90 protein-coding genes, 2 pseudogenes and 1 riboswitch (1 of these 93 running past the window's edge) are annotated in these 104393 nt (G+C 74.1%); of the genes and pseudogenes, 47 read left to right on the forward strand and 45 right to left on the reverse strand.

Annotated elements, in window-relative coordinates; translation table 11 throughout:
- Window positions 1–20 carry the beginning of a class II 3-deoxy-7-phosphoheptulonate synthase gene (locus HCN08_RS15980; RefSeq protein ID WP_167983744.1) on the reverse strand. Its footprint begins 1330 nt before the window's first position, so only the first 20 of its 1350 coding nucleotides appear in the window; its start codon is at window positions 18–20; its stop codon lies beyond the left edge, outside the window.
- Window positions 21–211: 191 nt separating this feature from the next.
- Here HCN08_RS15980 and HCN08_RS15985 point away from each other — a divergent pair, with 191 nt between their 5' ends.
- Window positions 212–3049 (forward strand): N-acetylmuramoyl-L-alanine amidase, encoded by a 2838-nt coding sequence (locus tag HCN08_RS15985; RefSeq protein ID WP_240970125.1) that lies wholly within the window; start codon window positions 212–214, stop codon window positions 3047–3049.
- Between the two features lie 349 nt (window positions 3050–3398).
- Window positions 3399–5294 (forward strand): anthranilate synthase family protein, encoded by a 1896-nt coding sequence (locus tag HCN08_RS15990; protein WP_206318846.1) that lies wholly within the window; start codon window positions 3399–3401, stop codon window positions 5292–5294.
- Window positions 5295–5344: 50 nt separating this feature from the next.
- Here HCN08_RS15990 and HCN08_RS15995 read toward each other — a convergent pair whose 3' ends face one another.
- The 5 genes from HCN08_RS15995 to HCN08_RS16015 form a co-directional block, all read right to left on the reverse strand.
- On the reverse strand, window positions 5345–5986 hold the full coding sequence (locus HCN08_RS15995; protein WP_167983747.1) for a uridine kinase family protein: 642 nt from the start codon (window positions 5984–5986) through the stop codon (window positions 5345–5347).
- 185 nt (window positions 5987–6171) lie between these two features.
- Window positions 6172–7200, reverse strand: a complete 1029-nt coding sequence (locus HCN08_RS16000; protein ID WP_167983748.1) for a 6-phosphofructokinase — start codon at window positions 7198–7200, stop codon at window positions 6172–6174.
- Between the two features lie 70 nt (window positions 7201–7270).
- The gene (locus HCN08_RS16005; protein ID WP_167983749.1) at window positions 7271–7957 is read right to left on the reverse strand and encodes a response regulator; all 687 of its coding nucleotides are present in this window, start codon (window positions 7955–7957) and stop codon (window positions 7271–7273) included.
- On the reverse strand, window positions 7954–9126 hold the full coding sequence (macS, locus tag HCN08_RS16010; protein ID WP_167983750.1) for a MacS family sensor histidine kinase: 1173 nt from the start codon (window positions 9124–9126) through the stop codon (window positions 7954–7956). The genes HCN08_RS16005 and macS overlap by 4 nt, the downstream gene beginning before the upstream one ends.
- A gap of 53 nt (window positions 9127–9179) precedes the next feature.
- On the reverse strand, window positions 9180–9893 hold the full coding sequence (locus HCN08_RS16015) for a lysophospholipid acyltransferase family protein (protein ID WP_167983751.1): 714 nt from the start codon (window positions 9891–9893) through the stop codon (window positions 9180–9182).
- 232 nt (window positions 9894–10125) lie between these two features.
- On the opposite strand from HCN08_RS16015, the gene HCN08_RS16020 reads away from it, so the two are divergent.
- Window positions 10126–10911: an alpha/beta hydrolase gene (locus tag HCN08_RS16020; RefSeq protein WP_167983752.1), complete on the forward strand. Its 786-nt coding sequence runs from the start codon at window positions 10126–10128 to the stop codon at window positions 10909–10911.
- Window positions 10904–11473 (forward strand): hypothetical protein, encoded by a 570-nt coding sequence (locus tag HCN08_RS16025; protein WP_167983753.1) that lies wholly within the window; start codon window positions 10904–10906, stop codon window positions 11471–11473. The genes HCN08_RS16020 and HCN08_RS16025 overlap by 8 nt, the downstream gene beginning before the upstream one ends.
- A 48-nt stretch (window positions 11474–11521) precedes the next feature.
- On the opposite strand, the gene HCN08_RS16030 is transcribed toward HCN08_RS16025, so the two are convergent.
- Window positions 11522–13318: an AMP-dependent synthetase/ligase gene (locus HCN08_RS16030; protein ID WP_167983754.1), complete on the reverse strand. Its 1797-nt coding sequence runs from the start codon at window positions 13316–13318 to the stop codon at window positions 11522–11524.
- A 274-nt stretch (window positions 13319–13592) separates the two neighbouring features.
- On the opposite strand from HCN08_RS16030, the gene HCN08_RS16035 reads away from it, so the two are divergent.
- The 6 genes and pseudogenes from HCN08_RS16035 (at window position 13593) to HCN08_RS16060 (ending at window position 18528) form a co-directional block, all read left to right on the forward strand.
- A complete protein-coding gene (locus tag HCN08_RS16035; RefSeq protein ID WP_167983755.1) occupies window positions 13593–14354 on the forward strand; it encodes a metallophosphoesterase family protein in 762 nt (253 codons plus the stop codon).
- Window positions 14355–14477: 123 nt separating this feature from the next.
- Window positions 14478–14918: pseudogene (locus HCN08_RS16040) on the forward strand (SRPBCC family protein); the annotation flags it as partial.
- Window positions 14919–15082: 164 nt separating this feature from the next.
- Complete coding sequence (locus HCN08_RS16045) at window positions 15083–16249, forward strand: ArsA family ATPase (RefSeq protein WP_167983757.1); 1167 nt, start codon at window positions 15083–15085, stop codon at window positions 16247–16249.
- A gap of 116 nt (window positions 16250–16365) precedes the next feature.
- Window positions 16366–16764 carry a DUF5304 family protein gene (locus HCN08_RS16050; protein WP_167983758.1) on the forward strand — a complete coding sequence of 133 codons (399 nt, stop codon included), beginning with the start codon at window positions 16366–16368 and terminating at the stop codon, window positions 16762–16764.
- A 54-nt stretch (window positions 16765–16818) separates the two neighbouring features.
- A complete protein-coding gene (locus tag HCN08_RS16055) occupies window positions 16819–17760 on the forward strand; it encodes an ROK family glucokinase (protein ID WP_167983759.1) in 942 nt (313 codons plus the stop codon).
- A 21-nt stretch (window positions 17761–17781) separates the two neighbouring features.
- The gene (locus HCN08_RS16060) at window positions 17782–18528 is read left to right on the forward strand and encodes an endonuclease/exonuclease/phosphatase family protein (RefSeq protein ID WP_167983760.1); all 747 of its coding nucleotides are present in this window, start codon (window positions 17782–17784) and stop codon (window positions 18526–18528) included.
- Between the two features lie 105 nt (window positions 18529–18633).
- Here HCN08_RS16060 and HCN08_RS16065 read toward each other — a convergent pair whose 3' ends face one another.
- Window positions 18634–19764, reverse strand: coding sequence for a glycosyltransferase family 4 protein (locus HCN08_RS16065; protein ID WP_167983761.1), 1131 nt, complete (start codon window positions 19762–19764; stop codon window positions 18634–18636).
- 75 nt (window positions 19765–19839) lie between these two features.
- On the opposite strand from HCN08_RS16065, the gene HCN08_RS16070 reads away from it, so the two are divergent.
- A complete protein-coding gene (locus tag HCN08_RS16070; protein ID WP_167983762.1) occupies window positions 19840–21108 on the forward strand; it encodes a glycosyltransferase 87 family protein in 1269 nt (422 codons plus the stop codon).
- 68 nt (window positions 21109–21176) lie between these two features.
- Here the strand turns inward: HCN08_RS16070 and HCN08_RS16075 are convergent, their stop codons facing one another.
- From HCN08_RS16075 to HCN08_RS16100, 6 genes are all read right to left on the reverse strand, one after another.
- Window positions 21177–22331, reverse strand: a complete 1155-nt coding sequence (locus tag HCN08_RS16075; protein ID WP_167983763.1) for a M48 family metallopeptidase — start codon at window positions 22329–22331, stop codon at window positions 21177–21179.
- Window positions 22328–23593, reverse strand: coding sequence for a hypothetical protein (locus HCN08_RS16080; protein ID WP_167983764.1), 1266 nt, complete (start codon window positions 23591–23593; stop codon window positions 22328–22330). The genes HCN08_RS16075 and HCN08_RS16080 overlap by 4 nt, the downstream gene beginning before the upstream one ends.
- 135 nt (window positions 23594–23728) lie before the next feature.
- Window positions 23729–24781, reverse strand: a complete 1053-nt coding sequence (locus tag HCN08_RS16085; RefSeq protein WP_167983765.1) for a C40 family peptidase — start codon at window positions 24779–24781, stop codon at window positions 23729–23731.
- Between the two features lie 185 nt (window positions 24782–24966).
- A complete protein-coding gene (locus HCN08_RS16090; protein WP_167983766.1) occupies window positions 24967–26004 on the reverse strand; it encodes a C40 family peptidase in 1038 nt (345 codons plus the stop codon).
- Between the two features lie 234 nt (window positions 26005–26238).
- Complete coding sequence (locus tag HCN08_RS16095) at window positions 26239–27525, reverse strand: NYN domain-containing protein (RefSeq protein WP_322974482.1); 1287 nt, start codon at window positions 27523–27525, stop codon at window positions 26239–26241.
- Between the two features lie 350 nt (window positions 27526–27875).
- Window positions 27876–28175: a hypothetical protein gene (locus HCN08_RS16100; RefSeq protein WP_167983767.1), complete on the reverse strand. Its 300-nt coding sequence runs from the start codon at window positions 28173–28175 to the stop codon at window positions 27876–27878.
- Between the two features lie 118 nt (window positions 28176–28293).
- On the opposite strand from HCN08_RS16100, the gene HCN08_RS16105 reads away from it, so the two are divergent.
- Window positions 28294–29073: a rhomboid family intramembrane serine protease gene (locus HCN08_RS16105; protein ID WP_167983768.1), complete on the forward strand. Its 780-nt coding sequence runs from the start codon at window positions 28294–28296 to the stop codon at window positions 29071–29073.
- Entirely contained in the window at window positions 29070–29351 is a 282-nt protein-coding gene (locus HCN08_RS16110; RefSeq protein ID WP_167983769.1) for an Lrp/AsnC family transcriptional regulator, read from the forward strand. Before HCN08_RS16105 ends, HCN08_RS16110 begins: the two co-directional genes overlap by 4 nt.
- 39 nt (window positions 29352–29390) lie before the next feature.
- On the opposite strand, the gene HCN08_RS16115 is transcribed toward HCN08_RS16110, so the two are convergent.
- The 6 genes from HCN08_RS16115 to ctaE form a co-directional block, all read right to left on the reverse strand.
- Window positions 29391–30860 carry an aminotransferase class V-fold PLP-dependent enzyme gene (locus tag HCN08_RS16115; protein WP_167983770.1) on the reverse strand — a complete coding sequence of 490 codons (1470 nt, stop codon included), beginning with the start codon at window positions 30858–30860 and terminating at the stop codon, window positions 29391–29393.
- A 221-nt stretch (window positions 30861–31081) separates the two neighbouring features.
- A riboswitch (SAM riboswitch) is annotated at window positions 31082–31198 on the reverse strand.
- An 82-nt stretch (window positions 31199–31280) separates the two neighbouring features.
- A complete protein-coding gene (trpD, locus tag HCN08_RS16120) occupies window positions 31281–32348 on the reverse strand; it encodes an anthranilate phosphoribosyltransferase (protein ID WP_167983771.1) in 1068 nt (355 codons plus the stop codon).
- 227 nt (window positions 32349–32575) lie between these two features.
- On the reverse strand, window positions 32576–34219 hold the full coding sequence (gene qcrB, locus HCN08_RS16125) for a cytochrome bc1 complex cytochrome b subunit (protein WP_167983772.1): 1644 nt from the start codon (window positions 34217–34219) through the stop codon (window positions 32576–32578).
- Window positions 34216–35283 (reverse strand): cytochrome bc1 complex Rieske iron-sulfur subunit, encoded by a 1068-nt coding sequence (qcrA, locus tag HCN08_RS16130; RefSeq protein WP_167983773.1) that lies wholly within the window; start codon window positions 35281–35283, stop codon window positions 34216–34218. The genes qcrB and qcrA overlap by 4 nt, the downstream gene beginning before the upstream one ends.
- Window positions 35280–36089, reverse strand: coding sequence for a cytochrome bc1 complex diheme cytochrome c subunit (qcrC, locus tag HCN08_RS16135; protein WP_167983774.1), 810 nt, complete (start codon window positions 36087–36089; stop codon window positions 35280–35282). The genes qcrA and qcrC overlap by 4 nt, the downstream gene beginning before the upstream one ends.
- Before the next feature lie 80 nt (window positions 36090–36169).
- Complete coding sequence (gene ctaE / locus HCN08_RS16140; protein WP_167983775.1) at window positions 36170–36790, reverse strand: aa3-type cytochrome oxidase subunit III; 621 nt, start codon at window positions 36788–36790, stop codon at window positions 36170–36172.
- A gap of 280 nt (window positions 36791–37070) precedes the next feature.
- On the opposite strand from ctaE, the gene HCN08_RS16145 reads away from it, so the two are divergent.
- A complete protein-coding gene (locus tag HCN08_RS16145) occupies window positions 37071–37490 on the forward strand; it encodes a response regulator transcription factor (RefSeq protein ID WP_167983776.1) in 420 nt (139 codons plus the stop codon).
- A 52-nt stretch (window positions 37491–37542) separates the two neighbouring features.
- On the opposite strand, the gene HCN08_RS16150 is transcribed toward HCN08_RS16145, so the two are convergent.
- From HCN08_RS16150 to ctaC, 4 genes are all read right to left on the reverse strand, one after another.
- On the reverse strand, window positions 37543–38820 hold the full coding sequence (locus tag HCN08_RS16150) for a L,D-transpeptidase (protein WP_167983777.1): 1278 nt from the start codon (window positions 38818–38820) through the stop codon (window positions 37543–37545).
- A gap of 131 nt (window positions 38821–38951) precedes the next feature.
- Window positions 38952–39350, reverse strand: coding sequence for a cytochrome c oxidase subunit 4 (locus HCN08_RS16155; protein WP_167983778.1), 399 nt, complete (start codon window positions 39348–39350; stop codon window positions 38952–38954).
- Window positions 39347–41092 carry an aa3-type cytochrome oxidase subunit I gene (ctaD, locus tag HCN08_RS16160; protein WP_167983779.1) on the reverse strand — a complete coding sequence of 582 codons (1746 nt, stop codon included), beginning with the start codon at window positions 41090–41092 and terminating at the stop codon, window positions 39347–39349. The genes HCN08_RS16155 and ctaD overlap by 4 nt, the downstream gene beginning before the upstream one ends.
- Window positions 41089–42072 carry an aa3-type cytochrome oxidase subunit II gene (gene ctaC / locus HCN08_RS16165; RefSeq protein ID WP_322974475.1) on the reverse strand — a complete coding sequence of 328 codons (984 nt, stop codon included), beginning with the start codon at window positions 42070–42072 and terminating at the stop codon, window positions 41089–41091. The genes ctaD and ctaC overlap by 4 nt, the downstream gene beginning before the upstream one ends.
- A gap of 327 nt (window positions 42073–42399) precedes the next feature.
- Here ctaC and HCN08_RS16170 point away from each other — a divergent pair, with 327 nt between their 5' ends.
- Window positions 42400–43785, forward strand: coding sequence for a cysteine desulfurase/sulfurtransferase TusA family protein (locus HCN08_RS16170; protein WP_167983781.1), 1386 nt, complete (start codon window positions 42400–42402; stop codon window positions 43783–43785).
- 729 nt (window positions 43786–44514) lie between these two features.
- Here HCN08_RS16170 and HCN08_RS16175 read toward each other — a convergent pair.
- Window positions 44515–45492 carry a carbohydrate kinase family protein gene (locus HCN08_RS16175; protein ID WP_167983782.1) on the reverse strand — a complete coding sequence of 326 codons (978 nt, stop codon included), beginning with the start codon at window positions 45490–45492 and terminating at the stop codon, window positions 44515–44517.
- 201 nt (window positions 45493–45693) lie between these two features.
- On the opposite strand from HCN08_RS16175, the gene HCN08_RS16180 reads away from it, so the two are divergent.
- Together HCN08_RS16180 and HCN08_RS16185 are read left to right on the forward strand one after the other, a co-directional pair.
- A complete protein-coding gene (locus HCN08_RS16180; RefSeq protein WP_167983659.1) occupies window positions 45694–45918 on the forward strand; it encodes a hypothetical protein in 225 nt (74 codons plus the stop codon).
- A 107-nt stretch (window positions 45919–46025) separates the two neighbouring features.
- Window positions 46026–47663 (forward strand): hypothetical protein, encoded by a 1638-nt coding sequence (locus HCN08_RS16185; RefSeq protein ID WP_167983783.1) that lies wholly within the window; start codon window positions 46026–46028, stop codon window positions 47661–47663.
- Between the two features lie 236 nt (window positions 47664–47899).
- On the opposite strand, the gene HCN08_RS16190 is transcribed toward HCN08_RS16185, so the two are convergent.
- Window positions 47900–48253, reverse strand: a complete 354-nt coding sequence (locus tag HCN08_RS16190; RefSeq protein ID WP_167983840.1) for a HesB/IscA family protein — start codon at window positions 48251–48253, stop codon at window positions 47900–47902.
- Between the two features lie 270 nt (window positions 48254–48523).
- Here HCN08_RS16190 and nadA point away from each other — a divergent pair, with 270 nt between their 5' ends.
- Together nadA and HCN08_RS16200 are read left to right on the forward strand one after the other, a co-directional pair.
- Entirely contained in the window at window positions 48524–49696 is a 1173-nt protein-coding gene (gene nadA / locus HCN08_RS16195; RefSeq protein ID WP_167983784.1) for a quinolinate synthase NadA, read from the forward strand.
- 119 nt (window positions 49697–49815) lie between these two features.
- Window positions 49816–50691 (forward strand): GNAT family N-acetyltransferase, encoded by an 876-nt coding sequence (locus tag HCN08_RS16200; protein ID WP_167983785.1) that lies wholly within the window; start codon window positions 49816–49818, stop codon window positions 50689–50691.
- A gap of 28 nt (window positions 50692–50719) precedes the next feature.
- Here the strand turns inward: HCN08_RS16200 and HCN08_RS16205 are convergent.
- The 3 genes and pseudogenes from HCN08_RS16205 to HCN08_RS16215 form a co-directional block, all read right to left on the reverse strand.
- A pseudogene (locus HCN08_RS16205) lies at window positions 50720–51751 on the reverse strand (sensor histidine kinase); the annotation flags it as partial.
- A gap of 213 nt (window positions 51752–51964) precedes the next feature.
- Window positions 51965–52243 carry a PspA-associated protein PspAA gene (gene pspAA, locus HCN08_RS16210; protein WP_167983787.1) on the reverse strand — a complete coding sequence of 93 codons (279 nt, stop codon included), beginning with the start codon at window positions 52241–52243 and terminating at the stop codon, window positions 51965–51967.
- 241 nt (window positions 52244–52484) lie between these two features.
- Window positions 52485–53279 (reverse strand): PspA/IM30 family protein, encoded by a 795-nt coding sequence (locus tag HCN08_RS16215; RefSeq protein WP_167983788.1) that lies wholly within the window; start codon window positions 53277–53279, stop codon window positions 52485–52487.
- Window positions 53280–53475: 196 nt separating this feature from the next.
- Here HCN08_RS16215 and HCN08_RS16220 point away from each other — a divergent pair, with 196 nt between their 5' ends.
- The 3 genes from HCN08_RS16220 to HCN08_RS16230 all read left to right on the forward strand — a co-directional run bounded on the left by HCN08_RS16220 (window position 53476) and on the right by HCN08_RS16230 (window position 56102).
- On the forward strand, window positions 53476–54060 hold the full coding sequence (locus tag HCN08_RS16220; RefSeq protein ID WP_407648792.1) for a DUF3043 domain-containing protein: 585 nt from the start codon (window positions 53476–53478) through the stop codon (window positions 54058–54060).
- A 50-nt stretch (window positions 54061–54110) separates the two neighbouring features.
- Complete coding sequence (locus HCN08_RS16225; RefSeq protein ID WP_206318856.1) at window positions 54111–54887, forward strand: class I SAM-dependent methyltransferase; 777 nt, start codon at window positions 54111–54113, stop codon at window positions 54885–54887.
- Between the two features lie 78 nt (window positions 54888–54965).
- Window positions 54966–56102 carry a S1C family serine protease gene (locus tag HCN08_RS16230; RefSeq protein ID WP_167983789.1) on the forward strand — a complete coding sequence of 379 codons (1137 nt, stop codon included), beginning with the start codon at window positions 54966–54968 and terminating at the stop codon, window positions 56100–56102.
- Between the two features lie 195 nt (window positions 56103–56297).
- Here the strand turns inward: HCN08_RS16230 and HCN08_RS16235 are convergent, their stop codons facing one another.
- Window positions 56298–56504, reverse strand: a complete 207-nt coding sequence (locus HCN08_RS16235; protein ID WP_167983790.1) for a hypothetical protein — start codon at window positions 56502–56504, stop codon at window positions 56298–56300.
- 190 nt (window positions 56505–56694) lie between these two features.
- Here HCN08_RS16235 and HCN08_RS16240 point away from each other — a divergent pair, with 190 nt between their 5' ends.
- Both HCN08_RS16240 and HCN08_RS16245 read left to right on the forward strand, forming a co-directional pair.
- Complete coding sequence (locus tag HCN08_RS16240) at window positions 56695–57900, forward strand: bifunctional adenosylcobinamide kinase/adenosylcobinamide-phosphate guanylyltransferase (RefSeq protein WP_167983791.1); 1206 nt, start codon at window positions 56695–56697, stop codon at window positions 57898–57900.
- 45 nt (window positions 57901–57945) lie between these two features.
- Window positions 57946–58425 carry a hypothetical protein gene (locus HCN08_RS16245; protein ID WP_167983792.1) on the forward strand — a complete coding sequence of 160 codons (480 nt, stop codon included), beginning with the start codon at window positions 57946–57948 and terminating at the stop codon, window positions 58423–58425.
- A 200-nt stretch (window positions 58426–58625) separates the two neighbouring features.
- Here HCN08_RS16245 and HCN08_RS16250 read toward each other — a convergent pair whose 3' ends face one another.
- Both HCN08_RS16250 and HCN08_RS16255 read right to left on the reverse strand, forming a co-directional pair.
- Entirely contained in the window at window positions 58626–59066 is a 441-nt protein-coding gene (locus HCN08_RS16250; RefSeq protein WP_322974477.1) for a hypothetical protein, read from the reverse strand.
- Window positions 59067–59216: 150 nt separating this feature from the next.
- On the reverse strand, window positions 59217–60401 hold the full coding sequence (locus tag HCN08_RS16255; RefSeq protein ID WP_167983793.1) for a helix-turn-helix domain-containing protein: 1185 nt from the start codon (window positions 60399–60401) through the stop codon (window positions 59217–59219).
- A 425-nt stretch (window positions 60402–60826) separates the two neighbouring features.
- On the opposite strand from HCN08_RS16255, the gene HCN08_RS16260 reads away from it, so the two are divergent.
- The 8 genes from HCN08_RS16260 (at window position 60827) to HCN08_RS16295 (ending at window position 71966) form a co-directional block, all read left to right on the forward strand.
- Complete coding sequence (locus HCN08_RS16260; RefSeq protein WP_167983794.1) at window positions 60827–61957, forward strand: nicotinate-nucleotide--dimethylbenzimidazole phosphoribosyltransferase; 1131 nt, start codon at window positions 60827–60829, stop codon at window positions 61955–61957.
- Between the two features lie 292 nt (window positions 61958–62249).
- Window positions 62250–64091 carry a phosphatidylglycerol lysyltransferase domain-containing protein gene (locus tag HCN08_RS16265; protein WP_167983795.1) on the forward strand — a complete coding sequence of 614 codons (1842 nt, stop codon included), beginning with the start codon at window positions 62250–62252 and terminating at the stop codon, window positions 64089–64091.
- A 9-nt stretch (window positions 64092–64100) separates the two neighbouring features.
- A complete protein-coding gene (locus HCN08_RS16270) occupies window positions 64101–64760 on the forward strand; it encodes a hypothetical protein (RefSeq protein WP_167983796.1) in 660 nt (219 codons plus the stop codon).
- Window positions 64757–65557, forward strand: coding sequence for an adenosylcobinamide-GDP ribazoletransferase (locus HCN08_RS16275; RefSeq protein ID WP_167983797.1), 801 nt, complete (start codon window positions 64757–64759; stop codon window positions 65555–65557). Before HCN08_RS16270 ends, HCN08_RS16275 begins: the two co-directional genes overlap by 4 nt.
- Window positions 65558–66126: 569 nt before the next feature.
- Window positions 66127–67638, forward strand: coding sequence for a leucyl aminopeptidase (locus HCN08_RS16280; protein ID WP_167983798.1), 1512 nt, complete (start codon window positions 66127–66129; stop codon window positions 67636–67638).
- A gap of 263 nt (window positions 67639–67901) precedes the next feature.
- Entirely contained in the window at window positions 67902–69290 is a 1389-nt protein-coding gene (lpdA, locus tag HCN08_RS16285) for a dihydrolipoyl dehydrogenase (RefSeq protein WP_167983799.1), read from the forward strand.
- 50 nt (window positions 69291–69340) lie between these two features.
- Complete coding sequence (gene sucB / locus HCN08_RS16290; protein ID WP_167983800.1) at window positions 69341–71158, forward strand: 2-oxoglutarate dehydrogenase, E2 component, dihydrolipoamide succinyltransferase; 1818 nt, start codon at window positions 69341–69343, stop codon at window positions 71156–71158.
- Window positions 71159–71327: 169 nt separating this feature from the next.
- Window positions 71328–71966: a GntR family transcriptional regulator gene (locus HCN08_RS16295; RefSeq protein ID WP_167983801.1), complete on the forward strand. Its 639-nt coding sequence runs from the start codon at window positions 71328–71330 to the stop codon at window positions 71964–71966.
- A 10-nt stretch (window positions 71967–71976) separates the two neighbouring features.
- On the opposite strand, the gene HCN08_RS16300 is transcribed toward HCN08_RS16295, so the two are convergent.
- The gene (locus HCN08_RS16300; protein ID WP_167983802.1) at window positions 71977–72669 is read right to left on the reverse strand and encodes a MerR family transcriptional regulator; all 693 of its coding nucleotides are present in this window, start codon (window positions 72667–72669) and stop codon (window positions 71977–71979) included.
- A 148-nt stretch (window positions 72670–72817) separates the two neighbouring features.
- Between HCN08_RS16300 and HCN08_RS16305 the strand changes: the two genes are divergently transcribed.
- The 3 genes from HCN08_RS16305 to HCN08_RS16315 all read left to right on the forward strand — a co-directional run bounded on the left by HCN08_RS16305 (window position 72818) and on the right by HCN08_RS16315 (window position 76217).
- Entirely contained in the window at window positions 72818–73324 is a 507-nt protein-coding gene (locus tag HCN08_RS16305) for a TetR/AcrR family transcriptional regulator (RefSeq protein ID WP_167983803.1), read from the forward strand.
- A gap of 80 nt (window positions 73325–73404) precedes the next feature.
- The gene (locus tag HCN08_RS16310; RefSeq protein WP_167983804.1) at window positions 73405–74871 is read left to right on the forward strand and encodes an MFS transporter; all 1467 of its coding nucleotides are present in this window, start codon (window positions 73405–73407) and stop codon (window positions 74869–74871) included.
- A gap of 134 nt (window positions 74872–75005) precedes the next feature.
- Entirely contained in the window at window positions 75006–76217 is a 1212-nt protein-coding gene (locus HCN08_RS16315; protein WP_167983805.1) for an SMP-30/gluconolactonase/LRE family protein, read from the forward strand.
- Window positions 76218–76335: 118 nt separating this feature from the next.
- On the opposite strand, the gene HCN08_RS16320 is transcribed toward HCN08_RS16315, so the two are convergent.
- Window positions 76336–77997 carry a phytoene desaturase family protein gene (locus HCN08_RS16320; protein ID WP_167983806.1) on the reverse strand — a complete coding sequence of 554 codons (1662 nt, stop codon included), beginning with the start codon at window positions 77995–77997 and terminating at the stop codon, window positions 76336–76338.
- 307 nt (window positions 77998–78304) lie between these two features.
- Between HCN08_RS16320 and HCN08_RS16325 the strand changes: the two genes are divergently transcribed.
- The 3 genes from HCN08_RS16325 to HCN08_RS16335 are packed head-to-tail and all read left to right on the forward strand — an operon-like array spanning window position 78305 to window position 80944.
- Entirely contained in the window at window positions 78305–78580 is a 276-nt protein-coding gene (locus tag HCN08_RS16325; RefSeq protein ID WP_167983807.1) for an acyl carrier protein, read from the forward strand.
- Window positions 78573–79811: a beta-ketoacyl-[acyl-carrier-protein] synthase family protein gene (locus HCN08_RS16330; protein WP_167983808.1), complete on the forward strand. Its 1239-nt coding sequence runs from the start codon at window positions 78573–78575 to the stop codon at window positions 79809–79811. Before HCN08_RS16325 ends, HCN08_RS16330 begins: the two co-directional genes overlap by 8 nt.
- On the forward strand, window positions 79808–80944 hold the full coding sequence (locus HCN08_RS16335) for a beta-ketoacyl synthase N-terminal-like domain-containing protein (protein WP_167983809.1): 1137 nt from the start codon (window positions 79808–79810) through the stop codon (window positions 80942–80944). Before HCN08_RS16330 ends, HCN08_RS16335 begins: the two co-directional genes overlap by 4 nt.
- Before the next feature lie 198 nt (window positions 80945–81142).
- On the opposite strand, the gene HCN08_RS16340 is transcribed toward HCN08_RS16335, so the two are convergent.
- The 4 genes from HCN08_RS16340 to HCN08_RS16355 all read right to left on the reverse strand — a co-directional run bounded on the left by HCN08_RS16340 (window position 81143) and on the right by HCN08_RS16355 (window position 84141).
- On the reverse strand, window positions 81143–81586 hold the full coding sequence (locus HCN08_RS16340) for an ester cyclase (RefSeq protein ID WP_167983810.1): 444 nt from the start codon (window positions 81584–81586) through the stop codon (window positions 81143–81145).
- A 70-nt stretch (window positions 81587–81656) separates the two neighbouring features.
- Complete coding sequence (fabG, locus tag HCN08_RS16345) at window positions 81657–82361, reverse strand: 3-oxoacyl-ACP reductase FabG (protein ID WP_167983811.1); 705 nt, start codon at window positions 82359–82361, stop codon at window positions 81657–81659.
- On the reverse strand, window positions 82358–83116 hold the full coding sequence (locus HCN08_RS16350) for an HAD-IA family hydrolase (RefSeq protein WP_322974478.1): 759 nt from the start codon (window positions 83114–83116) through the stop codon (window positions 82358–82360). Before HCN08_RS16350 ends, fabG begins: the two co-directional genes overlap by 4 nt.
- The gene (locus HCN08_RS16355; RefSeq protein WP_167983812.1) at window positions 83113–84141 is read right to left on the reverse strand and encodes an AfsA-related hotdog domain-containing protein; all 1029 of its coding nucleotides are present in this window, start codon (window positions 84139–84141) and stop codon (window positions 83113–83115) included. Before HCN08_RS16355 ends, HCN08_RS16350 begins: the two co-directional genes overlap by 4 nt.
- 239 nt (window positions 84142–84380) lie before the next feature.
- Here HCN08_RS16355 and HCN08_RS16360 point away from each other — a divergent pair, with 239 nt between their 5' ends.
- Window positions 84381–85025: a MerR family transcriptional regulator gene (locus HCN08_RS16360; RefSeq protein ID WP_167983813.1), complete on the forward strand. Its 645-nt coding sequence runs from the start codon at window positions 84381–84383 to the stop codon at window positions 85023–85025.
- 67 nt (window positions 85026–85092) lie between these two features.
- Here HCN08_RS16360 and HCN08_RS16365 read toward each other — a convergent pair whose 3' ends face one another.
- The 3 genes from HCN08_RS16365 to HCN08_RS16375 form a co-directional block, all read right to left on the reverse strand.
- Window positions 85093–85896 carry an AfsR/SARP family transcriptional regulator gene (locus HCN08_RS16365; protein ID WP_167983814.1) on the reverse strand — a complete coding sequence of 268 codons (804 nt, stop codon included), beginning with the start codon at window positions 85894–85896 and terminating at the stop codon, window positions 85093–85095.
- 170 nt (window positions 85897–86066) lie between these two features.
- The gene (locus HCN08_RS36585) at window positions 86067–86738 is read right to left on the reverse strand and encodes a response regulator transcription factor (RefSeq protein ID WP_167983815.1); all 672 of its coding nucleotides are present in this window, start codon (window positions 86736–86738) and stop codon (window positions 86067–86069) included.
- Entirely contained in the window at window positions 86701–87687 is a 987-nt protein-coding gene (locus tag HCN08_RS16375) for a sensor histidine kinase (protein WP_167983816.1), read from the reverse strand. The genes HCN08_RS36585 and HCN08_RS16375 overlap by 38 nt, the downstream gene beginning before the upstream one ends.
- Before the next feature lie 730 nt (window positions 87688–88417).
- Here HCN08_RS16375 and aceE point away from each other — a divergent pair.
- From aceE to HCN08_RS16410, 7 genes are all read left to right on the forward strand, one after another.
- Window positions 88418–91093, forward strand: a complete 2676-nt coding sequence (gene aceE, locus HCN08_RS16380; protein ID WP_167983817.1) for a pyruvate dehydrogenase (acetyl-transferring), homodimeric type — start codon at window positions 88418–88420, stop codon at window positions 91091–91093.
- Between the two features lie 303 nt (window positions 91094–91396).
- Window positions 91397–92524, forward strand: a complete 1128-nt coding sequence (locus tag HCN08_RS16385; protein WP_167983818.1) for a GNAT family N-acetyltransferase — start codon at window positions 91397–91399, stop codon at window positions 92522–92524.
- A 135-nt stretch (window positions 92525–92659) separates the two neighbouring features.
- Window positions 92660–93172, forward strand: a complete 513-nt coding sequence (locus HCN08_RS16390) for a DUF4240 domain-containing protein (protein WP_167983819.1) — start codon at window positions 92660–92662, stop codon at window positions 93170–93172.
- A gap of 16 nt (window positions 93173–93188) precedes the next feature.
- On the forward strand, window positions 93189–94085 hold the full coding sequence (locus tag HCN08_RS16395; protein ID WP_167983820.1) for a TIGR01777 family oxidoreductase: 897 nt from the start codon (window positions 93189–93191) through the stop codon (window positions 94083–94085).
- Window positions 94086–94311: 226 nt separating this feature from the next.
- Window positions 94312–95580 (forward strand): NAD(P)/FAD-dependent oxidoreductase, encoded by a 1269-nt coding sequence (locus HCN08_RS16400; protein WP_407648795.1) that lies wholly within the window; start codon window positions 94312–94314, stop codon window positions 95578–95580.
- A 638-nt stretch (window positions 95581–96218) separates the two neighbouring features.
- Complete coding sequence (locus HCN08_RS16405) at window positions 96219–96896, forward strand: hypothetical protein (protein WP_167983660.1); 678 nt, start codon at window positions 96219–96221, stop codon at window positions 96894–96896.
- 46 nt (window positions 96897–96942) lie between these two features.
- Complete coding sequence (locus HCN08_RS16410) at window positions 96943–97794, forward strand: hypothetical protein (protein ID WP_167983822.1); 852 nt, start codon at window positions 96943–96945, stop codon at window positions 97792–97794.
- A gap of 17 nt (window positions 97795–97811) precedes the next feature.
- Here the strand turns inward: HCN08_RS16410 and HCN08_RS16415 are convergent, their stop codons facing one another.
- From HCN08_RS16415 to HCN08_RS16430, 4 genes are all read right to left on the reverse strand, one after another.
- Window positions 97812–99338, reverse strand: a complete 1527-nt coding sequence (locus tag HCN08_RS16415; RefSeq protein WP_167983823.1) for a transglutaminase domain-containing protein — start codon at window positions 99336–99338, stop codon at window positions 97812–97814.
- Complete coding sequence (locus HCN08_RS16420) at window positions 99335–100171, reverse strand: DUF58 domain-containing protein (protein ID WP_167983824.1); 837 nt, start codon at window positions 100169–100171, stop codon at window positions 99335–99337. The genes HCN08_RS16415 and HCN08_RS16420 overlap by 4 nt, the downstream gene beginning before the upstream one ends.
- Window positions 100172–100615: 444 nt before the next feature.
- A complete protein-coding gene (locus HCN08_RS16425; protein ID WP_167983825.1) occupies window positions 100616–101593 on the reverse strand; it encodes an AAA family ATPase in 978 nt (325 codons plus the stop codon).
- Between the two features lie 234 nt (window positions 101594–101827).
- Window positions 101828–103702 (reverse strand): regulator, encoded by a 1875-nt coding sequence (locus tag HCN08_RS16430; protein WP_240970126.1) that lies wholly within the window; start codon window positions 103700–103702, stop codon window positions 101828–101830.
- 267 nt (window positions 103703–103969) lie between these two features.
- On the opposite strand from HCN08_RS16430, the gene lipB reads away from it, so the two are divergent.
- A partial coding sequence (gene lipB / locus HCN08_RS16435) for a lipoyl(octanoyl) transferase LipB (protein ID WP_167983826.1) occupies window positions 103970–104393 on the forward strand: 424 nt, incomplete at its 3' end.

Genomic DNA, 104393 nt, shown 5'->3' on the forward strand with positions numbered 1-104393 from the left:
GTGTCTGCGTTCACGGTCACGGCTCAACATTACGGGGTCGGGTCGACCGGTTTTCCGCCCGCTCAGTGGGTGAGACATGCCGTCCGCGACGCAGCACGGAAACGTCACCTTGGACTGGTAGCGTCACCCGCGTTTCAGAGCCGCCGCCGTCCGGCCGCGGGCTCCGGGAGGGCGCGCCCTCATGCGCGCGTGCAGCCGATGGGGCAACACGTTGACGAACAGACACCGCAGACGCACGTCCTGGATCGCCTACGCAGCGGCCACCGTCGCACTCGCCACGGCGGCCACCTACGGCACGACCGCCCTCGCCGCCCCCTCGCCGGGCGGCGCGGGCGGCGCGGCCGACGGCAAGGGCGGCACGCAGCAGGCGGGGGCGCTGCAGGCGGACTTCGCCGCCGCCGCGAACGAGTTCCACGTCCCGCAGAGCGTGCTGATGGCCGTCTCCTACCGCATGACGCTGTGGGAGTCGCACCAGGGCCGGCCCAGCACCACCGGCAACTACAACGTCATGGGCCTGACCCGGGTCACGCCCGCCGACATGGAGCAGCCGTCGCAGGCCGACGAGCTGTCCCACCTCGACCTCAGCGGCGACCCCGCCGTGACCCGGCACTTCGACGCCGGCCGGGCGCTGCGCGCCGCCGCCGCGGCGCAGGTGGACACCTCCGCGCCGCGGCTGCACACCCTGGACGTCGCCGCGCAGCTGATCGGCGCCTCCACCGACGAGGTGCGCACCGACCCGCGGCAGAGCGTACGGGCCGGCGCCGCGCTGCTGGCGTCGTACGAGAAGGCGGCGGTCGGCTCGCTGCCGGCCGACGCGGGCCGCTGGTGGGCCGGCGTCGCGCGCTACAGCCAGTCCCCGGACCGGGGCGGCGCCCGGCAGTTCGTGCAGCGGGTCTTCGACACCGTCCGCAGCGGCGCGAGCCGGCTGACCGCCGACGGCCAGACGGTGACGCTGCCCGCCGACCCGTCCGTGCAGCCGGTGGACCCGGGCACGGTGCCGCTGGCCCCGGCCGACGCGCCCGCGCCGACGACGCCGGAGGCGACCCCGGCGCCGGAGTGCCCGGCCACGCTGAGCTGCGCGTTCGTCCCGGCGGCGTACAAGCAGAACAGCAGCACGCCGGACGACTTCGGCAACTACAACGTCTCCGCCCGCCCCGGCAACGGCGAGGACGTCCGCTACATCGTCATCCACGACATGGAGGGGACGTACCAGGGCAGCATCGACGAGTTCAAGAACTCCACGGCCTACGCCAGCGCCCACTACCTGATCGCGGACGACGGCCGGGTCACGCAGATGGTGCAGTTGAAGGACGAGGCGTGGCACGCGGCGAACAAGACCGTGAACATGCACTCGGTGGGTGTGGAGCACGAGGGCTACGCGATCAGGACGGGTGACTGGTTCACCGAGCAGGAGTACGACTCCTCCGCCGCCCTGGTGAAGTTCCTGGCCCAGAAATTCGGCATCCCGCTGGACCGCGAGCACGTCATCGGCCACGACGAGGTGCCCGGCGTGCTGGACGCCAACGTCAAGACGCAGCACTGGGACCCGGGCCCGTACTGGGACTGGAACCACTACATGACGCTGCTGGGCGCCCCGGACGGCGCGGGCGGCGCGGGCGCGCCGCTCCAGGCCGGGCAGCTGGTGCGGGTCGTGCCGCCGTACACCACGGCCAACGAGCCGACGCTCACCGACGGCGGCGCCTCGGTGCCGGCGCACCCGGCGAACTTCCTCTACCTCTACACCTCGCCGGCGACGACCGCGGCGCTGCCCGTCGACCCCTACCTGGGCAACGTGGCGTGGAGCGAGGGCTCGAACTGGGCGGACAAGGTCCCGGCGGGCGGCGCGTATGTCGTCGCGGGGGTGCAGGGCGACTGGACGGCGATCTGGTACCAGGACCAGAAGCTGTGGTTCCGCAACCCCGGCGGGCAGAACACGGTGGTGCTGCCGCCGACGCAGGTGGTCACGCCGAAGTCCGGGACGATCGCGGTCTACGGCCGGGCCTACCCCGACGACGCCGCGTACGCGGGCACGAACGTGCCGGTGCAGACGGACAACGACACCTCGCTGACCAAGTACAAGATCGCCGCCGGCCAGGCGTACGCGCAGGCGGGCCCGCAGGAGCCGGGCGACTACTGGTACGCGGGCAGCTTCGCCGGCACCGCCGCCGGTGACCGCACCCTGGTGAAGGGGACCAACTCCTTCTACCCGATCCGCTACAACCACCGCATCGCGTGGGTACGGGCCTCCGACGTCACCCTCACCACCAGCGTCGCCGCGGTGACCGCGACCGACCGGCACAACCTGGTGGCGCGCGACGCCGCCGGCACCATGTGGCAGTACCAGGGCAGCGGCACCCCGGCCGCCCCGTTCCTGACCCGGTTCGGCATCGGCCCCGGCTGGCAGGCGTACGACACCGTGACCACGCTGTCCGACCTGCGGGCCGACGGCACCGGCGACCTGGTGGCCCGGGACACCTCGGGCACCCTGTGGTATTTCAAGGGCAGCGGCAAGCCCGCGGCGCCCTTCCTGGGCCGGACGAAAACAGGAGCCGGCTGGGGCCAGTACGGCAAGCTCCTCGGCGTCGGCGACGCCACCGGCGACGGGAAGGACGACCTGATCGCCCGGGACTCGGCGGGCGAGCTGTGGCTCTACCAGGGCACCGGCACCACGAGCGCGCCCTTCGCGACCCGCACCGCCATAGGGCCGGGCTGGAATCAGTACGACGTCTTCGCCGGCACCGGCGACATCAGCGGCGACGGCAAGCCCGACCTGGTCACCCGCGACGCCACCGGCGTCCTCTGGTACTACCAGGGCACCGGCGACGCGGCGGCCCCCTGGGCGGCCCGGGTCAGGATCGGCCCCGGCTGGAACCAGTACGACACCCTGGTCGGCACCGGCGACCTGAACCGCGACGGCAGGGCCGACATGGTGGCCCGCGACGTCTCCGGCGTCCTGTGGTACTACCAGGGCACCGGCAGCGCCGCGGCCCCGTACGCCGCCCGGGTCCGGGTCGGCAGCGGCTGGCAGGTCTACGACCTGCTGGCGTGAGCGGGGCCTGACGGGCGGGGCACCGGTGCGCTAGGGTCGTGGCCATGACCGCGTCTCAGATCGCGCCGGCGTCCCGCCGGACCTGGTGGTGGACCGCTTCTCCGGCGGCCCGCTGACCCGCGCGTTCAGCAAGCACTACGCGAAGGCCGCCCGCAGGGGCGGCCTTCGGTGTTCCCAGGCCCGGTCGCCGCCCCTTCCTCTCCGCCTCGACGCCCCGCCGAGGGCCGTCGAGGCCCAGCCCCAGGAAGGACCCCCGACCGTGCCGCAGAACCCCGCAGACCCGCAGCCGCCCGAGCCCCCCGCCTCGCCCGCCTCCTCTGCCTCGCCCGCCTCCCCCGGTGCCGCGGCGCTGGTGCGGCGGCTGCTCACCCCCGGCCACCCGCCGTTCGCCCTGCTGCACCGCCGCACCCCCGGCCGCCCCGAGGGCGTCGTCGAGGTGCTGGCCGGCCCCGTCACGACCGTCCCCGCCCTCGGCGCCGTCCCGCTGCCCGAGGGCCCGCCGGCCGGCGGCGCCCGCACCGACGCGCTCGCCCTCGTCCCCTTCCGGCAGATCCGCGAACGCGGCTTCGACGTCCGCGACGACGGCACCCCGCTGGCCGTCCTGCTCCCGGACGAGGTCCACGAACTGCCGCTCGCCGACGTGCTCGCCGCGCTCCCCGACCTGCCCGTGACCGTCGCGGACGGCGGCTTCGACACCGGCGACGAGGCGTACGCCGGCATCGTGCGGCGGGTCGTCGAGGACGAGATCGGCCGCGGCGAGGGCGCCAACTTCGTCATCCGCCGCACCTTCCGCGGCCACATCCCCGGATACGGGCCGGCCGCGGCGCTCGCGCTGTTCGCCCGGCTGCTGCGCGGCGAGCGCGGCGCGTACTGGACGTATGTGGTGCACACCCCCGAACGCACCCTGGTCGGCGCGAGCCCCGAGGTGCATGTGCGGGTGTCGGGCGGCACCGTCGTGATGAACCCGATCAGCGGCACGTACCGCTATCCCGCGGGCGGGCCCACCGCCGACGGCCTGCTGGACTTCCTCGCCGACCCCAAGGAGGCCGAGGAGCTGACCATGGTCGTCGACGAGGAACTGAAGATGATGTGCACGGTGTGCGACCTCGGCGGGGTCGTGGTCGGCCCGCGGCTGAAGGAGATGGCGCACCTGGCGCACACCGAGTACGAGCTGCGCGGTCGCTCCACGATGGACGTACGGAACGTGCTGCGCGAGACGATGTTCGCCGCGACGGTGACGGGATCGCCGGTGCAGAACGCCTGCCGCGTCATCGAGCGGCACGAGGAGGGCGGCCGTGGCTACTACGCCGGGGCGCTGGCCCTCATCGGCCGGGACGCCGGCGGCGCGCAGACCCTGGACTCCCCGATCCTCATCCGCACCGCCGACATCTCGCCGGCCGGCGAGCTGAAGGTGCCGGTCGGGGCGACGCTGGTGCGGCACTCCCGGCCGGCGTCGGAGGTCGCCGAGACGCACGCCAAGGCGGCCGGCGTGCTCACCGCGCTCGGGGTGCGGCCGGCGCCGGTACGGGTGCCGGGGGCGCCGCGGCCCCGGCTGGCCGACGACTTCCGGGTACGGGCCGCGCTGGACGCCCGCCGGGCGCACCTGGCGCCGTTCTGGCTGCGGATGCAGGCCCGGCACCCGGAGCCGGCCGCGCACGCCCTGGTCGTGGACGGCGAGGACACGTTCACCTCGATGCTGGCCCACTTGCTGCGCTCGACCGGCCACGCGGTGACCGTGCGCCGCTACGACGAGCCGGGCCTGCGGGCGGCGGCGCTGGCGCACCCGGGGCCTGTGGTGCTGGGCCCGGGCCCCGGCGACCCGGCCGACACCGCCGACCCCAAGATGCGCTTCCTGCGGGAGCTGGCCGCCGACCTGGTGCGCGGCCACGGGCACGGCCTGCTCGGGGTGTGCCTGGGCCATGAGCTGATCGCCGCCGAACTGGGCCTGGACCTGGTGCGCAAGGACGAGCCGTTCCAGGGCGCGCAGAAGACGATCGACCTGTTCGGCACCGCGGAGACCGTCGGCTTCTACAACTCCTTCACCGCGCGCTGCGACGCCCCGACCGCGCAGGAACTGGCCATGCACCGGGTGGAGTTGAGCCGCGACCCGGCGAGCGGCGACATCCACGCGATGCGCGGGCCGGGCTTCGCCGGGGTGCAGTTCCACCCGGAGTCGGTGCTGACGCTGAGCGGTGTGCGGATCGCCGAGAGCCTGCTCAAGGGCGTGCTGTCCCCGGTGCGATGAGCCCGCGCGGTGAGCCGGCGCGGTGAGCCGGCGCGGCTGCTACGCCGCCTCTACGCGGTCTCCTCGTAGCAGCCGGCGTTGACGGCCGAGTCGGCGAGGACCGGCTCGGCCAGCACCGGCCCGATCAGGGTCAGCACCTCGGCGATCATCGTGTACTCGTCGGCGGTGCCGTCCACGACGAGGTCGGCGAGCGAGCGGGAGGGCGCCACGTGCACCGCGTGCCGCTCCCGGCCGGAGGTGAGGTAGTTGAGCAGCGAGACCCGCGGGTCCTGCCGCTGGACCTCGATCTTGCGCAGGATCTTGCGGGCCAGCCGGATGTCGTCCGGGGTGTCGACGTAGACCCGCCAGGAGGCCCGGGCGGCGACCGCGGGCAGGGTGAGCGCGAACAGGCCCTCGACCACCACCAGGCGGTACCGCCCGGACCCGGTCGCGGCGTCGATCGCGCGGGAGGCCGCGGTCTCGTCGATGGACCCCGGGTGGTTCCAGTCCAGGGTCTCCGCGCCGGTGGCGCTGAGCGTCCTGACTCCGCGCAGCGGATCGTGCGCGGGGACGTAGAAGTCGTCGAGATGGATCAGGACGACGCTGTCGGGGTGGTGCCGCGCCAGCGCTTCGGCAAGGGTGGACTTGCCGGATGCGGTGCCGCCTGCGACCGCCAGTACGGGCGTGGGAAGCCCGCTCGCCACACCCGTCATACCGGGCGCTCCTCAGGTGCTCAAAAAAGGGGAACGAAGCGGCCGGACAAGCCGGGTGGAGGGAGGATAGGTCGGCTGGATCGTCTGCGGCAAGCGCTCCCGGTGTGCGTCTTCACGGGCGGCGGAACACCGTACGGCCGCGGGGGGAACTTCGGCGGAAGAATGGGCCCTGCGGGGGCGGGAGTTCAGCCGAAGAACACGCCCGCCTCGGCGTAGAGGGCCGGGTCGACGGTCTTGATCCGGGCGGTCGCGTCGCCGATCGGCACCCGGACGACGTCGGTGGCGCGTAAGGCGACCATCTTCCCGAAGTCGCCGTCGCGGACCGCGTCCACGGCGTGCAGGCCGAAGCGGGTGGCGAGCCAGCGGTCGAAGGCGCTGGGGGTGCCGCCGCGCTGGACGTGGCCGAGGACGGTGGTCCTGGCCTCCTTGCCGGTGCGCTTCTCGATCTGCGCGGCGAGCCATTCGCCGATGCCCGACAGCCGCACATGCCCGAAGGAGTCCAGCGTGCCGTCCTTGAGGACCATGTCGCCGTCGCGCGGCATGGCGCCCTCGGCGACGACCACGATGGGTGCGTAGCGGATCTTGAAGCGGCTCTCCACCCATCCGCACACCTGGTCCAGGTCGAAGCGGTGCTCGGGGATGAGGATGACGTTGGCGCCGCCGGCCAGGCCCGAGTGCAGGGCGATCCAGCCGGCGTGCCGGCCCATGACCTCCACGACCAGGACCCGCATATGCGACTCCGCGGTGGTGTGCAGCCGGTCGATGGCCTCGGTGGCGATGTTGACGGCCGTGTCGAAGCCGAAGGTGTAGTCGGTCGCGGACAGGTCGTTGTCGATGGTCTTGGGCACCCCGACGACCTTCAGGCCGATCTCCGCGTGCAGCCGGGCGGCGACGCCGAGGGTGTCCTCGCCGCCGATCACGATGAGGGCGTCGACGCCCTCGGCCGCCAGGTTCTCCTGGACCCGGCGCACCCCGCCCTCGGACGAGAACGGGTTGGTGCGCGAGGAGCCGAGTATGGTGCCGCCGCGTGGCAATATGCCGCGGACGGCGGGGATGTCGAGCCGTACGGTGTCCCCTTCGAGGGGACCGCGCCAGCCGTCGCGGAAGCCGGTGAAGTCGTATCCGTGTTCCTGGACGCCTTTGCGCACGATGCCGCGGATGACCGCGTTGAGCCCGGGGCAGTCGCCGCCGCCGGTGAGGACTCCGACTCGCATGGACGTTTCCCTTCGTCGCAAGCCAGCTGTGCCGGATGTGCAACCTTCCGCCAAGCTAGCGTGACTTAGGTCACATGTCGCCGTCCGTGCGGTCCTGTCCGTCCTCGTCCAGGCCCGCTTCGATCGCGTATCGGACAAGCTCGACCCGGTTGTGCAACTGAAGCTTGCCGAGGGTGTTCTGGACGTGGTTCTGCACGGTCCGGTGCGATATGACCAGGCGATGGGCGATCTGCTTGTAGCTGAGCCCCTTCGCGACCAGCCGCAGCACCTCCGTCTCCCGCTCGGTCAGCCGCGGCGCGGCCGTGCCCTCGTCGGCGGCCGGCGGCGGTTCGGTGGCGAGCCTGCGGTACTCGCCGAGCACGAGTCCGGCCAGGCCAGGGGTGAAGACCGGGTCCCCGACCGCAGTCCTGCGCACCGCCTCGACCAGCTCCGCACGGGCGGCGGACTTCAGCAGATACCCCGTCGCACCGGATTTGACCGCTTCCAGTACGTCGGTGTGCTCGCCGCTGGCCGACAGCACCAGCACCCGCACCGCCGGGTCGCCCGCGACGACCTCCTTGCACACCCGTACACCGGAGGCACCCGGCAGGTTGAGGTCGAGCACCAGCACCTGCGGGCGGGCCGCGCGGGCCCGCCGTATCGCCTCGGGACCGTCGCCCGCGGTCGCGACGACCTCGAAGCCGGCCTCCGCGAGATCCCGGGCGACCGCGTCCCGCCACATCGGGTGGTCGTCCACCACCATGACGCTCACCGTCATGCCGCGCCTCCTGCGCTCACTGCCGTCACCTCGCCGGCGGCGGCCCGCTTGGGCAGCCGCAGTTCCACTTCCGTGCCCTCGCCGGGCGGCGACAGCAACTCCGCCGTGCCGCCCAGGTCGCGCAGCCGGCCGCGGATCGACTGGGCGACGCCGAGCCGCCCCTCGGCCGCCGCCGCGGCCAGCCGCCCGGCCGGGATGCCGGGCCCGTCGTCCCGCACCGTCACCAGCACCGCGTCGGGCTCGTCCTCCACCAGGATCCACGCGTGCGCCCGCTCACCGGCGTGGACCCGTACGTTGTCCAGCGCCGCCCCCACCGCCGCGGCCAGCTCGCCCGCGACCGCCGGCTCCAGCGGCACGGGCGTGCCGGGCGCGGACAGCGTCACGCGGGCGGAGGCGTAGGGCGCCAGCAGCGCGCGCAGGTCGGTGGGGCCCTGCGGCGCGGCCTCGCCGGTGCGCGGGGCCGGCAGCGGGGCGCCGCTGATCAGGCTGCGCAGCGCGGCCTCCTGCTCGCCGGCCATCCGGCCCAGCTCCGCGGCCTCCCCGCCGGCCTGGTCGCCGCGCCGCTGCACCATCGCCAGCACCTGGAGGACGCCGTCGTGGATGTCGCGGGCCAGCCGCTCGCGCTCCCGGGTCGCCGCCTCGATCTGCAACGCCCGGGCCAGGGTGCGCTCGCTGATCCGGGCGACCTCGACGACGTAGCCGATGCCGATGCTGGCGACCCATACGAGGATGACGTTGCGCAGGGTGTCCCGCCCGGCGCCGCTGCCGCGCTCGACCAGGTCGGCGACGGCCACCAGCGAGGACGCGACGGCGGCCCACCGCCACCCGCCCTTGATCGCGAACGCCAGCACCGAGCCGGCCGTCCAGATCGACGGCAGCGTGAACGCGCCCTGGTTGATGCGCTCCTGGGTGTCCACGACCATCGTGAGCAGTATCCCGCCGAGCGCGAGCGTCAGGTCCGCGGCGAGAAACCCCCGCGTGCACCGCTCCGCGGAGGTGACCCGCCCGAGCGTCCCCAGCGTCCACGCCCCGAGCACGCCGAGGTAGATCCCCCCGACGAGCGGATGGTCCATGTCGTCGTACCCGTACCAGAAGACCGCCGTCGTATACGCGCACGTGAGCACCCGATACGCCACGAGCGCCCGCCACAACGGCCCTTCCACCGACATGCCCACAGCCCCCTCCCCCACGCCTGAGCACCCTACTGCGCGGGGGCGGCAGGTCACCCCGGGGCGGCGGAGCCCTTCGCGGACTCGGCGAGCAGCCGCTTCGCGGCGGTGGCGTAGATGTCGACGTACTCCTGGCCGGAGAGCTTCATGATCTCGTACATCACCTCGTCGGTGATCGACCGCAGGATGAAGCGGTCGGCCTCCATGCCCTGGTAGCGGGCGAATTCCAGCGGCTTGCCGATACGGATGCCGGGCCGCACCGACAGCTTCGGCACGACCTTGCCGACCGGCTGCACCTTCTCCGTGTCGATCATCGCGACCGGGATCACCGGCGCCCCGCTGGCCAGCGCGACCCGGGCGAGGCCGCCGGGCTTGCCCCGGTAGAGGCGGCCGTCGGGCGAGCGGGTGCCCTCGGGGTAGATGCCGAACAGCTCACCGCGGGCCAGCACCGCGACCCCGCTCTTGACCGCGGCCTCGCCGGCGCCGCGCGCGCCCGAGCGGTCCACGGGCAGCTGGCCGACGCCCTTGAAGAAGGCGGCCGTCAGCTTGCCCTTGACGCCCGGGGAGGTGAAGTACTCCTCCTTGGCGATGAAGGTGACCTTGCGGTCCAGCACGGCCGGCAGGAAGAAGGAGTCCGAGAAGGACAGGTGGTTGCTCGCCAGGATCGCCGGGCCCTCGGCGGGCACGTTTTCCAGGCCCTCCACCCACGGCCGGAAGGCGGCCTTGAGCGGTGAGCCGATGGCGATCTTCATCGCACCGTAGAACAACCTCGGACCTCCTGTCGACGACGCACCGAACCTTAGCGGCACGAAGCCCCCGCAGCCGGTCCCGACAGGGCTTACCGCTTGGTATCCCGGCCGCGTACGCTGAACGTCCGGCCTCCGTGTACCTCGTGTACCCGGTACGCGGCCCCACGCCCACGCAAAGCCGCGGAAGCTTCGGAACCCGTCGAACGTTCTCAGCTGTGAGATCCACCGGAACTCGGAACAGGAGCATGCGGTGCCGCTGATGCCAGGAGCCGAACCGTACCGCCATGACGGCGGCGGGACCGGTGTGCTGCTCTGTCACGGGTTCACCGGCACGCCGCAGTCCCTGCGCCCGTGGGCGGAGTATCTGGCCGCGCGCGGGCTGACGGTGTCGCTGCCGCTGCTGCCGGGGCACGGCACCCGGTGGCAGGACATGCAGCTGACCGGCTGGCCGGACTGGTACGCCGAGGTGGACCGGGAGCTGGCGGCGCTGCGGGAGCGCTGCTCGCGGGTGTTCGTGTGCGGCCTGTCGATGGGCGGCACGCTCGCGCTGCGGCTGGCGCAGAAGCACGGCTCGGCGATCAGCGGCCTGGTGCTGGTCAACCCGTCGGTGAAGGCCGACAGCCCGACGCTGAAGGCGGTCTCGGTGCTGCGGCACGTGCTGCCGTCGGTCAAGGGCATCGCGAGCGACATCGCCCTGGAGGGCGGCGGCGAGCTGGGCTACGACCGCACGCCGCTGCACGCGGTGTACTCGCTGACCCGGCTGTGGCCGCAGGTGCGGGCCGGGCTGCCGCAGGTGACGCAGCCGCTGCTGCTGCTCCACAGCAAGGTCGACCACGTGGTGCACCCGTCGAACTCGGCGGTCGTGCTCGGCGCGGTGTCGTCCGCCGACGTGACCGAGAAGGTGCTGGAGCACAGCTTCCACGTGGCCACCCTGGACAACGACGCGGAGCTGGTCTTCGCGGAGTCGTACGCCTTCATCGAGCGGCTGTCGGTCGGTGCGGGGGACGCGGTGAAGGAGGGCACGGCAGGTGGCTGACCGCGAGGACGAGGGCACCGCGCCGCACGAGGAGGAGCCGGCCGGCGCGCCGCCGCACGAGGAGGAGCCGCCGGCTGCCCCGCTGGACGAGGAGGCGGCCTGGGCCGCGCTCGTCGCCGGGTATGACGACGAGCCGGAGCCGGGTGCCGCGCTGTGGCCCGAGGCCGAGAACGTCCCCGCGCCGGGTGCGGAGCCGGACCCGACCGATCCCGCGGCGGTGAGCACCAAGCCGCCGGCGTCGGACCGCACGATCGTGATCCACCCGGTGATCCGCGGCCCGCGCGACTACGAGCTGGCCGACGACGACGAGGACGCGCATTACGTGCCGCCGGAGCCGCCGCCGCTGCCGGAGGCGGACGTCACGACGAAGTTCGCCTGGATCGCGGTGCTGGGCGGGCCGCTGCTGCTGCTGGTGTTCGTGCTGTTCCAGCTGGAGATCACCTGGTGGGCCGCGACGCTGGGCGTGGGCGGCTTCCTCGGCGGTTTCGCGACGCTGGTGATGCGGATGCGCACCGGCGAGGACGACGAGGACGACGACCCGGGGCGCGGCGCGGTGGTGTGAGCCGGCCCCGGGGCGGGCTCCGGCCCGGGCCCCGGCGCGCGGCGCGGCTCAGCGGGCGTAGAGGGCCTCGACCTCGGCGGCGAACTCGTCGAGCACCACCTGGCGCTTGAGCTTCAGCGACGGCGTCAGGTGGCCGGAGGCTTCGGTGAACTGCCCCGGCAGGATGCGGAACTTACGGACCGACTCGGCGCGCGAGACCGCCTCGTTGCCCTCGTCGACGGCCTGCTGCACGGCGGCCAGCAGGTCGGGGTCGTCGGCGAGTTCGGCGACGGTGCGGCCGGTCTTGCCGTGCTGTTCGGCCCAGCGCGGCAGGAATTCCTCGTCGAGGGTGATCAGCGCGGCCACGAACGGCTTGGCGTCGCCGACGACCATGCACTCGGCGATGAGCGCGTGCGCCCTGATCCGGTCCTCGATCACCGCCGGGGCGACGTTCTTGCCGCCGGCGGTGACGATGATCTCCTTCTTGCGGCCGGTGATGGTCAGATAGCCGTCCTCGTCGAGCGTGCCGATGTCGCCGGTGTGGAACCAGCCGTCGGCCATCGCCTCGGCGGTCGCGGGCTCGTTGTTCCAGTAGCCGCTGAACAGGTGCTCGCCGTAGAGCAGCACCTCGCCGTCGTCGGAGATCCGGACGGTGGAGCCGGGCAGCGGCTGGCCGACGGTGCCCATCTTCGGGCGGTCCCACGGGTTGAAGGCGGTCGCGGCGCAGGACTCGGTGAGGCCGTAGCCCTCCAGGACGGTGAAGCCGATGCCGCGGTAGAAGTGGCCGAGCCGCTCGCCGAGCGGGGCGCCGCCGGAGATGGCGTGCGTGGCCCGGCCGCCGAGCACCGCGCGCAGCCGCGCGTAGACCAGCCGGTCGTAGACCTTGTGGGCCGTCCGCAGCCGCAGCGAGGGGCCGGCGGGGGTGTCGAGGGCGCGGCTGTAGTCGACGGCGGTCGCGGCGGCGCGGTCGAAGATCCTGCCCTTGCCGCCGGCCTGGGCGGTGGCCCGCGCCGTGTTGTAGACCTTCTCGAAGACCCGGGGGACGCCGAGGATCAGGGTGGGCCTGAAGCCCTGGAGGTCGTCGGTGAGGTTCTTGACGTCGGGGACGTGGCCGAGCCGGATCGGCGCCATGACGCTGGCGACCTCGGCGAGCCGCCCCAGTACGTGGGCGAGCGGCAGGAAGAGCAGGATCGAGGAGTCGCCGGTGCGGAAGAGCGGCGCGAGGCGTTCCAGGACGTTGCCGCACTCGGCGAAGAAGCTGCGGTGGGTCAGCACGCAGCCCTTGGGGCGGCCGGTGGTGCCCGAGGTGTAGACGAGGGTGGCGGGCGAGTCGGCCTTGGCCACCGAGCCGCGCTCGTCCAGGACCGCGTCGGCGACGTCGCCGCCGGCCGCGGTGAGGGTCTCCACCGCGCCGGTGTCGATCCGCCACACGTGCTTGAGCTGCGGCAGCCCGTCGCGTACGGACTCCACCGCCCGCTCGTGCGCGTCGGACTCCACGACGACCGCGACCGCGCCGGAGTCGGCGAGGATCCAGGCGATCTGCTCGGGCGAGGACGTCTCGTAGACCGGTACGGTCACCGCGCCGGCGCTCCACACCGCGAAGTCCAGCAGCGTCCACTCGTAGCGGGTCCTGGACATCAGGGCGACCCGGTCGCCGGGCTGCACGCCGGAGGCGATGAGGCCGCGGGCGGCGGCCCGCACCTCGGCGAGGAAGTCGGCCGCGGTGACGTCCCGCCAGTGGCCGGCGGGATCCTTGCGGCCGAGGACGGGGGTGTCCGGGTGCTGCGCGGCGTTGCGGCGGATCAGATCCGTCAGGTTGCCGTCGGCGGGGACCTCGTACAGGGCCGGAAGGCTGAACTCACGCAAGGCGGCTGCTCCTCATCGGTGCCACGGCGCACCCGGAGGGTAGGTGGGGGACGGGTCGGACGTTACCCATCGGTAAAGCTCCGGGGTAGGGGGGCTCTGCAGATGTTCCCAGCGTCACACACACCGTCCGGCGCGGGTGCGCCGACGCCGGGAACAGTAGTCCAGTCAGCGGCGGACCCGCAGGTCGCCCCTGGTGAGGCGGGGTCGCGGCGGGGTCGCGGCGGGGTCGCGAGGCCACCGGCACGGGTGCGCGGCGGGCATATAAGGTGACGTCATGCGGGTGCATGTCGTGAGCGACGTCCATGGTGCGGCGGAAGCGCTGGCCCTGGCCGGGCGGGGCGCCGACGCGCTGGTCTGCCTCGGCGACCTGATCCTCTTCCTGGACTACGCCGACCACTCGCGCGGCATCTTCCCCGACCTCTTCGGCGTCGAGAACGCCGACCGCATGGTCGCGCTGCGCACCGCCCGCCGCTTCGACGAGGCACGCCGGCTGGACGCCGAGCTGTGGTCGGGCATCGACCGGCACGGCGCGATCGAGGCGGCCGTCCGCAAGCAGTACGCCGCGCTCTTCGCCGCCTTCCCGACCCCGACCTACGCCACGTACGGCAACGTCGACGTCCCCGACCTGTGGCCCGAATACGCCGGGCCCGGCACGACCGTGCTGGACGGCCAGACCGCGGAGATCGGCGGCCGGGTCTTCGGCTTCGTCGGCGGCGGCCTGCGCACCCCGATGCGCACCCCGTTCGAGATCGGCGAGGAGGAGTACGCGGCCAAGGTCGCCGCCCTCGGCAAGGTCGACGTGCTGTGCTCGCACATCCCGCCCGCCGTGCCCGACCTGTGCTACGACACCGTCGCGCGGCGCTTCGAGCGGGGCAGCGAGGCACTGCTGGCGGCGGTGCGCAGCGTGCAGCCCAAATACGCGCTCTTCGGCCATGTCCACCAGCCGCTGGTGGCCAGGACCCGGATCGGGCGCACCGAATGCGTCAACGTCGGCCACTTCAACCACACCCGCACCCCGTGGGTACTGGAGTGGTGACCTGCGCGGCCCGCTGAGCGGCAGCCGGGCGCGGACCCGCCGTGGTCGCGGGCACCTGCCTCCCACCTGGGCGCGGTAGCCTTCGAGGGCATCCTGCACCAGTAGTCCTGGAGGGCCACGGCGATGGCGGAACACACGCGGTCGAGCATCACGATCGAGGCGGCACCTGCCGCTGTCATGGGCGTCATCGCCGACTTCGACCGCTACCCGGAGTGGACCGGGGAGGTCAAGGAGGCCCAGGTGCTGGAGCGGGACGAGGAGGGCCGCGCGCAGCAGGTGCGGCTGCTGCTCGACGCGGGCGCCATCAAGGACGACCACACCCTCGCCTACACCTGGGTGAGCGCCGACGAGGTCCGCTGGTCGCTGGTGCGCTCGCAGATGCTGCGCACGCTGGACGGCTCGTACGCGCTCGCGCCGCTGGACGGCGGGCAGCGCACCGAGGTCACCTACCAGCTCACGGTGGACGTGAAGATCCCGATGCTGGGGATGATCAAGCGCAAGGCGGAGAAGGTCATCATCGACCGGGCGCTGGCGGGGCTGAAGAAGCGGGTCGAGTCGGGGGCGCTCGGCGGTTCCGAGGACGCCGAGGACGCCGAGGACACAGCGGGCGCCGAGGGCGCCGGATCGGCCGAGGGTTCCGGGGACGCCGGGGCTGCGGGCGCCGCGAAGACGCCGGGTGCCGGCGGCGGCAAGGCCGCGAAGGCCGCCGGCGCCGAGACCGCGGGCTGATGCCCCGGCGGCACGCGCGCACGCTGCTGATCACCGGCGCCGGTGGCGCGGGCCGTACCGCGGTCGCCGCCGCGACGGCCGCCGCCGCGGCCCGCGCCGGCACCCGCACCCTGCTGCTGACCTACGACCGCACGGCCGCCGCGGCCCTGGACGGCACGCTGCCCGGCCTCGACGTGCGCCGGGTGGACGCCGGCGGCGCCTTCCAGGACGCGCTGCTGGACCTCCAGTCCCGCGGCGGCACCCTCTTCGCGCTGCTGGGCACCACGCCGCTGGACCCCGAGGAGCTGACGCCGCTGCCGGGCGCGGGCGCGCTGGCGCTGCTGCGGGCGGTGCGCGCGGCCCGGGAGGGCGGCTGGGAGCAGGTCGTGGTCGACCTGCCGCCGGTGCGCGAGGCCGTCGAACTGCTGGCGCTGCCCGGCCAGTTGCGCCGCTACCTCGGCCGGCTGCTGCCGCCCGACCGGCAGGCCGCCCGGGCCCTGCGCCCGGTGCTGGCGCAGCTCGCGGGGGTGCCGATGCCGACCGAGTGGGCGTACGAGGCCGCCGCCCGCGCGGAGGTCCAACTGGCCGCGGTGCAGGCGGTGATCGACGATCCGGGTACGTCGCTGGCGGTCGTGGTCGAGCCCGGCGCCCGCGGGGCGGAGGTGCTGCGCACGGCACGGACGGGGCTGGCCCTGTACGGCCTGCGGCCCGCGGCCGTGGTGGCCAACCGGCTGCTGCCGGCGGGGGGTTCCGAGCCGTTCGTGGCGGGGCTGGCCGCGGGCCAGCGGGACCACCTCAAGGCGTACGCGGAAGCCTGCGCGGTGGACGGTGTGCCGCTGTACGAGCTCCCGCACCTCGGGCGCGACCTGGCGCCGGCGGAGGAGGCGCTCGCGGTGCCGTACGACGGGCGCGGCCCGGACCGTACCGGTGGCGGTGAGCCCTGGAGCGTCGAGGACCGGCTGGCCGAGGAGGGGCACCTGGTGTGGTCGCTGCCGTTGCCGGGGGCCGGCAAGGAGGGGCTGGACCTGGTGCGGCGCGGGGACGAACTCGTCGTCGACGCCGAGGGGTTCCGGCGGATCATGCCGCTGCCGTCGGCGCTGCGGCGGTGCACCGTGCAGGGCGCGGCGCTGCGCGACGGCGTGCTGCGGGTGCGGTTCACGCCCGACCCGGGCCTCTGGCCGCGCTGAGCCCGGCCCGTGTCGGCCGCGTCACCCCGGCCCGTACACCGGCCCGTACGGCGGGCGTTCGGGTACCGTCGATGGGGAGAGGCGTTCCGACCGCGGCGCCCCGTTTGGAGCCGATCATGAGCGAAGCCACCGGCCGTCCCGACCCGGACGCGTGGGCGAAGGCCAGCGCCGAGGACATCGCGGCGGAGCACGCCCGGCGCCGCGAGGAGGCGGGAGCGCCCACCGCGGCCGAGGAGTTGCGGCGGCTCGCCGAGGCCGTGGGGGACGCGGTCGGTGAGCGGCTGGCCGCGCTGCGCAACCCCGCGGTGCAGATGGCGGCGCAGGGGATGGCGGCCCAGGTGCGTTCCGTTGTCGAACCCATCAAGGAGCGGAATCCCGCCGTCTTCGACCACCTCGCCGCCGCCGGGGCCGAACTGCTGGCGGCATACCGGTCCGCGGTGGCCGGAGCGGAATCCCGCTGGACCTCCGGCGAGGGGTCCGCGCGTTCAACCGCTGAACACATCGACCTCGATTGACCCCCTCTCCGGTACGGTTCTCTTAGCGGGGATCGACCGAAAACTGAGGGACACATGGGACTCACCATCGGCGTCGACATCGGCGGCACCAAAATCGCGGCCGGAGTGGTCGACGAGGAAGGCTCGATTCTTGAGACCGTCAAGGTGCCGACGCCGCCGTCTCCCGAGGGCGTCGTCGACGCGATCGTGGAAGCGGTGCGCCAGGTCAGCACCGGTCACACCATCGACGCCGTCGGCATCGGCGCGGCCGGGTACGTCGACGACAAGCGTGCCACCGTGCTCTTCGCACCCAACATCAACTGGCGCCACGAGGCGCTGAAGGACAAGGTCGAACAGCGCGTCGAGCTCCCCGTGGTCGTGGAGAACGACGCCAACGCGGCGGCCTGGGGCGAGTACCGCTTCGGTGCCGGGCAGGGCCACTCCGATGTGATCTGCATCACACTCGGCACCGGTCTCGGCGGCGGCATCATCATCGGCAACAAGCTGCGCCGCGGGCGCTTCGGCGTCGCGGCCGAGTTCGGCCACATCCGCGTGGTGCCCGACGGGCTGCTGTGCGGCTGCGGCAGCCAGGGCTGCTGGGAGCAGTACGCCTCCGGCCGGGCGCTGGTCCGCTACGCCAAGCAGCGCGCCAACGCGACCCCGGAGAACGCCGAGGTCCTGCTGGCGCTCGGCGACGGCACGGTCGAGGGCATCGAGGGCCGCCACATCAGCGCCGCCGCCCGGCAGGGCGACCCGGTGGCCGTCGACTCCTTCCGTGAGCTGGCCCGCTGGGCGGGCGCCGGGCTGGCCGACCTCGCCTCGCTGTTCGACCCGTCGGCCTTCATCGTCGGCGGGGGCGTGTCGGACGAGGGCGAGCTGGTCCTCGACCCGATCCGCAGGTCCTTCCGGCGCTGGCTCATCGGCGGCGAGTGGCGTCCGCACGCGCAGGTGCTCGCCGCACAGCTCGGCGGCAAGGCGGGGCTCGTCGGGGCGGCGGACCTGGCGCGCCAGGGCTGACGATTCGGCTAAGTTGATCACATGACCGTGGAAGATCTGCCGGGTTCCGCCACCGAGCACGACTCGGCGATCGTCCGCGTCCTCAGTTACAACGTCCGCTCGATGCGGGACGACACGGCGGCGCTGGCCCGGGTGATCCGTGCCTGCGCCCCCGACCTCGTCCTCGTCCAGGAGGCCCCGCGGTTCTTCCGGTGGCGCAAGGCCGCGGCCCGCCTGGCACGTACCACCGGACTCGTCCATGTGACGGGCGGTGCCACGGCGGCGGGGCCGATGATCCTGTCGTCGCTGCGGGCGCACGTCGAGCGGACCGAGGACGTTCTGCTGCCGCGCCACCCGCCGCTGCACCAGCGCGGTTTCGCCACCGCGGTGCTGCGGATCGGCGGCGCCAGGATCGCCGCCGTCAGCACCCATCTGAGCCTCGACCCCGCCGAGCGCCATGAGCAGGCCGGGCTGCTGCTGGAGCGGGTCGTGGCGATGGGCGAGGCCAATGTGGTGGTGGGCGGGGACTTCAACGAGCCGCCGGAGCGGCTGGGCTTCTCGCGTATCGCCGCGGAGTTGCAGGACTGCTTCGCCGTCGCGCCGTGGGGCGGCGAGGTGACGAACGTGCGCGAGCCGTTCCAGCGGATCGACGCGGTGTTCGCGAGCAAGCCGGTGCAGGTGCTGGGGTGCGGGGTGCCGCACTCCGTGCCGGGCGTGACGCACGCGGACCTGCACGCCGCGACCGACCACCTGCCGGTGCTGGCCGCGCTGCGGGTGCCCAGGGGCTGACGCCCGGGGTCGGGGGGCTCACGTGTCCCCCCGGCGCGCGGGACCTGGCGCCCCCCGGAGCGCGCAACCTCGTACGTACCGCCGCGCGGACCTCGTCCGTACCGCCTACAGCAGCTCGCGCAGGCGTTCCGCCAGCAGGTCCCAGCGCCAGCTCTGCTCCACCCACGTACGGCCGCGCTCGCCCATCCGGCGGCGCAGGTCGGGGTCGCGGAGCAGGGTGAGGATGCGTTCGGCGGCCTGCTCGGGGGAGCCGCCGGGGACGACCCAGCCGGTCTCGCCCGGCAGCACCGCGTCCGGGGCGCCGCCGGAGTCGCCGGCCACGACCGGGAGGCCGGTCGCCGACGCCTCCAGATAGACGATGCCCAGCCCTTCGACGTCCAGCCCGCCGCGCCGGGTCCGGCACGGCATCGCGAAGACGTCCCCCGCGCCGAAGTGCGCCGGCAGCTCCGACTCCGGCACCGGCCCGGTGAAGCGGACGGCGCCCGCGACGCCGGTGCGCTCGGCCAGCGCCTCCAGCTCGCTGCGGTACGGGCCGCCGCCGACGATCAGCAGCGCGGTGTCGGGCTTCTCGCGCAGGATGCGCGGCATCGCGAGGATGAGGGTGTCCTGGCCCTTGCGCGGCACCAGCCGCGAGACGCACACCACGACCGGCCGGTCCGCGAGCCCCAGCCGGGCGCGTACGACCGGGCCGCCCGAGCCCGGGTGGAAGGTCTTCTCGTCCACGCCGGGCGGCAGGTGCACCATGCGGGCGGCGGCCCGCTCGGTCAGGGCGGAGGCGATCCGGGTCCTGGTGTACTCGCCGAGATAGGTGAGCGTGTCGGTGCCCTCGCCGATGCGCCGCAGCAGCACCCGGCTGCCCGGCAGTTGCGCCCACGCGGCCTCGTGCCCGTGCGTGGTGCCGACGAGCCGCCGGGCGCCCGCCCTGCGCAGCGCCGGCGCCATCAGCGCGAGCGGCGCGGCGGCGCCGAACCACACGGAGGAGCAGCCGTGCTCGCGCAGCAGCGCGGCGGCGGTCCTGGTCACCCTGGACGTCGGCAGCAGCACCTTCGTCCGGTCCCTGACCACCCGGAAGGGCTGCTCGGCGTCGAACCGGGCGACCTCGGTGCCGTCCCGCCACGTCGAGGCGTAGACGACGACCTTCGCCGGGTCCAGCCGCAGGGCCATGTTGTGCACGAAGGACTGGATCCCGCCCTGCCGGGGCGGGAAGTCGTTGGTGACGATCAGGGTCTTTTCCATCGCCGCCGAGATTACTCCGCCCCGCCGGGCTCCCGCGCGCGTCCCTCCCGGCCGGCGGGCGGGGCGGGCCGCAAGATGCATAACGTGACGTATGCGGTGAAATCCTATGAGCTACCCGGCCGGGCGGGCTGGGGGCCGCGGGGCGCGGTCGTCGGGGCGTGGGTGGGGAGCCGGGCGCTGCTGCTCGTGTTCGTCTTCGGGGTGCTGCGGTTTCCCGGGCAGGGGGTCACGCATGACGTGTCGGCGGTGTACGAGGGCTGGTACCCGCTGCTGCGGCACGGGATCTTCCCGTCGTACGACGTGACGTGGCAGTACCCGCCGGGCGCGGCGGCCGTGCTGGTCGCGCCGGGCGCCGTGCCGTACCTCGGCTACAGCGCGGCCTTCTTCTGGCTGGCGTTCCTGTGCGACGCGGCCGTCTTCGGGGCGCTGCTGCACGACGGGGCCGCGCGGCGCGAGGGGCGGCTCGCCGGGGTGTGGATGTGGGTCGGCGGGATGCTGCTGCTCGGGCCGATCGTCTACGCCCGCTACGACGTGATGGTGACGGCGGTGGCCGTCGCCGCGCTGCTGGTGCTGCGCCGCAGCCCCGCCGCCGCGGGGGCGCTGGCCGGGGTGGGCGTGCTGCTCAAGGTGTGGCCGCTGCTGCTGCTCGCCGGTACGCGGCCCGGGCGGGCGACCCGCCGCTCCTGGGCCGCCGCCGCGGCAACCGTGGCGGCCGGCTCACTGCTGTTCGGCCTCACGATGCCGGGCGCCTTCTCCTTCCTGGCCTTCCAGCGCGACCGCGGCACGGAGGTGGAGTCCCTGGGCGCGCTGGTCTTCCACGCGGCCCGGCACGCCGGCTGGCCGGGGGTCGCGGCGATGCACTACGGCTCCGTGGAATTCCTCGGCCCGTACGTGGGCGCCGTGAGCGACGCGGCCCTCGCGCTGAGCGTGCTGGCGCTGGCGTGGCTCGGCCTGTGGCGGGCCCGCGCCCGCACCTTCGGCCCGGCGGTCCCGTACGACGCTGCCTTCGCGGCGGTGCTGGTCTTCACCACGACGAGCCGGGTGATCAGCCCGCAGTACCTGGTGTGGCTGGTCGGCGTCGGGGCGGTGTGCCTGACCGTACGGGAGAGCGTGATGCGCCTGCCGGTGCTGCTCCTGCTGCCGGCGGCGGTGCTGACGACCCTCGAATTCCCGGTGTACTTCCCCCACGTCGTACGCAGCGACCTCCTGGGCGTCACCCTCCTCACCACACGCAACACCCTCCTCGCCACCGCAACCCTCCTGTCCTGCCACCGCCTCCGGCGCTCGACGTCACCGATGCCCCGGGCGGCGTCCGCGGCGGAGGTCGCCCGAGCCGTCCGCTAGAGGTATTGCGCTCCCCCGTCGCGGTGCGCGGCGGCCCAGTCGTCGCGGGCGGCGGTGAGGGCGGGCGGCTACCACGTGCGGCTGCGGGCCAGGGCGATGCGGGCGGCGGGGGTGGGGTGGGTGCCCCACAGGAGGTGGAGGGGGCGGGGCGGGGCGGGCTCGGCGACGTTCGTCGTCGTCAGGCGGCGCTGCATCGCGATGAAGTGGGCCGGGTCGGACGTCAGGCGCAGGGCGTGCGCGTCGGCGCGGCTCTCCACCCGGCGGGAGAGGGCGGCGCCGAACGGGCCGGCCAGTGCGCCGCCGACCGTGGCGGTGGCCGCGAGGAGCCAGGCCGAGCGGGGGTCGGCCAGGTGCTGCACGCCCGCCGCCGAGAGCAGGGGGTGCCAACCCGCGACCGCCGCGAGCAGGCACACGCCCACCGCCGCGCCCAGCGCCCCGAGCAGCGTGCCGCGCATGACGTCGCGGTGCACGACGTGGCCCAGCTCGTGCGCCACCACCAGCTCCACCTCGCGCGGCTCCGCCGTGCCGATCAGCGTGTCGTACGCGACGATCCGGCGGGTGCGGCCGAAGCCGGACACGTACGCGTTCAGGGCCGTCGTACGGCGGGAGGCGTCGGCGACGAGGACGTCCCGTACGGTCACGCCGTCGCGGGCGGCGAGGTCGAGGAGGGCGTCGCGCAACGGGCCCTCGGGCATGGGGGTGAAGCGGTTGAAGAGCGGCTCGAAGAGCAGGGGCGCCGCCCAGGACAGGGCGACGGTGACGGCCGCCGCGCCGAGCGCCGCCCAGGCCCACCACCAGCGGGTCGCCCCGGCGAGCGCGTAGACGGCGAACAGCGCGCCGGCGGTCAGCGGCAGCGAGATGAGCAGGCTGCGCAGCTGGTCCACCGCCCAGCCGGCCCAGCCTTGCGTCACCAGGCCGAACCGGGCCCGTACGACGCGGCCCCGGGCGGCGAAGGGGAGCGAGAGCAGCTGCGGGAGCACGACGAGCGTGAGGGCCGCCCCCGCGACCCGGCCCGCCCACGCCGGGCCGAACCCCGCGACGAGCCCGGCCCCGCAATGCGTCAGCCCCAGCGCGAGCATCAACCCCAGCCCCGCGACCCGCCCCCCGACCGCCACGGGCCACACCCCCTGCCGCAACGCCCGCGCCCGCGCAATGTGCTCGGGGGAGAAGTCCCCGTCCCCACGAGCCGGCTCCCCGGCGCCCGGCAGCTCGTCCTCGCTCATCCCAGCTCCTCCCCCACATACGCCCGCCACCGCTGCGTGAACGCCGCCTCCGACAAGCCCAGCCGGGCCTTGAGCGCCGCGTCGACGCTCTGCCCCGCCCCCACCGCACGGTAGAGGGCCGTCAGGGTCGCCGGGGACCACTGGTCCGCGATCAGCCGGCACGCCAGCCAGGCGCCCTCGTACGCCTGGGCCAGCCCGGAAGCCGTGGGGCGGAAGTCGGCGGTGGAGGGGAGGGCCGGCGGGAGGTGGCCGGCGGTGACGTCGGCGGTGAGTTCGGGGGCGATCTCGGGGGCCGTGCGGCCGGACTCGCGGTAGGCGACCCAGTCGGCCAGGCCCTCGGAGAGCCACACCGGCGTGTGGGTGGTCGTCGCGGGGCGGGAGGCGACATGCGTGGTCTCGTGCGTGAGGACGACCTGCCGGCCGAAAGCGGACAGCCGGCCGAAAGCGGCGGGGTTGACGATGACCCGGTCGGCGGGCGCGGTGGCGCTGCCGCCCAGCTCGCCGGTCGTGACCGCCGCGATGCCCTGGTAGTCGGAGGGTTTGGCGCCGAGCAGCGCGCCGAGCTGGTCCAGCGTCCGCGGCGCCTCGACGACGACGCTCCCGGGCCAGCCGGCCCGCCCCCACGCGTGCTGCACCTGCGGTACGGCCAGGTCCGCGTCCGCCGCGTAACCGCGCAGCGTCGCCACCGGGCCGAGGCCGAGCACGAGGCTGTGCTTGCCGCGTACGACCTCGACCTTGCCCTGGTCCCACAGCTGTACGGCGGTCCGCTTCCCGGCGGAGTCCCCGTCGTCGTCCGCCGCCACGTACCAGTGCCCGGCGCGGTGGGTGAAGGTCAGGTAGGCGGTGGAGACCAGGTCCTGCGTGTCGTAGCCGGCGAGCCGGTAGCGCAACTGGACCTCGGCCGCGGTGCGGGCGGAGGCGGTGGCGTCGGCGGTGGGCGGCAGCGGGAAGGCGCCGGTGCGCACCAGGCGGTAGGACCAGCCGGCGAGCGGGACGTCCGCGAGGTCGGCGAACATCGTGCGCTGCTCGGCGAGGAAGCGCGTGGAGCGCGGGTCCACCCCGGCGAGGAACGCCTTCGCGTCGTGCCCGCGTACGGCCGCGGCCCGCGCGTCCAGCAGCCGGGTGATGGCCGGGGCGGCGCCGTCCGTGGTGCTCTTGTGCCCCGACCCGCCGCACCCGGTGAGGGCGGCGGCCAGCGTGACGAGCACCGTGAGCACACCGGCGGCGCCGGCCGTCGAGCGTCGGGAGCGCACCGCGGTCATGCGCCGATCGTACGGTGCCGCCCCGCGAACCCGAGGCCAAGGCTCCCCGCCCGGCCCCCGCGCACCGCCCGACGAGCGTACGACCGCCCCGCGCGCACCTACCCACCGGCGTACGACCGCCCCCGGGGGCTGCGCCTACGGTCGTACGACCGCCCTGACCGGCATCATCCCCACCGGGTCGTAGCGCACGCGCGCCCCGGGGTACGGCGCGTGGATGACCCGGCCGCCTCCCACGTACATCGCCACATGGCTCGCGTCGCTGCGGTAGATCACCAGGTCGCCGGGCCTGGCCTGGGAGAGCGGGACATGCCGCCCGGCGTGCAGCTGCTCCTGGGACGTACGGGGCAGGGCCACGCCCGCCCGGCCGTAGGCGTACTGCATCAGCCCCGAGCAGTCGAAGGAGCGCGGCCCCGTCGCCCCCCAGACGTACGGGGCGCCCAGCACCGACCGTGCCGCGGCGACGGCGAGCGCGGCCCGGCCGGAGGCGGGCGGCAGGTCGGGGAAGTCGAGACCGGCGGGCAGGCCGCCGCGGGAGGCACGCACGCCCATGCCGGGGGCGTAGCCGGCCTGCTGGGCTGCGGGCAGGGTACGCAGCAGCTGCCGGGCGCGGGCGAGGGCCTGCTGCACCGCGGCCTTGCGGCGGCGCAGCTCCGCGGCGTTCCGGTCGAGCTCGGCGAGCTTGCCCGCGGCCTCGGCGCGCCGGCCCTGCAACGCCCGCTCGGCGTCGCGCAGTTGGTGGAGCCGGCCGACCTGCTGCGCGCCCAGCCGGGCGAGGGTCGCGGCCCGGTCGAGGGAACCGGCCGGGTCGTCGGACAGCAGCAGCGCGAGCGTGGGGTCGATCGCGCCGCCGCGGTACTGCGCGGCGGCCAGCACGCCGAGCCCGTCCCGCAGTTCGTTGACGCGCTGCTGGCCCTGCGCGGCCCGCTCCTGGAGCGTGCCGAGGTCGGCCCGCAGTCCCGCGGTGCGCTCCTGCGCCGCGTCGTACGCCTCGGTCGCGGCCTCGGCCTGCTGGTAGAGCGCGTCCAGCCGGGTCGCGGTGTCCGCGGCGTCCACGGCGGGGTCCGCCGCGGCGAGCGGGGCGGCGGCGCCGGCCAGCGCCGCGCCGGCCGCGGCCACCGCCGAGAGCACGGTGACCCGGGTGGTGCGGGCGGTCGGGCCCGGCTGCGGTACGCGTCGATGGGATGCCACGGCAGCCGACAGTAATCAGCCGGGCACGCAGAGCACAAAGACGCCGCGACCCGTACGCATGACCGGTCGTGCCCCGGCCGCAGGTCAGCGCCGGTACGGCGGGCCCGGGGCCCGGTGCGCACCACCCGAACGACGTAGCGCCCGGCGGGTCCGCCGGGCGCTGCGTACGAAGAGTGAAGGTGTCCTCAGACGCGGACGCCGAACTGGAACGGCATGTCGCTGATGGACTCGTAGCGCACCACGGTGCCCGGCTTCGGCGCGTGCAGCACCATGCCGTCGCCGGCGTAGAGGCCGACGTGGTGGTGGTCGCCGTAGAAGATCACCAGGTCGCCGACGGCCAGTTGCGACTGGGAGTAGATGCGCGTGCCGGCGTTGGCCTGCTCGGCGGCGGTCCTGGGGAGCGAGACGCCGGCCTGGCGGTAGGCCCAGGAGGTCAGGCCCGAGCAGTCGAAGGTGTTGGGGCCCGAGGCGCCGTAGACGTACGAGTCGCCGAGCTTGGACTTGGCGAAGCTGAAAGCCGAAGCGGCGTACGCGGAGGCCGACTTGCCGCCGAGCGGGACCCGGCCGGTGTCGCGGTTGGCGCGCGCGTTGTCGTTGGCTATCTGCTGGCGCTGCTGCGCGGTCAGCGAGTTGAGGATCTGCTGCGCCTGGGCGAGCTTGTCCTTGGCCTCGTTCTTGCGCTGCGCCAACTCCGTCTTGGTCGCCTGGAGTTCGGCGAGCTTCGCGGTGGCCTCGGCGCGCTCCTGGTCCAGCGTCCGCTTGGCGTCCTGGAGTTGCTGCAGGGCGCTGGTCTGGATCGAGCTGATCTGGTCCAGCGTGCTGGCCTGCTCCAGGTAGGTGTCCGGGTTGGAGGACAGGAACAGCTGGAGCGACGGGTCGATACCGCCGGACCGGTACTGCGAGGCCGCGATCGTCCCGAGGCTGTCGCGCAGGGTGTTGAGGTGCTCCTGCTGGCGGGCGACCTGGTCCTGGAGCGCACCGGCCTCCGTCTGGAGGGACTTGAGCTTCTCCGCGGCGCCGTTGTACTTCTCGGTGGCCTGCTCGGCCTGCGTGTACAGCGCGTCCACCTGCGCCTTGGCGTCCTTGACGGAGGTGGGCTTGGCCGGCTTGGCGGGGGCGGCGTTGGCAGCCTGCGCGGAGAGCGCGACGGCGGCGGCAGCGGTCGCGGTCAGCACGGTCACACGCGTGCGGCTTGCCGGCTTGGGTCGACGGTGGGACGCCACGAAGGCGAGCTCCTTCTTCCTTCAGCCGCCTACCGGTTGACGACTGGCGGGCGGCCTCCGTGCGCCACCCGGATTGGATGATCGACTGCGCGGAGGTTCGAGGCCTGACCTTAGTGACCTTCTCGTGATCGGTTCAAATCCCCGAAGGCAAAATCTCGACCGGTTCGCGTTTTCTTTACATGGTTTGCACGCGCCGTGATGACCGGTTGACGCTGGGTGCGGACAAAGGGGGCGTCAGGCGCGGGAGAGGCGGCGCAGCAGCAGGGTGGAGGCGACGGGGCGGGCGCCGGCCTTGGCGACGCCGTCGGCGACCTCGCGGTCGGCGGAGACCACCACGATCTGCCGGCCCGGCGGCTCGGCCCGCACCAGCCGGCGGATCAGCTCGTCCGCGGTCTCACCGGCCTTGCTGAACAGCACCCGCACCCCGCGCGGCGGCGCGAGCAGCACCGGCATGTCCAGGTCGGCGCCGTCGAAGACGCAGGTGACCTCGGCGCCGCTCTGCGCGGCCAGCACCGCGAGGCCGCCGAGCAGCCGCAGCCGCTGCTTCTCCAGCGGCAGCGAGGGATAGCCGGTCTTGGTGACGTTGTAGCCGTCGACGACCAAGTGCGCCTGCGGCAGCGCCAGCAGCTGGTCCAGCAGCGCCGGGTCGGTCTCGGACAGCGCCCGGGTGGCGATGTCGCGGGCGCTGAACGCGCCGGGCGCGACCGCGTCCACGGTGTCCGCGGGCCGCACCGCCATGGTGTCCCGCGGCGGCAGGGCCAGCTCGCGCCGCAGCCCGGACGCGGCGTCCAGCACGGTGTCCAGCAGCAGCCGCAGCCGTACGTCCTCCACGCCGCGCCCCTCGCGCGCCGCCCGCCGGCCGGCCTCGGCGGCCTGCTCGGCCTCGGCGAGCCGGGCCCGCAGCCGGCGGGCCTCGCTGTCGGCCACGGCCTTGTCCTGCGCGGCGGCGGCCCGCAGCTCCTCCAGCTCGGCCTGGAGCCGGCGCTGGGCGGCCTCGGCCCGCTTGACGTCACTGAGGGCGCTGCGCAGCTTGCGGTGCAGCGCCTCGCCCTCCCTGCGTACGGACTCCAGCTCGGCTCTGGCGCGGGCGGCCTCGGCCCTGCCGTGCTCGTGCAGCAGCTCCACCTCGGCGCGCAGGGCGGCGAGTTCGCGCAGGGCCTCCTCGTCGGCGCGCTCGGCGTCGGCGCGCTGCGCCTCCTCGCCGGCGGTCGCGACAAGCTTGGCCCAGCCGGGCGGGCGCAGCAGGTACGCCGCCGCGGCCACGTCCAGCGGGTCGGCGGCGGGCGGCGGGGTGCCGTCCTCCAGCGCGGCGGCGAGCTCGGCCTGCGCCTCCCGCAGCCGGCCGGCGACCTTCTGCCGGAAGGCGGGGTCGTGCTCCAGCGCGGCGGCCAGCGCGGTCGCGGCGTACTTCACCCGGCGGGTGGGCGTGAAGCGGGCGTAGGGCCGCAGCGAGACCGGCAGCTCCTGGAAGGTGAACCCCCCGAACGCGTCCGCGGCGATCGCGACGACCCGGTGCCGCACCCCTCCGGGCAACGGCCGGTCGAGCGCGGGCTCGTCCCGCGCGGACTCGGGCCCGGCCTCCTCCGCGGTGGCGCCCTCCGGCGCGTCCGGCGCCGGCCCGGCCCCGTCCGAAGCGGCGGCCTCGGGGGCCGGCTCGGCGGCCTCGGGTTCGGGCGCCGGGGTGCCCGGACTGCCGGGTTCGGCCGCGGGGCCGGCGGAGCCCGGGGCGTCGTCAGCCCCGGGGTGCGGAATACCGCCGCTTGCGTCCACCCGTCACTCCCGTCCGATCTGCCGGCGTCTCGGCGTCCTCCCGGCCCCCTTCGATCCCTCCGGCCCGCCGCCCTGCTACTTACATTGTCCCCGCCCGGGCGTCAGCCCGACGCGGAACCGCTCCCGGTGGCGCTTTCCGCACTGCCGTTCGCGCCCTCAGCCGCCGCCCCCGCGCCCGGCCGGTCCACCAGCTCGATCCGGTCCACCGCGTTGCACCACCGGCACCGCACCGACTCCAGCGTCTCGGCCAGCACCTCCGTCTCCTCCACCGCGGGCTCGCCGGCGAGGTCGAGGTGCACGTACTCCACCACCCGCGAGGAGCGGGTCACGTCGAAACGGGTCAGATTTCCGCACAGCGTGCAGCGCCACCGCGTGGTCGCGGTCGGCAGGGGAACCGGCATGGCGGGTACCTCTTCCTCCGGGGGAGCGTGCGTCCCGGTCACCCTACGGCTTTTCCGGTGCGCCGCGCTGCGGCGAGGCGGCCTATGCCCGTTACGCCCGCTGCGTCATGATCGGTCCATGGTCATCCCGGTGTACGACAAGAACCCGGTCCGGCGTACGCCGGTCGTCACATACGGGCTGATCGCGCTGTGCACCGCCGTGTTCCTGCTCGGCCCGCTGTCCGGTTTCCTCCCCGCCTACGGCAGCGGCCACACCCTGGCCTGCCGCCAGGCGCTGTACTTCGACCGCTGGGGCGTCGTCCCGGCCGAGCTCTTCGGCGGTCGCCCGCCGGCCGCGGCCCTGGGCGTCCCCGCCGACTGCGGCGCCGCCGACCCGTATCCGCACTCGCCGTACCTGTCGGTGCTGACGTCGATGTTCCTGCACGCGAGCTGGCTGCACCTGATCGGCAACATGCTCTTCCTCTACGTCTTCGGCGACAACGTCGAGAACCGCATGGGCCGGCTGCGCTTCGCCCTGTTCTACCTGGCGGCCGGCTACCTGGCCACGTACGGCTTCGCGCTCGCGCACGCCGACGACGCGCAGAGCCTGGTGGGGGCGTCCGGCGCGATCTCCGGTGCGCTCGGGGCGTACCTCTACCTCTATCCGAAGGCCCGGGTCACCAGCCTGTTCCCGTTCCTCTTCTTCGTGCCGCTGCGCTTCCCGGCGTGGATGGTGCTCGGCTTCTGGTTCGTGCTCCAGTGGTTCGCCGCGCAGACCGCCGCCGGCGGCCCGGGCGTGGCCTACCTGGCGCACGTCGTGGGCTTCGCCTTCGGCTTCGTCTGCGCGTGGGCGTGCTACCGGCCCCGGTCTAAGCTGGGCGTCGTTGCCGGGACGACCCAAGGAGACGCGCAGCCGTGATCACCGCGATCGTGCTCATCAAGACCACCGTGGACCGCATCCCCGAGATCGCCGAGTCGATCGCCGCGCTGGACAACGTCAGCGAGGTCTACTCGGTGACCGGGACGTACGACCTGGTGGCGCTGGTGCGGGTGGCCCGGCACGACGACCTGGCGGACATCATCCCGGGCCGCATCAGCAAGATCCCCGGCGTCGAGGCGACGGACACGCATGTGGCGTTCCGTACGTACTCCCAGCACGACCTGGAGGCCGCCTTCGCGATCGGCCTCGACTCCTAGAGCCCCAGGGCCCGAAGCCCCGGGGCCGCCCGGCCGGGGCTACCGCTCCCCCGGCCCGACCGGCACGCAGCGGCCGGACTCGGTCGCGTACGTCCACGCCGCGCCCTCGCGCACCAGCGTCGCGACCGCCGCGGTGCAGCGCCGGATGTGCTCCTCGGGCGTGCCGGCGCCGAAGCTGACCCGTACCGCGTTGCCGTTGAAGCCCGCGCCCGGGTCGGGCGACCCGCACGCCCCCAGGTCCTCGGACTCCGCGCCGAGCAGGTGCCGTACGAGCGGGTGGGCGCAGAACAGGCCGTCGCGCACACCGATGCCGTACTCCGCGGAGAGCGCGGCGGCCAGGTGCGAGCTGTTCCAGCCGCTCACCACGAAGCTCAGCACCCCCACCCGCTCGCTGTCCTCGCCGAACAGCGACAGCACCCGCACCCCCGGCACCGCCGCCAGGCCCTCGCGCAGCAGCCCCAGCAGACGGCGCTCGCGGGCGGCGAGCCGGTCGAAGCCGGCCTCGGTGAGCGCCCGGCACGCCGAGGCGATCGCGTAGGCGCCGATGACGTTGGGCGAACCGGCCTCGTGCCGCGCGACCGTGGTGTGCCACTCGGCCTCGACGCTGCCGTCCGCGCGCCGGGCGACCGTACGGGTCGCGCCGCCGCCGGCCAGGTACGGCTCGGCCTCGCGCAGCCAGTCGGGCCGGCCGGCGAGCACGCCGGAGCCGAAGGGCGCGTAGAGCTTGTGGCCGGAGAACGCCACCCAGTCCACGTCCAGTTCGGTGACGTCCACCGCCCGGTGCGGCACGAGCTGCGCGGCGTCCAGCACGATACGGGCGCCGTGCCGGTGCGCGGCGGCGGCGAGCCGGCGGACCGGCCACACCTCGCCGGTGACGTTCGAGGCGCCGGTGACGCACACCAGCTTGGAGCCCTTGGGGGCGCCGTGCAGCGCGACGTCGAGGGCCGCGACGGCCTCCTCCGGGGTACGCGGCGCGGGCAGGCAGGTGACCTGCGCGCCCTTCGCCCGCTGCCAGGGCAGCAGCGCCGCGTGGTGCTCGGTCTCGAAGACGAAGACGTGCGTGCCAGCGGGCAGCACGGCCGCCAGCAGGTTGAGCGAGTCGGTCGTGGAGCGGGTGAAGACGACCTGGTCGTCGGGCCGGCAGCCGAGGAACTCGGCGACAGTGGCGCGGCTCTGCTCGAACAGGTCGGTGGACAGCTGCGACAGGTACCCGGCGCCGCGGTGCACGCTGCCGTAGTACGGGGCGTACGCGGCGACGTCGTCCCACACCCGCTGGAGCGCCGGGGCGCTGGCGGCGTAGTCGAGGGCGGCGTACGTGACGTCGCCGCCGGTCACGAGCGGGACGGTGACGTCGCGGCCGAGCACCGGCAGCGGCTCGGGGCACGCACAGGCGGGGTCGGCGCACTCCGCGCCGACGACGGCGGCGGGAACGGCGGCGGGAACGGTGGCGGTGGAAGCGGCCGGGGAGGACGCGGCAGGGGCGGTCGTGGCGGCGGTGGAAACGGTCATGGCGGGCTCCTGGCACGAGGGCAGCCGACGGCGGCCTCCGGCGCGGCGGCAGGCGGTGGGCCTGCGCGGCCGGTGCGGGACCGTCGGACGGCGTCGGATAGGCGGCTGACAGCGGAAGGCAGCGGACGGTGGTGTGGACCGGTGCACGGACGGCACCGCGGAAAGGCGGGACCGGGGCCGAAAGGCCCTATCGCATTCGCTTGCGCAAGAGAGAACTCCCCTTGTCCGGCTTGCTGCGAGCCTCGCTGCTCACAGCCTGGTCATCACCCGGGGCACCCCGCCTCGGACGGAGGGTTGCCGGACAGCGAGCCGGGGCCTTTGCGCTGTCACTCGTGACCTGCACAGGATTGTGCCACACGGGCGGGCAAGCGCAAGGCGCCGTCCGAAGTACGGACGGCGCCTTGCTGAACGGGGCCCGGCTCAGGCGTTGCTGGCCGCCGCCCAGCGCTCCAGGACGGCCGCCGCCGCGCCGGAGTCCAGCGACTGCGCCGCTTTGGCCACGCCCGCCGCCAGCTCCTCCTCCAGCGTCCCGCCGCCGGGCTCCAGCGCCACCAGCGCGGCGGCCGAGTTGAGCAGCACGGCATCGCGTACCGGCCCGGTCTCGCCGGCCAGCACCCGGCGGGCGACGGCGGCGTTGTGGGCGGGGTCGGCGCCGCGCAGCGCCTCGACGGGCACGAGGTCGATGCCGATGTCGCGCGGGTCGAAGGTCTGCGGGGAGACCTTGCCGTCGCGCACCACCCACACCTGGGAGGTCGCGGTGGTGGTCAGCTCGTCCAGGCCGTCGTCACCGCGGAAGACCAGCGCGGAGGAGCCGCGCTCGGCCAGCACGCCGGCCATGATGGGCGCCATCCGCGGGTCGGCGACGCCGGTGGCCTGCGCCCGCACCCGGGCCGGGTTGGTGAGCGGGCCGAGGAAGTTGAAGGTCGTGGCGATCCCCAGCTCACCGCGGGCGGTGGCCACGTACCGCAGCGCGGGGTGGAACCTGACGGCGAAGCAGAAGGTGATGCCGGCCTCCTCGGCGACCTCGGCGACCCGCTCGGGCGTGAGGTCCAGGTTCACCCCGAGGTGGCCGAGGACGTCGCTGGCGCCGCTCGCGGAGGAGGCGGCGCGGTTGCCGTGCTTGACGACCTTGGCGCCGGTGCCGGCGACGACTATCGCCGACATGGTGGAGATGTTGACGGTCTTGGCGCGGTCGCCGCCGGTGCCGACGATGTCGACGGTCGCGCCGGGCACCTCGATGGTGTTGGCGTGCGCGTACATCGCCCGCACCATGCCGGTGACCTCGTCGACGGTCTCCCCCTTGGCGCGCAGCGCGACCGCGAAGCCGGCGATCTGCACATCGGTGGCCGTCCCCCGCATGATCGCGTCCATCGCCCACGCCGTGTCGTCGGCGTCCAGGTCCCGCCCCGCGATCAACGCCGACAGCACATCGGGCCACGACCGGCGTGTCCCGGTGCCACTGCCTTCCGCCGGGTTCACAACGCTCATGGTCCACGCTCCTCGATCGCCCTCGGGCTTGCCGGGGCTCACCCTATCGGCAGGCGGGATGCAGAAAAGGGCGCGTGGGGGTACCTCCCAGGCGAAGCCCTGGGGGAGAACTGCGCGACAAGCCCACCACCGGCGGAAGGCCCGGCGACCACCTGACCGCCCCTTCGGGACGGGAAAGGCCGAGCGGGCGCCGCAAGGGCGCCCACCCGGCCTCAGCGGACCGCAGGTCAGTGGTGACCGTCGCCGCTGGTGATCTCGTCGTACTCCTCGACCGTCGGCTTCGGGATCTGGCTGTGCTCACCGTAGAAGTTGCGCGACAGCCGGGCCCGCAGCCGGGTGACGGGACCCGCCTTGCGCTCCACGCCGTTCTCGTCGGTCTCGGGGCCGATCTCAAGCGGCTTGTACTGGTCGTGCGCGGTGAGGACGTGCAGCTCCTCCTGCCCGAGCGGCTCGTGGACCTCGATGAACTCGCCGTGCGGGAGCCGCTTGATGATGCCGGTCTCCCGACCGTGCAGCACCTTGTCGCGGTCCCGGCGCTGCAGGCCCAGGCAGATCCGCTTGGTGACCCAGAAGGCCACCGCCGGCACCACGAAGAAGCCGATCCGCACCGACCAGGTGATCGTCTCGATCGACAGGTGGAAGTGCGTGGCCCACAGGTCGTTGCCGCCGCCGATGAGCAGCGTGAAGTACAGCGCGAGCCAGGCGACACCGAAGCCGGTGCGCACCGGCCGGTTGCGCGGCCGGTCCAGCAGGTGGTGCTCGCGCTTGTCACCGGTGACCCACGACTCGATGAAGGGGTAGACGGCGATCGCGGCCAGCACCAGCGGGAAGACCATCAGCGGGACGAACACGCCCAGGACCAGCGTGTGGCCCCACGCGTTGATCTCCCAGCCCGGCATGACGCGGATCAGGCCCTCGGAGAAGCCCATGTACCAGTCGGGCTGCGCGCCGGTGGACACCTGGTCGGGCCGGTAGGGCCCCATGGTCCAGATCGGGTTGATCGTGGCGATCGCCGCGATGGCCGCGATGGCACCGAAGACCAGGAAGAAGAAGCCGCCCGCCTTGGCGGTGTAGATCGGCAGCAGCGGCATGCCGACGACGTTCTTCTCCGTCTTGCCCGCACCCGGGAACTGGGTGTGCTTGTGGTAGAAGACCAGGATCAGGTGGGCGACGACCAGGCCGGCCATGATGCCCGGGAACAGCAGGATGTGCACCGAGTAGAAGATCGGCACGAAGTTGTGGCCCGGGAACTCCCCGCCGAACAGGAACATCGACAGGTACGTGCCGACCACCGGGGTGGACAGCACCGCGCCCTCGGTGAAGCGGACACCGGTGCCGGACAGCAGGTCGTCGGGCAGCGAGTAGCCGGTGAAGCCCTCGAACATGCCGATGAACAGCAGCGTCCAGCCGAACAGCCAGTTCAGCTCGCGCGGCTTGCGGAAGGCGCCGGTGAAGAACACCCGCATCATGTGCACGATCATGCCCGCGATGAAGATCAGCGCGGACCAGTGGTGGATCTGCCGGATCAGCAGGCCACCGCGCACCTCGAAGCTGATGTGCATGGTGGACGCGTACGCGTCCGACATCCGCACACCCTGGAGCGGCCCGTACGGGCCGTGGTAGACGACCTCGTTCATGCTCGGGTGGAAGAACAGCGTCAGGTACACACCCGTGAGGATGAGGATCGTGAAGCTGTACAGGCAGATCTCGCCCAGCATGAACGACCAGTGGTCGGGGAAGATCTTGCGGAGGTTGGACTTGCCCAGCTTGTACAGGCCGACTCGGGCGTCGGCCCACTCCGCGACGCGCTGGCCGGCGGGCTTGGGGCCCCGGCGGGTACTCGTCGGGGCGGTTTCGGTCGAAGTACTCATCCGCGCTCCCAGAAGGCCGGACCGACGGGCACCTCGAAGTCGCTCATGGCGACCAGGTTGCCCTCACCATTGACGCTGATGTGCAGCTGCGGCAGCCGGTGGCCGGCCGGGCCGAAGATGACCCGCGCGCCGTCCGACAGGTCGAACGTCGACTGGTGGCACGGGCACAGCACGTGGTGCGTCTGCTGCTCGTACAGGCTCACGGGGCAGCCGACGTGCGTGCAGATCTTGGAGAAGGCCACGATCCCCTCGTGGGACCAGGACAGCTCCTTCTTGTCCTTGATGTCCTCCGGCTTGAGCCGGACGACCATCAGGGCCGCCTTCGCGATCTGCTGCTGGAAGTCGTCGGACTCCTCGTTCAGACCCTCGGGCTGGGCGAAGGTGAGCGAGCCGACCGGGATGTCCTCGGGACGCAGCGGCTTGTTCGTGTTCGGGTTGATCAGCGCCTTGCCCTTGGCCCAGGCGGTGTGCCGGAGCTTGTCCTCCGGCAGCGGGCCGAGGTCGCGCAGGATCACCACGGCCGACAGCGGCACCAGCGTCAGCGCGCCCAGCATGGTGTTGCGGACGAGCTTGCGGCGGCCGAAGCCGCTCTCCTTGACGCCCTGCTTCCACTGCGCCTCCATGGTGGCGCGCAGCTCGTCGTCGGCGTCGGCGGCGTGCCGCTCGTCGGTGAGCTCCTCGTCGGACATCAGGGTGCGGGCCCAGTGCACGGCACCGGCCCCGATGCCCACCAGCGCGAGCGAGAGCGTCAGGCCCAGCGAGAAGTTCAGCGCGCTGACATGGCCGAACGGGAAGACGTAGATGTACTTGTCGACCGGGAAGATCACGAAGCTCGCGATGAACCCGAGGGTGCCGAGCATCGACAGGGTGAACAGCCCCGCGACGACCCGCTCGGAGTGCTTGGCCGCCTTCTCGTCGATGTCCTGGCGCCGGAACTCGTGCTCCGGGTGGCCGGGGTTGCCGAACGGGTCGTGGCGGACCTCGGCGCTGGCACCGTGCGCTGCGCCGGTGGCGGGCAGGTGCTCGTGTGGCTCTGACACGTTGTGGGATCCGGTATCGCTCATGACTTCTTGGCCTTAGTCGTCCGGGCCGCGACCCAGGCGGCGATGGCGATCAGCGTGCCGAGGCCGAAGATGTACGCGAACAGGCCCTCGGGCACCGGGCCGAAGCTGCCGAGCGTGAAGCCGCCCGGGTTCTTGCTCTGCGCCGTGTCGACCTCGTGCAGGTACGCGATGATGTCCTGCTTCTGCTGCTGCGGCATCGTGGTGTCCGGGAAGGACGGCATGTTCTGCGGGCCGGTCTGCATGGCCTCGTAGATGTGCTTGGGCTCGACGCCCTTCAGCGTGGGGGCGTACTTGCCGTCGGTGAGGGCGCCGCCCTTGCCGACGAAGTTGTGGCACTGCGAGCAGTTGGTGCGGAACAGCTCGCCACCCTTGGCGGCGTCACCGCCGGCGGGGTCGTACTGGTTCGACGCCGGGGCGATCGGACCGGGGCCGAGCGAGGCGATGTACGCGGCCAGCTGGTCGATCTCGTCCTGCGAGTACTGCTTGGGCTTCTTCTGGATCTGCGGGCCGGCCTGCTGCGCGGGCATCCGGCCGGTGCCGACCTGGAAGTCCACCGCCGCCGATCCGACGCCCACCAGGCTCGGGCCGTCGGAGCTGCCCTGGCCGTGCGTGCCGTGGCAGCTTGCACAGCCGACCGAGAACAGCTTCTGGCCCTCGGTGATCTGGGTGGACTGCGACGACTCGTCTGCCTGCGCCTTCGGCGCCGGAGAGAGCGCGGCGTACAGCCCCCCGGTGGCCGCTAGCGCGAAGAGTAGGACGACAAGCGCCGCCAGCGGGTGGCGCCGTCGTGCGGAGAGCTTTTTCACGGATTACCCCGGTGTCAGGATCTCTTGTGTCGATGCTTCGGGTTGTGCCTGTCCGGCACCGTGCTGCGGTACGCGACCGACTACTTGATCAGGTAGATCGTGGCGAAGAGGCCGATCCAGACGACATCGACGAAGTGCCAGTAGTAGGAGACGACGATCGCCGCGGTCGCTTGCTGGTGGGTGAACCGCTTGGCCGCGTACGTGCGGCCGAGGACCAGCAGGAACGCGATCAGACCACCCGTCACATGCAGCCCGTGGAAGCCGGTCGTCAGGTAGAACACCGAGCCGTACGGGTCGGAGCTGAGCGAGATCCCGTCCTTCTTGACCAGGTTCGTGTACTCGAAGATCTGCCCGCCGATGAAGACCGCGCCCATGATGAACGTCACGATGAACCAGGAGCGCAGCTTCTTCACGTCACCGCGCTCGGCGGCGAACACGCCCATCTGGCACGTGAAGGAGGAGAGCACCAGGATCGTGGTGTTCGTCGCGGAGAACGGCACGTTCAGCGCGTGCGCGTGTTCCTTCCAGAAATCGGCACCCGTGACCGACCGAAGGGTGAAGTACATCGCGAAGAGGGCCGCGAAGAACATCAGCTCGGAACTCAGCCAGATGATGGTCCCGACGCTGGTGAGGTTCGGCCGGTTGACCGACGGGTGCGCGTGCCCGGTTTCTACTGCTGTTGCTGTCGCCACGGCAGTCATTATGTCGGTCGCTTATCTGGCGCTCACTCCGGGGGTCCCCTTCGGTGTGTCAAGGTCCTTCCGGCCACGGCGACCAGTACCGGCCACCTCACCCGAACGAGGGAACACCCGAGGCACGGGACGCGGCGGCGGGCCGGACCGGACCCCGGCGGCGGGATCTTGGGCGGCCCCGGCCCCTGCACGCGGGCCCGTTGCGGGAGTAGCATCCCAAGCACTTGAGAAAGCGTTCACGAGCTTCGTGCTTCACGGGGATCTCAGAGGGTCACGAGGAGGAGCCAGGATGCAGGCGACCGCCACGGTGCTGGTCTACAGCGACGACGCCAACACCCGGGAGCAGGTCCGGCTCGCCGTCGGCCGCAGGCCCGCGACGGACCTGCCGCCGGTGGAGTTCGTGGAGTGCGCGACGCTGCCCGCGGTACTGACCGAGTTGGAGAACGGCGGGATCGACGCCTGCGTGCTGGACGGCGAGACGACGCCGGCGGGCGGCATGGGCGTGTGCCGGCAGATCAAGGACGAGATCTTCCGCTGCCCGCCGGTGCTCGTGCTCATCGGCCGCCCGCAGGACGCGTGGCTGGCCACCTGGAGCCGCGCGGACGCGGCGGTGACCCACCCGGTGGACCCGGTGGCGCTCAACGACACGCTGGCCGTTCTGCTGCGCCGCAGGATCGACACGGGGTCGACGGAGCTGGCGACGCGCTGAGGGCCGGGTGACGAGGGCCGCGCGCTGAGGTCCGTGCGCCGGGAGGTGCGGCTCAGGCCGTCTCGGGGCGCAGCCGGGCCGGGTTCGACAGCGGGTTGCGCGCGGCGGAGGGGGCTCCCTCGGTGTTCGCCGTGGCCTTGCCGAGGGCGCTGCCCTGGAGCCACTTGGTCTCGTCGAGGTTCCAGTCGCCGAAGCCGTTGTCGAACGGCGTCATCATCGGGCCGTGGCTGTTGACGACCTGGACGATGTCGCCGGGGCGTACGTGGTCGAAGAACCAGTGCGCGTTGTCGGTGCTCATGCCGGTGCAGCCGTGGCTGACGTTGGCGGAGCCCTGCGAGCCCTCGGACCAGGGCGCGGCGTGCACGTACTCACCGCTCCATGTCACCCGGGTGGCCCAGTAGACGGGCAGGTCGTAGGAGTCGGAGCTGCCCGCGGCGATGCCGACGGTGGAGCTCTTCATCTGGACGAAGCTCTCCTTGGCGAGCACGACCTTGATGCCGTTGCGGGTGTCGAAGCCGGGCTTGCCGGTGGTGACCGGCATGGTGCGGACGACCTTGCCGTCGTCCTTGAAGGTCATCTGGTCGGTGGCCGCGTCGGTGATGGCCTCGATGCGGTCGCCGGTGTGCAGCGTGAGCGGCTTGTCGGCGCCGCCGAAGACCTTGTCCTGGACCTTCACGCCGTTCAGGGTGCTGCGCGCGTCGATCTGCGCGTGCGCGGGCCAGTACGCGCTCGGGCGGTAGTGCAGCGTGCGGTCGTCGACCCAGTACCAGGAGCCGGGGGCGGCTGCGGGGGTGCTGCTGACGAGCAGGTGGGACTCCACGACGGCGCGGGCGGCGGCGGTCTTGACCGGGACGCTGAGCGCGGCGGTGATGGGCTGGCCGACGCCGTAGGTGCCCGCGTCGGGGCCGAAGGTGACATGCAGGCCGGCGTCGGCCGGCGTGGTGTCGAAGGTCAGCACCTTGCGGCCGGGGTGGCCGTCGGAGTCCTCGGTGCTCACCCGGACCGTGTAGTGGGCGCCGGCGGCCAGCGCCGTGGTGGACTGCCAGCTCCTGCCGTCCTCGCTGAGCTTGCCGGCGACATAGCGTCCGGCGCCGTCGGTCGCGGTGACGTCGGTGATCCGGCTGCCGTCGTCCTTGACGGTGACCTTGAGCGGCTTGCTGGGGTCGGCCTTGCCGCCGTCGGCGATGGAGTAGGCGACCTTGGCGGCGGATTCGTACGGGGAGGCGGCGAGCGGGTTGCCGCCGCCGCTGCAGGCGGTGAGCCCCACCGCGAGGGGCGCCGTGAGGAGGGCGCAGCTCAACGCTATCCGGTGTCGAGAGAGGTGGCTCATGGCCTCAACGTAAGAACGCCCGGGCCGATCCGCACGGCGGAAGCGTACAAGAGGGTACAAAAGAGGCGGGTCCCGTCACCTTCCCAGGGGAGCGGGACCCGCCTCGTGCTGCCGTACGGGCTAGCGCGCGGTCACTGCGTGCGGTCCGCGCCGCGGTAGTACTCGAACACCCAGCCGAAGACCCCGAGGAGGATCACCGGCAGCGAGAAGAACAGCAGCCACCAGCCGAAGATGATGCCCATGAAGGCCAGGGCGCCACCGGTGGCCAGCATGAGCGGCTGCCAGCTGTGCGGGCTGAAGAAGCCCAGCTCGCCGGCGTCGTCCGCGATGTCGGCGTCCTCGCGGTCCATCGCCCCGGTGTCGGCCCGGTTGGCGGTGAAGCCGAGGTAGAACGCGATCATGGTGCACAGGCCGAAGCCCAGGAACAGCGCGGTGGTGCCGGCCGGCTCCTTGGACCACAGGCCGTACACGACGGCCGCGGCCAGGATGAACACCGCGAAGCCGGCGAACATCCATCCTTGGACCTTCACTGGTTCGCCTCCTTGCTCTCAGCACCGGAAAGGGCCGTGCTCGCACCGTGGCCGGCGCCCGCGAGGGCGTCGATCGCCGAGATCTCCGGGTGGTGCAGGTCGAACGCCGGGGATTCGGAGCGGATCCGCGGCAGCGAGGTGAAGTTGTGCCGCGGCGGCGGGCAGGAGGTCGCCCACTCCAGCGAGCGGCCGTAGCCCCACGGGTCGTCGACCTCGACCTTCTTGCCGTACTTGGCGGTCTTCCACACGTTGTAGAGGAACGGCAGTATCGACAGGCCCAGCAGGAACGAGCTGATCGTCGAGACGGTGTTCAGCGTGGTGAAGCCGTCGGCGGCCAGGTAGTCGGCGTACCGGCGCGGCATGCCCTCGACGCCCAGCCAGTGCTGGACCAGGAACGTGCCGTGGAAGCCGAAGAACAGCGTCCAGAAGGTGATCTTGCCGAGCCGTTCGTCGAGCATCTTGCCGGTCATCTTCGGCCACCAGAAGTGGAAGCCGGCGAACATCGCGAAGACGACGGTGCCGAACACCACGTAGTGGAAGTGCGCCACCACGAAGTAGGAGTCCGACACATGGAAGTCCAGCGGGGGCGCCGCGAGGATGACACCGGTCAGACCGCCGAAGGTGAAGGTGATCAGGAAGCCGATCGCCCACAGCATCGGTGTCTCAAAACTCAGTGAGCCCTTCCACATCGTGCCGATCCAGTTGAAGAACTTCACACCGGTCGGTACCGCGATGAGGAATGTCATGAAGGAGAAGAACGGCAGCAGCACACCGCCGGTGACGTACATGTGGTGCGCCCACACCGTCACGGACAGGCCCGCGATGGAGATCGTCGCCGCGACCAGGCCGATGTAGCCGAACATCGGCTTGCGGGAGAAGACCGGGATGACCTCGGAGATGATGCCGAAGAACGGTAGCGCGATGATGTACACCTCTGGATGGCCGAAGAACCAGAAGAGGTGTTGCCACAGCAATGCCCCGCCGTTGGCGGAGTCGAAGATATGCGCCCCGAATTTCCGGTCGGCCTCCAGGGCGAGCAGCGCGGCGGCGAGCACCGGGAAGGCCAGCAGCACGAGCACGGCGGTCAGCAGCACGTTCCACACGAAGATCGGCATGCGGAACATCGTCATGCCGGGGGCGCGCATGCAGATGATCGTGGTGATGAAGTTGACCGCGCCGAGGATGGTGCCGAAGCCGGAGAACGCCAGGCCCATGATCCACATGTCCGCGCCCACGCCCGGCGAGTTGACCGCGCTGGACAGCGGCGAGTAGGCGAACCAGCCGAAGTCCGCGGCACCCTGCGGGGTGAGGAAGCCGCCCACCGCGATGAGCGAGCCGAACAGGTAGAGCCAGTAGGCGAACATGTTCAGCCGCGGGAAGGCGACGTCGGGCGCGCCGATCTGCAGCGGCATGATCCAGTTGGTGAAGCCCGCGAACAGCGGTGTCGCGAACATCAGCAGCATCACGGTGCCGTGCATCGTGAACGCCTGGTTGAACTGCTCGTTCGACAGGAACTGGTTGCCGGGACGGGCGAGTTCGGCGCGCATCAGCAGCGCCATGACGCCGCCGATCAGGAAGAACGCGAACGACGTGACCAGGTACAGCGTGCCGATGGTCTTGTGGTCGGTCGTGGTCAGCCACTTCACGGCCACCGAGCCCGGGCTCTTCACGCGGGCCGGGATCTCGTCCTCGTACGCGTCGTCGGCCGGCGCCGCGCCCTGGGGTTCGTTGAGAATGCTCATGTGGTCTTGGGCTCCGAGTTCTTCGCGTTGCCCGTGGTGGCAATACCGGACGGGATGTAGCCCGTCTGACCCGCCGCCGCGAGGTCCTTGAGGTGCTGCTGGTATTGCTCGGGCGTCACGACCTTCACGTTGAACAGCATCCGGGAGTGGTCCTGGCCGCACAGCTCGGCGCACTTGCCCATGAACGTGCCCAGCTTGTTGGGCGTCACCTCGAACACGTTGGTGTGGCCCGGGATCACGTCCTGCTTCATCAGGAACGGGATGACCCAGAACGAGTGGATGACGTCACGCGAGGTGAGCACGAAGCGCACGGTCTGGCCCTCGGGCAGCCACAGCGTGGGGCCGGGGTTGCCGGTGTCCGGGTTCCGGCTCGCCGGGGTGCCGACGTCGTAGACGCCCTCGGCGCCGGCCGGGAAGGACAGCTTGTTCGCCGGGATCTCCGCCAGCTCGGAGGGCACGCCCTTGGGCGTCGCGGCGTTGCCGTCGACGTTCTCCACGTAGTTGAAGCCCCAGCTCCACTGGAAGCCCACGACGTTGATGATGTGCTGCGGCTTCTTCGACGTCTCCAGCAGCTTGTTCTCGTCGCGCGCGGTGAAGTAGAAGAGCACCGCGATCACCACGATCGGCACGATCGTGTAGAGCGCCTCGATGGGCAGGTTGTACCGCGTCTGCGGCGGGACCTCGACCTTGGTCCTGCTGCGCCGGTGGAAGATCACGCTCCACAGGATCAGGCCCCAGACCAGGCAGCCGGTCGCCAGCGCCGCGGCCCACGAGCCCTGCCACAGGGCGAGGATGCGTGGCGCCTGTTCGGTGGCCGGGCTCGGCATGCCGAGCCGGGGGTAGTCCTTGTACGAGCAACCGGTGGCCGTCGCAAGGACCAGGCCCGCAGCCAGCGCCTGCGGGAGCCTCCGCCGCAACCCGCGCCGCGACGTGGGGGAACCTCCCACGCCCTGGGGGCGGTGGGTGGGGGTACCTCCCACGCCATTGGGGCCGTGGGGGAGGTCGGAGCCGTTGGGACTCACGTAGCGCCTTCCCGAGAGTCTCGCCCGCTCGTCCGGGTGTTCCGGCCGTGTGCTGGTCGGTCGGCCCGGGCTGCAGGCATTGAGGTGTGGATGTTTATGCGGACCAAACCCTACTGGACGCTATTTGGGGTCGCGCGGGGAGGGGGTCCAACGCGCCGGGCGGCTCCCCGAAGGGGTGGAATACCAGGTTCGGGGCCCTTTTCTGACGCTCACTGACCCCTCGCGGCGGCGGTCGGACGGGGCGGGTGCGGGGCCGCCCCGGGGGCGGCGGGTAGCGTTGCGGGGGTGCCCTATTTCGACATGGCCTCGGCCGCTCCCCTGCACCCCGTGGCACGTGAGGCGCTGCTCGCCGCGCTCGACGACGGATGGGCGGACCCGGCCCGCCTCTACCGCGAGGGGCGGCGGGCCCGGCTGCTGCTGGACGCCGCGCGGCAGACCGCCGCGGAGGTGGTGGGCTGCCGCCCCGACGAGCTGACATTCACTCCTTCGGGGACAGCCGCGCTGCACACCGGTGTTGCCGGCGCGATGGCCGGGCGGCGCCGGACGGGCCGCCATGTCGTGGTCTCCGCCGTCGAGCACTCCGCGGTGCTGCACGCCGCGGAGCGTCACGACAGCACGCAGGTCGCGGTGGACCGCACCGGCCGGCTCGACCCCGCGGACCTCGCGGCGGCGCTGCGGCCCGACACCGCGCTGGCGTGCGTGCAGTCCGCGAACCACGAGGTGGGTACGGTGCAGCCGGTCGCCGAGGCGGCGGCGATGTGCCGGGCGGCGGGGGTGCCGCTGCTGGTGGACGCGGCGCAGTCACTGGCGTGGGGCCCGGTGGCGGAGGGCTGGTCGCTGCTGGCGGGCAGCGCGCACAAGTGGGGCGGGCCGCCCGGGGTGGGGCTGCTCGCCGTCGCCAAGGGCACGAGGTTCGCGCCCGCGCACCCGGCCGACGAGCGGGAGGCCGGGCGCTCGCCCGGCTTCCCGAACCTCCCGGCGGTCGTCGCCGCGGCGGCGTCGCTGCGGGCGGTGCGAGCGCAGGCTTCCGAGGAGGCGGTACGGCTGTCCGCCCTCGTCGACCGGATCCGGGCGCGGGTCCCAGAACTGGTCCCCGATGTCGAGGTCGTCGGCCACGACCGGCTGCGGCTGCCGCACCTGGTGACCTTCTCCTGCCTGTACGTCGACGGCGAGGCGCTGCTGACCGCACTCGACCGCGCGGGCTTCTCCGTCTCGTCCGGCTCCTCCTGCACGTCCAGCACGCTCACCCCGAGCCATGTGCTGCGGGCGATGGGTGTGCTCTCCGAGGGCAACGTCCGCGTCTCGCTGCCGCCCGGTACGCAATCCTCTGAGGTCGAGGCGTTCCTGGCCGCCCTGCCGGGCGTGGTGTCCGAGGTCCGCGCGCAACTCGGCGCCCCTTCCACGCCGCACCCGGCCTCGCCCCCGGAGCCGGAGCCGGAGCCCGCTCCGGACCTGGTGGTCGACTCGCTGGGCAAGCGGTGCCCGATCCCGGTGATCGAACTGGCGAAGGCGATCACCCAAGTCCCCGTCGGCGCGGTGGTGACCGTCCTGTCCGACGACGAGGCCGCCGCGCTCGACATCCCCGCCTGGTGCACCATGCGCACGCACACTTACCTGGGCCCCAACCCCGCCCCCCGGGGCACGGCCTACCGCATCCGCCGCGCAACCTGACCCGCGGGGCCCCTCCCGGCCGTGGGCTGCGGCTGCGCCGCGGGGCGCTTTTCAGGGGCGCGGGGAACTGCGCGCTCAGCCCACCACCGACCGGTGGTCCGGATCGAACCGAACAGCCCCTTTCGGACGGTGACGACCTGCACGCCGCATATGGCTGGCCGCGCAGTTCCCCGCGCCCCTGGTTTGCCGGCGCCCAGCGCCAAGTGAGCCCAGCCGGACAGGTGCTGCAGCTGACGCCGCGGGATGCTCTTCAGGGGCGCGGGGAACTGCGCGCGCAACCCACCACCGGCCGGTGGCCCGGATCGAACCGAACAGCCCCTTTCGGACGGTGACGACCTGCACGCCGAGTCCAACTGGTCGCGCAGTTCCCCGCGCCCCTGGTTCGCCGGCGCCCAGCGCCAAGTGAGCCCAGCCGGACAGGTGCTGCAGCTGACGCCGCGGGGTGCTCTTCAGGGGCGCGGGGAACTGCGCGCGCAACCCACCACCGGCCGGTGGTCCGGATCGGACCGAACAGCCCCTTTCGGACGGTGACGACCTGCACGCCGAGCCCAACTGGTCGCGCAGTTCCCCGCGCCCCTGGTTTGCCGGCGCCCAGCGCAGACGCAAACCCCCGGCCGGTCGCGCCCGCGCGGCGGCAGCCGCAGATTAGATGCAGCCCCGCGCCCCTGAAAAAGCACCCGCGGCGCAGCCGCGCGCCCCTGGGGAAGCACCCCGCGGCGCCCTGGCGGGTTAGGCGGTGAGGTGGTCGCGGACCTCGTTGGCGGCGTCCTCGCCGTACGCCTTGGTGAAGCGCTCCATGAAGTGCGTGCGCTTCAGCTCGTACTCCTGCGTGCCCAGCGTCTCGATGACGAGCGTCGCGAGCATGCAGCCGACCTGCGCCGCGCGCTCGAGGCCGACGCCCCAGGCCAGGCCGGAGAGGAAGCCCGCGCGGAAGCCGTCGCCGACGCCCGTGGGGTCGACCTTTGCCTGCTCTTCCGCGCAGCCGACCTCGACCGGTGCCTCGCCCTTGCGGTCGATGCGGACGCCGCGTGCGCCGAGCGTGGTGACGCGGGTGCCGACGCGGTCGAGGATCTCCGCCTCCGTCCAGCCGGTCTTCGTCTCGATGAGCCCCTTCTCGTACTCGTTGTTGAACAGGTACGCCGCCCCGTCCACGAGCACGCGGATGTCATCGCCGTTCATGCGCGCGATCTGCTGCGAGAAGTCCGCCGCGAACGGGATGCCCCGGGCCCGGCACTCCTCGGTGTGGCGGATCATCGCCTCGGGGTCGTCCGCCCCGATGTTGACCAGGTCAAGACCGCCGACCCGGTCGGCCACGTGCTGGAGCTCGATGAGCCGCGCCTCGCTCATCGCTCCGGTGTAGAAGGAGCCGATCTGGTTGTGGTCGGCGTCCGTCGTGCAGATGAAGCGCGCGGTGTGCGCGACCTCGGAGATACGGACCGACGCCGTGTCGACGCCGTGCCGCTGCAGCCACGCACGGTATTCGCCGAAGTCGTTGCCCGCCGCGCCGACCAGGATCGGCTGGGTGCCGAGCAGGCCCATGCCGTAGCAGATGTTCGCGCCGACCCCGCCGCGGCGGACGTCGAGGCTGTCGACCAGGAAGGACAGCGAGACCGTGTGCAACTGGTCGGCGACCAGCTGGTCGGAGAACCGGCCGGGGAAGGTCATCAGGTGGTCGGTGGCGATGGATCCGGTGACGGCGATGCGCACGGCGGCAGGCTCCTGGTGGCGGGGGAATGGGACCTGGGGGGTTGCGTCGTTCTGGGCAGTCCTCCACGCTACCGGCAAACCGGCCGGCGGCCAGGACATCCGCGGTTTGCCCCGGCTTCGCCGTGTGTCACCCGCACCCCCGGAGAAACTACCCGATAGTAGGGCTTTCTCCGTGGCGGACCCCGTGCCAGTGTCGAGACTATGAGCGCTACGTCACACGGCACCACCCCGCCCCCGCTCGCCCCCGCACCGCTCGCCGAGCCGGACTCGCTCGACCAGCTGCTCGGCGACTGCCGCACGATGGCCGCGCACTGGCACCCTGCCGCGCCCGCGGCCCGTACCGCCCCGTCCGCCGGGCCGCACGGCATCACCGTGCCGGCGGCGTCCGCGCACGTCGTGGCCGCGATGGCGGAGTACGGCGACTGAGCCCACCGCGGGACCCGCCGCCGGGTTCACCCGGGTGGCGGAACCGGCTCGGCGCCGTCCGCGTCACATCGGCACCTGACGGTTGACGGAGCCGAGGAGTGTGTGCGGTGAGCAGCAGCGAGCACGAGGACGACGACCTCCTGGCCGGCGGCGGCACGGACCCGGACGACGCCGGGGACGGCGCCGCGGCGCCGCGCCCCGGGCGCAGGCGGCGGCTGACGGTCGCCGTGGCGGTGGCCGCGGTGCTGGCGGCCGGCGGCGGGACGTACTGGGCGGTGGCCGCGGGCGGCGACGGCGGCGGCAGCACCGCCCACGCCCCGGTGGAGCGCGCCACCGGCGGGGCGCAGAGCAAGGGCTCCACGGGCGCCGGGGACACCGGCAGCTCCTCGGGCGTCATCACCGCCCCGGCCGGCACCTACCGGCTGACCGGCACGCTGCCGGAGAAAGCCCCCGCGTCGGCCGCGCTCTACCGGGCGAAGGGCGGCCCCGACAAGGCCGCGGTCCAGCGGCTCGCGGCGGCGCTCGGCCTGAGCGGCGCGGTCGTCGACGAGGGCGGGTCCTGGCGGGTCGGCCCGGCCGACGGCTCCGGGCACGCGCTGCTGGTCGGCAAGGACGCGCCGGGGACGTGGTCGTACACGGTGGGCGGCCAGGTCATGAGCCCCGGGGCGCGGACGGTCGTCCCGCCGGCGCTGCCGAAGGTGCCGCCGCCGGCGAAGGGCGACGGCGCGGACGGGAACTCCTCCAGTACGGCGCGCTCCGGCTCGTCCGGGGCGAGCACGGCCCATTCCGCGACGGGCGACCCCGCGACGCCGCCGGTCTCGCCGGACCGGGCGAAGGCGGTGGCGGCGCCGGTGCTGGCGGAGCTGGGGCTGTCCGGCGCGGCGGTGGACGCCTCGATGACGGCGGGCTCCAGCCGTACGGTCACGGCCGACCCGGTGGTCGGCGGGCTGCCCACGCACGGCTGGCAGACCTCGGTGGTGGTAGGCGCGGACGGCTCGATCGGCAGCGGCTACGGCAGGCTGTCGCCGCTGGACAAGGGCGAGACCCGGGCGGTGATCAGCGCGCAGCAGGCGTTCGCGCAGCTCACCCCGCCGCGGATGATGCACCCGGGCGCGATGTGCGCCGCGCCGGTGCCGAACGCGGCGGACGGCGGGGCGGCGTCCTCGGGCCCGGGCGCGGGCTCCGCGGCCCCCGCGGACCCGGGCGACGGCACGGCGGCGGCGACCCCGGCGCCCTGCTCGGCGCCCTTCACGCCGCCGGCCGCGCAGCCGGTCGACGTCACGGGCGCGCGGTTCGGGCTGGCGGTGCAGTACGTCACGGGCGGCCAGGCGCTGGTGCCGGCGTGGCTCTTCGACGCGCACCGCGAGGGCTCGGCGGCGGCCTATGTCGTCCCCCAGCCGGCGGTGGACCTCGCCGGGCTCGGCGGCGGCGCGAGTGCCGCTCCCCCGGTCCCGGTGCAGCCCCCGTCGACGGGCGACCCGGACCACACGGCGGTCGCCGGCTACCAGGCGCAGGGCAGCACGCTGACGCTGATCTTCTGGGGCGGGGTGTGCGAGACCTACCACGGCTCGGCCGCGGAGACCTCGACCACGGTGAAGGTGACGGTGACGCAGACCCGGAAGGACAAGGACGCGGTGTGCCCGGCGATCCTGAAGTCCCAGTCCGTCACGGTCCAGCTGAAGTCCCCCCTCGGCACCCGCACGGTCACCGACACGACCTCGGGCCGCACCCTCACGGCCTCCTGACCGCGCCGCCCGACAAATCAGGAGGGCGCGTAAACCGCGCCGGGCAAGAAATCAGGGGCGCGGGGAACTGCGCGATCAGCCCACCACAGGCGGATGGTCCGGCCACGACCGAACCACCCCTCCGGTCCGGAAAAACCCGCACCGGCCAGGTGGCTGAACGAACAGCTCCCCGCGCCCCGCAAAAGCGCGCCGGCCCCGCCGGGCCAGAAGCACCCCAGCCAAGGACCAGAAGCAGCTCAGTGGAAAGAGTCACCGCACGCGCACGACCCCGTGGCGTTCGGGTTGTCGATCGTGAAGCCCTGCTTCTCGATGGTGTCGACGAAGTCGATCGACGCGCCGCCCAGATACGGCGCGCTCATGCGGTCGGTGACGACCTTGACGCCCCCGAAGTCCTTGACCACGTCACCGTCGAGCGAGCGCTCGTCGAAGAAGAGCTGGTAGCGCAGGCCCGAGCAGCCGCCGGGCTGGACGGCGACGCGCAGCGCGAGGTCCTCCCGGCCCTCCTGCTCCAGCAGGCTCTTCACCTTGGACGCCGCGGCGTCGGACAGGATGATGCCGTCCGTGGTGGTGGTCTCGTCCTGAACCGTCATCTGCTTCACTCCCGGGTTGTACGGACTACTGGCTTACCGACTGCTAACCGGTGCCCTTCCGGATTCATTCCGGCACTCCCACCCGCGTCCGCGGCGTGTTCGTCCCCACCATGCTCGCACACCGTGCCGCCGCCGCGGCAGCGCCGAAGCGGCGAACGAATGCGTCACACTGACGCGTCCGGGCATCGTCAAGGTGACGCGAACGAGCTATGATAGATAGCGTCAAGTAGACGAAAAGGTCTGCGCTGCCGAAGAAAGGGCGTCCCGCCCGTGACCACCACAGAAACCCTGGACGTACAGCCCACGCCGCTCGCACTGCTGCTGCTCGGCCGCGAGTCCGACCCACGCAGCGAGCGCGGCGTGGAGTGCCCGGGAGACCTGCCGGCGCCGTCCGACCCGCGCCTGGTGGAGCGCGCCCGGGCCGCGAAGGCACGGCTCGGCGAGAAGGTCTTCGTGCTGGGGCACCACTACCAGCGTGACGAGGTCATCGAGTTCGCCGACGTCACCGGCGACTCCTTCAAGCTGGCCAGGGACGCGGCGGCGCGCCCCGAGGCGGAGTACATCGTCTTCTGCGGCGTCCACTTCATGGCCGAGTCCGCGGACATCCTGACCTCCGAGCGGCAGCAGGTGATCCTGCCGGACCTCGCCGCGGGCTGCTCGATGGCCGACATGGCGACGGCCGAGCAGGTCGCCGAGTGCTGGGACGTCCTGGCGGACGCCGGGGTCGCCGATGTGACGGTGCCGGTGTCGTACATGAACTCCTCGGCCGACATCAAGGCGTTCACCGGCCGGCACGGCGGCACGATCTGCACGTCCTCCAACGCCCGGCGGGCGCTGGAGTGGGCCTTCGGGCAGGGCGAGAAGGTGCTGTTCCTGCCCGACCAGCACCTGGGGCGCAACACCGCGGTACGGGACATGGGCCTGTCGCTGGAGGAGTGCGTCGTCTACAACCCGCACAAGCCGGACGGCGGGCTGACCGCCGAGCAGCTGCGGGCGGCGAAGATGATCCTGTGGCGCGGCCACTGCTCGGTGCACGGCCGCTTCACGCTCGATTCGGTCCAGGACGTACGGGCCCGCATCCCCGGGGTGAACGTGCTGGTGCACCCGGAGTGCCGGCACGAGGTCGTCATGGCGGCGGACCACGTGGGCTCGACCGAGCACATCATCACGATGCTGGACGCGGCGCCGGCGGGCTCGTCGTGGGCGATCGGCACGGAGCTGAATCTCGTCCGGCGGCTGGCGAAGGCGCATCCGGACAAGCAGATCGTCTTCCTGGACAAGACGGTGTGCTTCTGCTCGACGATGAACCGCATCGACCTGCCGCACCTGGTGTGGGCGCTGGAGTCGCTGGCGGACGGCAAGGTGGTCAACCGCATCGAGGTGGACGCGGAGACCGAGCACTTCGCGAAGCTCGCGCTGGAGCAGATGCTGGCGCTGCCGTAACGTTCCTGCCCCCGGGTCCCCCGGGTCCCCCGGCTTCCGGGACTCCCCCGGCCCCAACTCCCCTGCCGCGTACGGCGACCCGTGTGCCGTACGCGGCGGCGGGGAGCAATGATGGAACGGTGATCCTTCGACCCGTTCGTGACGACGACGAGGACGCCGAGCTCGTCCGGCAGATCACCGCCGCCGCCTTCGCCCCGGTGCCGGCGCACGCGCTGGGCGCCGGGCCGCCCGCCCGGGATGCGCGTGCGGCGCGTGAGCGCGACCGCGCCCGGCACCTGGCCGGGACCGACCCCGGCGGCTGCTGGATCGCCGAGGACGAGGTCGCCGGGCCGGTCGGCGTGGCGCTGTCCTCGCGGCGCGAGGGCACGTGGGGCCTGGCGCTGCTGGCGGTCACGCCCGGCGCGCAGGGCAAGGGCGTCGGCAAGGCGCTGATGGCCCGGGCGATGGTGCACGGCAGGGCGTGCCTGCGCGGCGTCATCTGCTGCCCGCCCGATCCCGTCGCGGCGCGCACGTACCGCCGGGCGGGCTTCACGCTGCACCCGGCCGTACGGCTGGCCGGCGCGGTCGACCCGGCGCGGCTGCCGGCGCCGGACGGCGCGGTGCACGAGGGGACGGAGCGGCACCGCGACCTCATGGACTCCGTGGACCGCCGCACCCGCGGCGGCGCGCACGGCCCCGACCACGAGGTGCTCTTCCGCCACCACCGGCTCCTGGTCGTCGACGACCTCGCCGGCAGCGGCTACTGCTACGCCGACGAGCGCGGCGTCGAGGCCCTGGCCGCGACCTCCCGCCGCCTCGCCACCCGCCTGCTGACCGCCGCCCTCCTCAGCGCCCCCGCCGGCCGCCCGGTCCGTGTCGCGGGCCTGACGGCGGAGCAGGAATGGGCGGTGGACGTCGGCATCGCGGCGGGCCTGGAGATCGCCAACGCGGGTTACGTGTGCCTGCGCGGCATGCGGCCCCCACAGCCGTACATCCCCTCGGAACTTTTCGCCTGACCGGCGGGTCCGGGGCGCACCGCGCCGGTCAGGCGATCGTGCCGTCGGCCGGGGTGGGGTGGAAGGTGCGGGGCGGGGCGGACAGGGGGAGGCGGACCCAGACGCGGAAGCCGCCGCCGGGGCGGGCGCCGGCGCGGCAGACGCCGCCGAGGGCGGTGGCGCGCTCGTACATGCCCAGCAGGCCGTGCCCACCGGTGCCGCGCTCGGGCCGGCCGCCGGGGCAGGGGATGCCGGGCGGCACGGGCGAGCTGCCGTCGGCGGCGGACTGCGGGCGGGGGCGGGTGCGCGGCGGGAGCAGCGACTCGGCGGTGCCGGGGGCGCCGTCGTCGTCCACCACGACCTCCAGCGCGCCCGGGTCGCGGCGGATGCGTACGACCGCGCCGGCGCCGGGGCCGGCGTGCTTCTGGACGTTGGTCAGCGACTCCTGGATCACCCGGTAGGCGGTCAGGTCGACGCTGACCGGCAGCGGGCCGTGCGAGCGCGGCGCCGGGTCGCCGTCGCCGACGATGCACTCGACGGTGACCCGCAGGCCCTCGCTGCGGAAGCCCTCCAGCAGCTGGTCCAGCAGCCCGAGCCCGGGCGCGGGCTCCATGGGCGCGGCCGGCTCGCCGCGCAGCCGCAGCAGCCCCACCGTGGCGCGCAGCTCGTCCAGCGCCTGCCGGCTGGCCTCGCGGACGTGCGCGAGCGCCTCCTTGGCCTGGTCGGGCCGCCGGTCCAGGACGTGCGCGGCGACCCCGGCCTGCACATTGGCCAGCGCGATCTGGTGGGCGACGACGTCGTGCAGCTCGCGGGCTATCCGCAGCCGCTCCTCGGCGACCCGGCGCTTGGCCTCCTCCTCGCGCGCCGCCTCCTCGCGCCGGGCCCGCTCGGCGGCGGACGCGGCGTAGGCCCGGCGGCTGCGCAGCGCGTCCCCGGCGGCGACAGCCGTCCCGGCCCACGCCACGAGCGCGACGACCCACCCGTCGACGCCCCCCAGCACGACCAGCAGCACCGACAGGGCACACCCCAGCAGCAACGCCGCCCACAGCACCCTGCGGGGGGTCCTAGGGCCTGTTTTAAAAGTCCCGTCTGCCCGGAGGGGCTGGGCACGCACTCCCCCACGGCTGCGCGTGGGGGTGCCCCAGCTGCGTTGTCGGTCGTCGGCGCAGCCCTCCCCCTGCCTTCGACGGGAGGTACCCCCAGCGCTCTCCTCCCTCCGCCTTGCCCTCGCACGCACCCAGCCCCGCCGGCCCCCGCCCTTACGGGCGGGACGACGCTACTTTTAAAACAGGCCCTAGCCAGGGATCAGCCCGTCGTCGTGGAGCATGGCCCGGACCTCGTCGAGTGTGGCGTCGGAGGCGGGGAGGATCAGCTCGGAGGGTTCCAGTGCGTCGTCGGGGAGCGGTTCGCCGAGTCGGCGGACCGAGTCGAGCAGGGCGCCCAGCGTGCGCCGGAAGCCCTCCTCGTCCCCGGCCTCGACGGCGGCCAGCAGCTCGTTGTCCAGCTCGTTGAGCTCGGTGAGGTGCGACTGCTCCAGCCTCACCTGGCCCTCCCCCATGATCCGCGCGATCATGACGGCCTCCTCCGTTGCGGCTCTCGGCTCACTTGCGGCGGGGCAGCCGGCCGCTCCTGACGGCGGCGGCTGCGTGGTGCGGGACTGCTCCGTACGGGTACGCGCACGGGTGCGGCGCCGGGCGTGCCGGACGTACGGCGGGCGTACGAGAGGTGCGGCATGGTGCCGGGCCCGCCGACGCCGGGCGGGTCCGGCGTGCGGACCGCCGCCCGCCGCCGTCGCCCGGCTCCGCATACCCGGCCTACTGCTTGTCGAACCTCGGGGTGTCCTGCGGCTCCGCCTGCGCGCCCTGCCCCTGCCGGCCGCCCTCGATGGCCTGCGGGGTGCTGCCGCCGCCGGCCAGCTCGGCCTTCATGCGCTGCAGCTCCAGTTCCACGTCGCTGCCGCCGGACAGCCGGTCCAGCTCGGCCTGGATGTCGTCCTTGGCGAGCCCGGAGGGGTCGTCGAGGGCGCCGGAGGCCAGCAGCTCGTCCAGGGCGCCGGCCCGGGCCCGCAGCTGCTCGGTCTTGTCCTCGGCCCGCTGGATCGCCATGCCGACGTCGCCCATCTCCTCGGAGATGCCCGAGAAGGCCTCGCCGATCTGGGTCTGCGCCTGCGCGGCGGTGTAGGTGGCCTTGATGGTCTCCTTCTTCGTACGGAAGGCGTCCACCTTGGCCTGGAGGCGCTGGGAGGCGAGCGTCAGCTTCTCCTCCTCGCCCTGGAGCTGCGTGTGCTGCGTCTCCAGGTCGGCGACCTGCTGCTGCAGCGCCGCCCGCCGCGACAGCGCCTCGCGCGCCAGGTCCTCACGGCCCAGCGCCAGCGCCTTGCGGCCCTGGTCCTCGTACGTCGACGACTTCTTCTGCAGCTCGGTCAGCTGCAGCTCCAGCCGCTTGCGGGAAGTGGCCACGTCCGCCACGCCCCTGCGTACCTTCTGCAGCAGCTCCAGCTGCTTCTGGTACGAGTAGTCGAGCGTCTCGCGCGGGTCCTCGGCCCTGTCCAGGGCCTTGTTGGCCTTCGCGCGGAAGATCAGTCCCATCCGCTTCATGACACCGCTCATGGGCCTCGCGCGCCCCCTTCTCCGGCAACTGCTCCAGCACCTCTACAGACCCCAGCCTACGGGCCCTGGTTCCATTACCGCACTGTTCGGGACCGGATGCGCTCATCCCCAAGGACGATCACGGTTCGGTGTCCCCCTGCCCAAGGAGTACGTGAGGGGCTGGGGTCGCGGGCCGCGAGCACGTAACCTGGGAGATGTGTTCCGACGCCGTACCCACGATGAGCAGGCCCAAGCAGTAGCCGCAGTGCTTGAGGACCAGATCCGCGACCCGCAGGCTCCGAAGGGTCGCCCCACGCCGAAGCGCAGCGAGGCGCAGAACGCCCGCCGCAAGGCCGTCACGACGCCGACCGACCGGAAGGCGCAGGTCCGCGCCGCCCGCGAGGCGCGCAGGGAGGACCTGGCCAAGCGCCGGGAGGCCCTGGCCAACGGTGACGAGCGCAATCTGCCGGCCGCGCACCAGGGCCCGGTGCGCAAGTTCACCCGCGACTACGTCGACTCCCGCTACCGGGTCGCCGAGTTCTTCCTGCCGATGGCGGTGCTGATCCTCGTCGGCAGCCTGCTGCCGGCGCTGCAGACCCTCTCGCTCTTCCTGTGGCTGCTGGTCATCGTGCTGATCGTGGTGGACTCCGTAATCACCGGTATCGCGCTGCGCCGCCAGCTGGCCAAGCGCTTCCCGGACCAGAACACCAAGCGCGCGGTCAGCTACGGGCTGATGCGCACGCTGCAGATGCGCCGGATGCGGCTGCCGAAGCCGCAGGTCGCGCGCGGCGCCAAGCTCTGAACGCCGGGCTGCCCGGCGTCGCCGGTTTCGCCGGCGGCGCCGATCCGTGGCTGTCCGGCCTCGGGGGCCTGCGGAACACCGTGCGGCAGGAGCTGGTCGCCCGCCAGCTCGACGAGCAGATCGCCCTCCACTTCCCGCCCGCGGGCGGCGCCCATGCCGCCGTCCGCCGGCTGCGGGTGCTCGACGTCGGCCCGGGGCAGGGCACGCAGGCGCTGCGGCTGGCGCGGGCCGGGCACCTGGTGACCGGTCTTGAGGCCGATCCGCGGATGCTGGGCGCGCTGCGGGCCGCGGTCGCCGCGCAGCTGCCGGAGGTGCAGGCGCGGATGGTCGTCCTCCAGGGCGACGGCCGCGAGACCGGCCGGCATTTCGGGCCCGCGTGCTTCGACGTGGTCCTCTGCCACGGTGTGCTGATGTACCTGCCCGACCCCGAGCCGATGCTCGCCGGGCTCGCCCGGGTCCTGGCGCCGGGCGGGCTGCTGTCGCTGCTGGTGCGCAACGGCGACGCGCTGGCCATGCGGCCCGGCCTCCAGGGCGACTTCGGGGCGGCGCTGCACGCCTTCGGCTCCGAGGGGTACGTCAACCGGCTGGGCATAGCCACCCGGGCCGACCGGCTCGGCCCGATGACGGCGACGCTGACCGGCATCAACGTGCCGCTGCACACCTGGTACGGCGTGCGGGTCTTCACCGACGCGGCCCCCGACCACGCGGCGGCCCCCACGGCACCGGCGGCGCTCGCGGCGCTGCTGGACGCGGAGGAGACGGCGGGGCGGACGGATCCGTACCGGGCGGTGGCGGCGCTGCTGCACGTGTGCGGGATCAGGGCGTAGGCCCCTGGCGGGGCCGGGCGGGACCCGATTGGACGCGGCGGGCGGGTCGGCGGACGGGACAAAAGCGACACTCTTGGCATGAGCGCACGCCGTCTTCCGAGCCCGCACCGCCCGTACCGGCTTCCGCTGGGCGCCCGCCGCCGTACCCTCCTGCTGCCCGGCACGGCCGCGCTGCTCGCGCTCGCCGCGACCGCGTGCAGCTCGGGCTCGTCGGGCGGCGGCTCCTCCGCCGAGAGCGGGGCGGGCGACGCGGGAGTGGTCGGAGCCGCGGCGGTGACGGCGAACGGCGGCAGCGACCTGCAGAACGCGTACCAGAGCACGGTGAAGAACGTGCTGCCGTCGGTCGTGCAGATCACCACCGACCAGGACCTCGGCTCGGGCGTCGTCTTCGACGACAAGGGCGACATCGTCACCAACGCGCACGTCGTCGGCAACGCCACGAGCTTCCGGGTGTCGCTGGCCACCGGCGGCAGCCCGCTGGACGCCGACCTGGTGTCGTCCTTCCCGCCCAACGACCTGGCTGTCATCCGGCTGAAGAAGCCGCCGAAGGACCTCAAGCCCGCGTCGTTCGCGGACTCCTCGAAGGTCGCGGTGGGCCAGATCGTGCTGGCGATGGGCAATCCGCTGGGCCTATCCAGCAGCGTCACGCAGGGCATCGTGTCCGCGACCGACCGCACGGTCAGCGAGAGCGCCTCCGGCGGCGGGACGGGCGCGACGATCCCCGACATGGTGCAGACGTCCGCGGCGATCAACCCGGGCAACAGCGGCGGCGCGCTCGTGGACCTCGACAACCAGGTCGTCGGCATCCCGACGCTCGCCGCGACCGACCCGCAGCTCGGCAGCGGCGCCGCGCCCGGCATCGGCTTCGCGATCCCGTCCTCGACGGTCAAGCGCATCGCGGGCCAGATCATCAAGAGCGGCAAGGTGACGGACTCGGGGCGGGCGGCGCTGGACGTGACCGTACGCGGTGTCGTCGACGAGAACCGGCAGCCGGCGGGCGCGGCGATCGTCTCGACGACGAAGGGCGGCCCGGCGGCGAAGGCGGGCCTGAAGGCGGGCGACGTCATCACGAAGGTGGGCGGCACGCCGATCACGACGGTGCAGTCGCTGAGCGACACGCTCGCCGCGATGAAGCCCGGCCAGAAGGTGACGGTGACCTACGACCGCGACGGCGCGACGAAGACGGCGCAGGTGACGCTGGGCTCCCTGGGCTGAGCTGATCGCGGAGCCGGCGGCCTGACGCCGGGGCCCGGCGGCTCGGGGCCCGAGCCCGCCGCCGGGCCGGGCAGACCCGCGAGCCCGCGAGTTCGCGAGTTCGCGGCCGAGACGGCGCCCGGGCCGCGTGAACCCGCGGCCGAGACGGCGCCGCCGCCCCTCCCGGCTCCGGGAGGGGCGGCGGCGGGGTGGCCGTCAGACCTCGGCGCGCAGGCTCATCGGGCCGTAGATCTTGGTGTCGCCGTCGGAGAGCACGACCTGTTCGGCGCCGCCCTCCAGCAGTTCCTTCCAGTTCAGCCCGAGCCATGTCTCGGCGTCCCCCTGCGTGGTGAACTCCTCCGGCTCCACGGCCGGCTCCACCACGCCGCCGTCGGCCGTCTCGAACCGCCACGTCCACGCCATGTAGGTCTCCTCGATACGAGTACGGTGCGCACGTCCGTACGCCTGCGCGTGCCTGCCCAGGCAGCGTAACCGCCATGCGCGCGGCGTTGGGGCCCGCCGCGAGGGCCCGCGGCGCGGCGGTCGCGTGACGGGGGCGGTCGTTTGGCGGGCCCCGCGCGCTCGGGGCGCGGGGACGCGAGACGATCAGGGGGTGGAAGCGACACTGCTCGGTACCGGAGGGCCCGAGGGGCTGCCCGTGGTCGGCTGCCCCTGCGCGGCGTGCGCGCTCGCCGGGGGCGAGGGGGCGCGGGCGCCCAGCGCGGTGCTGGTGGACGACGCGGTGCTGCTGGACCTCACTCCGGGCGTGGCGCTGGCCGCCGCGCGGGCCGGGCACAGCCTGGGCGGGCTGCGGCTCGTGCTGCTGTCGCACCCGCACGACGGGCCCGCCGTCGAGATCCCCGCGGGCCTGCCCGCGCCGGCCCGGGTGCCCGACGGCCAGCGGCTCACCCTCATCACGGGCCACAAGGTGCGCGCCCTGGCGATGGACGCGCCCGGCACCGGATACGCCGTCGAGTCCCCGGACGGCCTGCGCCTGCTCTACCTGCCGCCCGGCTGCGCCCCCGCGGGCCTGTCCGGCGCGCCGGACGAGCCGCCGTACGACCTGGTGCTGCTGGACGCGGTGGGCCGCCCGGACGCGCTGGCCCGGCTGCGGGCGGCCGGCGCGGTGGCCGGCACGACCGACGTCGTGGCCCTCCACATCGGCCACGACGCCCCGCCGCAGCTCGAACTCGGCCGCCGCCTGGCCGCGTTGGGCGCGCGGGCGGTGCCGGACGGTACGACGCTGGTGGCCGGCGACTACCACGAGGTGCCGGACGTGCCGCGCCGCACCCTGGTGCTGGGCGGCGCCCGCTCGGGCAAGTCCGCGGAGGCGGAGCGCCGGCTGGCGGCCTTCCCCGAGGTGGTCTACGTGGCCACGGGCGGCACCCGCGAGGGCGACGCGGACTGGGCCGCGCGGGTGGCCCTGCACCGCGACCGCCGCCCGGCGGGCTGGCGCACCCTGGAGACCACCGACCTCGTCCCCCTGCTGGCCGACCCGGCGGGCCCGCCCCTCCTCATCGACTGCCTGGCCCTGTGGCTCACCCACGTCCTGGACGAGGAGGGCGCGTGGGACGACACCACCTGGCACTCCGGCGCCGCCCGCCGCGTCGCCGCCCGCGCGGCGGAACTCACCGCCGCGTGGCACGCCACCCGCCGCACGGCCGTCGCCGTCTCGAACGAGGTCGGCTCCGGCGTCGTCCCCGCCACCCCGGCCGGCCGCCGCTTCCGCGACGAGCTGGGCCGCCTGAACGCGGCGATGGCCGCGGAGTCCGAGCACGTCCTCCTGACGGTGGCGGGCCTGGCGCTGCCGCTGCGCTGAGGGCGGCGGTGGTCCGGGCCGGGCTTCCGAGCTGGTGTGGATGTCATGACGTCGGCTGACGAGGACGCACCCTTCAGCGAACTGCTCCACCATCCCGCGGCCACCGCCCGACGTCTGGACACGGTCCGCGCGCTGCGGCTGCGCCGACGGGACGCGGGCGACCTCGCACTCATCCGCGCCGACCAGTTGGAGCAGGACTCCACCGTGGCCGACTTCACCGCGCGCCTGCTCGCAGGGCTGGTCCGCGCCGAGAACACCGCCGCGCTCCGCCAAGTCCTGCCGGATGCCCTGCCCTGGTCGGTCTTCCTCCCCGAGGCAGACGTCGAGGCGATGCTCGGGGAACTCGTGGACACCGCGCGCGGAGCCGCCGCGCTGGAGAACCTCGCCCCCGTCGCCCTGCTGCTGGTCCAGTGGCGGCACACGGCCGAGATCCACGCCGACCCCGCTCTCCTCGCCCTCCCGACCCGCGAGCCCGAAGCCGACCTCGGGCCCGTCCCCGTGCCCGAGACCGAGCCGGCCGAGTGAGCCCCACACGCGGAGACCGCGCGGCCCCGCCTCCGGTCGGCGAGGAGTTCGACCTGCGCTTCGCCGACACCGAGGCGGCCCTTGACCGGGACAACCTCTCCCGCCACGCAGCGGGCAACCTCCGCCGCGCCTTCGACAAGATCCGGTCCGCCCCGTGCCGGCTGGCTGAGCAGGCCCTGCCGGTACGGGAGTTGGCGGGGTCAGGGGGCGATCTCGCGCTCCACGACGGCGTCGGCGGCGGCGGACCAGGTGTCCGGGGCGGGCGTGGGCAGGCGACGGCCGCGGCTTTCGGCCACGCGGTGGGCGTCACGCAGGGCGTGGCACAAGTGCCCGACGATGCCGATGAGTTCGGCTTCGCCGGGCTGGTCCTCGCGCAGCACCGTCTCGACGTGGTCGAGCAGATCCCGGCCCATGCCGAGCTGCACGGACTCCATGTTGTCCGCGAGGCGCGAGAGGAAGGATCCCTCGGCGTCCGTACTGAGGTAGGAGGGCTTGCCGCCCTCGCCCGTCCAGGGGAGGAGCCGGAGATTGTCGTTCGGGTCCTCCCCGGCGGGCTCGGGGGCCTCGGCGGCACGGCCGCGGCGGCGCGCGAAGGGCAAGAGCCGCCATGCCGGCTCGAAGAGGCGAACGATAAAGTCCATGAGGTCGGCTCCATCCAGTCGGCCATGCCCCCGGGCCGGTCGCGCGGTCGCGGGGGTACGCAGTGTCAGGAGTCCGACGCTAGGGGTGCCGGGCGGCGCCGCTCAATGGCACTCTGACGACCCGTCAGCCCGAAGTGCCACAGCTCGGGGCTACAGCGGCAGCCCGACGACGTCCGCGAGCACGCGCATCTCCGGCGTGAGCGTCCGGCGGCGGCCGATCACCTGGGCCATGATGTCGCGGGCGTACGGCTGGTGCGGGAGCCACTGGGGCGCGGCCTGCCAGACGTCCACGAGCGTGTCCATGGCCGCCGCATGCTGCCGCAGGCGCACGCGCGCCGCCGCCTGGTCGAGCTTGTTCCGGTTGAGGTTGTTCGAGGTCGGGCGCATCCCCTCCCACGAGATCGACGCGGACAGCCGCAGCACTTCGTCGGGCCGGTCGCTGACCATCGCGTGCTCGGCTTCCTTGAGCTGCACCGTGCGCGCGTCGAACGCCCGCAGGAAACCGCCCGGCACCGGGCGCGGGCCGATCGCCGCCGCGGCCGATCCGGCGAGCCGCAGCAGCCGCTCGGCGTCGTCGGCACGGCCGTCCCGGTCCGCCGCGGCCGACCCCCGCAGCAGCAGCCAGCCCCACGCCGCCAACTCCGCCGGTTCCGCACGGGACATCCGGGGCTCGACCCGGTCGGCCCACTCCTCCGCGAGCTTGGCCGCCGCGTCGATGTGGCCGCGCCGCAGCAGCAGCCAGCACCGCGTGCTGACCACCGCCGCCGCGTCGAGGTCGTCGTGCGCGGTCGCGAGCGCCCGGTCGAGGGCTTCGTCGGCGGCGTCGAACTGCCGGGTCTGGGTGAGCATCCAGCCCGTGAGCCGCATCAGGGCGGCGTGCACCCGCCGCCCGGCCGGATCACCCGCCACCGCCGCCGCGTCCCGCAGCAGCGCCGGCAGCACACCGCTCAGCTCGACCAGCCGGTCGCCCGCCGCGAGCGGCATCGTGGCGGCGACCGCCGCGCGCACACCGCCGACAGTCGGCGGCTCGCCGCCGGGATCGGGCGGCGGCGCGTCCAGCGCGGCCCGGACGGGCGCCCACCGGTCCGTGACCTCGGGCGTCGGCCCGGCGGACTCGCGGACACCGCCCAGCAGTTGCGTCGTGGAGACGCCCAGGGCCACGGCCAGCGCGCGGGCCGTCTCCATCCGCGGCTGCCCGTAGTCGTCCTGCTCCATCTTCCGGATCGCGGACAGGGACACGCCGGACGCCGAGGCCAGCTCCCGCTGGGACAGGCCGCGCCGCTTGCGCACCTCGCGCAGCCGCACACCGATGGGCCCACCTGTGGCACCGGACATGATCTGCTCCGTTCTGAGCCGCCACAAGAACGGTACCGCCGCGCCCACCTTGCCCGTCCGGGCACTACGGCCAACGCCCCTGCCCCCACCGGCGCAACGGCGGTCCGGCGTCGGGGGGCCGCCCCCACGGCGCGACACACAGCCCGCCCAGCCAGGCACCACGGCCAACACCCCCACCCCCACCGCCACGAGGAATCCGGCGCCCGGCGCCGGGGGCCGCCCGCGCAGCGCGACGCACAGCCCGGCCGGGCACCACGGGCAACGCCCCCACCGGCGCGAGGGGGGCGGCGTCCGGCGCCGTGGGAAGGCACCGGCGGCGAGGCGGGGCGGGCGCGGCGGGGGAAGGCACCGGCGGCGGGGCTGGGCGGGCGCGGCGGGGGAAGGCACCGTAGGGAACCCCCGGAGGGGGCGGTACTGTTCGGCGGGTGAGTGGCATCGAACTGGACGACTTCGGCAACCTCGTGGAGCGCCCCGACGCCCGCCTCCGGCGGGACTCGCAGGAGCGGTGGCGGGACCTCGTACGGCCTGCGGACGGGCTGGGGAAGGCCGCCGAGCTGGCGGACTGGCTGGCCGCGGTGCAGGGGCAGGCTCCCGTGCGGCCGATCACCTCGCCGCGGGTGCTGCTCTTCGCCGGGGACCACGGGGTCGCCGGACTCGGGGTGTCGACCCGCGAGCCGGGCACGGCGAGTGCGCTGGCCCGGGCCGCCGTGGACGGCACCGCGCCGGTGAGCGTGATCGCGCGGCAGCTGGGCGGCGTGCCCGTCGAGGTCGTCGACATGGCGCTGGACTGCGACCCGGCGGAGCTGCCCGCCGAGGTGACGGCGTATCGGGTACGCCGCGGCTCGGGCCGGATCGACGTCGAGGACGCCCTCACCCGCGACGAGGCCGAGCAGGCGTTCCGTACGGGCATGGGCATCGCCGACCGCCTCGCCGACTCCGGTACGGACCTGGTCCTGCTGGGCGACCTGAGCGTCGGCGGTACGACGCCGGCCGCCGTGCTGATCGCCGCGCTGTGCGGTACGGACGCCTCCGTCGTGACCGGCCGCGGCTCCGGCATCGACGACCTGGCCTGGATGCGCAAGTGCGCCGCGATCCGGGACGCCCTGCGCCGGGCCCGCCCGGTCCTCGGCGACCAGATCGCCCTGCTCGCGGCGGTCGGCGGCGCGGACTTCGCCGCGACGACGGGCTTCCTGCTCCAGGCGGCGGTCCGCAAGCTCCCGGTCGTCCTGGACGGCGTGGTGAGCGCGGCCTGCGCGCTGGTCGGCCAGCGGGTCGCCTTCCGCGCCCCGGACTGGTGGCTCGCCGCCCACACCACCGGCGAGCCCGGCCAGGCGAAGGCCCTCGACCGGGTGTCCCTGGACCCGCTGTTCGACCACGCCCTCCACCTGGGCGGCGGCGTCGGCTCCCTGCTCGCCCTCCCCCTGATCCAGTCGGCCGCGGCCCTGTCGGCGGAGCTCCCGCCGGAGCTGACGCAGCCCGCGCCGGACGAGGCGGCGGAGCTTGTGGAGCCCGCGCCGGACGAGGTCACCAAGCTCGGCGACGGCCCGGAGGCGTAACCGGCGCGCGGGCGCGACCCGCGAGACGCCCGGCCGGCGCGCCCGGGCCCGGCTCAGCGGCAGCCGCGCTCAGCACCCGCCGGCCCGGCGCGGGCGATGCCCAGCCGCCACGGCAGCCACCCTTCCGCCCGAGCGCGGCATGCTCCGGCGCCGAGCACGGGCCCGCGGGCCGGGCGGCGCGCCCCGCAGCCCCGCCCGTCACCGCCCCGCCACCGGCCCGGCGGCAGCCCGACGCGCCACCCACCGGCGTATATGCACGAAAATCAGACAATACGCCCTACGCTTTCGGTCCATGGGAACCGGCAGCGCAGGCGGCACCGTCCGCAGCCCGCAGCCGGCGGGCCCCGACCGCCCGGCGCGCACCGCGCGGCAAAAGCAGAGGCAAAAGCAGAGGCAGAAGCAGAAGCACAGCCCCCACCCCAGACAGAAGCGCCCACGCAACCGCCTCGCCCCACCCGCCGCCGCGCTCACCGTCGGCTACCTCCGCGCCACCGCCGCCCTCAATGTCCTCGGCGCCGTCTGGGTCTCCTTCGGCGCGGACATCCGCCGGCACAACGCCCAGGACCACTTCACGCCCTACCTGCTCACCGCGGGCCTCACCTCCGGCGCCGTCACCCTCTTCCTCGCCGTCACCATGCGCCGCCGCAAACGTGCCGCCTGGATCCTCAACCTCGTCCTCAGCGGACTGCTCACCGCCGCGGTCGCCCTCGGCATGCTCTGGCCGGACATCCGCCGGCACCCGCAGAACTGGCTCTCCCTCGCCCTGACCGCCGGCTTCCTGGCCGCCCTCCTCATCGCCCGCCGCGAATTCCACGCCAAGGGCGACCGCGCGAACCCCCTGCACGCCGCCCTCACCGCCGCCGCCGGCCTGGTCGTCACCGCCCTCGTCGGTACGGGCCTGGTCGCGGCGACCGACGCCCGCCGCACCGCCGGCCTCACGGACGCCGCCGGATACGCCCTGCTCCGGCTGGTCTGGCTCGTCCCGGACGGCACCGCCTTCGCCTCGATCGCCGTACCCGGCTGGGTGGACCTGGCCATCAACGCCATGAGCACCGCCCTGTTCGCCCTCGTCCTCTTCGTCGCCTTCCGCTCGCCCCGCGGCCGGGCGCTGCTCTGCCCGCGCGACGAGGAGCGGCTGCGCGCCCTGCTCGACGCGTACGGCGAGCGCGACTCCCTCGGCTACTTCGCCCTGCGCCGCGACAAGAGCGTCATCTGGTCGCCCTCGGGCAAGTCCGCCGTCGCCTACCGGGTCCTCGGCGGGGTCTCGCTCGCCTCCGGCGACCCGATCGGCGACCCCGAGGCGTGGCCGGGCGCGATCGGGGCGTGGCTGGACGAGGCCCGCCGGCACGCGTGGGTGCCGGCGGTGATGGGCGCGAGCGAGGAGGCCGGCACCGTCTACGCCCGGCACGGCCTCGGCGCCCTCGAACTCGGCGACGAGGCCGTCGTGGACACCGCCGGCTTCACCCTCGACGGCCGCGCGATGCGCACCGTCCGGCAGGCGTACCACCGCGTCCTGCGCTCCGGCTGCACCGTCCGCGTCCGCCGGCACGGCGACATCCCCGCCGCCGAGCTCAGCGCGCTCGCCGCCCGCGCCGACGCCTGGCGCGACGGCCCGTCCGAGCGCGGCTTCTCCATGGCGCTGGGCCGGCTCGGCGACCCCGCCGACGGCCGCTGCGTCATGGTCGAGTGCACCGACGGCCGCGGCGACCTGCGCGGCCTGCTCAGCTTCGTGCCCTGGGGCCCGCGCGGGCTGTCCCTGGACCTGATGCGCCGTGACCGCACCGCGGACAACGGCCTGGTCGAGTTCATGGTCATCGAGCTGATCCACCGCTCCCCCGCCCTCGACATCGACCAGATCTCCCTCAACTTCGCGATGTTCCGGTACGTCTTCGAGCGCGGCTCACGCCTGGGCGCCGGGCCCGTGCTGCGGCTGTGGCACTCCCTGCTGACCTTCTGCTCGCGCTGGTGGCAGATCGAGTCCCTCTACCGGGCCAACGCGAAGTTCCGCCCCGTCTGGGAGCCCCGCTATGTCCTCTTCGGCAAGTCGAGCGAACTGCCCCGGATCGGCCTGGCCGGCGCCCGCGCCGAGGGCTTCCTGCGCGCCCCCCGGCTGCGCCGCCGGACCCGTACGTAAGGCGGCGCGATGAGGGGCCCGCTGGGCGAGTGCGCCCACATCCTCCGCGAGGTCCGCACCCGGCTGCGTACGCGGGGCCCCCGAGCGATCCCTGTCACCCTCACCGCCTGCGGCGGCATCCTCGCCCTCCAACTGCTCCAGCACCAGCACGCCACCACGCCCTGGGTGAACCGCCTCGGCGGCGTCTACGCGTCCCTCCCCTGGTGGCAGGCCCTCCTCCGGACCCCCGTCTCCCTCTTCGTGCCCGACCCCTGGCTGCCGGTGTGGGGCCTGCTGCTCCAGGTCGCCGTCGTCTTCGCGATCGCCGAGACCACGATCGGCCCCCGCCGCACCCTCACGATCGCCCTGCTGGCGACGCTCGCCGGCACGTCCTTCGCCCGCTGCTCCCTGTGGGCCGCGCCCCGCTGGCCCCCGGGCCTGCTCCCCGCCGACCTCCTGGTCCGCGACACCGGCCCGTCCGCGGCGGTCGTCGCCCTCGGCGTCTTCGTCGCCGTCCGCCACCGCGCCTGGTGGACGACCGCGCTGATCATCACCGCGATGACGGTCGAGGTGGTCTCCCTCCCCAACCTCGCCGGCTACGAACACCTCACGGCCATCACCGCGGTGCTCCTCCTCACCGCCGTACGCCCCACCCCCGGGCCCACGGAGCCGGTTACCCTCACGCGGTGACCGACAACCCCGGGCCCGCGCCCCTCGCCCCCTCCGACGCGCTGCGATTCGCCTTCGGCACGCTCACCGTGCTGCCGGCCGGCGTAAGGCGCTGGGACCGGGCCGCCGCCCGGGGCGGGATGCTCGCGGCGCCGGTCGTCGGCGTCGTCGTCGGCCTCGCGGCGGCCACCTGCGGCGGCGTACTCACCGCGCTGGGCGCGGACCCGCTGCTCGCGGCGGTCGGCGCGGTGGCGGTACCCGCCGTCCTCACCCGCGGCCTCCACCTCGACGGCCTCGCCGACACCGCGGACGGCCTCGGCTCCGGCAAGCCCGCGCCTGACGCGCTGCGCATCATGAAGCAGTCGGACATCGGCCCCTTCGGCGTCATCACCCTCGTCCTGGTCCTCCTCACCCAGGTCGCCTCGACCGCCCACTGCTACGCCCACAGCTGGCAGTACGGCGGCGTCGCCACCCTCACCGCCGCGGTGACCGCCCGCACGGCCCTCACCCTCGCCTGCCGCACCGGCGTCCCGGCCGCACGCCCCGAAGGACTCGGCGCAACCGTCGCCGGCGCGGTCGGCCGCCGCCCCGCCGCCGCACTGTCAGCCACCTGCGTACTGACCGCCGCAGCACTCGGCACCCCCTTCGGCGGCCTCACCCCCCTGCGCGCCACCCTCGCAACCGCGACCGCCCTGACCACGTCAGAGGCCCTGCTCCGACGCTGCCTCCACCGCTTCGGCGGCACCACCGGCGACGTCTTCGGCGCCCTGGCCGAAACAACCACGACCACCACCCTCCTCATCCTGGCCCTCCGCTGACCCCCCACGGAAACGGACACCCGCGAACGGACATCGGGAGGGGCCGGCAACCCACCCACCCCAGCCCCCACAGGCGGACACCCGCCAACGGACGCCAGGACGGATCGGCAACCCCACCCACCCCAACCCCCACAGGCGGACACCCGCCAACGGACGTCACGAGGGGCCGGTAACCCCACCCACCCCAGCCCCCCGCAGGCGGACAGCCGCGAACGGACATCGGGAGGGGTCGGTCCGGGGGGTGCCCCCGCAGGACTGCGCACGACAGGGCGTCACCGAATCCGGCCGCAGGCCATGGTGCGCAGTCCGAGGAGGTACCCCCCGGGGCGGCCCCGACCCCCCGCACGGACAGCAGGCGCCCAGCGCCGGACCCCAGCACCAAGCGCGCCACCCCCCAAAAGCCCCCGTACGCTGCGGCTTCGGCCCGGCGGGAAAGAGAGCGCGTAGGCTCGGCGGAGCCGACCGCGGGCCGCCCCGAAGGTGTGGCGGAATACGATGCGGGGATGGCCTGGCCGGGCCATCCACCGGCCTCACCCCGAGGACCTCGACCGAATAGGACCTGACCCACTGTGACAGCTCTGACACTCAGTACCTCCGCCGCCGCAGCGTTGCGCGCGGACGCCGTCGTCGTGGGGGTGAGCAAAGCCGCCGCCAAGGGCGGCCCCGCCCTCGCCCCGGGGGCGGAGTCCGTCGACGCCGCCTTCGGCGGCAAGCTCGCCGCGACCCTGGAGACGCTCGGCGCGAGCGGCGCCGAGGGTGAGCTGACCAAGATCCCCGCGCCGGACGGCGTGAAGGCACCGGTCGTGGTGGCGGTCGGCCTCGGCGAGTCCCCGGCCGACGGCGAGGGCCACGACCCGGAGGCGCTGCGCAAGGCCGCGGGCACCGCGGCCCGCGCGCTGGCCGGCGCGAAGAAGGCCGCGTTCGCGCTGCCCGCCGCCGAGCCCGCGCAGGTCGAGGCCGTCGGGATCGGCGCGCTCCTCGGCGCGTACCGCTTCACCGCCTACCAGGCCGACACCGGCAAGGCCCCGCTGGGCGAAGCCGCGATCGTCGGAGCCAAGCCCCGCGACAAGGCGTTCAAGGCCGCCGCCGAGCGAGCCACCACCCTCGCCGACGAAGTCAACCGCGCGCGCGACCTGGTCAACACCCCGCCCAACGACCTCACCCCCACCTCCTTCGCCGCCGCCGTCCAGGCCGCCGCCAAGGAGTTCGGCCTGAAGGTCGAGGTGTGGGACGAGAAGGCCCTGGTCAAGGGCGGCTTCGGCGGCATCCTGGGCGTCGGCCAGGGCTCGGCGACCCCGCCGCGCCTGGTCAAGGTGGCGTACACCAGCTCCAAGGCCGAGAAGAGCCTCGCCTTCGTCGGCAAGGGCATCACATACGACTCGGGCGGCATCTCGCTCAAGCCGCCGGGCCACAACGAGACGATGAAGTGCGACATGAGCGGCGCCGCCGCCGTGTTCGCCGCGGTCGTGGCGAGCGCGAAGCTGGGCCTGGACGTGAACGTCACCGGCTGGCTGGCGCTCGCCGAGAACATGCCCGGCGGCGGCGCGACCCGCCCCGGCGACGTGCTGCGGATGTACAGCGGCAAGACCGTCGAGGTGCTGAACACCGACGCCGAGGGCCGCCTGGTGCTGGCGGACGCGCTCGCGAAGGCGTCCGAGGAGAACCCGGACGCGATCGTGGACGTCGCGACGCTGACCGGCGCGATGGTGCTGGCGCTGGGCGACGGCCGGTTCGGGATCATGGCGAACGACGACGACTTCCGTACCGCCGTGCACGCCACCGCGCTCGCCGAGGGCGAGGACTCCTGGCCGATGCCGCTGCCGCAGGCGCTGCGCAAGACCTTCGACTCCCCGACCGCGGACATCGCGAACATGGGCGTACGGATGGGCGGCGGCCTGATCGCCGGCCTGTTCCTGCGCGAGTTCATCGGCGAGGGCATCACGTGGGCCCACCTGGACATCGCCGGCCCGGCGTTCAACGAGGGCGGCGCCGCCGGATACACCCCCAAGGGCGGCACCGGTTCGGCCGTACGCACCCTGGTCGCGCTGGCCCGCAGGACCGCGGACGGCGACCTGCTCTGAACGCGCGGTGACGGCTCGCGCAAAGCCCGGGCAAGGGCCGGGCAAGGCCCGGCAGGGCCGCAGGTGAGATGCGTCACGTACGGCCCCCGGTGACATGCCGGGGGCCGTCCGCGCGGCAGGGCCGGTGCCCCGTCGGGGCGCGAGAAGTGCGAAGATGTTGTCTCGGCACGACAGGGCCCCCTTTGAGACAAAGCGGCCGAACCAAAGCCGCCGCCCGGTCACTGTGGACCGGCTCCGGCGAACCCATGCATGGAGGACGTGACGTGGCGAACGACGCCAGCACTGTTTACGACCTAGTGATCCTCGGCGGCGGCAGTGGCGGGTACGCAGCCGCTCTGCGCGGCGCCCAGCTGGGACTGGACGTCGCCCTGATCGAGAAGAACAAGCTCGGGGGCACCTGTCTGCACAACGGCTGCATTCCCACCAAGGCGCTGCTGCACGCCGGTGAGATCGCCGACCAGGCTCGCGAGAGCGAGCAGTTCGGGGTGAAGGCCACCTTCGAGGGCATCGACATCGCGGCCGTCCACAAGTACAAGGACGACGTGATCTCCGGGCTGTACAAGGGCCTGCAGGGCCTGGTGGCGTCCCGGAAGGTGACGTACATCGAGGGCGAGGGCCGGCTGTCCTCGCCGACCTCGGTGGATGTGAACGGGCAGCGGATCCAGGGCCGGCACGTGGTGCTGGCGACCGGTTCGGTGCCGCGCTCGCTGCCGGGGCTGACGATCGACGGCAACCGGATCATCTCCTCCGACCACGCGCTGACCCTGGACCGCGTGCCGAAGAGCGCGATCGTGCTGGGCGGCGGCGTGATCGGCGTCGAGTTCGCCTCGGCGTGGAAGTCCTTCGGCACCGACGTGACGATCGTCGAGGGCCTGCCGCACCTGGTGCCGGTGGAGGACGAGAACAGCTCGAAGCTGCTGGAGCGGGCCTTCCGCAAGCGCGGCATCAAGTTCAACCTGGGCACCTTCTTCCAGAGCGCCGAGTACACCGCGGACGGCGTGAAGGTGACGCTGGCCGACGGCAAGACCTTCGAGGCGGAGGTCCTGCTGGTCGCGATCGGCCGCGGGCCGGTCTCGCAGAACCTGGGCTACGAGGAGCAGGGCGTCGCGATGGACCGCGGCTACGTCCTGGTCGACGAGTACATGCGGACGAACGTGCCGACCATCTCGGCCGTCGGCGACCTGGTGCCCACGCTCCAGCTCGCCCACGTCGGCTTCGCCGAGGGCATCCTGGTGGCGGAGCGGCTGGCGGGCCTGAAGGTCGTCCCGATCGACTACGACGGTGTGCCGCGGGTGACGTACTGCCACCCGGAGGTCGCGTCCGTGGGCGTCACCGAGGCCAAGGCCAAGGAGCTCTACGGCGCCGACAAGGTCGTGTCGCTGAAGTACAACCTGGCGGGCAACGGCAAGAGCAAGATCCTCAAGACCGCGGGCGAGATCAAGCTCGTCCAGGTCCGTGACGGTGCCGTCGTGGGCGTCCACATGGTGGGCGACCGGATGGGCGAGCAGGTCGGCGAGGCCCAGCTCATCTACAACTGGGAGGCGCTGCCGGCCGAGGTCGCGCAGCTCATCCACGCGCACCCGACGCAGAACGAGGCCATGGGCGAGGCCCACCTGGCTCTCGCGGGCAAGCCGCTGCACTCGCACGACTGACCCTCCACACGCCACCCATCCGCACAGATTGCAGAGGAGCAACCGCAACCATGGCGGTTTCCGTAACCCTGCCGGCGCTCGGCGAGAGCGTGACCGAGGGCACCGTCACCCGCTGGCTCAAGGCCGAAGGTGAGCACGTCGAGGCCGACGAGCCGCTGCTCGAGGTCTCGACGGACAAGGTCGACACCGAGATCCCCTCCCCCGCGTCCGGGGTGCTGGCGTCCATCAAGGTCGCCGAGGACGAGACGGTCGAGGTCGGCGCGGAGCTGGCCGTCATCGACGACGGCAGCGGCGCGCCCGCCGCGGCCCCCGCGCCGGCCGCCGAGCCCGCCCCGGCGCCCGCGCAGCCGGCGCAGCCCGCGCAGGCCACCCCGTCGACCGAGGCCGCCGCCCCGGCGCCGGCTCCGACGGCGCAGGCCGCGCAGGGCTCGTCCGGCGCGGCCGGCACCGACGTGGTGCTGCCGGCGCTCGGCGAGAGCGTGACCGAGGGCACCGTGACCCGCTGGCTGAAGGCGGTCGGCGAGAGCGTCGAGGCCGACGAGCCGCTGCTGGAGGTCTCGACGGACAAGGTCGACACCGAGATCCCGTCGCCGGTGTCCGGCACGCTGCTGGAGATCCTGGTCCAGGAGGACGAGACGGCCGAGGTCGGCGCCCGCCTCGCGGTGGTCGGCGCGGCCGGTGCCGCCCCCGCCGCGGCGCCCGCGCCCGCCGCGCCCGCGCCCGCCGCGCCCGCCCCCGCCCCGGCGGCCCCGGCTCCTGCTCCGGCTCCCACGCCGGCGCCCGCTCCTGCTCCGGCCCCGGCCCCGGCGGCCCCCGCCCCGGCGCCCGCGGCCCAGGCCCCCGCGCCGGCCGCGCCCGCCCCGGCCCCCGCCGCCCCCGCGCCGGCTCCGGCGCCCGCCCCGGCGCCGGTCGCCCCGGCCGCTCCCGCGCCCGCCGCCCCGGTGGACGAGGGCGCGTACGTGACGCCGCTGGTGCGCAAGCTCGCCGCGGAGAACGGCGTGAGCCTGTCGTCGGTGCGCGGCACCGGTGTGGGCGGCCGGATCCGCAAGCAGGACGTGCTCGCCGCCGCCGAGGCGGCCAGGGCCGCCGCAGCCGCGCCGGCCGCCGCTGCCGCGACCGCGCCGAAGGCCGCCCCCGCGGCGTCCCCGCTGCGCGGCCAGACGGTCAAGATGACCCGTATGCGCAAGGTCATCGGCGACAACATGATGAAGGCGCTGCACTCGCAGGCGCAGCTGACCACGGTCGTCGAGGTCGACGTCACGCGGCTGATGCGGCTGCGCGCCCAGGCCAAGGACACCTTCGCCGCGCGTGAGGGCGTCAAGCTGTCGCCGATGCCGTTCTTCGTCAAGGCCGCGGCGCAGGCGCTCAAGGCGCACCCGGTGGTCAACGCCCGGATCAACGAGGACGAGGGCACGATCACCTACTTCGACACCGAGAACATCGGTATCGCGGTGGACTCCGAGAAGGGCCTGATGACCCCGGTCATCAAGGGCGCGGGCGACCTGAACATCGCCGGCATCGCCAAGAAGACCGCGGAGCTGGCGGCCAACGTCCGGGCCAGCAAGATCACCCCGGACGACCTGGCGGGCGCGACCTTCACGATCAGCAACACCGGTTCGCGCGGCGCGCTGTTCGACACCGTGATCGTGCCGCCGAACCAGGCGGCGATCCTCGGCATCGGCGCGACCGTCAAGCGCCCGGTGGTCGTGGAGACCGCCGAGGGCACCAACATCGGCATCCGGGACATGACGTTCCTGTCGCTGTCCTACGACCACCGGCTGGTGGACGGCGCGGACGCCGCCCGCTACCTGACGGCGGTCAAGGAGATCCTGGAGGCCGGCGAGTTCGAGGTCGAGCTGGGCCTGTAAGGCCCGCGGCCGGTCCCGTACGGCACCCCGCGCCCCCGTCCCGGCACTCCGGGGACGGGGGCGCAGCCGTGTGACCTGCCCTCCGGCGCCCCCGGGTGCCGTCCGGTGGGAGGCAAGGGTGCTTCTTCGTCGTATCGTCTAAAGCAGCCACTCGTGAAGGAGCGCGCCCATGGCCCCTGCCGCCGTCCCGCATCTGGTCGTGCACAACCTCCGCGAGCAGATCCGCGAGCACATCCTGGAGGGGATCGTCAGCGGCCGGTGGAAGCCGGGTGAGCGGATCGTGGAGCGCCGGATCGCGGTGGAACTCCAGGTCAGCCAGACGCCGGTACGCGAGGCGCTGCGGGAGCTGGAGACGCTGCGGCTCATCGAGTCGGCGCCGAACAAGGGCGTGCGGGTGCGGGAGCTGACCGCGGCGGACCTCAAGGAGAGCTATCCGGTGCGGGCGGGCCTGGAGCAGGTCGCGGCCGAGCTGGCGGCGCCGCGGCTGGCCGCCGACGCCTCCGTACTGGAGCGGGAGGTGGCCGCGCTGCGGCTGGCGGACGCGGCGCTGGACGGCGAGGCGCAGGCGCGGCACACGGTGGCCTTCCACCACGAGATCGTGCGGGCGGCGGGCAACGCGGTGCTGCTGCACGCGTGGGAGTCGCTGGGCATCGAGGTGTGGACGACGCTGTCGATCCGCTGGCTGAGCCCGGCGCCGCGGGCGTACGCCGCCGAGCACCAGCAGCTGGTGGACGCCTTCGCCCGCCGGGACCCGGCGATCTGCGCGCTGATCAAGGAGCATGTGCTGAGCTGCGCGCCGCAGGTGTAGCGGGCGGCCCTCACGTGGGGTCCGGCTGCCGGGCCGCGGAGTGGTGCTCCTGGGCGAGGCGGCGCAGCACGAGCAGGGCCGGGTCGAGCAGCACGGTGAGCAGGACGGCGTGCTCGGCGAGGTCGCTGCCGGCGGGTGCGGCGGCGAGCAGGTCGAGGTCGACCTCGGCGGTGCGCTCGGCGAGCCGGGCGTACGGCAGCAGGGTGCGGCAGTCGATCCGGACGCCGAGCTGGTCGAGGGCGTCCAGGGCGCGGGCGAGCGCGGGGACGGCGGCCGAGCGGGGGTGGATGCGCCAGCCCATGGCGGTGACCAGGCGGCGTACTTCGGTCAACCCGGCCTCGGAGGCGGCGCGTTCGCGGTCCCGTGCGGTGTCCATGGCGCCGAAGACCCGGCCGAGGACCCGGTGCACACCGCGGCCCTCGCCCCCGGCGGCGCCGTCCTCGTCGGTGCCGTCGGTCCCGTCGGTGCCGTTCTGCGTCCCGGTCTCGGCGAGGACGGCCAGCACGTCCGCGGCGGTGCTCACCGGCAGGCCGCGCTCGGCGACCAGGGCGCGGACCAGGCGCAGCCGGCGCAGGTGGTCCTCGTCGTAGTCGGCCTGGTTGGCCGCGACAGGCCGGCCGGCCGGGAGCAGTCCCTCGCGGATGTAGTACTTGATCGTCGCGATGGACACTCCGCTGCGGCTGCTGAGTTCGGAGATACGCAACGCTCCCCCTGTCCCGGATAGGTAGCTCTGGCGTATCGAGAGCGGCACTGTCTACTATTGATAGTAGAACAATCGAAAGCAGGGCGCACCGCGGGTGCGCCTCCGTCGTTCCGTGCGAGGAAGTCAGCCCTGGAGGAGGACTCAGCCCATGAGAAAGACGGCGGACGAGCGCCGCACCGAGGTCGTCCGGGCGGCGGTGCAGGAGTTCTCCCGGCGCGGCCTGCACGGCACGTCGACCGATGCGATCGCCCGGGCGGTGGGGGTGTCGCAGCCGTACCTCTTCCGGCTCTACAACACCAAGCTGGACATCTTCCTCGCGGCCGGCGAGCACTGCTTCCGCCGCACCTCGCTGGCCTTCGAGGCCGCAGCTCACGGGTGCAGCGGGGAGTGCGCACTCAAGGCGATGTCGGAGGCGTACCGGGAGCTGGCGGTGGACCGCGAGCTGCTGATGATGCAGATGCAGCTGTACGTCTCGGCGAGCTGCGACGAGCAGGTGCGCCAGGCCGTCAGCCGGTGGTGGGACGACCTGTGGGAGCTGGTCACCCGGCTGACCGGGCTGCCGGACGAGGCGGTCACCGAGTTCATGTCGGGCGGGATGCTGATCAACGTCATGGTGGCGCTGGGGATCGCCGAGCGCCGCCCCGTGACACACTGAGCCGCATTGACAGTAAGACTATCGATAGTCTACGTTTCAGTTAGAGGAGCCATAAGACCACCCTCCCCGTGGAGACGGAAATGACCCGAAAGAGTCCGGGCGTGCTGTGGGCACTCCTGGCCACGTCCCTCCCGATGTTCATGGTGTCGCTGGACAACCTGGTCGTCACCAACGCGCTGGCCGACATCGCCAAGGACCTCCACACCAAGCAGTCGCAGCTGGAGTGGGTGGTCAACGGCTACATGCTGTCCTTCGCCGGGCTGCTGCTCGCCGGGGCGGCGCTCGGCGACCGGTTCGGGCGGCTGCGGGTGTTCACCTGGGGCATCGTGCTGTTCACCGCCTCCTCCGCCGCGTGCGCGCTGTCGGACTCGGTCGCGGTACTGGTCACCGCCCGGGTCCTCCAGGGCGCCGGCGCCGCGATGATCCTGCCGGTGTCGCTGACGCTCGCGGTCAACGCGGTCACCGCCAAGCAGCGCAACATGGCGGTCGGCGTGTGGGGCGGGGTCAACGGCCTCGGCATCGCCGTCGGCCCGCTGGCCGGCGGCCTGGTCACCCAGGGCCTGGACTGGCACTGGATCTTCTGGATCAACGTGCCCGTCGGCATCGTCGCGGTGCCGCTCGCGCTGTGGTCGATCCGGGAGAGCAAGGGGCCCGAGCGGGTGCTGGACATCCGCGGCATGGCGCTGGTGGTCGTCGCGGTGGTCGCCGGGGTGTGGGGCATCGTGCGCGCCGCCGACCACGGCTGGGGCTCGGCCGGCACGCTCGCCGGGCTGCTGGCCGCCGGCGCGCTGCTGATCGTCTTCGCCCTCTACCAGCGCCGCGCGAACCCGCCGCTGATCCCCTTGCGGATGTACCGGGTCCGGGCGTTCATGCTGAGCAACTTCGTGTCCTTCAGCATGTACTTCGGCGTCTTCGGCTCGATCTTCTTCCTCGCGCAGTTCCTGCAGGGCCCGATGGGCTACTCGCCCTTCGAGGCGGGCCTGCGGACACTGCCGTGGACGGCCGCCCCGATGATCGTCGTGCCGCTCACCAGCCTGGTCGTCGAGCGGATCGGCGGCGGCCTGCTCCAGGCGGTCGGCTCGGCCCTCCAGGCCGGCGCGCTGGCGTGGCTCGCGCTGATCGTCGCGCCCGACGTGTCGTACGGGGCGATGATCCCGGCGATGGTGATGGCCGGCGTCGGCATGGGCCTGATCTTCGCCGCCAACCCGGCCACCGTGATCGGCTCGGTGCGCGAGAGCGAGCACAACAAGGCGTCCGGCGTGAACAACACCATCCGCGAGTTCGGCGGCGCCGTCGGCATCGCCGTGCTGACCACCGTCTTCACCCACGAGTTCGCCGGCCACGCGGCCGGCACCAAGGCCCAGGCCGCCACCGCCTTCGTCGACGGCCTCCAGCCGGCCATGTGGCTCGGCGTCGTCATCGTCTCGCTGGGCATCGTCGCCGCGCTGCTCATCCCGCGGCACATCAGCGCCGCCCCCGAAGAGGGCGACCCGGCCACCGCCGGCGCCGCCGCGCGGGGCGAGGCCGCGCTCACGCCCACCGAGTGACACCGCCGGTGCGGGGCCCCACCGGGCGCCCCGCGCACCGGCCCCCATGGACAGGTCTGCCGTCGCCTCCCCCGTAGCGGCGGCAGGCCGCCGTGTTTCCCCGTTCCTTTTGCCGAGCATCGAGGACTGTGCACATGACCACGCAGCCGTTAAGGACCCCGCAGCACACCGGCACCGCACCGCACACCGACACCGCACCGCACACCGACACCGCACCGTACGCCGACGCCGCACCGCACACCGTGGCCGCGAGCCGCGCCGGGCACGCCCCGGCCGCCGGCCGAATACGCCGCAAGTCCCGCGCCACGGTCCGCGGGCGGCGTACGTGGGCCGCCGCCGCGGCCTCGGTCGCCGCGCTGCTGGCCGCCGCGCTCGGCGCGCCCGCCGCCGCGCAGGCCGCCCCCGCCGGGCACGGCGGCCACCACCACCCGGCGCAGCCGCCGCAGACCATCAACGCGCAGGCCCATGAGCTGTACCCGGAGAGCATCACCTGGGACCCGACCCGGCACGCCTTCCTGGTCGGCTCGGCCCGCCAGGGCAACGTCTCCGTCGTGGGCCTGGACGGCACCGTCAAGGAGCTGACGCCGAGCCTCGGCCTGGTCTCCACGCTCGGCATCAAGGTGGACGTGCCGCGCAACCGCATCGTCGTCGTCTACACCGACTACTGGGTGCGCCGGCTCATGCAGGTCGACCAGCCGCCGACGTCGGGCGTGGCGATCATCAACCTGCGCACCGGCAAGCTGGAGCGGAAGATCGACACCGGGGTCGGCCGCCCCGACAACTTCGCCAACGACCTGGCCGTCGACGAGCGGACCGGCACGATCTACGTCACCGACTCCGTCTCCGACAGCCTCCAGCAGATCGACCTCAGGGGCCGGGTCAGCGTGCTGCTGACCGACGACCGGTTCTCCGACGACTCCATCGGCCTCAACGGCATCGAGTGGAGCCCGGGCGGCTACCTGCTGGTCAGCCGGCACGACACCGGCGCGGTCTTCAAGATCCCGCTGACCCGCCACCCGGCGGCCCGGCTCGTCCAGGTGCCCGTGTCGATGCGCGGCGTGGACGGCCTGGTCCTGGAGCCCAACGGCCGGCTGCTGGCCGTCCAGAACACGCTGGGCGCCCTGCACGGCATCCCCGGCGGCATCGACGCGGTCACCGAGCTCGCGACCTCCGACGGCTGGCGCACCAGCCGGGTGGTGCACCAGACCGACCCGTGGCCGGTGGAGGGCCCGACGACGGTCGCGATCGGCGGCCCGGCGCCGTACGTGCTCAGCGGGCGGCTGGCCGTCCTCATGACGCAGTCCGGCACGACGGACGAGTTCTGGCTGGAGCGCCTGGACTTCTGACACCCCCGGGCCCGCCTCCCCGGACCCCGGACCCCCCCGGCTCACCTCCCCGGTGAAAAGACCGCCGCCCCGGCCGCCTGCACGGCCGGGGCGGCGGTCTGTGCCGTCCGCCGGGCCTTCAGGCGGCGGCGCGGGCGGAGTCGCCGCGGGAGACCACCAGCGGGTCCCAGCCGGCCGGGCGGGGCGGCAGCAGCGCCGGGTCGCCGAGCACGGCGCCGGCGTGCACCTCGTGCATGAGCCGCCGGCCGGTGATGCGCCCGGCGCAGGAGATGCCGCTCACCGCGGCGCCGGTGATGCCGTTGCCGTGCCGGGTGTCGGCGCCGGCGACGTACAGGCCCTCGACGAAGGTGGCGTTGTCCGGGCGGTTGCCGGGGGTGCCCCAGTGGGCCATGCCGAACGGGGTGCCGCCGGAGGAGAGCGTGTAGCGCTGGTGGGTGAGCGGGGTCGCGGTCTCCACGTGGGTGATGTGGCCGCGCAGCGGGCCGAGCAGCTCCTCGGCGGTGTCCAGGACGGTCTCGGTGAGCCGGGCCTTCTCCCGCCGGTAGCCGGCCGTCGTGCGGTAGTGGCCGCCGGCGGCGTCCTCGGCGCCGCCCCAGGTGTCGAAGCCGGGCGGGCACAGCGTCATGAGCTGGAAGTTGGAGTGGCCGGGCGGGCACACCCGCGGGCCGTGCGGGTCCTTGCCGGAGGCGAAGGACGCGAAGAGGAAGTCCCCGCCGGCCGGCGCGGCGCCGGCCCGCAGGTCGCGGTAGAAGCGCTCGATGTCGTCGCCGCGGTACCACCACAGGTTGGCGTGCCGCCCGAGGTCGCGGTCGAGGGCCACGTAGACGGTCGCCCAGGGCAGCGCCATGCGGGCGTCGCGGGTCTTGGCGGCGAGCCTGCGCGGCAGCTGCTCGGCGCCGACCAGCTCCAGCATGGTGCGCCGGTAGTCGGCGTTGGAGACCACGACGGGCGCCTGCGCGCGGCTGCCGTCGGCGAAGACGACGCCGCCGGCGCGCTGCCCGTCCAGGGTGATGCGGGTGACCAGGCTGCGGGTGCGCAGCGCGCCGCCGTGCGCGCGGATGACCTCCAGCAGGCCCGCGGCGAGCATCTGGCCGCCGCCGTGCGGGTAGTAGGCGCCGCGTACGTAGTGGTCGGTGACGGTGGCGTGCAGGGCCACGGACGCCTCGTCGGGCGCCATGCCGTAGTTGGGCGACTGGGCGGCCAGCAGGGTGCGGGCGCGCGGGGACAGGCCGCAGTGGTCGAAGAGCTCGGCGAGCATCCGGCGGCCCCACGCCACCGACTGCGGCGCGGCCTGCGGCAGTTCGGTGACGGGTACGTCCTCGGCGGCGACGATGGCGTCCCGCCGCTCCTGGCCGAGGCCGGCCACGACGTCGAGGAAGGCGTCGATGCCGGCGGCGTCCCGCGGGCACAGCGCGAGCAGCCGGGCGCGGTACTGCGCCCAGTCGGCGGGCATGTCCAGGGCGGCGCCGGGGATGAGGATGCGGTCAAAGCCGTCGCGGTCCAGCTCGCGGTAGTCCAGCCGGTCGCGCAGGCCCAGGCCGTCGGTGATGGCGGGCAGCAGCCCGCCGGGGCCGCAGTCGCCGAGGTAGTGCACGCCGACGTCGAACTCGTAGGCGCGCCTGCGGCGGAAGACATGGCTGTTGCCGCCGGCGACCCCGCCCTGCTCGGCCACCAGCACCCGGCGGCCGGTGACCGCGAGATAGGCCGCGCACACCAGCCCGCCGATCCCGGAGCCGATGACCACGGCGTCCCACTGCCGGTGCTGCCTGTCGCGGGTCATGGCCCCGACCACCCTCTTTCCGTTTCTCCGGTTTTCCTCTCCCGCGACGGCAGGGCCTGCCGCCGCCGTCCGATTTTCCCGAGCCGGACTGGAAAGGCCGCCCAAGATCGCTGAAAGGGCGGTGAAGGGGAGGTCGAAAAGCGATAGAAGGCCGATGAAAGCGCGGTCGGGAATGCGCGGGGGCGATGTTTCTTCCGGGGGATGCGCTGTGTCTTTGGAGGAGCCTTCCCTTGCTCGCACAAGTGCCCGGAGTTTACGTTTTTCACGCCCAAAGCCACTGGTAGTGCAGCTGGAGAGAGGTACGACGATGTCACATCAGGTCGTGGAACCGAGCGCGGAGTACCGGGACAAGGTCAGTGCGATCGTCATCGAGGAGCTGGAGCTCGAAGAGGGCGAGCTGACCGACAACGGGCACTTCATCGACGACTACGAGAGCGACTCGCTGTCGCTCATCACGGTGGTTTCGCGCATCGAGAAGGAATTGGGCGTCGCCATTCCCAGCGAGGAACTGGGCGAGCTGGTGAACCTCAAGGCGCTCGCCGACGCCGTGGAGCGCTATGCCGGAGGGAACGGGAATGGCTGAGCCCGCCGGCGGTGCCGCGCAGCGGCGCCGGGTGGTCATCACCGGCCTCGGGGCGGTCTCCCCCGTCGGCATCGGCGCCGACGTGTTCGCCTCCGCGGTCCGCGAGGGCGCCGACGGGACCGCGCCGATCCGCAGCTTCGACGCGAGCGGCTTCCCGCGCCGGCTGGCCGGCGAGGTGCTGGACTTTGACCCGGCCGGCCACCTCAAGCGGCTGGACCCGCAGCGCTGGGGCCGCAGCGGCCTGCTGGCCGCCGCGGCGGCCCGGCTCGCGGTCGCCGACGCCGGCATCGACGAGGGGCTGCTGGAGCTCACCCGGGCCGGCGCGATCCTCGGCACCACCAGCGGCGAGTCCGCGGTGGTGCAGGCGCTCGCCGAGCAGTGGCTGGCGGCCGGCCTGCCGGGCCTGGACGGCGAACTGGCCGGCCAGGTGCCGGCGTCGCGGATCGCCAACGCGGTGAGCACCGAACTGGGCCTCATCGGCGAGACCCAGACCATCCCCACCGCCTGCTCGGCGTCCAACTACGCGCTGGGCTACGCCTACGACCTCGTCCGCAGCGGCGAGGCCGACGTGATGCTGGCCGGCGGCGCCGACGCCGTCAACCGGCTCACCCACGCCGGCTTCTACGCGCTCGGCGCCATGGCCGAGGACGTGCCGCGGCCGTTCGCCGCCGAGCGCTCGGGCATCGTGACCGGCGAGGGCGGCGCGGTGCTGGTGCTGGAGACGTACGGGCACGCGGTCGCCCGCGGGGCGCGGATCTACGCCGAGGTGCTGGGCTACGCGGCCAACTGCGACGCCACGCACATGGTGCACCCGGACGCCGCGAGCATCGCCGAGTGCATCAGGGCGGCGCACCGGGCGGCCGGGGTGCGGGCGGAGCAGATCGACTACATCTGCGCGCACGGCACCGGCACCCCGACCAACGACTCCACCGAAGTGGCCGCGGTCCGCGAGGTGTTCGGCGACGCCATGCCGCCGATCAGCTCCATCAAGTCGATGCTCGGCCACACCATGGGCGCCGCCTCCGGCTTCGGGGCGATCGCCTGCTGCAAGGCGCTGGAGCAAAACTTCCTGCCGCCGACCGCGAACGTCACCGCGCCCGACCCGAAGCTCGGGCCCGGCGTGGACTGCGTGCCCGGCACCGGGCGGGCGGCGCGGCTGGACATCGTGCAGAACCACGGCTTCGCCTTCGGCGGCAACAACGTCATCACCGTCTTCGGGAGGGTCTCGTGACATCCCTCAGCGAGGCAGCCGGCACGCCGGCCGGGGTGCGCACCGCCGCCGCCCCGGCCGTCGTACGGCCCCTCTACGTCACCTCGGTGGGCGTCGTGACGTCCGCGGGGCAGAGCCTGGCGGCGCTGGCGTACCCCGACCGCGCGGAGGCGCCGGCCGCGGGGCCCGCGGTGGACGAGGCGGTGCCCTACCCGCCGCGTCCGGTGCGGGCGGTCCACGGCTTCGACGTCAAGGAGCACTTCGGCCGCAAGGGCACCAAGTACCTGGACCGGCTCACCTCGTTCGGCCTGGTGGCGTGCAAGCACGTGCTGCGCGACGGGCCGGTGGACGAGGCGGCCGGGCCGCGTACCGGCGTGGTGCTCGCCACCAACACCGGCTCGACGTCGACGCACAGCACGCTGCTGTACGACACGCTCACGATGGACAAGCCGTACCTGGTCAACCCCGGGCGCTTCCCCAACACGGTCATGAACAGCACGTCGGGGCAGATCGCGATCCGCAACGGGCTGCGCGGCCTCAACGCGACGGTGGCGGGCGGCCAGACGGCCTCGCTGCTGGCCTTCCGGCATGCGCGGCTCGCGCTGACGCTGGGGCGCGCGGACCGGCTTCTGGTGGGCGGCGCCGAGGAGCTGAACGCCCCGGCGGCATGGGCGTGGCACCGCACCGGGGTGCTGCACGAGGACGCGGCGCTCGGTGAGGGCGCGGCGGTCTTCGCGGTGCAGCGCGACCCGGCGCCGGGCGCGCTCGCCGAGCTCCTGGCGTGCGAGGTGCGGTTCACGCCCGACCCGCGGGCCTGGGCGGAGGGGCTCGCCGACGCGGTGGCCCGGGCGCTGGTACGCAGCGGGGTGCGGCCCGAGGAGGTGCAGGCGGTGTCGCTGGGCGCCGCGCACCACCGGGGCCTGGACCGGATCGAGGAGCGCGGGGTGCGGCTCGCGCTGGGCGGCCGGCTGCCGGCCGCGCTGCGGGTCTCGGACCTGCTGGGCGAGACCTTCAGCGCGGGCGGCGCGCTGCAGCTGGCGGCGCTGCTGGCCCGCTGGCAGGCCGCCCCGCCGGCCGGCCCCGTCGCGGGCCTGGTGACCTCCGTCGGCCGGGACGGCAACGCCGCCGCCCTGGTCGTGCGCGCCCCGCACTGACCCCGCGCGAGCCGTACTGCCCGCGCGACCCGGACCCGACGCCCGCGGCCCCTGCCGGCCGCGGGCGTCGCCGTGTGCGCGGGTACGGGGGCGGTGCGGGGCGCGGGGGGGGCGGGTGCGGGAGTCGCGTACGGCCCTGCGGACACGGCGGAGCCGCCGGCCCCGGGGGTGGGTCGGCGGCTCCTGGTGCGGGGCGGGTCAGGCCTGCGTGCCGGTGGGGGGCAGCTGGAGCTGGACCGCGCCGATCTGGGCGAGCAGGAACAGGTCCTGGCGGCAGGCCCAGTGCTCGTGGACCAGGCCGTCGTCGCCGACCCGGTAGATGTGGATGTGCTCGACGTCCACCTTGGCGCCCTTGCCCTCGAAGCCGAGGAAGTTGCCGGTGTGGATGCCGGTGAAGCGCACCCGGATGACGGCCTTGTCGCCGTCGGCGAAGGAGTCGATGTGGTCCCAGCTGGCCTCGGAGAAGACCGAGTTCATCCAGCGGGCGGTGCCGAGGTAGCCGGCCGGGCCGCCGGGCGTCCCGGGCGGGGCCTCGTAGTCGACGAAGTCGTCGGCGACGAGTTCGTACGCGGTCTTCTCGTCGAGGTCGTTGAAGACCTTGCCCATCTGCTGGGCGATCCCCAGCACGGTGTCGTTGGACATGCGCTTCCTTCCGTTGCGGACGAGCGGGAACAAGCGGAACGAACTGAGCGGGCTGAGCGGAGGTTGCGGATCAGTGGCCGACGCCGAGGCCGCCGGTGACCGGCAGGATCGCCGCGGTGACGTACGACGCCTCCTCGCTCACCAGGAACCGGACGGCCGCGGCCACCTCCTCGGCGGTGCCGGGGCGGAACAGCGAGGTCTGGGACAGGACATGGGCGCGCCGGGCGTCGGTGACGTCCTTGACCATGTCGGTCTCGATCAGGCCGGGCGAGACGATGTTGACCGTGATGTTGCGGCGCCCCACCTCGCGGGCCAGCGAACGGCCGAAGCCGATCAGGCCGGCCTTGGCGGCGGCGTAGTTGGTCTGGCCGGGCGCGCCGGCCATGGCGGTCGTGGACGACATCAGCACCACCCGGCCCCAGCGGGCCTTGACCATGTCCGGCACGACCTCGCGGGCGACCGTCACCGCGGAGAGCAGGTTGGTCTCGATGACGGCCCGGAAGTCGTCGTCGGGCATGCCGACGAGCAGGTTGTCGCGGGTGATGCCGGCGTTGGAGACCAGCACCTGGATGGGGCCGTGCTGGATGCGCGCCTCGTCGACGGCGCGCCGCACCGACTCGGGGTCGGTGACGTCGCAGCGCACCCCGAACAGCCCCTCGGGCGGTTCGCCGGTGCGGTAGGTGACGGCGACCTTGTCGCCCTGCTCGGCGAGCAGCCGCGCGGTCGCGAGGCCGATGCCCCGGTTCCCGCCGGTCACGAGCACGGAACGGCTCATCGGTCGGCTCCTTCTCGGTCGGCGTCCCGGTCCTCCGGGGCGGCGGGTACGGGGGCGGGCACGGCGGCGGTGGCCGCGGGGGCGAAGGCGGCGGGCGCGCCGGCGGCGTCCAGCAGCGCGGTGAGCCGGCCGGCCGCGGCCTCGGTGCCGGTGAAGTGCACGGCCTGCCAGCCGGCCGCCTCGGCCCCGGCGCAGTTGTGGTCGAGGTCGTCCACCAGCACGCACCGCTCGGCCGGCACCCCGGCCCGCTCGGCGGCCAGCGCGAACATCCGCGGCGCCGGCTTGCGCGCCCCGACCTCGAAGGACAGCACGACGTCGTCGAAGAGCGCGGGCACGTCGACCATCCGCCGCCAGTGCGCGTCCCACGTCGGGACCATGTTGGAGAGCATCCCGACGAACGCGCCGCGGGCCCGGGCGGTGCGCAGCTGCGCGACCCACGCGTGGTTGGTCTCCCGGCCGTCGAACCAGGCGTCGGCGAGCGTGCTGAGCCGGACGCCGCTCACGCCGTGCTCCTTGTCCAGCACCTCGGAGATCTCGGCGAGCCACGCCTCCTCGCTGACCAGCGGGGTGTCGATGGGCTCCATGATGTCGCGGGTGCCGTAGCGGGCGGTGACCGTGCCGAGCGCCTGCTGGAGCACGCCGGGGTCGATGCCCTGGCGCTTGCAGAAGGTGCCCATGGTGTGGGCGATCGGCGGGGTCAGCACCCCGCCGAAGTCGGACCATACGGCGAGGTGCGCGGTGCGCGTCGGGCTCACGGGGCTCCCCCGGTCGTGGTGACGGTGATACGGGCGATCTCGGCGCCGTCCTGCACGAACCGCACCGGTACGGTCCGCTCGCCGGCCCCCGTACTGCCGGCCGGGGCCTGCGCGCGCAGCGGGGCGTCGAGTTCGGCGAACCGGCTGAAGGCGGCGGTGAACCCGGTGGCGTACGTCGTCAGCGGGGCGCCGGAGGTGAGGACGGCCAGCTGCCGGGCGGCCTCGACGAGCGTCATGGCGGGCAGGTGGTCGTAGACGTGGTCGAACAGCGCCCGGTTGTCGAAGCGCGGGGTGACGGCCGCCGAGACGGTCCCGCCGTCCGCGCGCGGGTCGGACAGCGTGACGTTGACCGGCGAGGAGCGGCCGACCCGCGCGGGCTCGACCCGGACCGGGCCGCCGCCGGCGTCCTCGCGGTCGCGGTAGTGCGAGGTGAGCGGCGCGGGGGTGCCGCGCTGGGCGCGGCGGAGCACGTCGTGCTCGTGGTGGTTGAGGAACAGCACGTCCATCTCGTGCTCGCCGGCCTCGACGGTGCCGCCGGGGCCGTCGCCGCCGGGGCCGCCGTCGCCGCCCGCGATGAGGAAGCGCTGCACGACCTTGCCCTTGCGGTAGCGCCCGCGCCGGGTGGGCTCGCCGATGTAGTCGGTGTCGATCCGCAGCCGGCCGGGCGCCGCGCCGACGAACAGGTGCCGAAAGCCGGGCAGTTCGAGCCGGAAGGTGTCGACGATCATCAGCGTGCCCGGGGACAGGCCGATGTGGACGTGGCTGCCGGCGATGGCGGCCTGCCGGCCGGCCTCCAGCAGCAGCAGCGCGTCATGGGCGGCGGGCCGCTGCACATGGTCGTTGTAGTAGCCGTGGTTGAGCGGGAGCTGGACGGCCGCGCTGACCAGGCGGTCGGCGACGGGCCGTACGTCGGTGACGAAGACCTCGGAGACCGCTTCCCGGTGGACCAGGGAGCGGTCGATGGTGCGGCCGTAGTCGAGCTCGACGGGCACCACGGGGGCTTGCCGGTCCACGGGTGTGGTCATACCTCGTCCTTCGGCTGGGGTGGGCCTGCGGTGCCAGCTTGGCAGCGGCCGTTCGAAGCCCGATGTCACGCGTGTGCAGCGGCGATGGAAGCGGCATGAAAGAAGCGCGGAAGGAGCGCGGAAGGGGGACGCGAGGGGCACGGGAGACGCCGGGTTGCGGCGGCGGAGGGGGGCGTACGGCGGGGGCGTGCGGGGTGCGGGCCTGGGCCCGGGTGAGGTCCGCGCAGTATCCTGGTGCAATGCGTATCGGCGACCTGTCGCGGCGTACCGGGGTACCGGTTCCGACGATCAAGTTCTACTCGCGCGAGGGCCTGCTGCCCGCGGGCCAGCGGACCAGCCCCAACCAGGTGTCGTACTCCGAGTCGCATGTGCGCAGGCTCAAGCTCATCCGGGCGATGCTGGAGGTCGGCGGCCTGTCGGTCGCGGCGGCCCGCGAGGTGCTGGCGAAGGTCGACTCGCCGTTCACCACCATCCACGGCGTGCTCGGGGTGGCCCAGTCCGCGATCACCCGGCCCACGGCCGAGCGCGAGGACGACGAGGGGCGCCGCGCGCAGGCCGAGCGGGAGGTCGCCGAGCTGGTCAAGCGGCACGGCTGGGAGGTCAAGCCGGAGAACCCGGGCTGGAAGGCCCTGGTGCAGATCGTGGTGACCTACCGGGACCTGGACCGCGAGGACCTGCTGGCGCTGCTGGATCGTTACGCCGACAGCGCCGGCGAGCTGGCCGTCGCGGAGCTGGCGGTGCTGGAGGACGTACCGGGCGCGGACGGCAAGGTCGAGGGCGCGGTGCTGGGCACGGTGCTCGGCGACGCGGCGATGGCGGCGCTGCGCCGGATCGCCCAGGAGGACGTCTCCGGCCGGGTCCGCCCGACCCGCCACTCGGCGTAGCGGCGGCCCTACGGCCCAGGGCGGGTACGGGCGTACCGCGTACGGGCGGGCGTACCGGCGGACCCGCTCAGGAAGCGGCGGCGCCGGACAGGATGTGCCGCTGGAGCCGCACCAGGTCCTCGCAGGGCTCCAGGCCCAGCTCCTCGGCGAGCACATGGCGCACCTGGTGGAAGGCCCGCAGTGCCTCGCCGCGCCGGCCGCTGCGGTGCAGGGCGTCGATGAGCCGGGCGTGCAGCCATTCGTTGAGCGGGTCGATCGCGATCAGCCGGTGCAGCTCCGGCACCAGTTCGCGGTGCCGGCCCAGCCGCATCGCCGCCTCGATGCGCAGCTCGTTGGCGCGGGACTGCAGCTCCTCGATCCGGGTCGCGTGCGCGGCCAGCACCCGGCCGCGCGCCACGTCGGCGAGGGTACGGCCGCGCCACAGGGCGAGCGCGGCGTCCAGCCGGTCGAGCGCGACGTCGTAGCTGCCGGCGTGCAGCGCGGCCCTGCCCTGCCCGTACAGCCGGGTGAACTCCTCGACGTCCAGCATGCCGGGGGCCGGCCGCAGCGAGTAGCCGGTCGCCTCGGTGCTGATCACGCCGTGCATGTCGGGCAGTCCCAGCTCCTGGGAGAGCTCCTGGCGCAGGTGGTAGACGTGGGTGCGTACGGTGCTCACCGCGCTCGCGGGGGCGGCGCCGTCCCACAGCTCCTCGACGAGCGTGTCGACGTCGACGATGTCGTGGGCGCGGACGGCCAGCAGGGCGAGCAGCTTGCGCACCTTGGGCCCGCGCGGGCGGTGCACGGCGCCGTTGCCGTGGACCTCCACCGGGCCCAGGATGCGGATGCCGACCGCGGTGGTGGCGCCGGGCAGCAGCGTGAGGGTGTCGGTCATCGAAGTCCCCGTTCGGGTCGTGGTCGGCCGGCGGGCTCGTGGGTGAATCTACGGCACGGGCGGGGCGGTGGAACATGCTCTTTGGGGCGTAGCGGCATCCGTCGAAAGAGGTAATTGCCAAGCGGCCATTCTATTCGGCACCATTATTGCGGCGGTCGCGGCGCCGGTGCTTACGGCCGTTTGATGAGGTGAGCATCCACTGCTTTGTTTACCGCGTCGATACGTGAGACCGCGCCCAGTTTTCCGAATATGTTCCTGAGGTGTCGTTTGACAGTTCCCTCGGTGATCTTCAGCCGGGCCGCGATCTGCCGGTTGCTGAGCGCGGCGGCGGTCAGCGTGAGCACTTCCCTTTCCCGGGCGGACAGCAGCGGCTGGCCGGTGGCGGGGGGTTCGGGCTCGCCGACGCCGCCGCGCGGCACGGCGATGGTGACCTGCGGGTCGCGGGCCCGTACCGCCCGGATCGCCAGCAGCAGGGACTCGCGCGGGGCGCTCTTGTGGAGGTATCCGCGGGCGCCGCGGGCGAGCAGTTCGTACACGAGTCGCGGGTCGTTGTGCATGGTGAGCATCAGCACATGGAGGTCGGGGAAGCGGGTGGTGAGTTCGCCGACGACCGTGGGCGCGTGGTGGCCGGGCATCTCGACGTCCATGAGCACCACCTGGGCGCGGGTGCGCTCCACGAGGTCGGCGAGCCGGTCGGACGTGCCGACGTCGGCCACGACCCGCAGGTCGCGCTCGGAGTCGATCAGCTGGCACAGCGCGCCGCGCAGCAGCGAGTGGTCGTCGACGGCGATGATCCGGATCGGCTCAGCCGTGGCGGACGGCGGCCCTTCCCTGGTCTGCACGTTCGGTCTCCTCGATCGGGATGGACAGCTCGATGGCCGTACCCCGCCCGGGAACGCCGGCGACGGCCAGCCGCCCGCCGAGGAGTGCGACCCGCTCGGTCAGCGACGCCAGTCCCGCCCCCCGCCGCGCGTCCGGTGCGAAGCCGACCCCGTTGTCGCGGACCCCGGCGTGCACCTCGCCGCGCTCGACGCGCAGCGCGACGGTGACGCGGGTCGCGGCGGCGTGCGTCAGCGCGTTGCGGATGCACTCCCTGAGCATGACGAACAGCTCGTCGCCGATGGCGGGCGGCAGCAGGTCCCCGGCGTCGGCGGTGTCGACCTCGACGGTCGTGCCCTCCACGCCCATGGCCTCGGCGAAGCCGGTGAGCGCCAGCCGCAGCGACAGGGTGCTGGTGTGGGTGTCGGTGCGCAGCTCGCTGACGATGTCGCGTGCGGTGTGCACGGTGCCGACCACCGCCTCCTGGAGGCTGCGCAGCCGCGGGTCGTCGTCCGCGGACAGGCCGTGCTTGACCTCGTAGAGCTCCAGTTGGCGCAGCGCCAGGCTGGCGGCGCTGCCGATCCTGTCGTGCACGTCGCGGGCGAGCGCGAGCCGGCTGCGCTGCTCGGCGCCCTGGACGGCGTCCAGCAGCGTCAGGTCGTAGCCGCGGACGTCCTCGGCGAGCTGGCCGGTGACGGCTTCGTGCAGGGCCAGCAGCAGCTCGCCCTGCCGGTCGCCGGCCAGCGCGCCGAGCCGGTCGACGGCGATCCGGAAGAGCAGCAGCCAGGCCTGGACCGACGCCAGCGGCGGGATGTCGCGGGCGAGCAGCACCGAGTGCAGCCGGCCCGCGGCGCGGTCGGCGCCGGTCTCCGCGGCCGGCGGCGGCGCGACGTCGTGGCCGAGCGCGCGCATGCTCGCGGTGAGGATGCGCGCGGCCAGCCCCCGGCAGGTCCGCCAGCAGTCCTGGTCCACGCCAAGTGGATTTCCTGATTCCACCAACCCGCGCCGGAATGCGTCGAGCACGTCGGGGACGAGCGCCTGGAACGCCGCGTCGACCCCACCCCCCGCGGAGTCCAGCGGATCCCGCCCGACACCACGTAATGATTTGTTACGCACCAGCCGTCCCCCGTAACGTTCGCTTTGTCCACCGGCGAGTTCGGCGGTTCGCGATCGAAAGAATCCGGACGTGCAGAAGCAGTTTGAGCATGCCCCCTTGCTGCACTGAGTGTCAAGCCGCACCCAAGACTACCCGAGCAAAGTAATTCCGCTTTGAACAACGCGATATCCGGACGCACAAAGCACGGGGCAACTATCGCGATTGGGTACCGCCCCGGGCACGAAGGGGCAGGTGGGCCAGCGGGGAGGCGGCGGGGGGCGGCGGGGGTGCTGCGGCGATATCCGGACAGCGCGCGCATGCGTCCCGGCACCGCCCCCGGCCGCCTCCGCCGCACCGGGGCGCGGCGGAGGCGGGCGCTCCGCCACCGCGTGCCACCGGCGCACGCTCCGTGCGAATCGAAGGCGAAGCCGGAGCGGCACCGCGTGCCTTGAAGGTTGGCACCGCGTGCCGACTTCGAATTCAGCCTGCGACCAGCATTGATCGATCATCGATCGCGGAGGTATCGTCGCAGCAGAGGGCGAGCCCTGTCTGCCGACGAAAAACCATCGCTCCTCATCACCCCCCTCCGTCCGGAAGGCGGCACCCATGCCTGACGCCGTAGGCCGAACCCGGCCAGGTCAGCTCGATCAGATCCCGGACCGGGACCCGGAAGAGACCGCGGAATGGCTCGCGTCGCTGGACGCGGTCACCGCCGCGGCCGGACCGCACCGGGCCGCGTACCTGATGCGGCGCACCCTGGAGAGCGCCGGCGCCGCCGGCTCGCTGCCCGCGCTGCTGGAGACGGACTACGTCAACACCATCCCCACCGCCGCCGAGCCCGCCTTCCCGGGCGACGAGGCGCTGGAGAACCGCATCACCGCGTGGACGCGCTGGAACGCCGCGGCCATGGTGACCCGCGGCAGCCGGCTGGGCCTGGGCGGCCACATCGCCACCTTCGCCTCGGCGGCCTGGCTGTACGAGACCGGCTTCGAGCACTTCTTCCGCGGCAAGGAGGGCCCGGGCAGCGGCGACCAGCTCTACATCCAGGGCCACGCCTCACCCGGCATCTACGCCCGCGCGTTCCTCGACGGCCGGATATCCGAGGCGCAGCTGGACCGCTTCCGGCAGGAGGCCGGCGGCGACGGCCTGCCCTCCTACCCGCACCCGCGGCGGCTGCCGTGGCTGTGGGAGTTCCCCACCGTCTCCATGGGCCTCGGCCCGCTGTCGGCGATCTACCAGGCGCGCTTCAACCGCTACCTGGAGCACCGCGGCATCAAGGACACCTCCGACTCGCACGTGTGGGCCTTCCTCGGCGACGGCGAGATGGACGAGCCCGAGTCGACCGCGGCCCTGGCGCTCGCCGGCCGCGAGGGCCTGGACAACCTGACCTTCGTCATCAACTGCAACCTCCAGCGCCTCGACGGCCCGGTCCGCCCCAACTTCAAGATCGTGCAGGAGCTGGAGGCGCAGTTCCGCGCCGCCGGCTGGTACGTGGTCAAGGCGCTGTGGGGCGCGGCCTGGGACGAGGTGCTCGCCAGGGACGTGGACGGCGCGCTGCTGCGCCGGCTGCGCGAGGTCCCCGACGCGCAGTTCCAGACGTACGCCACGCGCGACGCGGCCTACATCCGCGAGCACTTCTTCGGCGCCGACCCGGGGCTGCGGGCGATCGGCGGCCGGCTCGCCGACGCCAAGCTGCTGGAGCTGTTCCAGAGCTCGCGCGCCGGCCACGAGCCGCGCAAGGTCTACGCGGCCTACCGCGCGGCCGTGGAGCACAAGGGCGCCCCGACGGTGATCCTGGCCCAGACGGTCAAGGGCCACACCCTGGGCACCGGCTTCGAGTCGCGCAACGCCAACCACCAGATGAAGAAGCTCACCCTCGCGCAGTTCCGCACCATGCGCGACCTGCTGGAGCTGCCCATCCCGGACAGCGCGCTGGCCGGGGACGTCGTCCCGTACTGGCACCCGGGCGAGGACTCCCCCGAGATCCGCTACCTGCACGAGCGGCGCGCCGCGCTCGGCGGCCCGGCGCCCGCCCGCCGGGTGACGGCCGCCCCGCTGCCGCTGCCGGCCGCGGGCGACAAGGCGTACAAGGCGCTGGAGGGCGGCTCGGGCGGCCAGGAGATCGCCACGACCATGGCGTTCGTCCGGCTGGTCAAGGACCTCATGCGGGACAAGGAGACCGGCCGCCGCTGGGTGCCGATCGTCCCCGACGAGGCGCGCACCTTCGGCATGGAGTCGCTGTTCCCGACCGCGGGGCTGTACTCGCCCAAGGGCCAGACGTACGACCCGGTCGACCGCGACCAGCTGCTGTACTACAAGGAGGCGAAGAACGGCCAGATCCTCAACGAGGGGATCACCGAGGCCGGTTCGCTCGCCGACTTCACCGCGGCGGCCACGTCGTACGCCACGCACGGCGAGCCGATGATCCCGTTCTACATCTTCTACTCGATGTTCGGGTTCCAGCGCACCGCCGACCAGTTCTGGGCGCTCGCCGACCAGCTGGGCCGCGGCTTCGTGGTCGGCGCGACCGCCGGCCGCACCACGATGACCGGCGAGGGCCTGCAGCACGCCGACGGCCACTCGCACCTGCTGGCCTCGACCAACCCGGCGGCGGTCTCGTACGACCCGGCGTTCGCCTTCGAGGTCGCGGTGATCGTGCGCGAGGGCCTGCGCCGGATGTACGGGCCGGACGCCGAGGACGTCTTCTACTACCTGACGGTCTACAACGAGCCGAAGGTGCAGCCCGCGATGCCCCCGGGTGTCGAGGAGGGCATCCTCAAGGGCCTCTACCGCTACAAGGCCGCCGAGGCCGCGGCGCCGGGTGCGCCGCGAGCCCAGCTGCTGGCGTCCGGCACCGCGATCCACTGGGCGCTGGACGCGCAGCGGCTGCTGGCCGAGGACTGGGGCGTGGCCGCCGACGTGTGGTCCGCGCCGTCCTGGACCGAGCTGCGGCGCGACGCGCTGGAGTGCGACGCGGCGCGGCTGCGCGGCGAGGAGCGCACGCCGTACGTGACCCGGGCGCTGGAGGGCGCGCCGGGCCCGGTGGTGGCCGTCAGCGACTGGATGCGGGCGGTGCCCGACCAGATCGCGCAGTGGGTCGAGCAGGACTGGACGTCGGTCGGCACGGACGGCTTCGGCCTGTCCGACACCCGCGACGCCGCGCGCCGGCACTTCGGCGTGGACCCGCAGTCGCTCACCGTCCAGGCGCTCGCCGCGCTCGCCCGGCGGGGCGAGATCGCGCCGGGCAAGGTCAAGGAGGCGGCGGAGCGCTACGGGCTCTGAGGGCGCGCGGGGCTCTGCGGCACGTGTTTCGGCACGGTGCTTTTGTAGGTGCGCGGGTGCGGGCTCCGGTACGTGCTTCGGTACGTGCCGGGGTACGCGCTCGGGTACGTCCTTGCCGCCGCCCCGTCGGTTACCGCGCGTAACCGGCGGGGCGGCGGCGTGCGGTGCGGGCGGCGGCCCGCGGGGCTTCCCCCGCGCTCCCGGGAGCTGCTCCCAACGGCCTTGCCACGCGCACGAATTAGCCAGCGCGGTTGGCCCGAAAGGGATTGCGGGCGGCTACACGTACCGGCTAGCTTGCCCCGGATGCCTGCCAACCCCAGCCCGCTGACGGCTCCCACGGCGGAGGACTTCCGCGCCTGGTACCGCGTGCAGTGCGCCGCGTTCGCGCACGACCGGCCGGGCGAGCCGCTGCCGTCGCAGGCCGCCGTGCAGGCCCGGCTGGCCGCGACCGACCGTCACCGTCACGTGCTGTGGCTGCTGCGGGGCACGGCGGACGAGCCGGTGGCGACGGCGTCGCTGCGGCTGCCGGCGCAGGGCACGGCTACGGGGTCCGCAGCGGCTTCGGCCTCCGCTGCGGCTTCGGGCACCCCGGACACGGGCCCGGGCCCGGGCCCGGGCCCGGGCCCCACGGCCACCGGGGCGCGTACCGGCGGGCAGGGTGCCGTCGCGGAGATACGGCTCACCGTCCACCCCGCGCACCGCCGGCTCGGCACGGGCTCGCGGCTGCTCTCGACGGTCACGGAGGCCGCGCTCGCCGCCGGGTGCGGCGGGGTCGTCGGCGAGGTGGTGTGCGGCACCTCCGGCGAGGGCTTCCTGGCCACCCGCGACTTCCTGCCCGTCCTGCGCCGGACGTGGCAGCGGCTGCCGCTGGCGGAGATCCCGGACCCGGTCGGCAAGCTCCCCGGCGTCCCGCACCCCGGCTACCGGCTCACCGCCTGGGAGGGCGCCCCGCCCGCCGCGCTCGCCGGCGGATTCGCCGCCGCCCTGCGCACCCTGCCCGCCCTCCCGCCGGACACCGGCCTCGCACCCGGCGAGACCCGCTGGGACCCCGACCACGTCCCCGACGCCGTGCGCCTGGCCGCGGGCCGCGGCGACCGGCTGCTGACGGTGGCCGCCCTGCACGACGGACCGGACGCCGCCGAGGACGCGGGCGGCCTGGCCGGCCACACCACCGTGCTGCTCCCCGGCGACGGCACCGGGCCCGCGCTCCAGTACGGCACCGCCGTCGTCCCGGCCCACCGCGGCAACGGGCTCGGCCTGTGGATGAAGGCGGAGCTGCTGCGCCGGCTCGCCGCGGCCGGCCCGGGCGTGACCGAGCTGCACACCGCGGTGCCCGACGACAACCGCCACATGCTCGCCGTCAACACCGCGCTCGGCTTCCGCCCGCTGCGCCGCTCGGTCCGCTACCGGCTGCGCCTGCGCCGCCGCTGACGCCGACCCGCACCGCCCGACACCGTCCCGCACCGCCCCCCGTACACTCCCCACGGCGAATGTGCGTAACGACACGGGCCCATCCGGGGGACAGCGCGTGCACCCGGCGGCTGCAACCGGGAAGCTGGACGGGTGATGGACGAGACGCAGTTCTGGGAGATCGTCGACAGCACCCGCGAAGCGGCGGACGGCGATCCGGAGGACCACGCCGACCTGCTGGTGGACCGTCTCGCCCAGCTCGACCCCGACGCGGTCCTGGACTTCGCGCGGCACTTCGAGACCCGCTTCCTGCGCGCCTTCACATGGGACCTGTGGGGCGCCGCCGACATCATGCTGGGCGGCGCGGACGAGGAGTCCTTCGACTACTTCCGCTGCTGGCTCATCGCGCAGGGCCGGCATGTCTTCGAGGGCGCCCTGCACTCCCCCGACGACCTCGCCGAGCTGGTCCCGGACTTCGACCCGGAGTCGGACGGCGACGCCGAGGACGTCGGTTACGCCGCCGACGAGGCGTACGAGCAGCTCACCGCGGTCCGGCTGCCGGACCTGGGCCTGCCCTCGCGCGAGCAGCCCGAGGGCGAGGCGCTGGACTTTGACGACGAGGCCGCGATGTCCGCCCGCTTCCCGCGCCTGTGGGCGCGGTTCGCCTGAGGGGGGCCGGGGCCGTATGCGTATCGCCGTCACCGGGGCGTCCGGCCTCATCGGCTCGGCGCTCACCGCGGACCTGGCCCGCGACGGGCACGAGGTGCTGCGGCTGGTCCGGCGGGCGCCCGCGGGGCCCGGCGAGGTCCGGTGGGACCCCGTCCGCCGCGCCCTGGACCCGCGGGCGCTGGCCGGCTGCGCGGCCGTGGTGCACCTGGCCGGCGCCGGCGTCGGCGACCGGCGGTGGACGGCGGCGCGCAAGAAGGTGCTCTACGACAGCCGGGTGCTGGGCACCCGCACCCTCACCGCGGCGCTCACCGCGATGGACGAGCCGCCGCGGGTGCTGCTGTGCGGCTCGGCGATCGGCTACTACGGCGAGACCGGCGACCGGTGGGTGGACGAGGACAGCCCGGCCGGTACCGGTTTCCTCGCCGAGCTGGTCCGGGACTGGGAGCAGGCCGCGCACCCGGCCGCCGCGGCCGGCATCCGCACCGCCTTCGCCCGCACCGGCCTGGTCGTGGCGAGCGGCGGCGGCGCGTGGGGCCGGCTCTTCCCGCTCTTCCGGGCGGGCCTGGGCGGACGGCTCGGCAGCGGGCGGCAGTTCTGGAGCTTCATCGCGATGCGCGACGAGATCGCGGCGCTGCGGCACATCCTCGACACGCCCGCCCTGTCCGGCCCGGTCAACCTCACCGCGCCCGAGCCGCTGACGAACCGCGAGGTCACGGCGGCGATGGGCCGGGTCCTGCGCCGCCCGACCCTCGCGGCGGTCCCGGCGCCGGTCCTGCGGGCCGCGCTCGGCGAGTTCGCCGGGGACGTGCTGGGCAGCCAGCGGGTGCGGCCGGCCCGGCTGCTGGAGTCCGGCTTCACGTACACGTACCCGGAGATCGACGCGGCGATCCGCGCGGCGCTGCGGACCGGTTGAGGCGCCCCGGCACGCGGACGAGGTGCCTCCGCTGACGGAAGTGGCGTATCCGCTGACGGAAAAGGCCGGTTGACGTACCGGACAAGGCCGGATCGGACCCGTCCTGCCCGCATCAAGGATCTTTGATGGGGGCATGACCCTTACCAGCGTTTCGCGCCGCGCGCATCGCGTGGATTGCCCGGAGCGCCCACGAGCGGGGAGTCGGCCCGACCTCGGGAGGGACATCGTGCTGTCAGCACGCCGTAGGACCACTGCACTTGTGGACGTCATCGTGATCGGAGCGGGCCCCGCGGGCCTCGCCGCAGCGCACCACCTGCTGGACGCGGGCCTGACCGTCACCGTGCTGGAGGCGGCCGAGCGGGTCGGCGGCCGGATGGCCACCGACACCGTCGAGGGCTTCCGGCTGGACCGCAGGCCCCAACTGCTCAACACCACCTACCCCGAACTGCACCGCACCCCCGGCCTGCCCGGCCTGCCGCTGGCCCCGCTCGCGCCGGGCGCGCTGGTCCGGGCCGGCGGGCGCGGCTACCGCGTCGGCGACCCGCGCGGCGTCCGGGCCGGCCTCGGCTCCACGCTGGACCGGGCGCGGCTGGCCGCGACGCTCGGCCGGCTCGCCGCCACGCCCGACGCCCGGCTCGCCGCCCGCCCCGAGACCACCGCCGCCCGGGCCCTGAGCCGCCGCGGCTTCGCGCCCCGCACCGTCGAGGGCTTCCTGCGCCCGCTGCTGGCCGCGCTGCTGCTCGACCCGGAGCTCCAGACGTCCAGCCGGGTGGGCGACCTGGTGCTGCGCGGTTACGCCCGCGGGCGCACCTGCCTGCCCGCCGGGGGCGCCGCCGGCGTACCGGAGCGGCTGGCCGCCGCGCTGCCGCCGGGGACGGTACGGCTGGGCACGCCCGCGGTCAGGGCCGCGGTCAACGCGGTGCGGCTCGCCGACGGCACCGAACTGCCCTGCCGGGCGGTGCTGGTGGCGACCGGCGCGCGGGCCGCCGCCGAACTGCTGCCCGGCTTGCGGGTGCCGGCCTTCCACCAGGTGACCGTCTTCCACCACACCGCGCCGGCCGCGCCGCTGCGCGAGCCCGTGCTGGTGCTGGACGCCGACCGGCTGGGCCCCGTCTCGCACTCCCTGCCCACCACCGCCGTCGACCCGACCCGCGCCCCGTCCGGGCGCCCGCTCATCACCTCGGTGGTGCTCGGCCCGCCGCCGGACGGCGACTCCGACAAGACGGTGCGCGAGCATCTGGCCGAGCTGTACGGGAGGTCCACCGACCGCTGGGAGCTGCTGGCCATGCACACCGACCCCGAGGCCGTCGCCGCGATGCCCGCGCCGCACGACCTGCGCCGCCCGGTGCGGCTGCTGCACGGCCTGTACGTCTGCGGCTCGCACCGCGCCAGCAGCACGCTGCAGGGCGCCCTGCACTCGGCGCGGCGAGCCGCGACGACGCTGCTGCGGGACGTGGAGCCGTCGTCGCCCTCCGCCCGGCCGGCCGCGGCGTGACGCCTCCGCGGCGGGGTCCCAGGGGCTCCGGGGGGCGCAGGAATGCGGATGCGTATCCTGCGTATCCGCTGCCACGGCGGTCCGGGAATTCCGGCGCGGTTAAGGGCGGGGGAATTCCGGAAACCCTGTGACGGAGCGGGTCCGCCGTTACACTTTCGGCAACGGCGGGCCCGCCCGGTCCGTCTCGGGGTCTCCCGGGGGGAAAGAGCATGGGGAGATTGCGCGACTCGCGATTAGCCGTCGCCGCGTGCACGCTGGTGTGCGTGGGGGCGGGGCTCGCGCTGGAAGTCACCGTGTTCGCGCCGGGGGGCGCGGTGGACGCGGAAAGCCTGCGGCTGGTCAGGCCGTCGGACACGGCTCCGGGTGCGGTGCCTTCGCCGACTTTGCCGGAAGTTGGCCCGCGGACGACACCGCCGGTGGTGGTGTCGTCGCCGCCGTCGGGACCGCCGGTCACGAGCGGGCAGGCGGTGGGGGGTTCCGGGGGTTCGGGTGGTTCCGGCGGTTCCGGCGGTTCCGGCGGGGCTTCGGGCGGCGGGTCCGGGGGCTCGGCGGGGGGCGGTACGGGTGGTGCGGACGGCCCGGGTTCCGGGGGCGGGAAGGGGCCGCCGGGGGCGGCGGGGTGCGGTGCGCCGCATTCGGTGCGCGGCTATCAGCTCTCCTTCGTTTTCCCGTGCGAGGGCTCGCCCACGGTCACCTATCCCGTCGTCCGTATTCACGTCTCGGCTTATCCGCCGCCGGACGTCGGCGGTTTCACCATCGTGCAGAAGGTGCTGACCGACAAGGGCGGGACGATCAAAGGGCAGCCGGTGTTCGGGATGATCCAGGGAGGCATCTCGCCGGCCACCGACAAATTCCCCCAGGACCACACATGGGCGCGTGATCTCCAGGTCGGCACGCCCTGTATCGAGGACACCGGGCGCACGACGCTCAGCCTTTACTTCCTGACCCCGGCGGGCGTGCGGGAATCCGAGACCTGGCAGCAGAAGCATGTCGTCGAGCGCATGCCGGCGGGCAGTGAGCTGATGGACCGGGTGACGGTGAACCGGCACGGCACGTGCCCGGCGGACGACGAGCCGGGGCCGGGCCCGGGGCCGACCGAGCCGGCTCCCCCGCCGTCCGGTACGCCCTCCCCGAGCCCGACGCCCGCACCGTCGCAGTCCGGCACGCCCTCGCCGGACCCGACGTCGCCGTCGCCGTCGCCTTCCCCCTCGCCGAGCCCGAGCCCGAGCCCGACGCCTCGCCCGACGAGCCCCAGCCCGTCGCCCTCGACGGAGCCGCCGCGCACGCCCGCCGCCGCGGCACCGACCGCGCGCTGAGCCGCGCGCACCTCTGGCAACCCCGCAGCCGAAAGGACGGCCCCGCATGCCCGAGAACCCCGAGCCGACGCCCGAGGAGCCCGCCACCCCGCCGGCCGCCACCGGGTCGGGCGCCACCACGCCATCCGCCGCGGACGGGCCCGGCGCCGGGCCGGCCGGCGGCAGTACGGCCGGTGACGGTACGTCCGGCGGCGGCGCCCCGGACCCGGACGCCGACGAGCCGCGCCGGACGAAGCTGCAGATCGCGCTGATCAGCGCGGGCAGCGCCCTGCTCGTCGCGCTCATCGGCCTGGCCGGCGCGTTCGTCGCCCGCGGCGGCGGAGGCGGGGGTGACGCCGACGCGAAGCCGCCGGGCCCCACGACGCCGATCGTCACCACCGCGCCGACGACTCCCCCGGCCCCCACGACCACGGCCACCGACTCCCCGTCGCCGACGCCGACCCGCGGCGACACCCCGTGCGTCCCTCTGAAGAAGGCGCACGGCTTCAGCGCGGGCTTCGTCTTCCCCTGCACCGGCGACACGCTCGCCTCGATGTACCCGCAGATCGTGCTGCGGGCGGCCACGTATCCGGAGGAGAAGGGCGAGGGCCAGCTGTGGGTGGTCATCCGCGTCCTGTCCGACGGCAAGGGCATGCCGCTCGCGGACAAGCCGATGTACGCGGCGAGCCCCGTCGATCCCGGCCACGCCCGGAAGGTCAGCGCGACGACCTGGACGAAGGACATCCAGATCGGCTCCCACTGCTCCGACTACGGCCCCGCGCAGATCCTGACCTACTGGCTCTCCGACAGCGGCGCCCGCCAGGCGGCGTCCTGGGCCCCCGGGGTGCCGATCACCGTCCCGCCGGGCAGTGTGCAGCTCGACGAGGTGACGGTGAACATGCAGGCGGGGGCCTGCTGAGGGCGCACCGGCGGGCGTCAGGTGTGCCGGCCGCCGCGGGAGGCGGCGTGCAGCTCCACCAGGTCGGCGGCGGGCGTCCTGGGACGCCGGGCGCCGGAGCCGGCCTCGGTGCGGACGGCCGCCGCGAGACCGGCGGCCCGGGTGACCTCCGCCGCGCCCGGGGCGCCGTCCGGGGCGTAGAGGGCGCGGTCGACGAGGGCGGCGAGGGCGCGCAGTGGCGCGGATTCGGCGCAGGCCGCCACCGTACGGGCGCCGGTCGCCGGGGTCGCCGGGGTCGGCGTCAACGGGCTGTCGCGCAGGGCGCGTTGCCACAGGGCGAGGACACGGTCGCGCGGGCCGAGGCCGTCCCACCAGGCCGCCGCCTTGCGCTCGGCCGCTCGCCGGCGCCGGATCCGTACGGTCAGGGCGGTCGCGGCGGCCAGCAGGACGAGGGCCGCCGTCGCCGCGAGGGCCGGCGGCCACACCGGGCGGCCGGGTGCGTGCGGCGGGGTCGGGGGGCGGGTGGCGGCGGAGGGCGGTGCGGTGCGGCCGGCGCCGGCGGAAGCTGCGCCGCCGGGTGCCGTACGGCCGGGCAGCGGCCAGTAGTCGACCCACCCGCCGCCCTCGTATGCGATCTGCGGCCAGGCGACCGCGTCCCCGGCGACGACCTCGACCGTACCGTCCGCCGCCGGTCGGCGGGTCGGCGCGAAGCCGGCCACCACGCGGCTTGAGGCGCCGAGCATGCGGGCGGCGAGCGCGAAGGCGGTGGCGTACTGGTCGCTCGTGCCGTGGCCCTCGCCGAGGGTACGGGCGACGGCCGGGCAGCCGTCGTCGACCGGGCGGGTCGCCGGGTCCGTACTGCCCGCGGCGGCCAGCACCTGCTCCAGCTCGGCGAGTTGGTCGGCGAGCGGGGCCTGCCTGTCGACCCGGGTGAGGAGTTCGCCGAGTTCGGGCCCCGCGCATGCGGTGCCGGGCGGGGTGGTGAGCGGGCGCCCGCCGCGCGGTGGGGGCGCGGCGAGGAGGGTGTACGTGCCGGCGGGGGTGGCGCTGTGCAGGGCCTCGGCGCGGGCGTCGTGGCGCAGGCCGCCGGGGCGCCCGGCGGTCACGCCGGGAGGGTGCGGCAGCAGGCGGGCCGGGTGCGCGAGGGTGACCTCGACGCGTACGCCGTCGCCGGTGGCCGGCAGCGGGGTGAGGGCGGTGCCGGTGTGCCAGCCGGTGGCCGGGTCGTAGCTGCCGTACGCGAGCAGCGGCCAGGTGCGCGGGGGCTCTCCGCGGGTGCGGGCGCGCAGGACCGGCGCGTCGGGGGTGCGGGCGAGTTCCGGGAGCCGGGCGAGGGGGTCGGCCTCGGCCGGCTCCGCCGTGCTCGACGTCACGGCGTGCCGCTCCGGCAGGAGGCGGGGTACGCGTACGAGCGCGCCGGCGACCGCGAGCCCGACGACGGCCGCGAGGGCGAGCGCGGCCCTGCCCCGGGGGAGCGGCCCGGCGGCCCGGCGGGCGGTGAGCAGCACACCGGCGAGGCCCGCGGCGGCGACCGCGGCCATCAGGGCGTCGGTGAGCTGCCTCACCACTCCCCCGCCAGGTCCTCGGGGGCGGCCACCCTCAGCACGCGGAGGCCCGGGACCTGCGGCGGGGTGCGGGCCGGGGCGCCGGGCGGGACGGCGTGGACGCAGACGGCGGCGCCGTGCGGGGCGCTCAGGGCCGGGCGCCAGCGGGCGGGGTCGCGGGTGGTGGCCACGACGGTGAGGGCTCCGGCGCTGCGGGACCCGGCGGTGAGGGCTCCGGCGGGTGGGGGCGCGGCCGGTGCGCCGGGCCGCGGGCGGACCCGGGTGAGCAGGTCCAGGACCACGCCGGCCGCGCCGGGGCCCGGCTCGATACGCCGGGGTCCGGCGGTGACACCCGCGAGGACCACCGGGCGCCCCAGGTCCAGCACGCTCAGCGCGACGCCGGCCGCGCAGTCCACGGCCGTCTCGAACGCCGGGCCGTCCTCCGCTGCGGTGTCGAGCAGCACCACGGCCGGCGCGGCGCCGCCGTCCCGCCGCTCGCGCACCTGGAGGGCGCCGGTGCGCAGGGAGCTGCGCCAGTCGACGAGCCGGGGGTCGTCGCCGGGGAGATATCCCCGCAGGGCGTGGATCTCGAACCCGGCGGCTTCCTCCCGGCCGAGCAGCCGCCCGACCCAGGGCACGCCCCCCGCGGGCGGCCGGGGCCGCACCCTCACCGTGCCGCCCGCCGGCGAGGTCACGACCCTGCGCACCGCGAGCCCGAGCACGTCCTCGTACTCCGCGACGGCCTCCCCGACCTGCCACTCCCCGCGCGGCAGCGGAGGGCTGACGGCCCGCCACCCCCGCCCGCCGACCTCCAGCCGCCGGCTCCCCCCGGCCTCCCGCAACCCCAGCCTCACGCGGGGCGTGCCACCGCCGCTGCCGGCGGCCTCGTACGTGAGCCGAACCCGCTCCCCCCGCGCGACGCGGTCCGCCCCGCACCCGACCCGCCCGACGCCGGGCCGCCGCCCGAACCGCGCGAGGGCCAGGGCCCCGACGCCCGCGCCGAGGGCCGCCCCGCCCACCCCGTACAACGCGTGCACCCCACCCCCTGCGCCCAGCACGATGCCCACGACCCCGGCCCCGCACACCCACCGCCCCCCTCCGCTGAGCCCCCACCCCGACCTGCCGCGCCACGACCACAGCCTCACGGAGCAGTCACCACCTCTCCGGCACATCGGCGCCGGACGTCGCTTTCCGGGACACGCGGGGGCACCTCCCGGGCGAAGCCCAGGGAGAGAGCGCCGCGACCAGCCGCCCACCGCCACCGGAAGGTGGCCCGCCCTCCAGGCCCGAGCGGCGGCTCACCGTGCGCATGCCGCGTTTTCCGGGGCCGGGACCTCGGCCAGGAGGGCGCGGAGGGCGGGGCCGGCTTCGAGGGCGGCGGCGGGGTGGAGGCGGTGGGAGAGGACGGGCACCGCCAGCTCCTGGATGTCGGTCGGGTCGGCGTAGGGGCGGGCGGCGAGGAAGGCGCGGGTGCGGGCCGCGCGGACGAGCGCGCGAGTGGCGCGGACGCTCACGCCGTGCGTGAAGGCGGAGGAAGTGCGGGTCGCCGCGGCGATGTCGAGGGCGTACCCGACGAGCGTGTCCGTCACCGCCACGGACGCGACAGCAGCGCGGGCGGCCAGGATGTCCGCGGCGGTCAGCGGCGCCGTACCGAGGTCCGCGGGGTCGACGACCCGCCCCGCGGCGATGGAGAGTTCCGCCTCGCGCGCCGGGAAGCCGACCGCGGTCCTGATCAGGAAGCGGTCCATCTCCGCCTCGGGCAGCAGATACGTCCCGTGCAGGTCCACCGGATTCTGCGTCGCGACGACGAAGAAGGGCTCGGGCAGCGCATGGCTGCGGTTCGCCACCGTCACCCGGCCCTCTTCCATCGCCTCCAGCAGCGCGGACTGCGTACGTGGCGAGGCCCGGTTGATCTCGTCCGCGACGACGACGTGCGCGAACAGCGGCCCCCGCCGGAATTCGCCCAACTCGCCCGTGAGCAAGGGGAGTTCGTAGCCGGTGATATCGGCAGGCAGCAGGTCGGGCGTGAACTGCACCCTTCCCCACGCCCGCGCGCCCGCGGCGGGGCGTACGCATGCGGCGAGGGCCCGTGCCAGCGTCGTCTTGCCGGTGCCCGGCGGCCCCTCGACGAGCAGGTGGCCGCCCGCGAGCAGGCACAGCGCCGCCTGCTCCACGACCTCGCGCTGCCCCAGGAACGCTCGCTCGACCGGTTCGACGAGCCCGGTGCGGATGCGTTCCGCCCAGTCCGTCCCGCCGGCCACGGCGGCAGCAGCCATCCGCACCCCCGACCCGCCCCGGCCGGCCCCCCGGCCGTGCCGCTCCCGCGCCCCGGGCGGACTCCCGAGCCGTGACGATGAACATACCGTCCGTCACGGCCGAATGCGGCGGAATCCGCCCCGGGGGCGCACCTCGGCACGAAAGGGCAAGCCGGGGGGCACGCACACCTCCCGTCAGGGCCCGGCGGGCTTCACCGCGGCGGCCTCCACTGCCGCGGCCTCACCTGGGCGGCCTCACAGCGCGAAGCCCAGCGCCACCGCCCGGGTGAAGAAGGCGCGCGCCGCGGCCGTGTCGCGGTACGGGTCGAGCCGGCGGGCGAAGTCGCGGGCGTACTCCGCCGCACGCACCGACCGCATGTCCGCCGCCTGCCGTACGACCTCCGCGCCCAGCGCGCACGCGGTGTCCAGCTCACCGAGGGCGAGCCGCGCGCAGGCCAGCACCGTACGGCAGAAGAGCCGGCTGCGGGCGTAGCCGGCCGCCCGCAGCTGCAGCGAGCGCTCGGCCTGCGCGACGGCCGCCCGGTGCTGGCCGAGGTCGCGGTGGCAGTGCCCGAACTCGTCGGCGAGCTGCGCCTCGTCGAAGAACCGGGCCCACGAGGGCACCTCGTCGCCGGGCCGGGCGGCGCCGAAGGCCCGCTCCGCGCGGGCCAGCGCCGCCGTGCACGCCCGGGTCTCGCCGAGCACGCCGTGGCCGCGGGCCTCCGCCGCGTGCAGCAGCGCCCGTACGGCGGGCGGCGCCGCCGTGCCGACGCCCTGCTGCGCGACCCGGGCGAGCTGCACCGCCTCCCGCCCGTGCCCGAGGTGCACCGCCTGGCGGCTCATCGTGACCAGCACGTAGCCGCCGTAGACCCGGTCGCCTGCCGCCTGCGTCAGGCGCAGCGCCTGCACGAAGTAGCGCTGGGCCAGGCCGTGCGCGCCTATGTCGTACGAGGTCCAGCCGGCGAGCCGGGTGAGGTCGGCGACGGCCGCGAAGAGCCGGCGCCCCTGGGTCTCGCCGTAGCTGCCGCGCAGCATCGGCTCGGCCTCGTGCTCCAGGTAGCGCACCAGGGCCTGGCGGGCGTGGCCGCCGCCGTAGGCGTGGTCGAGGGTACGGAAGAGGTCGCCGACCGCGCGCAGGGCGGCGATGTCGCCGGCGCCGACCCGGCCGGGGGCAGCGGGCGGCACGGCACCGCGTAAGTCCTGCGCCCCGCCGCGCCGGCCCCCGCGGCTCTGCGCGGGGACCCGCGCCCCGGGCGCAGGCCCGCCGGGTGCCGCGTGGCCGGCGCCAGGGGCGCGCCCGAGGGCCGCGCCATGGCCGGGGGCGGCAGTGCCCGGGCTGTTGCCGGCGCCCGGGGCGCGCAGGCCGCCGCCCTGGCCCGTACCCGGGAGGCCGGCGCCCGGGGTCGCCGCAGGCGCGGTGGTGGCCCCCACGCGGTGCAGCGGCTCGTCCACCGCGCCGATGAGCCAGTCCCGGCTCGGGACGACCAGCCCGGCCGGGCTGAAGGCGATCTTGCGCAGCTCCGCCTGGTTGCCGGTGTCCTTGCGCCACAGGCCGCTCACGATGTCGACCGCCTCCGCCGCGCCGGCGGCGTATTCGAGGCCCGCGTACACCGGCGCGCACGCGTCGAGGCCGAGGTCCTGCGCGGACAGCCGGCGGCCGAGCCGCTGCGTGAAGACCTCGGCGATGAGCGCGGGCGTGGTGCCGCGCGGCTGCTGGCCGCGCAGCCAGCGTGTCACGGAGGTCTTGTCGTAGCGCAGGTCGAGGCCGTGCTCCTGGCCGAGCCGGTCGACCCGGCGGGCGAGGCCGGCGTGCGAGAAGCCGGCCTCGGCGATGAGCTCGGCGAGCCGGGTGTTGCGGCGCTGCGTACGCCCGCCGGCCCGGCCGCCGCCGGCGGGCGTACCGGAGGCCGTACCCGTGGCCGTGACGGAGGCCGGACCCGGCGACGTACCGGCGGACGTACCGGAGGCCGTACCGGCGGGCGTACCGGAGTCGGAGGGGGCCCCGGGTGTGCCGCCGGGTGGGGCGGGCGCGGGGTCGGGGGTCGCGGGCGGGCGTGGGCCCGGGGTGGCGGGGTGCGCCGGGCCGGTTGAGGGTCCGTCGGGGGTTCGCTGCGTGACACGGTCGGTCATCGGCGGTGCGGCCCACTTCCTCTGCGGGGTGATCGGATCGGCGTGAATGTAACGGTCACCGCTGCCCCTCTTGCCACAAGAGCCGCATATTCGTCCGATTGAGCGACAACACTCCGCATTGCCGGGCAAGCCGCCCGCACCGGCGCAAGCCGGCGTGCTATGGCCGTCGCCCCGGACCCGGCCGCGCCCGCGCGCCGCCGTACAGTTGACGAGGCCCGTACGCCACGTACGCGGCCACCGCACCGCCACCGCAGAGGAGTCGCCGTCGTGCGTGAGCTGCAGTTCGTTCACCTGGGTTTCGGAGCCGACGCCGTGGAGTACGAGGAGGCGTGGCAGCGGCAGCGCGTCGTGCACGCCGCGCGCTTCGCCGACGAGATCCCGGACACCTGCCTGCTGCTGGAGCACCCGCCGGTCTACACCGCGGGGCGGCGCACCGCCGACAGCGAGCGCCCGCTGGACGGCACGCCGGTCGTGGACGTCGACCGCGGCGGCAAGATCACCTGGCACGGCCCGGGCCAGCTCGTCGGCTACCCGATCCTGAAGCTGCCCCGCCCGGTGGACGTCGTGGCGCACGTCCGCTGCGTGGAGGAGGCGCTGATCCTCACGGCGGCGGACTTCGGCCTGGAGACGACGCGGGTGGAGGGACGCTCGGGGGTGTGGATCCTGGGCGACCCGGTGGAGCAGCGCAGCC

This window comes from Actinacidiphila epipremni, from assembly GCF_012034175.1.
Taxonomy (GTDB): domain Bacteria; phylum Actinomycetota; class Actinomycetes; order Streptomycetales; family Streptomycetaceae; genus Actinacidiphila; species Actinacidiphila epipremni.

What these genes read in the sequence shown, in the direction of transcription:
- HCN08_RS16385 (WP_167983818.1), top strand. Translation starts at nt 91,397, where the DNA reads ATGCCTGCCAACCCCAGCCCGCTGACGGCTCCCACGGCGGAGGACTTC.
- HCN08_RS16180 (WP_167983659.1), top strand. Translation starts at nt 45,694, where the DNA reads ATGAGCGCTACGTCACACGGCACCACCCCGCCCCCGCTCGCCCCCGCA.
- ctaE (WP_167983775.1), bottom strand. Translation starts at nt 36,790, where the DNA reads ATGACTGCCGTGGCGACAGCAACAGCAGTAGAAACCGGGCACGCGCAC.
- HCN08_RS16295 (WP_167983801.1), top strand. Translation starts at nt 71,328, where the DNA reads ATGGCCCCTGCCGCCGTCCCGCATCTGGTCGTGCACAACCTCCGCGAG.
- HCN08_RS16050 (WP_167983758.1), top strand. Translation starts at nt 16,366, where the DNA reads ATGAGCGAAGCCACCGGCCGTCCCGACCCGGACGCGTGGGCGAAGGCC.
- HCN08_RS16065 (WP_167983761.1), bottom strand. Translation starts at nt 19,764, where the DNA reads ATGGAAAAGACCCTGATCGTCACCAACGACTTCCCGCCCCGGCAGGGC.
- HCN08_RS16000 (WP_167983748.1), bottom strand. Translation starts at nt 7,200, where the DNA reads ATGCGAGTCGGAGTCCTCACCGGCGGCGGCGACTGCCCCGGGCTCAAC.
- HCN08_RS16310 (WP_167983804.1), top strand. Translation starts at nt 73,405, where the DNA reads ATGACCCGAAAGAGTCCGGGCGTGCTGTGGGCACTCCTGGCCACGTCC.
- qcrA (WP_167983773.1), bottom strand. Translation starts at nt 35,283, where the DNA reads ATGAGCGATACCGGATCCCACAACGTGTCAGAGCCACACGAGCACCTG.
- HCN08_RS16390 (WP_167983819.1), top strand. Translation starts at nt 92,660, where the DNA reads ATGGACGAGACGCAGTTCTGGGAGATCGTCGACAGCACCCGCGAAGCG.
- HCN08_RS16325 (WP_167983807.1), top strand. Translation starts at nt 78,305, where the DNA reads ATGTCACATCAGGTCGTGGAACCGAGCGCGGAGTACCGGGACAAGGTC.
- HCN08_RS16190 (WP_167983840.1), bottom strand. Translation starts at nt 48,253, where the DNA reads ATGACGGTTCAGGACGAGACCACCACCACGGACGGCATCATCCTGTCC.
- HCN08_RS16305 (WP_167983803.1), top strand. Translation starts at nt 72,818, where the DNA reads ATGAGAAAGACGGCGGACGAGCGCCGCACCGAGGTCGTCCGGGCGGCG.
- HCN08_RS16145 (WP_167983776.1), top strand. Translation starts at nt 37,071, where the DNA reads ATGCAGGCGACCGCCACGGTGCTGGTCTACAGCGACGACGCCAACACC.
- HCN08_RS16355 (WP_167983812.1), bottom strand. Translation starts at nt 84,141, where the DNA reads ATGACCACACCCGTGGACCGGCAAGCCCCCGTGGTGCCCGTCGAGCTC.
- HCN08_RS16255 (WP_167983793.1), bottom strand. Translation starts at nt 60,401, where the DNA reads ATGTCCGGTGCCACAGGTGGGCCCATCGGTGTGCGGCTGCGCGAGGTG.
- HCN08_RS16105 (WP_167983768.1), top strand. Translation starts at nt 28,294, where the DNA reads ATGGTCATCCCGGTGTACGACAAGAACCCGGTCCGGCGTACGCCGGTC.
- HCN08_RS16075 (WP_167983763.1), bottom strand. Translation starts at nt 22,331, where the DNA reads ATGAGCGAGGACGAGCTGCCGGGCGCCGGGGAGCCGGCTCGTGGGGAC.
- HCN08_RS16410 (WP_167983822.1), top strand. Translation starts at nt 96,943, where the DNA reads ATGCCCGAGAACCCCGAGCCGACGCCCGAGGAGCCCGCCACCCCGCCG.
- HCN08_RS16320 (WP_167983806.1), bottom strand. Translation starts at nt 77,997, where the DNA reads ATGACCCGCGACAGGCAGCACCGGCAGTGGGACGCCGTGGTCATCGGC.
- HCN08_RS16150 (WP_167983777.1), bottom strand. Translation starts at nt 38,820, where the DNA reads ATGAGCCACCTCTCTCGACACCGGATAGCGTTGAGCTGCGCCCTCCTC.
- qcrB (WP_167983772.1), bottom strand. Translation starts at nt 34,219, where the DNA reads ATGAGTACTTCGACCGAAACCGCCCCGACGAGTACCCGCCGGGGCCCC.
- HCN08_RS16265 (WP_167983795.1), top strand. Translation starts at nt 62,250, where the DNA reads ATGGGAACCGGCAGCGCAGGCGGCACCGTCCGCAGCCCGCAGCCGGCG.
- HCN08_RS16340 (WP_167983810.1), bottom strand. Translation starts at nt 81,586, where the DNA reads ATGTCCAACGACACCGTGCTGGGGATCGCCCAGCAGATGGGCAAGGTC.
- sucB (WP_167983800.1), top strand. Translation starts at nt 69,341, where the DNA reads ATGGCGGTTTCCGTAACCCTGCCGGCGCTCGGCGAGAGCGTGACCGAG.
- aceE (WP_167983817.1), top strand. Translation starts at nt 88,418, where the DNA reads ATGCCTGACGCCGTAGGCCGAACCCGGCCAGGTCAGCTCGATCAGATC.
- HCN08_RS16215 (WP_167983788.1), bottom strand. Translation starts at nt 53,279, where the DNA reads ATGAGCGGTGTCATGAAGCGGATGGGACTGATCTTCCGCGCGAAGGCC.
- HCN08_RS16035 (WP_167983755.1), top strand. Translation starts at nt 13,593, where the DNA reads ATGCGGGTGCATGTCGTGAGCGACGTCCATGGTGCGGCGGAAGCGCTG.
- HCN08_RS16365 (WP_167983814.1), bottom strand. Translation starts at nt 85,896, where the DNA reads ATGACCGACACCCTCACGCTGCTGCCCGGCGCCACCACCGCGGTCGGC.
- HCN08_RS16245 (WP_167983792.1), top strand. Translation starts at nt 57,946, where the DNA reads ATGACGTCGGCTGACGAGGACGCACCCTTCAGCGAACTGCTCCACCAT.
- HCN08_RS16395 (WP_167983820.1), top strand. Translation starts at nt 93,189, where the DNA reads ATGCGTATCGCCGTCACCGGGGCGTCCGGCCTCATCGGCTCGGCGCTC.
- HCN08_RS16080 (WP_167983764.1), bottom strand. Translation starts at nt 23,593, where the DNA reads ATGACCGCGGTGCGCTCCCGACGCTCGACGGCCGGCGCCGCCGGTGTG.
- HCN08_RS16060 (WP_167983760.1), top strand. Translation starts at nt 17,782, where the DNA reads ATGACCGTGGAAGATCTGCCGGGTTCCGCCACCGAGCACGACTCGGCG.
- HCN08_RS16235 (WP_167983790.1), bottom strand. Translation starts at nt 56,504, where the DNA reads ATGGCGTGGACGTGGCGGTTCGAGACGGCCGACGGCGGCGTGGTGGAG.
- HCN08_RS16045 (WP_167983757.1), top strand. Translation starts at nt 15,083, where the DNA reads ATGCCCCGGCGGCACGCGCGCACGCTGCTGATCACCGGCGCCGGTGGC.
- HCN08_RS16430 (WP_240970126.1), bottom strand. Translation starts at nt 103,702, where the DNA reads ATGACCGACCGTGTCACGCAGCGAACCCCCGACGGACCCTCAACCGGC.
- HCN08_RS16250 (WP_322974477.1), bottom strand. Translation starts at nt 59,066, where the DNA reads ATGGACTTTATCGTTCGCCTCTTCGAGCCGGCATGGCGGCTCTTGCCC.
- ctaD (WP_167983779.1), bottom strand. Translation starts at nt 41,092, where the DNA reads ATGAGCATTCTCAACGAACCCCAGGGCGCGGCGCCGGCCGACGACGCG.
- HCN08_RS16425 (WP_167983825.1), bottom strand. Translation starts at nt 101,593, where the DNA reads ATGGCTGCTGCCGCCGTGGCCGGCGGGACGGACTGGGCGGAACGCATC.
- HCN08_RS16330 (WP_167983808.1), top strand. Translation starts at nt 78,573, where the DNA reads ATGGCTGAGCCCGCCGGCGGTGCCGCGCAGCGGCGCCGGGTGGTCATC.
- pspAA (WP_167983787.1), bottom strand. Translation starts at nt 52,243, where the DNA reads ATGATCGCGCGGATCATGGGGGAGGGCCAGGTGAGGCTGGAGCAGTCG.
- HCN08_RS16005 (WP_167983749.1), bottom strand. Translation starts at nt 7,957, where the DNA reads ATGACGGTGAGCGTCATGGTGGTGGACGACCACCCGATGTGGCGGGAC.
- HCN08_RS16055 (WP_167983759.1), top strand. Translation starts at nt 16,819, where the DNA reads ATGGGACTCACCATCGGCGTCGACATCGGCGGCACCAAAATCGCGGCC.
- fabG (WP_167983811.1), bottom strand. Translation starts at nt 82,361, where the DNA reads ATGAGCCGTTCCGTGCTCGTGACCGGCGGGAACCGGGGCATCGGCCTC.
- macS (WP_167983750.1), bottom strand. Translation starts at nt 9,126, where the DNA reads ATGTCGGTGGAAGGGCCGTTGTGGCGGGCGCTCGTGGCGTATCGGGTG.
- HCN08_RS15995 (WP_167983747.1), bottom strand. Translation starts at nt 5,986, where the DNA reads ATGACGGGTGTGGCGAGCGGGCTTCCCACGCCCGTACTGGCGGTCGCA.
- HCN08_RS16360 (WP_167983813.1), top strand. Translation starts at nt 84,381, where the DNA reads ATGCGTATCGGCGACCTGTCGCGGCGTACCGGGGTACCGGTTCCGACG.
- trpD (WP_167983771.1), bottom strand. Translation starts at nt 32,348, where the DNA reads ATGAGCGTTGTGAACCCGGCGGAAGGCAGTGGCACCGGGACACGCCGG.
- HCN08_RS16230 (WP_167983789.1), top strand. Translation starts at nt 54,966, where the DNA reads ATGAGCGCACGCCGTCTTCCGAGCCCGCACCGCCCGTACCGGCTTCCG.
- HCN08_RS16315 (WP_167983805.1), top strand. Translation starts at nt 75,006, where the DNA reads ATGACCACGCAGCCGTTAAGGACCCCGCAGCACACCGGCACCGCACCG.
- HCN08_RS16070 (WP_167983762.1), top strand. Translation starts at nt 19,840, where the DNA reads ATGCATAACGTGACGTATGCGGTGAAATCCTATGAGCTACCCGGCCGG.
- HCN08_RS16115 (WP_167983770.1), bottom strand. Translation starts at nt 30,860, where the DNA reads ATGACCGTTTCCACCGCCGCCACGACCGCCCCTGCCGCGTCCTCCCCG.
- HCN08_RS16100 (WP_167983767.1), bottom strand. Translation starts at nt 28,175, where the DNA reads ATGCCGGTTCCCCTGCCGACCGCGACCACGCGGTGGCGCTGCACGCTG.
- HCN08_RS16270 (WP_167983796.1), top strand. Translation starts at nt 64,101, where the DNA reads ATGAGGGGCCCGCTGGGCGAGTGCGCCCACATCCTCCGCGAGGTCCGC.